Raw genomic sequence first — 114,859 nt, forward strand, 5'->3', positions numbered from 1 at the left:
ACCGACAGAATCACGCGTAGCGTGGACACCAGCGCATTGGCCAGGAACTCGGGCTCGCCCAGCAGCTGCAGCAGCCGGTGCGCCACGGCCAGCGGCCCGGGCAGCACGAAATTGGGCAGGCCGCGCGCGGTGGCCCACCAGATCGCCAGGAAGGCCACGACCAGCAGCTCGCCCAGCAGGCGTCCGGCTGTGTCGCGCCGCCCCTTGGAACCCGCGGCTGGTGGGTCAGATCTTGGCATAGGCGTCGAAGCGGGCCTGGATGGGTTTGAAGAAGAAGCGCTCGGCGCAATACACGAACACGATGATGAAGAAAATAATCACGAAGATCGTTACGGTGTCGTAGTCCTGGCGCGCCAGGTTGATCAGATAGCCCAGGCCGGAGTTGCCGCCGAACAGCTCGGCCGCCAGCGTCACCTTCCATGCCACGCCGAACATCAGCCGCAGCGTGGCGAACAGATAGGGGTAGAGCAGCGGCAAAATTACCAGCCGCAGCTTGCGCGCCGTGTGGCGCGTAAAGCTCTGGCCCATCTCCATCAGTTCGGCATCCAGGTTGTTCAGCCCGCTGTTCAGGTTGACCAGGGCGAACGGCAGCAGCACCGCGCTAATGGCAAAGATCACCGATATGGAATTGATGCCGAACCACATGCCCGCCAGCAGCGCCCAGCCGACGCCGGGAAACGAACCCAGGAAGGCGCCGAAGCGCCGGTGTATGGCGATGCGCGCCACCGGAAAATAATAGGGGATCAGGGCCAGCACGCAGCCCAGGATGAACGACAGGACGATGGCCGCCGCCACGTGGTACAGCGAAGCCCCCAGTTGCAGCAGCAGTTCCGGGGTCGTCAGGAACTTCCAGGCGCCCTGCAGCACGGCCCACGGGCCGGGCATCTGGTAGGCGGGACTGACCCAGGCGGCCAGGCTCCATGCCGCCAGGAACAACAGCGTGAACAGGTGCGTGGCAAGTGCGCGGCGCGACATGGGGCCGGTTCAGTCCAGGCGCCGCGCGGTACGGCGGGGGTGCAGAGCGCGTTGCGCGGCGCGGGCCATCAGCGTCATCACGCGCCCATGTGCAGCTTGTCCCACAAGAACGGTTCGACCGGCACCGCTTTCTTCAGCACGCCCAGCTCGGCCGACAATTCATAGAACTTGTCGATGGACTTGGCATGTTCGCGCGTGAAATTGCCCGGCACGTCCGCCACGTTGGTGAACCACCAGTCGAAGAATTTGGGATCGAGGCCGCTTTTCTTGGACACCGCATTGAAGACCTCGTCGCGGTGGCTTAGCGCGTATTGCACCGAAGCCTTGAACATGCGGATGAATTCCATGTAGGCCTCGGCATCGGCCTGCAGCTTCTCGGGGTAGGACACGTTCACGGCGCTGATGAAGCGCAGCTTGAACATCTCGATGTTGTCGCGCGCCGTTTCGGCAATGGTGCGGTACTCGCCCGACTGGATGGCCTTGTAGGCCTGGCTGTGGATCAGCGTGGCCGCGTCGACGCTGCCGCGCGCCAGCGCCGCCGGCAGGTTCGAGGCCGGAATCTGCAGCTGCTTGAAGTCGCCGCCCTGCAGCGCCGTGTTCAGGCCGTATTTCTTTTGCAGGGCGATGCGCACCTGTGTGTAGCCGGTGGAGCGCAGGCTGTACGAGCCCATGGTCTTGCCCTTCAGGTCTTGCGGGCGCTGCAGCGGGCTGTCTTTTTTCACCCAGACGCCGCCGCCCAGCCCCGGCTTGGCCTGCTGCAGGGCGGTGTTCAGGATGCGCAGTTCCAGCCCGCGCGAGGCCGCCGCCGGCAGCCCGATCACCGCCGTCATGATCACGTCGTACTGCTTGGACGCGGTAGCCTGCAGCAGCTGCGGGATGGCCAGCGACCGCGCCTCGATTTCGATCAGGTCGGACTTCACCTTGCCGTTGGTGATGGCCCAGACCACCGCATCGTAGGCCGGATCGAGCAGGTAGGCGTAGCTGATTTTTTTCTTGGCGCCCTGGGCATGCGCCCCGCGCGCGGCCAGCATCAGGCCCGGCAGGGCCAGGGTTCCCAGTTTTAGTACGTTGCGGCGATTCACGGTAGGCTCCTTGGCGTAGGGAATTCAGCTTGCGGCGATGGATTCGTCGGAAGCATAAGTGTCCAGCAGGCGAGTGCGATGCGCGGCCAGTTCGGCGCCGCCCAAGTCGCGCGGCCGCGCGGCCCGCAGGTACAGGTTTTCCTGCACCGAAGACGGCTTGCGGCCCAGCAGAATGATGCGGTCGGCCAGTTGCAGCGCCTCGTCGACGTCGTGGGTGACGAACACGATGGTCTTGCCCGTGTGGCGCCAGATCTGTTCGATTTCGCTGCGCATCTTGCGGCGCGTGGTGGGATCCAGGGCCGAGAACGGCTCGTCCATGAAGATGATTTCCGGATCCACCGCCAGGGCGCGGGCGATGGCGACCCGCTGGCGCTCGCCGCCGGACAGCATGGAAGGGTACTTGTGCGTGTCTTGCGCCAGGCCCACCAGGGCAAGCAGCTGCATGGCCTTTTCGCGGCGGCTTGCGGCGCTGCCCGCGCCGAAGCGCAGTTCCATGCCGAGCACGACATTCTCCAGGGCGTTGCGCCACGACACCAGGCGCGGCGACTGGAACACATAGGCCAGCTTCGGCCAGCCCTCGGCGGGGCTTTGCCCCATGATGCGCACGCTGCCGCCGGACACCGGCAGCAGCCCGCCCATGACGCGCAGGCTGGTCGACTTGCCGCAGCCCGACGGCCCCAGCAGGCACACGAATTCCCCGCGGGAAACCTGGAAGCTGAGGCGGTCGTATATCTGCTGCCCGCCCAGTTCTACCATGACGTCCTGCAGCTCGAGCACCGTGTCCGGCGCGGTATCTTGCGTATCCGTGCGTGTCTCCATTCTTGTTGCCTGCGCCGCGCAGAGGCTGATGCGCCCCGGGGCCGCCTTCGCCGGCGGCCGCCGTGGCGCCGCAAGCGGGCTATTGTTCAAACGTAAACTAACCGGGGGCCGGGTGTCAATGCCGGCGCCAGTGCCGCGATATTACTTTACGGCGCGCAGGTATGCCTATGCCGAGCCGCCGGTTTTTGCCTGCGCCGCCTCTGTTCCGGTGCCCAAGCTCGCTCCGGCCTCCGCCTATCCCTTCACCTTTAGCTCCACCTTCACCTTCACCGTCACCGGCCCTCTGCCCGAGCCGCGGCGGGCGGCGTGCCTATGACAAGCCGAGATACTTCCTATCTCGATATAGAAATTCTCCTTTGCGCATGCCATCGATAACATTTCCGTGTTGCCGCGACATGGGGTGTGCGGCCGCCGGCCCGGCCGGCATCTGATTGGAGAATGGTTTTGAAACTGGCGCGTTTCAATGGTGGCCGTATCGGCTGCGTAATCGACGGCACCCTGCGGGACGTAACCGATGCCGCGGGCATCGACCCTGGGTTCTGGCCGCCCATAGGCGTAGTGAAGCTGGTCGAATCCTTCGACGGCAAGCGCGAGCGCCTGCTGGCCGCCGCCCAGGCCGCGGCGCCCATCGCCATAGACTCGGTCAGGCTGGAAAACCCCATGCCCTGGCCCAACAAGCTGATTGCCATTCCGGTCAATTATCATGCTCACGCGCTGGAAATGTCGTCGCCCGCCATCTCGAAAAACGGCGGCTTCTTCATCAAGAGCGCCTCGTCGCTGTCGGGCGCGGGCGAGCCGGTGCTGTTGCCCGACCTGCCCGGGCGCGCCATCCACCACGAGGCAGAGCTGGCGGTAATCATCGGGCGCCGCTGCCGCCACGTGGCGCGCGACCAGGCCCTGGACTACGTGTTCGGCTACGGCTGCCTGCTGGACATGACGGTGCGCGGCAAGCAAGAGCGGGCAATCCGCAAGTCCTACGACACTTTCACGCCGCTGGGCCCCTGGATCACCACCGCCGACGAAGTGCCGGATCCCGCCGCGCTGCGCGTGCAGCTGTGGGTGAACGATGAGCTGCGCCAGGACGCCCTGACCCGCGACATGATCGTCGACGTGCCTGAAATCATTGCGATGTGTTCATCGGTGATGACCCTGGAGCCGGGCGACGTGATCGCCACCGGCACCGCCGAAGGCGTCGGCCCCGTAGTGCCTGGCGACACTATCACCATAGACATTACCCCGGGCGTGGGACGCATGTCGGTGGCCGTGCAGCAGGGCGAGGGCGGCTGGAACATCGCCATTCCGCACCGGGTCTGATGCGTATGCGCGCGCTATACACCGGGAGGTGAGAAAGAATCATGTCTACCGATTTGCTGGCTGCCACCGACAGCCTGACTGAACTGAACGACAGGCTGGCGCTGCTTTCGTTTCGCGCCGGCTGGAACAAGGCCGAGCCGTCTCTGTGGGCCGAGCCGCGCACCGATTTCGTTCCCTGCCATTGGCGCTGGGAAGAAGCCCGGGCCGGGCTGGATGCGGCCGGGCGGCTGATCGACACCGAGCTTGCCGAGCGGCGCAACCTTTTCCTGGTGAACCCGCACCCGGGCAACCACTACGCCACGCTGCGCACCCTGGTGTGCGCCTACCAGATGATCCTGCCCGGCGAGCGCGCGCGCTCGCACCGCCATACGCCGCACGCGCTGCGCTTCGTGCTGGACACGGCCGACGACGTCTACACGGTGGTGGACGGCATGCGCATCGACATGCGCCCGGGCGACGTACTGCTGACCCCGGGCTGGAGCTGGCACGGCCATGGCAACGCAGGCACGCGTCCGGGCTACTGGATCGATTTCCTCGACGTGCCCACCGTGCACCTGCTCGAGCCCATGTTCTTCGAACCCTGGCCCGGCGATTATCAGCAGCCGGAGCGCCGCACCCGCGACCACGCCTTCGTATTCCCTTGGGAAAAAACGCAGCAGGCGCTGGCGGCGGCCATTCCCGACCCCCAGGAGCGCTATGGGCAGCGTGTGGTGCTGGACAGCAGCGGTGTCATGCCTTCCATGACGCTGGCGCTGCAGCGTCTGCCTGCGGGCTTCGCCAGCCGCCCCTGGCGCACCACCGCCAATCAGATCGTCAGCGTGAAGTCGGGCAGGGGCACGGCCGTCGTCGCCGGGCAGCGCTACGCCTGGCAGGCAGGCGACGTGTTTACGGTGCCTGCATGGCATGCCCTGCAGATCTCGGCCTCGGAAGAATCCGACCTTTTCACCGTATCCGACGAGGACATGCTGCGCCTGTTGCGCTATTTGTACGAAGAAGCCCTGTGATGCCCGCTACCGGGGCAGGCCTGTTGGCGCTGGTCGAAGCACACGGGCATGGCGATCGAGGTGATCGCTGCATGCCCCGGCTGGGCTGCCCGCAAGCAGTCCGCACTCAAGCAGTCCGCAATAAAGCAATTCGCAATAAAGCTATCCGCGGTAAAGAAATCGGCAATAAAGAAATCAGCAATAAAGAAACCAGCAACACAGAACGGAACCATGCAACACGATAATGAATTTTCGGCCGACGTCATCGTCGTCGGCGGCGGCCCGGTCGGCCTTGCGCTGGCCGGAGACCTGGGCTGGCGCGGCATATCGTGCATCTTGCTGGAGCAGGGCGACGGCAGCATCGTCCAGCCCAAGATGGACGGCGTGAATGTACGCACCATGGAATTCTGCCGGCGCTGGGGGATTGTCGACCAGGTATACAACTGCGGCTACCCCCGCGAATATCCGCAGGACATGGTGTATCTGACCTCGTTCTCGGGGTATGAGCTGGGCCGCGAAGAGTTCGCCACGCCGTCCGGCGGCAGCGAGGAGTCGCGCCCCGGCATCAGCCCTGAATCGCGCTTTCGCTGCCCGCAGAATCTGTTCGACCCGATTCTGCGCAAGTTTGCGCAGGCCCAGTCGCAGGCCAGCCTGCACTACCTCAGCCGCTTGACTGCCTTCGAGCAGAGCGATGCCGCGGTCGTGGCCACCGTGCAAACCGCCGACGATCGTACACAAACCTTGCGCGCCCGCTACCTGGTGGGCTGCGACGGCGCGGCCAGCCGCGTACGCAAGGGCCTGGACATTGCGATGTCCGGCCTGGGCACGCTTACCTACACGACCAACGTGCTGTTTCGCTGCCCGGCGCTGCGCGACCACACCCACATACGCCTGGGCTACCGGTACTTGTTCGTGGGCCCTGAAGGCACCTGGGCCACCGTGGTGGCCATCGACGGCCGGGACACCTGGCGCCTGTCCCTGATCGGCGGCAAAGAACGCAAGGAACTGGGCGAGCCCGAAGTGCGCGCCGCCATCGAGCGCGTATTGGGCCAGCCCATGCCCTATACGATACTTTCCATCGTGCCCTGGGTGCGCCGCGAACTCGTGGCCGACACCTATCGGAGCGGCCGGGTCTTCATCGCCGGCGACGCCGCGCATATGACCTCGCCCACCGGCGGCTTCGGCATGAACATGGGCATTGCCGACGCCGTGGATCTGTCATGGAAACTGGAGGCGATGCTGCGCGGCTGGGCCGGCGAGGCGCTGCTGGACACCTACGAAACCGAGCGCCGCCCCGTGGCCTTGCGCGCGGTGCGCGAGGCCAGCGGGAACCTGCTGCGCACGCTGTCGCCCGGCGCCAACGCGCGGCTGCTGGACGCGAGCTTCGAGGGTGCCTTGCTGCGCTATGAAGTGGGCAAGCATTTCTCGGCGACCATGCTGCGCGAATGGTACAAGCTGGGCATAGACCTGGGTTATGTCTATGCCGATTCGCCCGCCGTCGTGCCGGACGAAGCGCCCTGGGTTCCCGATACGGCCGGCCTTCCCCAAGGCGTGCCGCCGGACGGCCGCCTCGGCGACGGAACCCGCGTGACGCCTGCGCTGTTGCGCGAATGGCAGCGCCTTAGCATGCACCTGTCGCTCGGAACACCCATTGAAACTTCCTGGCAGGAACTGCCGGCGCGCGAGGTCATGCTGTATTGCCAGACCACGGCGCCGGGCGCGCGCGCGCCCCACGTATGGCTGGCCGACGACACCAGCACCCTGGACTGGTTCGGCAAGGGCTTCGTGCTGGTGGCCGATGCCGGCGCCGATACCGGTGCCTTCGAAAGCGTGGCGGCCGCCCTGCGCACGCCCTTGGCGGTACAGCGCAGCGACAACGCCGCAGTGCGTGCCGCCTACGTGGCTCCGCTGGTTCTGGTGCGGCCCGACGGGCACGTGGCCTGGCGCGGCCGGTGTGCCACAGCCCGTACCGCGCGCCGCGTGCTCGAGCAGATTACGGCGCAATCGGGATCCGGGCCGATTTGCGCCAACACTCATTCTTTAGAGGAGACCTCCTTATGAAATTGTCCGCCCTTTGTGCCCTGGCAGCCTCTTTGCTGTTGGCTGCTTCGCCAGCGACCCACGCAGAGGCCGCGTATCCGTCCAAGCCCATCCGCCTGGTGGTGGGCTACTCGCCCGGCGGCCCCAGCGACATCCTGGCGCGCCAGCTTGCCCCGGCGCTGGGCAAGGCCCTGGGCACGCCGATCATCGTCGAGAACAAGCCCGGCGCCAACGCCGACATCGCCGGCGCCTACGTGGCGCACGCCGAGTCCGACGGCTATACGCTGCTGCTGGGCGACCTGACCTTGGCCACCAATCCCAGCCTGATGCGCAGCATGCCGTTCAAGCCCAAGACCGACTTGCGGGCGATCGCGCCGCTTGCGGTTGCGCCGCTGGCGCTGGTGGTGAATTTGTCGGTGCCGGCCCACAACATGAAAGAGCTGCTGGACTATGCCCGCGCCCATCCCGGCAAGCTCGCCGAAGGCACCGCCGGCCGCGGCAATCTTACGCACCTGGCAGGGGAAGTCTTGAAGAAGGCCGCCGGCGTCGACATCGAGCAGGTGCCGTACAAAGGCTCCGGCCCGGCGCTGACCGATCTGGTGGGCGGCCATATCTCGATGGTGATCACCGGGGTCAGCAGCTCGAAGGGCTTCATCAAGAGCGGGCAGGTTCGGGCGCTGGCGATTACCGGCAAGCAGCGCTCGGCGTCCCTGCCCGATGTGCCGACATTCTCCGAGGCCACCGGCCTGCCGCTGCCCGAGCTGAACCTAGGCTCGTGGTGGGGGCTGTTCGGCCCGGCCGGCTTGCCCGACAAGGTGGTGGCCCGGCTGAATGCGGCTACGCAGACCATTCTGCACGACCCGGCGCTGCAGCAGCGCCTGCAGGGCCTGAACATCGAGGCCGACCCGGGTTCGGCCCAGGTAATGGCCGAGCGGCTGGAATCCGAGACCGCGACTTGGGGTAAAGTGATCAAAGAGGCGGGCATCACGCCGCAATAGCGGCGTGGCGTGCGGCAGGCCAGCCGCGCCGGAGCCAATGCTGGCACCGGCGTCCGGCCGCGGTGTGTCGGGACAGGCCGCTTCGCCATCGAGCTTGCCGCGCCCCGTGGCCGCACCAGCCTGGCCGGGGTCGTGGCGGCGTTGCGTCCACAGGCCCTGGCACCATGATTTTCGAAGACCTCAACGCGTTCATAGTCGTTGCGCAGCTGCGCAGTTTTTCCGCCGCCGCCGCGCGGCTGCGCGTTGCCCAATCGTCGCTGTCCAAGCGCGTGCAGCGGCTCGAACACCATTTCGGCGTGCCGCTGCTCAAGCGCCACGCGCGCGGGGCGATTCTTACCGAATCGGGCGCCGTGCTGCTCGCCCGGGCGCAACGCCTGGTCGAGGAACTGAAGGATGTCGAACGCGATGTGCGCGGCGTGCTGCAGCAGGCCGCCGGCAACGTGCGCATCGCCCTGCCGCCGGCCACCAGCCCGGTGCTGGCGCCGCTGATCTTCGAGCAGTGCCGGCTGCGCTACCCCTTGATCAAATTGCAGCTGCGCGAAAGCACCTCCGACACCATACACGACTGGCTGTCGGGCGGCGAAATCGACATCGCCCTGCTGTACAACCCCGAGTACAGCGCCGATTTCGAAGTCCAGCCGCTGATCGTCGAGCCCTTGTTCGTGATCGTGCCCGCGCGCGACCCGATCAACGGCATGCCGCTGGTGCACCCCGAAAGCCACGCGCTGCGCGATCTGGCCACCTTGCCGCTGATCCTGCCGCGCCGCCCGCACAGCATACGCGTGCTGGTCGAGCGCCTGTGCGCGGCCGATGGCATTCATCCCAACATACTGTTCGAAAGCGACAGCATCCGTTCCACCAAGGGTATTGTGGAAAAAGGCCTGGGCTGCACCATATTCAGCCGCACCTGGCTGGAAAACGACATACGCGCGGGCCGCTTGTGCGCCATTCCGTTTTCGACGGCGCTGTTGAACTGGAAGCTTTGCATTGCCCATGCCCGCCGCCAGGACGCCTCGCTGGCGATCGCCAGCGTCAAGATGCTGGTCGAAGAGCACGTGGCCGCCTTGTTTGCCAACGGTTTCTGGGGACTGGGCACCTGGCTGGCCGTCGATGCCAGGGGTTGAATGAGCGAGTCGGGGCGATTTTTGCGGATAGCTCGTTGGTGAGCTCATGCGGCGGATCGCGTTTGGTGGCGCCGGGCTATTGAGCCGCTCATGTTTTTGCATATCTCGCGCTGCAAAAGCGAGACGTGACTACTTAAATCGGCGATGCGGGCCAGACTACTGTTGCCGTAACTTGCGCAGCTCGCCAATCTTATTAGTTGGTGCGCGGGCGACAACATTCCAGCATTGCCGTCCCGGCACAAGAATGTGGGTCGAGATCGAACCTCACTAGTTGCATCTCTCGTCATTGTCAGACCCCCAATACTGACTTGTGACCCGTTGGTTGCACCATCTCATTGATCGGCGCCAGTAGCCGAGGCGGATGATGGCTCGCCTTTCGATTGCACGTTGAATCTCTGGCTCGTACCGAGCCGTTTGCGATGAAAGGCTCGATTTCATACTGCGCCGTTCAGGCCTGGTGAGTTGTGCTAATAGCCTTGCCCCACATCAGGGCAATTTGCATGTCAGTGACCTGGGTATTCCACAGATTCTTGGCACATCGATTTCTCGATGCTTGACATCCTATTGCTGTATTTTTAAAATAAGAATGTATTCTGAAAATTAAAGAATGAATTATGAAAGGAGGCGGTATGCCTAATGGCTGGAATTTTGGCGGCCCACATAGTCGCGGAGAATTCGCGAGGCAGGCGCATGTGGGCCTGCCCGAAGGCACATACGAGCGGGAAATGGGAAAGGAAGGTTTCTTCGGGGCGGCAAGTCACCTCTATCATCGGAATCCCCCCACAGGCTGGAGCGAAATTTCTGGCGATCTCAAGCCTCGCGCGTTTGAGCCTTTGGCCGGCGACACAGCTTCTGCCGGCCCGTGGTATGCGCCCCGCTTGCTTGGTAATTCTCACGTGGAGTTGAGTGTGGTGCGTCTCGGTGGAGCAATGAACCACTTGGTACGCAATGCCGACGGTGACACATTGCTATTCGTCCATCATGGGAGTGCGGACTTACATTGTGATTTCGGTCACTTGGCAGTTGTACCCGGCGATTATCTGTTGGTTCCTCGTGGCACGATGTGGAGGCTAGACTGCACCGCCGGCTTCGAAATGTTGATGGTGCAGAGCACGGGCGATGCGTTTGACTTGCCCCAGCGCGGCATAGTTGGACGCCATGCGCCGTTCGATATCGGCATGCTCGATATTCCAGAGATGGACGACGCATTTCGCGCTCAGCAGCAGCCGAAACCATGGACTGTTCACGTCAAGCGCTCGGGCAAGGTCTCGGTGCTGAGTTATCCATACAATCCGCTCGATGCCATTGGGTGGAAGGGTGATCTATTCCCCGTCCGGCTCAACATTCGGGATATCAAGGCGATTACCAGCGACGGCTTGCACTTGCCCCCATCGCTGCGCACGACATTCGTAAGCCGCCGGTTCGTGGTTTGCTCGTTGATCCCGCGCGTATTGGAAACGGATCCGAAAGCCATCAAATTGCCGTTCTTTCACAATAACGACGACTTTGACGAAGTCATCTTCCAACACGAGGGGAAGATGAGTAGCCGCGCTCATTCAGTCAGGCCCGGAATGGTGACTTTCCATCCAAGTGGAATCACGCACGGGCCTCATCCTGAAGTGCTGCCGCACATGTATGTCAACAAATCGGATCGAACTGAGGGATACGCGGTGATGATCGACACGCGAGATCCACTTGAGCTTCTGGAGGGGGCTGTGGACTGTGATGTGCCGGGTTACTACAAGAGCTGGTCGATGGTGCCGAAGTCTACGCCTCGGTTCGAGCAGAGCGAGGCCACATCATGAAGCTCGCAACCATGAACGATGGGACGCGGGATGGGCGATTATTACTCGTCGATCCCATTCTGTCGCGTGCTACGGATGCATCAGATATCGCGCGCTGCATGCAGGCGGCCATCGATGATTGGCACGCGCTCTCGCCGCGCTTGGCAAGGCGCCACGACGCGCTGATCGCGGGCCGTGCCAAGTCGTTCGAACTTGACTATGCGCGTCTGATGGCGCCACTGCCGCGTGCATATGGATGGATGGACAGCAGTGTCTACCTGCATCACATGGAATTGGCGAGGAGGCTTCGTGGAGTAGAGATGCCTGTAGGCTATGAGAGCGAGCCGCGCTTTTACGATGGCGTGTCTCACACTTTTCGCGCCAGCGGTAGTCCCTTGCCTTTGCCCGTTGGAGATGTTGGCCTGGATTTCGAGGCGGAAATTGCCGTGGTGTTGGATGATGTGCCGATGCAAGCGAGCGCTGAACAGGCTGCCGACGCAATCTTGTTGCTCGCCCTGATCAACGATACGACGTTGCGTACTGTATTCGCAGAGCAGATGGGCCGGGGCTATACGAATTTCCACGGAAAGCCGCCATGCTCCATGGCGCCTTTCCTGGTGACCCCGGATGAACTGGGTGACGATTGGGACGGCAAGAAGCTCAAAGCAGAATTGCGCTGTCGCGTCAATGGGAAGCTGATCGGCCAGCTTAATTCCAGTGACGATATGCAGTTCGATTTCCACGAACTCGTTATGCAGGCGGCTCGTTACCGACCCCTGGGCGCCGGCACGGTGCTTGGTGCGGGCACGGTTTCCAACCGGCGCGAAGATGCTGGCGCCGCGTGCCTGGCCGAGGTGAGGATGCTTGAGCAGCTGCGGCACGGAGAAGCACGGACGGCTTATCTCCGTAATAACGATGAGCTGCTTCTGGAGGCTTTCAATTCACATCGGCAGAGCATTTTTGGCCCTCTTCATCATCGAGTGCAGTTCGTACAGAACTGCTGACGTCAATCGTACAACTCAGCGAATCATTCAATTCCTATGACACATCCAGCTCCATTCAGACTAGGCAGTAAAACCAATTTGTTCCGTTATTCGATCTTCTGCGTACAGGATCATTATCCGAGCCTTCCACGCACGCTACCGCAATTCTATGCAGAATTGTCTGACCAAGCGATGCTTGCCGAAGAACTCGGGTACGACACGTTTTTCCTTGCCGAGCATCATTTCGACCCTTACGGCACGGTGCCCAATCCCGCGGTCGCTCTAGCTTATCTAGCAGCAAAGACACGCCAGCTGAGGCTCGGGTCGGCGATTTCAGTTCTTAGCTACCATCCGGCGTTCGAAGTTGCGGAAAATTACTCGATGGTCGATATCTTGTCCGGGGGAAGGGTTACTCTCGGCGTTGGCTCCGGCTACCTCGCGCACGAACTGGCCGGCTATGGTATTGATCTGGCCACGAAGCGGGAACGCTATGACGAGAACATGGCGGTGCTGCAGAAGGCGTTGACCGGTGCACGCTTCAGTTATAGGGGAAGCCATCAGACAATCGACGAGATGCAGTTGAATGTCGCGCCGGTGCAGGCGCTCGGTCTTCCGATCTATGTCGCTGTCAGTGCCCCGCCTGTAGCCTACTACGTAGGACGGCAGGCTCAGAACATGATGTTCGTCCCATATAGCCAGTTGCAGTCGATTGCCGATATTGGCGCGGTATTCAGGGAGTATCGCCGCGGCACCGACGAAGCACCTATAGCCGATAGTGATGGGCGGTTCGTTGGGGATGTCGCGGTCGCTTTCCATGCCCATGTCGCCGCTACTGACGAAGAGGCTCGCGCGCGCGCCAAAGATCCCTTCGAGCTTTATCTCAGAACAAGGCAGCGCGCTAAGCACCAAAGCTTCGAGGCAATTGCAAGCGAGGATGGGCTCTCTTTGGTGGGATCCGCGCAAACCGTTGCGGCCAAGCTTGGCAGGCTATACGCCGAGGGCGTGCGTCACCTTATGCTGGTTCACAATTTCGGAGCGATGCCGGCTGACGCTGCGGCGGACTCGATGCGCCGTTTTGCGCTGGAAGCCATGCCGCTTTTCCTGAAAGAAATTTCCAATAACACAGAAGCTGTAACTATTTAACGATAGGCATTAGGAGGCGACAAGAAAATGAAGACGCGAATCTTGCACGTGCTGTTTACTTTCATCGCGTGTATTGTTTTTTCACATAATAGTATTGCGGCACAAACATATCCAGACCGGGCGATTAGACTCATCGTGCCATTCGCGCCCGGAGGCGGCACCGATTTCGTTGCCCGTACTTTGGCGAAAAACCTTACGCAGCAACTGGGGCAGACCGTCGTGGTGGAAAATCACGGTGGAGCACGAACGTTCATTGGTGCGTTGATGGTTGCCAAGGCGCCACCCGATGGCTATACGCTTCTGCTCAGCAGCGCTTCGACGTTTGCCATCAACCCCAACATACCTCCGAAAGCGCCATACGACCCGTTGAAGGATTTTTCGCCTGTAGCATTGGTTGCTCGATTGCCGCTATTCCTGGTGACTGCACCCTCATTCCCTGCCAAGGATATGGCAGGCTTCCTCCGACATGTAAAGTCATTGCCTGTCAATCGAAGTATTCAGTATGGCTCGCCCGGTATAGGAAGCACCCACCAGTTGGCTATGGAAATGCTTGCTCAACGAGCAGGATTCCGCGCCGCGCATGTGCCCTATAAAGGTGCCGCGCCAGCCATGCAAGGCCTCTTGGATGGTTCGATTTCGACGATGTTTCTCGATCTGGCCACTGGGCAGGAGCAGATCAAGGCAGGCAAGCTTCATGCGCTCGCAATTAGTTCTTCCACTCGGAGTCCGTTGATGCCGAATGTGCCAACACTAGCCGAATCGGGCGTTCCGAATTATGACGCTGCCGCATGGATCGGGATTGTCGCGCCTGCACACACGCCTTCCCCCGTCGTCGACCGCTTGAACCGCGAGATCAATCGGGCTCTGGCTGATCCGATCATACGCAAGCGCTTCGCCGCGGCTGGCGCCGAAACCGTCACGAGTACGCCGGAATCGTTCGGAACCTATATGGCTTCCGAGATGAAGTCTTGGTCGGAAGTGATACGCAAGGCCCACTTGTCAAAGTAATCCGGAAGATGATCATGATGCCGATTGGGAACACCGCTGATTTTGACGAACGATTCTTCCGTTGTGCGCTTGGGCGCTTTGCGACGGGCGTCACGATAGTAACAACGTTGGATGCAAGTGGTGCTCCGGTCGGACTCACCGCGAATTCGTTTTGCTCCGTTTCTCTTGCTCCGCCGTTGATTCTGTGGAGCCTCAATATAGGGGCACGGAGTTTGTCAGTGTTCCGGGCCGCGAAACGCTTCAATGTGAACGTCTTGGCGTCGCATCAATCCAAGCTTTCCGACTTGTTCGGGCGGCCGGCTGCGGATCCATCTCGCGATGCGCGTTTCGAACAGGTTCAGTACGTTTCAGGCCCTACGGGTGTTCCCCTGATTGAAGGGTGCTGTGCGTGGTTCGAATGTGTTTCGAAAAGTCACTACTACGAGGGCGATCATATTATTTTTGTGGCTCGGGTCGAGCGCTGTGGATTGGGCGACGAGCAGCCGTTGGCTTTTCATGGCGGGAAATACTGTTACCCCAAGTCGCTCGAAGCGTTCACGATGGAGGACGGTGTATGAATGGCGTAGTCAAATCAGATGTCCGCTCAGTGGCGGCAGCAGAAGCCCGCAGATGCCGGGCGCTGGATTCGCACGACCGCGCTGTGCTGGATTGCTTGCTTGCGGACGAACTCGTCCATATTCATTCAACCGGTCGTATCGATAGCAAGCAAAGTTATCTCGCGGGGATCGGGAAGCGGATCCGATACGTTCGTTCCGAGCGACAGACTTATCAAGTTCGGTTGCACGGAGACCTTGCACTGGCAAACGGAAGATTACTCCAAGTGATCTTTCGCGGAGACGATACGGCGCCGACGGAGCTCCGGCTGGAAACGAGTCAGGTGTGGGTTTGGCTCGATGGAGAGTGGAAATTGGCGGGTTATCATGCAAGCTCAGCCAAAGCCTGAGACCAGCGGACTCGGTGGCATCTGTGCGCGCCCCATCACATGGGACGGAAAATTAGAATCTTGATGGCAAGAGCTTATGACGAAGAAGAACGTAGATGGGACGGAAGTTCAGGGGGTTCAGAACGTTGAAATTGGCTTGCGCATGGCATATACAATTGCGGCCGCCGATGCATCGTTGTCGCTTGGTGAATTGGCAGATGCCGTCGGTATCTATCCGAGCAAAGTGCACAGATATTTAGTGAGTCTGTGTCGTTCGGGCTTGCTCGAGCAGGATTATCGTTCAGGGCGCTACGACCTCGGCCCCAAGGCGCTAATGCTGGGCCTTGCGGCGCAGAGCAGGCTGGATAAGTTTCGTATGGCTGAAGAAGCTATTGATCAGTTGCAGGCCGAAACTGGTATGACTGTAAGCGCGACTGTGTGGAGCGAGCATGGCCCTATCATTTTTGCCAGGCGCGAACCGCTGCACCCGGTAACCATCAATACTCGGGTAGGTTCGGTGTTGCAAATAACGACATCCGCAGCGGGGCGCCTTTACGCAGCGTACCTTCCTGATCAGATTGTTCAACCTTTCATTGAGCGTGAAAACCAGGCCGCACCGCCGCTAAAATTTATGGGCAAGGAAGTTGCGCGCGTGGACTTCTATCCCGTCGTCGTGGAGACGATCAGACACATGGGTATCTCGCCAGTTAGCGGGGATTACATGAGTGGCATCGACGCGGTAGCGGTGCCCGTGTTCGATCAATCGGATCAGCTTGTTATGACGCTGACAGTGCTTGCGACACAGGGTTCGCTCGATTTCGAGCCTGATGCTCGCATCTGTACGGTCATCCGTAATATCGGAAATCAGCTTTCCAAGCGTCTGGGATGCAACATTGATCACATTGCCGGATTGTCTGTTCGACATCGTAAGAGCCGCTAACTTGTTCGCGAGAAATCAGTGAAAATAGCCGTACTCGATGATTATCAGGGCGTTGCGCTTGCGATGGCTGATTGGTCGCCTATACTGGAAACGTCGGAGGTTGAAGTATTTCGAGACCATATTACCGACCACAATGCCTTAGTAGAAAGGCTGTTGCCGTTCGATGTTATTTGTGTCATGCGCGAGCGCACACCGTTGAATGCCGATGTTTTAGGTCAGCTTCCGAATCTAAAAGTTATTGCATCTACGGGGCCTCGTAACCGTTCGATCGATGCTGACGCGGCTGCGAGGCGCGGTATCAGTATCTTGCCTACTGGCTATTTCGCGGACGCGACGGTCGAAATGACATGGGCTTTGATCCTTGCCAGTGCGCGGCGATTACCCCAACAGATCGAGTCGGTTCGATCTGGCGGCTGGCAGACCGACGTCGGATCAGACTTGAAGACCAGGACACTGGGCGTGCTAGGCCTCGGGAAAATAGGCGCACGCGTAGCTGCCATCGGAAATGCCTTTGGTATGCGTGTAATTGCCTGGAGCCAGAACCTGACACCGGAGGCCGCGGCCGCTCACGGCGTGCAATGGGTGGATAAGGAAGCGCTGCTTTCGCAGTCAGATTATCTGACGGTGCATCTGTTGCTGAGCGATCGCACCCGCGGGATTATTGGTTCGTCCGAACTGGCGTTGATGAAGTCGACGGCGATTCTGATCAATACATCCAGAGGGCCCATCGTTGACGAAAAGGCACTTATCGAAGCGCTGAGGCACGAAGCAATTGGCGGTGCGGCTTTGGACGTTTACGAGGTAGAGCCATTGCCTGCTGATCATCCGTTTCGCTTTCTTCGTAATGTGCTGCCCTCTCCTCATATTGGATACGTCTCGGAGAGACTTTATCGCACGTTCTATGAGGACACGGTTCGTAATTTGCGACAGTGGTTATCGGATCAGTCGAACGGCGCGTCACCGAATCTGAATGCTGTTACGTGAGACAAGTCGGGCTTATAAGAAGATATGGGTGCACTGGCGTGCGAATGTGTAACGGCTGTGACGGGCCTTCACAGGCAGCCTGGTTCCCGCGCCTAGCCCCGCCGCGGCCCGCGCCAGGACTCAAAAACGGCTAAAATTACCTGCTTTTCAGCATTCTGCCGCATCCTGGCTCTTGCCGCGGCGCCTTGGGGCATCAAACGAAGCACAAGCCCGGGGCACAGCCCATCGCCAGGCCGGCAATGCCGGCCTTCGCCTTGTTCGGGCGGGCCCGAATCGCCGCTTCCTCGCGGGCGCAAGCTTGCGGGGAAGTATTGTCGTTGCCGCAGGTTTTGGGTGGCGCCCGGTTTTCCCCGGGGCTGCCCGGCTCGCGTGCGGCGCACTGCGAGCGGCCCGGCCGCGGGCCGAAGCTCTGATTCATTCGGGAATTGTTGTCGTGCCTATTTATGCATACAAGTGCAGCGCCTGCGGACACCAGCAGGACGTCCTGCAGAAACTTTCAGATCCATTGTTGACGGTGTGCCCGGCCTGTGGGCAAAGCACTTATTCCAAGCAGGTGACGGCGGCCGGCTTCCAGCTCAAGGGTTCGGGCTGGTACGTAACCGACTTCCGCAATAATGGCTCCAAGCCTGGCTCCGACGCGGGCGGCTCTGCGGGCAAGGGCTCTTCCACCAAGCACGATTCCGGGCAGGCCTCGGGCGGCGAAGCCGCCGCGGGGTCGGCGGACAAGCCGGCGTCCACCGATAAACCGGCATCCGCCGACAAGCCGGCCGTCGCGGCGCCGGCTGCTCCGGCCGCGCCGGGTTCCTGAAGCGTACATGCGTTTTTTCAAGCGATACTTCATCACCGGCCTGCTGATCTGGATTCCGCTGGTCATCACCGTCTGGGTCATCGCCCTGGTGATCCGCGCCATCGAAAGCTTCGTGCCGGCCTTCTTGTCGTCGCAGTCGCTGTTCGGCGTGCGCATCCCGGGTTTCGCCGTGGCCTTGGTGCTGGTGGTGGTGTTCGTCACCGGACTGCTGGCGGCCAACTTCATCGGCCGGGCCTTCGTCGACCGCTGGGAACAGCTGCTGGGGCGCATCCCCCTGGTGCGTTCCATCTACAACTCGGTCAAGCAGGTCAGCGACACCGTGCTGGCGCCCAATGGCCAGGCGTTTCGCGAGGCCGTGCTGGTGCAGTATCCGCGCCAGGGTTCCTGGACGATTGCGTTCCTGACCGGCTCGCCCAGCGGCGAGGTGGCCGAGCGGCTGCACGGCCAGTTCGTCAGTGTCTACGTGCCCACCACGCCCAACCCGACCTCGGGGTTCTTCCTGATGATGCCGCGCCAGGACGTCCAGGTGCTGGACATGAGCGTGGATGCGGCGCTGAAGTACATAGTTTCCATGGGGGTGGTGGCGCCACCCTCGACCATCAAGGCCCTGGGGCATGTGGCCGCCGACGCCGCGCCGCCGCGTGCGCGCGATGCGTCCGCGCCCCGTGAATAGGCCCTGAGCCCGATATCACGACTTTTCAAACGGAGTAATCCTTCATGCGTACCTGCTACACCGGCGAGGTGTCCCGAGGCCATCTGGATCAGACGGTTTCCCTGTTCGGCTGGGTTCATCGCCGCCGCGACCATGGCGGCGTGATCTTCATCGACCTGCGCGACCGTGCGGGCCTGGCGCAGATCGTGGTCGACCCCGACAATGTGCAGGCGTTCGAAATTGCCGAGAAGCTGCGCAACGAGTTCTGCATCCGCGTCAGCGGCCTGGTGCGCCTGCGCCCCGAAGGCACCGTCAACCCCGAACTGGCCTCGGGCGAGGTAGAGGTGCTGTGCCGCGAGATCGAGATCCTGAATCCGTCGGTGACGCCGCCGTTCCAGCTGGACGACGACAATCTGTCCGAGACCACGCGCCTGACGCATCGGGTGCTCGACTTGCGCCGTCCCTTCATGCAGCGCAACCTGATGCTGCGCTATCGCGTGGCCATGGAAGTGCGCAAGTACCTGGATCAGCTCGGCTTCATCGACATCGAAACGCCCATGCTCACCAAGAGCACGCCGGAAGGCGCGCGCGACTATCTGGTGCCGTCGCGCGTGAACGCCGGCCAGTTCTACGCGCTGCCGCAGTCGCCGCAGTTGTTCAAGCAGATGCTGATGGTGTCGGGCTTCGACCGCTACTACCAGATCACCAAGTGCTTCCGCGACGAAGACCTGCGCGCCGACCGCCAGCCCGAGTTCACGCAGATCGATTGCGAGACCTCGTTCCTGAGCGAAGTCGAGATCCGCGAGATTTTCGAGGGCATGATCCGCCATGTCTTTGGCGTGGCGCAGCAGGTCGAGCTGCCGGCGCAGTTCCCCACCATGACCTGGGACGAGGCCATGCGCCGCTATGGCTCGGACAAGCCCGACCTGCGCGTCAAGCTGGAATTCACCGATATCTCCGACCTGATGCGTGACGTGGAATTCAAGGTGTTCTCGGCGCCCGCCAACGATCCCGCCAGCCGTGTGGTGGCGCTGCGCGTGCCGGGCGGCGCGGCCATGCCGCGCAGCGAGATCGACGCCTACACCAAGTTTGTCAGCATCTACGGCGCCAAGGGCCTGGCCTATATCAAGGTCAACCAGGCGGCCGCGATTCCCGACGGGCTGCAGTCGCCCATCGTCAAGAACATCCACGTCGACGCCCTGCGCCAGCTGATCGAGCGCACCGGCGCCGTCGACGGCGACCTGATCTTCTTCGGCGCCGACAAGACCAAGGTGGTCAACGACGCCATGGGCGCGCTGCGCGTGAAGATCGGCCACAGCGACTTCGGCAAGCAGCACGGCCTGTTCGAAAAGGGCTGGAAGCCCTTGTGGGTGATCGACTTCCCGATGTTCGAATACGACGAGGAAGAAGGGCGCTACACGGCTGCGCACCACCCCTTCACCAGCCCCAAGGACGGCCACGAAGACTACCTGGAATCCGATCCGGGCCGCGCCCTGGCCAAGGCCTACGACATGGTGTTGAACGGCTGGGAAGTGGGCGGCGGCTCGGTGCGTATTCACCGCGCCGACGTGCAGAGCAAGGTCTTCCGGGCGCTGAACATCGACGCCGAAGAGGCGCGCAACAAGTTCGGCTTCCTGCTCGACGCCCTGCAGTACGGCGCGCCGCCGCACGGCGGGGTGGCTTTCGGGCTGGATCGCCTGGTCACCATGATGGCCGGCGCCGATTCGATTCGCGACGTGATCGCCTTCCCCAAGACGCAGCGCGCCCAATGCCTGCTGACCCAGGCGCCGTCCTTCGTGGACGAGAAGCAGTTGCGCGAACTGCACATCCGCCTGCGCAACGTCGAGGCCAAGCCGGCCGCCTGAAGCCGGCCAGCAGCCCGCGGCGCCTGCCGCGGGCCGGCCCGTCCCGCCCCGTGTCAGGTGCTCTTGGCTCCGCTTTACGGCTTGCGACTGGGGCAGTCGCGAGCCAGGTGTCGGGGGGAGGGGAGTCACTCGGCCGTCTCCTTCCCGTTATCGCCCGAAGCCCAGGCAAGCGATTGCCATAGCCGCAGCTGCTCTGATGCCGGGGAACTATTCCGCTGCAATCGATCAAACAGAGTGAAGTCCTGGACGCCGCCAGGCCGTGCGGTAGACGCCTTTCTTGGTTTGTCGATTCAACGGAATAACGATGTAAATCGCAGAAATTCAGAAAAATTAACTAATTTTTCGCGGGAATTATCCGCGCTTGGTGTTTTTCCCCTGTCGCGCCACGCCGCAAAAGAGTTACGATTTCAGGCAGCGGGAATTACAAAGAAGACGCTTCGTGTCCGTATTACGCATCGTCAGCTACAACATACATAAAGGCCGTTCTGCCACGGGCAGCCGCGAGAGCATGGCCGATCTGCGGCTGGGCCTGTACGGCCTGCGCCCCGATCTGCTGTTCCTGCAGGAAGTGCAAGGCCGCAACGAACGCCGCTCCAGCCTCGACGCCCAGCACGAGTCGCTGGGCGCCGCGCTGCGCATGCATGCCGCCTACGGCTGCAACGCCGTGCGCCAGCGCACCGACCACGGCAATGCGCTGCTGTCGCGCTTTCCCATCCTTAGCCAAGAAAACCAAGACATCTCCGACCACCGGCTCGAGCAGCGTGGCCTGCTGCACGTAACGGTGCAGATCAACGGCACGCCGGTGCATTGCCTGGTGGTGCACCTGGGCCTGTTCGCCGGCAGCCGTTCGCGCCAGGTGGGCGCGCTGGTCGAGCGCATCAAGCGCCTGGTGCCCGAAGACGAACCCATTCTTATCGCCGGCGACTTCAACGACTGGAACAACCGCCTGGCGCCGCTGTTCGTGCAGCAGCTGGGGCTGTGCGAAGTGTTTGCCGTGGCGCCGGAACACGTGCCCAGCGGGCCGGCCGGCGCGCGCAATCGGGTGCGCCGTCTTACCCGCAGCCTGCGCAACCTGCAAAGCACGATACAGCTGCCCCGTTCCATGTATGAACTGGGCACGCACGGCTTCTTCGTCGCGCCGCGCACCTATGGCCGCGAAAACCCCATCCAGGAACTTGCCATGAACGGTGCCGCGCGCCTGAGCCTGCCGCCGCGCACCTTCCCCGCGGTATTCCCCTGGCTGCGCCTCGACCGCATCTACCAGCGCGGCTTCGCCGTGCGCTACGCCCGCGTGCTGCAGGGTTCCCCCTGGAAGCAACTGTCCGACCACGCCCCCCTGCTTGCCGAGCTCGAGCTGCCCTGACATGAATCCGGATTCCAACCCCCTAGGCTATACCCTCGAAGAGTTCGACCGGCTGTACAACGCCCGTGCCTCGGTGCCGGATTGCCTGCCGTTCCTGAAGGAATACGCCGACTACAGTGCGCAGGCGCGCGAGCGGGTCGGCGGCAGCCTGGGGGTGGCTTACGGCAGTCATCCCGACGAAATCCTGGACATTTTCCCCGCGTCTGCCGCCGGCGCGCCGGTGTACTTCTTCATACACGGCGGCTACTGGCGCGCCCTGGCCAGCAGCGATTCGCAGTTCATGGCGCCGGCGTTTCATGCGGCCGGCGCCACTGTAGTGGCGGTCAATTACTCCCTGGCGCCGCAGGTTTCGCTGGAGCACATCGTCGACCAATGCCGCCGCGCACTGGCCTGGACGCACGCCAATATTGCGCAATACAACGGTGACCCGGCCCGCATCCACGTCAGCGGCAGTTCCGCGGGCGGGCACCTGACCGGCATGCTGCTGGCCGGCGGCTGGCACGCGGCCTACGGTGTGCCGGCCAAGGTGGTGCAAAGCGCCAGCCCCATCAGCGGCCTGTTCGACCTGCGGCCCCTGGTGGGCACGCATATCAATTCCTGGATCAACCTGGACGCGGATTCCGCGCTGCGCCTCAGCCCCTCGGCCGCGCTGCCCGAGGCCGGCTGCCCGATACTGGTGGCCTGGGGCGAGCATGAAACCTCTGAATTCAAGCGCCAAAGCCGCGACTACCTGCAGGAATGGCGCGGGCTGGGCTTTACCGGCACCGGGCTGGAAGTGCCGGGCGTCAATCACTTCAATATCCTGATGCAGCTGCGCGACCCGCAGTCCGCGCTGGCCCAGGCTACTTTCCGGCTCATGGGTTTGTAATCTCGTTTCTGGATCCTGCATCAACTGCACACGCCTTGTGCATGGCGCTTGCCGTACTATGTGCAGGCAAAGCATGTAGATACGCGGCTCTAGAGTTTTTGGGTTCAGGCCTTTATACCCTTCGAGGTATTGCTTCTTAGACAAGTGCCGCGGAAAATCCGTAAACATTCAAGCCAAAATTGCCCCGGGCAGAAGGGACGCTGCAGAAGGGGCACTGGAATCTGGAATCGGGGAAAGAAAGGGGTATGCGCTCGAGGCCGCATCTGCATTGGTACGAAGGCAATCGCATCCAGCTGCTGCGCAATGGCGGCCAGTTCTTTCCCGCGCTCTGCGCTGCCATCGATGCCGCGCAAAGCACGGTGCACCTGGAAACCTATATCTTCAACATCGACCGCACCGGCCTGCGGGTTCTGGATCACCTGCAGCAGGCCTGCGCGCGCGGCGTCAAGGTGCGCGTGGCGATCGACGGCTTCGGCAGCCTGCTGCACGAGCAGCAGATCGGTGAACGGCTGCTTGCGGCGGGTGCGCAATTCCGCGTCTACCGGCCCGAGCCGCAGGGGCTGTTGCGCCTGGCGCCCAACCCGCGGCGCCTGCGCCGGCTGCACCGCAAGACGGCCGTGGTCGACGGCCGCGTCGCGTTCGTGGGCGGCATCAATATTCTCGACGACTACGAAGACGTGCCCGACGACGGTGCGGGCCCGCGGCCGCGCCTGGATTACGCCGTGCAGGTCGAAGGGCCGCTGGTGGCGGAAGTCGTGGCCATGCAGAACAGCCTGTGGCTGCGCCTGGGCTGGCGCGGCCGCCGCGACTGGGCCTATGTGGTGGCGCGTCTGGCCGACTGGCGCGGGCTGCGCCTGCAGCGCCGCATCGAGTCGGCAACGCGCTACGCCAGCGGCGTGCGGGCCGCCCTGGTGCTGCGCGACAACGTGCGCCATCGCCAGACCATCGAGCGCGTCTACCTGCACGACATCGGCCACGCACGGCGCGAGGTGGTCATTGCCAATGCCTATTTCTTCCCGGGCCGCCGCCTGCGCCACGCGCTGGAACGCGCCGCGGCGCGCGGGGTGCGGGTGCGCCTGCTGCTGCAGGGGCGTTCCGAATACCCCATGCAGTACCGCGCCAGCCGCTACCTGTACGGCAAGATCCTGGATGACGGCATTGAAATCTACGAATACCAGCCCAGCTACCTGCATGCCAAGGTCGCCGTCATCGACGACAGCGCCACGGTGGGCTCGTCGAATCTCGATCCTTTCAGCCTGTTGCTGGCGCGCGAAGCCAATGTGTTCGTCGACGACGCGGGCTTTGCCCGCACCCTGCAGGAACAGCTGGCCCAGGTCATGCGCGACGACGCCCTGCAGGTTACCGGCGCCAGCCTGCTGCGGCGCGGCTGGCCAGGGCGCTGCGTCGACGCGGTGTCGTACCTGGTGATGCGCATCGCCGTGACCCTGACGGGCCGTTCGTCGATGTATTGACCGCGCATCAGCCCGGTTTGCCGCGCCCCCAGGCCGCGCCCTGCGTGTTCACGTACAGGGAATACAGGCTGCGGCTGGACGCCATGAACAGCCGATTGCCGTGTCGGCCGCCGAAGCACAGATTGGCGCAGCGTTCCGGCAGATCGATGTGGCCGATGGCCGTGCCGTCGGGGGCGAACACGCGTACGCCGTCCAGGCCCGCGCGGCCCATGCCCCAGCCGCACCACAGGTTGCCGGCTACGTCCACGCGGAAACCGTCGGCCGTGCCCGGCCCGCAATCGATCAGCATGCGGCCCGAATGCAGCCGGTTATGTTCGTCCACCTGATAAACGCGGATGCGGCGCGGCTTCGCGCGCGACTCCACCACATACAACAGCGACTCGTCGGGCGAAAATACCAGGCCGTTCGGCCCTTCCGAGTCATCGGCCACCATGGTGATCTCGAGCGTATCGGGGTCGACCCGGTAAACGCAGGCGGGAAGTTCCTGCGGCGCGGGACTGCCTTCGTACCAGTTGATGATGCCGTACGGCGGGTCGGTAAACCAGATCGTGCCGTCGGACTTCACCACCACATCGTTCGGCGAATTCAGCCGCTTGCCCTGGTAAGAGTCGGCAATCACCGTGATCGAGCCATCGTATTCCGTGCGGGTCACGCGGCGCGTCAGGTGCTCGCAGGACACCAGCCGGCCCCGCTCGTCGCGCGTGTGGCCGTTGGCGTAATTCGACGGCTGGCGAAACACGCTGACCGCGCCGCTTGCTTCTTCCCACTTCAGGATGCGGTCGTTGGGGACATCGCTCCATAGCAGGTAGCGTCCGTCGCCGAACCACACCGGCCCTTCCGCCCAGCGACTGCCCGTGTACAGGCGTTCCACCGCCGCGCTGGTCATCCGCAGCGATTCGAAGCGCGGATCCAGCACCCGGATAGCGGGGTCGGGGTAGCGGCTGCTAGGCTGCCAGCCGGCGTCAGAGAGGTCGTGCGTCATGAAGAATCCTTGGTGAGCCCCGTGCCGGCCGGATTTTAGAGCCAAGCTTCAGCAGGTTTTATATTTTCGTATATTAGTCCTGCACTTCCACGTCTTCGTAGAAGCGGTAGCCCACGCCGCGCAGCGTAGAGATGGGCAGGCGCAGGCCGCAGGCGTTTTCCACCTTGCGGCGCAGGCGGCGCATTTGCGTGTCCAGGCGGCGCTGGTCGTAGTTTTCGAAATCGTGGCCCAGGGCCTCGACGATTTCCTGGCGGCTGACGGCCTGCCGCTTCGACATCAGGGTGGCAAGCACGATGTAGTCCTGGCGCGACAGCAGGATAGGGGCCGAATCGGGCGGGGTCAGGCACGGCGGCGAGCCGGACAGCCGCCAGCGCGACAGTGCCCCGGGCTGCGCGGCGGCCTGCTCGCCATGCGTGCGCTTGCGGTCGGTGATGTCGCGGGCCACCGCGACCCGTATTTTCTTGTCTTTGTACCAGCGCGCCGACCACATCAAATAAACGATGCGGCCGTCTTTGCGCATGTAGCGGTTTTCGAAATCGTATTGCAGCTGCCCCTGCATGAGCCGGCCGACGGCGCCCAGGGTCTTTTTTCTGTCGGGCGGGTACACCAAGTCCAGCATCTGCCGCCCGATGAGTTCTTCGGGCTTGTAGCCGAATATCTGCTCGCACGCCCCGGTGATGGAAAGAAACGTGCCTTTCTCGTCAACGACGCATACGGCATCCAGCAGGAAGTTCAGCAGGTCGGGGTAGGGCGGTGGTGACATGGATTTCTCTAAGGACAATATTAGTTGCAGCCGGCACTGGCAAGTGGCCGCCCGGGGGCTTCGGGCGGGTGTGTGCTTAGATTTGCTCAGTTTCGATTCAAACTAATTCTGCTACGCTTTTTCCGGCGCAGGAGGCGCGCGCGGGAATATTGGCTATTTGCTGCACGTGATGTTTGTTACCTGCCAGTAAAGCCCTGTCCGTTGCCAAAATACATCGCTTTCGCCCCATAAGTAATTGATTGAAGGAAGTTTTCAAGGCTTGAGGGTCGAATGCCGGTTATAGGTGTTTTCCCGTAATAAAATCAGGGTCAATCGGCGCATCGCGTAGCGCGAGCGCCTCGTTTGCCGAGCCCAGGGTTTGAATTCGGATGAAAGCACCGGATTGGAACACACGGCAGCCGGACGGGGCGCAGGATGCCTACGCCCTTAATGACGCGCCGTCTTGCTCGCTTATTCGCCATGTGTCAGCTGTTGGGCATGAACTGTGCCACCCCTACCGACATAACCTTTTCTTTTACTGGGTTTGCGGCGCGGGGCGGGCGTACCGACCATCATGCCGACGGTTTCGGCGTTGCCTTTTTCCAGAACAAGGCCTGCCGCGTCTTCATCGACAACACCCCGTGCTGCCAGTCGCCGGTGGCCGAGCTCATCAAGAATTACCCGATCAAGTCGCGCAATGTGATTGCGCATATACGCAAGGCCACCCAGGGCAGCACGGCGCTGGAGAACTGCCATCCGTTCATGCGCGAGCTATGGGGCCGGCATTGGATATTTGCCCACAACGGCGACCTGAAAAACTACCGCCCGGCGCTGGGCGGCCAGTATCGGCCGGTGGGGTGCACCGACAGCGAAACCGCCTTCTGCCACGTTTTGCAAAGCCTGCGCGGCGATTTCGGCAATGACGAACCGTCCGATGAGGCGCTGTTCGCGGCCCTGGAGTCCCTGACGCGGGAAATCACCGTGCACGGTGTGTTCAATTTCTTGATTTCCAATGGCAGCGCTTTGTTCGCGCACTGCTCGACCAGCCTGTACTACATTGTGCGCCAGTGGCCGTTCGCCAAGGCGCACCTGATCGACGCCGACATGACGGTGGATTTTTCCCGTACCAATTGCCAGGCCGATTGCGTGGCGGTCATTGCTACCAAGCCACTGACCGACAACGAAGTCTGGACGCGCCTGGAGCCCGGCCAGCTGCTGGCTTTCGACAAGGGGCGCCTTGCCAGGCAGGCGACGATTCCCATCCCCGAAGCCGTGCAGCGGAAAAACGCCGAGAACCTGGCCTGCGCCTGACTACTGGAACCCGAACAGCTCTGCCGGATTGTCCGCCAGGATGAGCCGCCTTGCGGCAGGGTCGGGCACGTGTTCGCCCAGCAGGTTGAACAAGCGCACCGAGCTGTGCTGCCCGAAGGACAGATGGGGGTAGTCGCTGCCCCAGATGATTCTATGGGGCGCGGCTTCGACCAGCGCCTGAACCATGGGTGCGATGTCTTTGAATTCGGGGTCTTGGGATATGCGGTACAGGCCGGTAAGCTTGACCCGGCAGTACCCCGCGCCGTGCCGCAGCAGATCCAGCAATTGCTGGAAGCCCGGCGCCTGCACGCCGTCGCGCGCCAGATTCATGCCCAGGTGCGCCACGGTGAACGGCAGCCGCAGCCCATGGAAAACAGGCATCATTTCGCTGGTGAGCCAGCCCGGCAGCAGGAAGTCCAGCTGCCAGCCGATTTCGGCGCAGCGCGCGGCCAGGCGCTCGACGCGCGGCAGCAGGGTCTTTGAAAAACCCGGCTCCGCCGGCTTGATGGGGCGTACATTGACGCGCACGCCGCGCACCCCCAGCGCATGCAGGCGGGCGAGTTCCGCTTCGGGGGCGTTTTCGTCGATGTCGACGATGCCCCGGCACTTGTCGCCGACCACGCGCATGGCGTCGAGCATGCAGGTGTTGTCGCGGCCGTAGGCGCTGGGCTGCACGAACACATAGCGTTCTATTCCCAGGTGGCGGGCCAGGGCCAGGTAATCTTCCAGCGGCGCATGGGGCGGGTCGTAGCGCAGTTCGCTGCCGTAGGGGTACTGGCCGGCCGGCCCGAACACGTGGAAATGGGAGTCGCACGCCAGGGCGGGGGCGGTGAACTGGACGGCTTCCGAAAGATCGTGACTGGACACTATAGGTTTCCTTCTACTGTTTGGTTCCGAGCGAGCTGAGTTTTTGCGCGTCTTTGCTTGCGGCTTCCATCAGATAGGTGACGTCGCTGCCGGCGATGATGAAGCGGGCGCCCAGCGCGAGCAGTTCGGTCTGCAGCTCGATGTCGGAGCGGATGCCGCCTATGCCCAGGATTTTGCCGTGGTTCTTGCAGGCCTGGGCAGTGGCCTGGTAGGCGGCGCGCAGATCGGGATGGTGCAGCTGGCCGGGAATGCCCATTTCGGTGCATAGATCGTTCGACCCGATCAGCAGCATGTCGACGCCCGGCGTGGCCGCGATCTGGTCGGCGTTGGCGATGCCCTGCGGCGTCTCGAGCATGACGATCAGCAGGGTTTCTTCATTGACGCGGTCATTGACCTCGGCCAGCGGCATTTTGCGATAGCCCAGCGACGGCCCGCTGCCCATGACCGACCGATGGCCGATGGGCGGGTACTTCGCCGCCCGGACAAGTTCGGCCGCCTGTTCGGCGGTTTCCACGTGAGGCACGATGGCGCCGTAGGCGCCGCCGTCCAGCACCCGCGACAAGTCTTCGCTGCCATGGCCGGGAATGCGCACCAGCGGCGTTATGCCGTAGCCCACCGCGGCGGTGCAAATGGCCGATACGCTTTCCATGGACACGGGGCTGTGTTCCATGTCGACATAGATGGCGTCGAAGCCGCAGGCGGCGGCGATGGGGGCGATGTCCACGGTTCGCGCCTGGCGCAGCCCCATGCAGATCGCCAGGCCGCCCGACAGCATCTTGCGCTTGGCCTGGTTTTCGTATCGGCTCATTGAATTACTCCATTTTGACATTGGCACGGTGTATGACGTCTTTCCACATATTGCTTTCGTCCCGGACTTCTTTCGCGTAGTCGGCCGGCGTGCTGGATTTGGGCTCTACCCCGGCGGTGCCGAACACCTTGCCGACCGCGGGGCTCTTCAGGGCCACGGCAATTTCTTTTTGCATGCGCGTGATGATGGCCGTTGGGGTCTGGGCCGGCGCCATGACGCCGAAGCGGTACATCATCTGGTAGTCGGGATAGCCGGCCTCTGCGAAAGTGGGCACCTGGGGGAACATCGGGTGGCGCTTGTTGCCGCTGACGGCCAGCCCCATGATGCGGCCGTTGACAATATACTGCGCCGTCGAACCGACGCTGCCTATGCCGATGTCGATGCGCTTGGCGACGATGTCGGTGATGGCCGCGGCGACCCCCTTGTACGGAATGTGCCTGGCCTTGACGTGGGCCTGCAGCAGCAGCATTTCCATGGCCAGGTGGGCCGATGACCCGGTACCGCCCGAACCGAACGTGAGCTTGTCGGGGTGGGCGCGGGCGTCGTCCAGCGTAGCCTTGAGCGTTTTGGTGGGCAGGTCGGAGCGCGCCACCAGCACGGCCGGGGCTTCCGCTATCAGGGAAACCTGGGTCAGGTCTTGGAACGGCTTGTAGGGCAGCTTCGAGTACAGCGCAGCCGACACGGCGAACGAGTTGTCCGTCAAGAGAAAGGTATAGCCATCGGGTTTCGCGTGTGCGACGATTTCCGTGCCTATGGTGCTGCCCGCGCCGCCGTGGTTTTCCACGACCACGGGCTGGCCGATCTGTTGCGACAGCACATTGCCGACGGCGCGCGCGGCGACGTCCGTGAACGAGCCCGGCGCGAACGGCACGACGATGCGTATCGGCTTGTCGGGCCAGGCCGACTGGGCCGGCGCCGCGGCGGCCAGCGCCGAGGTCGCCAGCAAGGTGGTGGCGAGTAGTTTCCATGTCATGATAATGTCTCCAATATATTGAAAATTATTGTTTTATTGCTGCGTGGGGCTGCGCCATGGGCGCCGGCGTCCGGCCTGCGTGCGGGGGCGAAAATGGCTGGGCCGCTGCGGTTGCTGGTACCGGGCGTGCCCGGCGGTGCCGCAAAAATTATATAACTTATCTTACTAAGTGGGAAATTTTATGGTTTTGAGAGTCGCGAGATACCGGCGGCGGCACGGAATCGGGAGCTGAGCCGTGAGCAGTCTCGAAAGAATGCTGAGCCTGCTGGATGTGTTCACGCCCGCCGCCCCGGTATGGTCGGTGGACGACCTGATCCGCTATTCCGGCTCGCCGCCTTCCACCTGCTACCGCTATCTGAAGGTCTTGTGCGGCGCGGGTTTCCTGGCGCGCGTGGCCAACGGCTCTTATGTGCTGGGCCCCCGCATCCTGGAACTGGATCGCACCATACGGCTGTGCGATCCGGTCTATGTGGCCGGAACGTCCATTGCCCAGCACCTTACCGACTCCTTGGGGTACAGCACGCTGCTGTGCATTCTGTTCAGCGATTCCGTCATGTGCGTGCAGCAGGCGCGCAGCCGCGACGCGCCGCCGCAGCTCTTCAACCGGGGCCAGCGCCGCCCGCTGATTGCCGGGGCGTCGGCCAAGGCCATCCTGGCACACCTGCCCTTGCACCAATTGCGCTCTATCTATGCCAAGAATCGCAAGGATATCGCCTCCGGCGGCCTGGGGTCGGACTGGGAGCATTTCAAGAGGGCGCTGAAGCAGATCCGTTCCGATGGCTACTGCATGACCGTGGGCGAATACAACCCCGGCGTCATGTCGATTGCCACCGGGCTGTTCAATCGCGACGGCGAGGTGCTGGGCAGCCTGGCCATGGTGGCATGGGCCGAGAATTCGGACATCACGGCGTTCCGCACCCTGACGCCCGAGGTCGTGCGCGCCGGCCAGGAGATCTCGGCGCGCATTGCCGCCACCGAGAACATGATGGATCTGCCCGCCAGGGCCATAGGCTAGAAGATAAGGCCATGGCGGCCGCTTGCGGGCCGCCCGGGCCCCCGGGCCTTGAAGCGCGCGCAGCCCTTCAGGCCGCGGCCGCGGCGGCGTGCCGCAGCACGTAGTGCGCGGTGGCCTGGATGGACGACAGCACAGGCTTGCCGAACGCCTTGCGCAGTGGTTCCAGAATATTGATGGTGGGCAGCTGCGAGCAGGCGATGAACAAGGCGTCGCAGTCGGTGTCGCGCATGGAAAGCGCGCGTTCCTCGACCTGCTGTTCGGTGATGCGGCCGAGGGCCGTGACATCGGGCGCGTGGAAGCTTTCGAGGCGCGCGACGTCGATGCCGCCCGAAAGCAGAAAGCTGCGGATGCGGTCGTTCACGTCGTCCTGGTACGGCGTAAGCAGCGCGATGCGGCGCGCGCCGGCTTCGCACAAGGCGTCCAGCATGGCCCTTGCGGTGGTCACGACCGGCCGGCCGGTCAGGGCGGCAAGGTCGGCGGCGATCGAGGCGTCCCCTTCGGGCCCCAGGATGAAGCCGGCCGCGGTGCAGCCGTAGGCCACGACATCCACGGGGTTGCGGGTGAAATCGGCGGCCAGGTCGATGGCGGACTGCTTGTAGGCCGGCAGGGATTCGGGGGTCAGCAGGCCCGCGCCGCGGGGCACGCGCAGAGTCTGGCAGCGGCTTGCCGCGGGCATCCATCGCAGCATTTCCGGTTCCATGGTCGTATTGTTGGCCGGCACCATCAGGCCGAGCTTTACGGGCCTGGTCATGGCCGGCCTGCTTCGGGCTGCACAACGGGCAGGGGCGGCTTTACGCCTTCGGGCAATGGAATGCGCGCCGTATTCAGCGCCATAGCCAGCATGGCGTAATAGCCGCAAAGCGCGATCAGGTCGAGCGCGCCCGGCCGCCCGAAGCGCTGCGCGACGGCGTCGAAAGTGGCGTCGTCCGGCGTGCCGTTGCGGTGCATGCTGCGGCAATAGTGGTACACCGCGGCCTGGTCGTCATTCATGTCCGCGGGCAATTCGCCGCGCGAGATGGCCTCTATGACTGTTTCCGGCAGGCTGGTGGACTGGCGCGCGATGCGCGAGTGCGAGAGCCATTCGTACTGGCAGTTCCAGTGCCTGGCTGTGACCAGCACCGCCAATTCCACCAGGTCGGGGGCAAGCCCGGTGCCGAAGCGCAGGTACTCGCCCAGGCTTTGCACGCGGCTGGCAAGTTCGGGCTGGTGGATCAGGGCAAGAAAGGGGCCGCGCAGGCTGCCGCGCGGCCCCGCGGCGATTTCCGCGGCGACCTGGCGCTGCCGTTCGGACATTTCCTGTTCGGGGATCTGCGGGTAGCGGGGAGCATTCATGGAGTGACCTCTGGAAGGCGGGCGCGGGCAGGCGGCCGCACGGTAATGGAATGAGCGGGGCGGTTTTCGTGCGCGGTGATCGGCCGCCAGTGCAGCGACCGCACTTCGCCGAATTCGTGCGGCAGCCGCAGCCAGGTGTCGCCGCCGTCTTCGCTACGATAAAGCTGGCCCAGATTGGTGGCAAGAAAGAGCAGCCTGGGGTTGGACGGGTGCGTGGCCACGCACCAGGGCGTGCTGTTCAAGCCAGCGGTGGGCAGCGTGGTCTTGCGCCATGTGCTGCCGTAGTCGGTGCTGCGCCACAAGATGCCGGTGGAGCCGGGCGGCCCGTTGCCGTTGGTCAGGAACAAAGTGGCGTCGCCGTCGGCGCGCGGCACGATGGCGCGCGTGTATTGCCATGGGGCGTCCAGTTCCTGGAAATGCCAGTTCAGGCCGCCGTCGTCGCTGCGGTGCAGGCCCTGGTTGGTCGTGGCGAACAGCACGACGGCGCCGGTGGCATTTTTGATGCACGCCACGCCGTGCACGTCGGCCGACAGCAGGCCGGTGTCGCGCCGCTCCCAGGTTCGGCCGCCGTCGCCGCTGCGGAATATTCCGCCGATTTCGACCGTGGCCCAGATGGCGCCGGGGTCGGCCGCCGAGATCAGTATCTGCGTGACCCGGGTGGGGCCCATATTGGCCTGCGCAAACTTCGCCAGGCCAGGGACGTTCAGCTCGTGCCAGGTGGCGCCGGCATCGTCCGAACGGAAAAACGCCGCCGGCCTGGTGCCGGCATAGATGATGTCGGGGTTGTGCGGGTCTTGCGCCAGCGCCCACACGTCTTGCATGGGCGAGGCCACGGGCGTCCAGCGCACCGTAAGTTCGCTCCATTTGAACAGCCCCATGTCGGTGCCGGCGTAGAGCTCGTCGGGGGCGGCGGGGTGGCTGCAGAACGTCCAGACGCGGGCCTCGAGATACATGCCGGAATGGCTGTTCGGGTGCACCCAGGTTGCGCCCATGTCGTCGCTGAACCACGCGGAATGGCCGGCCGTGCCCGCATAGACCTCGATGCGCGTCCCCATTTTGTCCCTCATTTGGCTTTCCTGTGGATTGCTATTCACATTAATTTATTCTACTATTTGAGAAAAGTTTACTATCTATAAGAGTAGGAGACAAGCATGCGATACCTGCGCGCAGTGTCGGCCGCGGCCATTCTGGCCTGGGCCTCGTTTCCGGCGGCGGCGGCGCCGTCCTACCCGTCCCGGCCCATTACCATCGTCATCGGCTTTCCGCCGGGCGGCGCCATCGACACCATTGCCCGCGTCATGGCGCCGTACATGTCGCAGTCCATGGGGCAGCCCATCGTCATCGAAAACAAGCCGGGGGCGGGCGGTGCCATCGGCGCGGCCGACGTTGCCCGGGCCCGGCCCGACGGCTACACGGTTTTCATGGGCACCATGGGCAACTTCAGCATCGCGCCCAGCCTCATTTCCAACCTGCCCTACAACCCGCAGAAGCAGTTCGCGCCGGTCACGCTGGTGGCGGCCTCGGGCTTCGTGCTGTATGTCAATCCGAAGCTGCCCGTGGCCAATGTCAAAGAACTCATCGCCTACGGCAAGGCGCATCCGGGGCACCTTAATTTTTCTTCCAGCGGCAACGGCGGCCTGCCCCACATGGCCGGCGAAATGTTCAATTCCGCAACGGGCCTGAAGATGACCCACGTGCCCTACAAGGGCAGCAGCCCCAGCATCAGCGGCCTGGTCGCCGGCCAGGTGCAACTTACCTTCGAGGCGCCCGCCATCGGTATTCCATTCGTCAAGTCCGGCAAGCTGCGCGCCCTGGCCACCACGGGCACCAAGCCGCTGCCTGCCTTGCCGGATGTGCCCACCGTCGAGCAGACCGTGCCCGGCTTCGTCATATCCAATTGGTTCGGCATGGCGGTGCCCAAGGGCACCCCGCCGGCCGTCGTGAACCGCATCCAGCAAGAAGTGAACAAAGCCGTGCACCAGCCCGCCGCCGTAGCCAAGTTCGAAGCCCTGGGTGTCGAGCCGGTCGGCAACTCGCCCGCCGAGTTCGGCAAATACATGCAAGACGAAACGCAGCGCTGGGCCGCCGTCATCAAGAAGGCCGGCATCACCATGCAATAAGCATCGGCGTGCGATAGCCAGTGGCATGCGATAGCCATCGGCGTGCGATAGCCATTGGTATGCAATAGCCATCGGTATGCAATAGCCATCGGTATGCAATAGCCATCGGTATGCAATAGGCGGTAGCCTGCAACAGGCATCGTGGTGCGATGCAATAGGCGGCAAGCAGCCGCGGTGCTGCGGCCGCGCGCTGCAGCCGGGCTAAGCCGCGGCCGGGCATGTAAGTTGCGGCCGATGTAAGCTGCGGCCGATGTAAGCTGCGGCCGGGCGCGTAATTTGGCCGCCCAGGCCCGGCGTATACTCTATGGAAAGCATCCGTTTCCCGGCCAGGCGCCCAGCAACCCAGCGTTTGCGCGGCCCTGGCGCTTTCCGGAGTTATCGATGGCCACACACCGATCGGTTGGCGAAGCCGGGGCCGCCCCCGCTGTCTCCACACCTACTTCCAGTACCGCTACGGCCCCGGGCGTGCTGCGCCTGCGCAAGGTGGCGGTTTGCGGCGCCGGGGTCATGGGGGCGCAGATCGCCGCGCACTGCGTCAATGCCGGCGTGCCGGTGGTGCTGTTCGACCTGCCGGCCAAGCAGGGCGACAAGAACGGCATCGCCAGCAAGGCCATAGCGCAGCTGCGCAAGCTGAACCCCGCGCCTTTGGGCACGCCCGACCTGGCCGACCTGATCACGCCCGCCAACTACGAAGAGCACCTGGGCCTGCTGGCCGGCTGCGACCTGGTCATCGAGGCCATCGCCGAACGGCTCGACTGGAAGCGCGACCTGTACCAGAAGCTGGCGCCGGCGGTAGGGCCGCACACCATACTGGCCAGCAACACCTCGGGCCTGTCGATCACCGCCTTGTCCGAAGTGCTGCCGGAATCGCTTCGGCATCGCTTCTGCGGGGTGCACTTCTTCAACCCGCCGCGCTACATGCACCTGGTGGAACTGATCCCCACCGCCGCCACCGAGCCGGGCCTGCTCGACGCGCTGGAAACCTTCCTGGTCTCGCGCCTGGGCAAGGGCGTGGTGCGCGCCAAAGACACGCCCAACTTCATCGGCAACCGCATCGGCGTGTTCGGCATTCTTTCCGTGTTCGCGCAGGCGCAGAAATTCGGCCTGCCCTACGACCTGGTCGACGAACTGACCGGCACGCGCCTGGGGCGCGCCAAGTCGGGCACCTTCCGCACCGCCGACGTGGTCGGGCTCGACACGCTGGAGCACGTCATCCGCACCATGCGCGACGGGCTGCCCGACGACCCGTTCCGCGCGCATTTCGAAACCCCGCCGGTGCTGGCCGCGCTGGTGGCCAAGGGCGCGCTGGGGCAGAAGACCGGCGCCGGTTTCTACCGCAAGCAGGGCAAGGCCATCTTGCGCCTGGATCCGGCCACGGGCGAATACGTGCCGGCCGATTCCAGGGTCGACGAAGGCGTGGCTGCCATATTGGCCGAACGCGATCCGGCCGCGCGCCTGCGCGCGCTGCGCGCTTCCGAGCACCCCCAGGCGCGCTTCGTCTGGGCGGTGCTGCGCGACAGCTTCCACTACAGCGCCGTGCACCTGGCCGAAATCGCCGACACCGCGCGCCAGGTCGACCAGGCCATGGCCTGGGGCTTCGGCCACGCCCGCGGGCCGTTCGAGATCTGGCAAGCGGCGGGCTGGCGCGATGTCGCCGGCTGGGTCGCCGAAGACATCGCCGCGGGGCAAGCCTTGTCCAGCGCCCCGCTGCCCGCCTGGGTCACCGCCGGCCCGGTATGGGAGGCAAGCGGCGTGCAGACCGCGGAAGGTTCCTGGAACCCGCGCGCCGAACGCTTCGAGCCGCGCAGCGCGCTGCCGGTGTACCGCCGCCAGGTCGCCGCGCCGCGCCTGGTGGGCGAGCCCGATTCCCTGCATGCCAAGGTGGTGTTCGAGAACCCGGCGGTCAAGTGCTGGACGCTGCCCGAGCCGCATCCGCAAGACGTGCTGCTGCTGTCGTTCAACACCAAGATGCACACCATAGGCCCCGACGTACTGCACGGGGTCATGCAGGCGGTGGACTTGGCCGAAGCCTCGTACGCGGCCCTGGTCATAGGCCAGCTGGAAGACCCGTTTTCGGCCGGCGCCGATCTGAAGGCCATGCTGCCGGTATTTGCCGCGGGCGGCCCGGCCGCACTGGAACCTGTGGAACGCCAGATGCAGGAAGTGTCGCTGCGCCTGCGCTACGCCCGCGTGCCGGTAGTAGCTGCGCTGGCCGGCATGGCACTGGGCGGCGGCTGCGAGCTGGCGGTGCACTGCGCGGCCCGCGTGGCGCACTTCGAAACCTATATAGGCCTGGTCGAGGCCGGCATAGGCCTGGTGCCCGGCGCCGGCGGCCTTACCTACTGCGCGCGCCGCGCGGCCGAACTGCGCGCCGACGCCGCGCCCGACGCGCCGCTGTTGGCCTGCCTGAAGCGCTACGCGCTGGCCGTGGCTTCGGCGCAAGTGTCGCGTTCCGCGCCCGACGCCCAGCACATCGGCTATCTGCTGCCTTCCGACACAGTCGTCATGAACCGCTACGAACTGCTGTACGTGGCGGTGCGCCAGGCCCACGCCATGGCCGAATCCGGCTGGCACGCGCCGCTGCCGCGGCCCTTTCCGGTGGCCGGCCGCGACGGCATCGCCACCCTGAAGGCGCAGCTGCTGAACATGAAGGTGGGCGGCTACATCTCGGACTACGACTTCCAGGTGGCCGAGCAGGTCGCGCACGTGCTGTGCGGCGGCGACGTCGACCCCGGCTCGCTGGTCGACGAGGCCTGGATCATGCACCTGGAACGCCGCGCCTTCCTGTCGCTGCTGGCCCAGCCCAAGACCCAGGAACGCATCACCGGCCTGCTGAAAACCGGCAAGCCCGTCAGGAACTGAACGCGGCCCAATACCAAGGAATCATCATGAGCACCTTGCAACAAGCCTATATCGTCGCCGCCACCCGTACGCCGATCGGCAAGGCGCCGCGCGGCATGCTGTCGCACCAGCGGCCCGACGACCTGCTGGCGCGCACCATACGCGGCGTGCTGGCCCAAGTGCCCAGCCTGGATCCCGCCGCCGTCGAAGACGCCGTCGTCGGCTGCGCCATACCCGAAGGCCCACAGGGCCTGAACGTGGCTCGCATCGGCGCCTTGCTGTCCGGCCTGCCGACTTCCGTGCCGGGCGTCACGGTGAACCGCTTCTGCGCCTCGGGCCTGACCGCCATCGCCATCGCCGCCGACCGCATCGCCGTGGGGGCCGCCGACGTCATACTGGCCGGCGGCGTCGAATCCATGAGCCAGGTGCCCACCATGGGCATCAACACCAGCTTCAGCCCCGAGATCTTCGCCCGCGACGAAAACCTGGGCATCGCCTACGGCATGGGCCTGACCGCCGAACAAGTGGCCGAACAATGGCACGTGTCGCGCGAAGACCAGGACGCCTTTGCACTGCGTTCGCACCAGCGCGCGCTGGCCGCTCAGCAGGCCGGCGAATTCGCCGACGAAATGCTGCCCCTGGACATCGTCGACCGCCGTCCCGACCTGGCCAGCGGCGAAGTCGTCGAAGTGCGCCGCCGCGTCGAACTGGACGAAGGCCCGCGGCCCGACACCAGCATGGAGGCCCTGGCGCGGCTCAAGCCCGCCTTCGCGGCACGCGGCAGCGTCACTGCCGGCAACAGTTCGCAAACCTCCGACGGCGCCGGCGCCCTGCTGCTGATGTCCGAGCGCGGCCTGAAGACCCACGGCGCCACGCCACTGGCGCGCTTCGTCACCTTCGCCGTGCGCGGCGTGCCGCCCGAAATCATGGGCATCGGCCCCAAAGAAGCCATACCCCGGGCGCTGAAGCATTCCGGCCTGAAGCTGGATCAGATCGGCTGGATCGAACTGAACGAGGCCTTTGCCGCCCAGTCCCTGGCCGTCATCCGCGACCTGGGCCTGAACCAGGACATCGTCAACCCCATGGGCGGCGCCATCGCCCTGGGCCACCCCCTGGGCGCCACCGGCGCCATCCGCGCCGCCACCGTCATCCACGGCATCCGCCGCCGCAAGCTGGACTACGGCATGCTGACCATGTGCGTAGGCACAGGCATGGGCGCCGCGGGTATTTTCGAGCGGCTGTAGGGGGGCAGGGCTATCATCGCCTACGTATTTTTCCGAGACACGGGAAGCACTCGTTGATGCATCACTTGCCTGGCGCTTGTGATAGTCTCAATTTCAATGCCAATGGTCGTTATGCGGTTTTTTTTTACGGAACTATCCGCTTGAACACTCCGAAGCGCTTGCCGGTCAAACTAGGTAAAGAGCCTCTGGTCGAGGCCGTTTGCTAGTTACGTGTGGCTGGCAAGGTGGCGTTGAATGTTTTCTTCCCGGGCATGTTGCTTACCCGGTATCCCGAATCTGTGTCTGGTCTGCAGCAGTTGCCATCGGCAATGATCCCAGAGCAACTACGTACGGCACAAAACCCGAGCTGGCCTTTGTGCCAATTATTCAGTTGAAGTTCAAGGGGCTCTTGGTAATGATCGGGCAGCGCTCCGTCAGCGTGTCGAATCCTGCCCCTTATCTTGGGTGGGTGGAATTCAAATCGGTCATAGTAGAGGTCTTCAACGTCCTGCTTCAATCCCAGCAAGTCTCGAAAATTGATCGCTACTCGATCAAATACGTAAATGTGCTTAAAACGGACGGGGTACCAAACTCCTCCGATGCCTTGGATTGGTCCATACGAATCGGTCAACTTGGCCTTAACAAGCAATCAACGAATGTACGCACCGAGACGGTTTCCAACGGGCTGCTGACAATTATCACCCTTGGCGGCGGCGTTACCGTACAAGTGTTAGGGCAAACTCCTATACAAGGGGCATTGATCGACATAGATACAATTTGCCAGACCGAAGCCGATCCAGAAGATTTTATGGCCCGCATGTCTAGCGAGCTCGACCGCATCCGTCATGCCAACAAGGTGGCATTTTTTGAATGCCTGACTAATGAGGCAATTCGTGAGCTTGATCCTACCTATGAATAGTTGCGTTCTAAGCTTTGAGCCTGACCCTTTTTCAAGGGATCCCATCGGGTTCGACGTGACGGAACTGGCAGCCACGTTGTCGGCCCATGTCGAGGCTATTGCCCAGACGCTGCAGACCATTTCCGTAAAAGACGACGCTGCCACTCCCGACACGCAGCAGTCCTTGGTGGTCAAGGAGGGTCTTTTGCAGGACGGGGTGTCCACGCTAATTAGCGATGCCGCGACAGCCGCTATTGGCGGTGCTGGCCTTAACCGTCTACAAGGGTTCTTTCAATTGCAGGCAGGCTGGGACGGGCCGTCCAGCAAGCCGCTTGATCTATCTTCGATCGAGACTTTTTCCAACTTCTTTTCTCGAACTAGAATCCGTCCCCCAAGGCTTGGGGTGTTCATGTCTGCCCAGGGAAATCTGGTGGCCAATTGGCCAGATAACAATAATAAGCTAATCGAATTGGAATTTCGCTCGACAGAAATTGACTATTTTTTCGAGCATAGTGGCGAGGAGGGGATGGTGGTGTACGGTGAAATCGGCATAAATAGCCTGCTCGACAAGCTGCCTACAGAGCATGCTGTAGCCTGATGGCAAAAGGCGACCTTCTCGGCGATACGGAAGAGGTGGTTCGTGCCGCAATGCATCCCTATTGGGATGCCGATTTGCATCGCGCCAGTCCTTCCGCGTTCACGCAAGAAGAAGTATCAGTCAGCCGGCTAGCAGTTTTGAGTCGAGATCAAATCGTTTCAATATTTGAGCAAGATTTTGGGTCGCGAGTAGATAGTGAAGGCGTTGCCAAGAAGGTACGTGGAATAGGAACTGCGAACGTCGGTGATATCGTCCGGCAGGCAGAAGAGCCTCTATTGGTGAATTTCCCCGATCTTGTTCTAACTGTAATTGAAGACCGCATCGAAGACGAGCCAGGCTATGCCAATAACCCGGCACATGCACTGATTTGCGGGCACAGTCGTACATGATGGTGACGCTTTCTTCTGTGTAGGTGAAGTAAATGGCGTACGCGCCGTAGAAAGTTACCCGAAAGTGTGGGGCAATCAAGGGGCGAGCAGGCTGGCCGATGCGTTTTATCGCCGATTGTTACAATGAGCCAAAGACCATCTCCCCTTCTGGCGGGACGATGGTGCATATCTCAAAATCATCGCAATGCCGTCCGAGCCAAATTCTTGCCGGCGCAGCAAGCTCTGGAGCCTTGCCGCTATCGTCGTCGTATTCCTGCTGGTGTTTCGCCTGGAATACTGGACGCCCATGCACTCGGACGACTACTTTTATTTCCTGAAAGGGGTGTCGCTGCATGCCACGCTGTCCCATTACCTGCACTGGAGCGGGCGGCTGGTGGCCGATTTCGTCTCCAGCGCCCTGCTGGGCCTGAACAGCCACTTCCTGACCACTGCGATCAATGCCGCATCGGTCGTCGCCCTGGCGTGGGCCATTGCCTGCATGCCCGGTTGCGCACTGGGACGGCGCGCGGCCGATACAGGATTCCACCCCACAGTGTTCCTGTTGGTGTTTTTCCTGTACTGGGTGGCCAATCCGGCCATAGGCCAGACCAGCTTGTGGATCGTGGGCTCGGCCAACTACCTGTGGACTAATCTGCTGTTATGCCTGTTCCTGCTGGGTTTCCTGCGGGAACTACGGAGCATCGCCGACGATGCAGAGCAGGGGAAGGAGAAAGGGCAGAGGCAGGAACTGGAACGGGGCCGTGCCTGGCCGCGCCTGGCGGGGCTCTGCGTGCTGGGCCTGGCTGCGGGCTGCAGCAACGAGAACACCAGCCTTACTGCGCTGGTGCTGACTGCCTTCCTGGCTTGGCGGCCATGGCGCGAGAGGCGGGATGCCCGTCTGTGGTGGCTGGTGCTGGCCTTCGCCGCGGGGGCCGCCGTGCTGCTGTTGGCGCCCGGCAATTTCGAGCGCTACCAATCCATGGGCTATCACGAATGGCGGCACATGGGCTTGGCAATACGGTCTTGGGATCACCTGTACCGGCGCTTTCCCAATGCCATGGTGCAGTACTGGGAAGCCTTCCTGGTCTTGATTCTGTTGATAGGCATCGGCCCACGCTGCGGCCGCGATGTCCGCCGCTATGTGGCGCTGTTCGTGGCCGCGTCGTTCGTGGCCAACCTGGTGCTGCTGCCGGCTCCGCATATTCCCAAGCGCGCCATGAACGGCGGGCTGGTGTTCCTGCTGATTGCCGTCAGCTTTGCGGCCTACGGATTCCTTGCCAAAATGGACGGGCCGGGCGCTTGGCGTACCGCGAATCCACGCCGTGCCCCATGGCTGCCCGCAGTGCTGACACTAGTCTGCGGCCTGCACTTCGCCCTTATCTACGGCTTCATGTACTACTCTTACCAGGCCACCTACATCCAGGCACAAGTCAGGGACGCCATCATCCGCCGTGGCATAGGCGATGGGCAGTCGCACATAGAAATCCCCGACTTTTATTTCCCCGCGCTGCTGCGCGAACGCCATCGGTTCGATCGTTTTTTCAATGGCAGGGCCATGGCGCACTATTACGGCACCCAGGCCACCATAACCCAATACAAAGTGCGAAACCCCTACAGCTTTTCGGTGCCGCCGGTCAGGCGCTGAGCTAGGGTAAATCACTATCCGCCGTTTCGACCCTTCAATGACTTGGCAAAAGCCTGCACCCAGTACGCCGTAGAGGCATCATGCTTAGGCGCCACGGCCTGCGCCGATGCGGGGCTTGCGGCCGCATCCCCGGCCAGTTCGCGCAATATACCTTTGGCCAGCACCTTGCCGTACTCCACCCCCCACTGGTCGAAAGGGTTGATGCCCCACACCACGCCTTGCACGAATACCTTGTGCTCGTACAAAGCCAGCAGGGCACCCAGGCTGTAGGGGGTTAGGCGCGGCAATACGATCAGGCTGGAAGGGCGGCCGCCCGGGTGTACGCGGTGGCGCGCCAGCTTGCTGGCCTGTTCGGGGGGCATGCCTTCGGCCAGGCATTCCGCCAGGGCGGTGTCGTAGTCTTTACCCTGCAGCAGCGCTTCGCGCTGCGCCAGGCAGTTGGCCAGCAGACTGCGATGGTGTTCGGGCCAGCCGTGGTCGGCCTCTTGGCACACGATGAAGTCTACCGGTGCGCCGTCGCTGCCCTGGTGCAGCCACTGGAAGAAGGTGTGCTGGGCATCGGTGCCCGGCATGCCCCATACCGCGGGGCCGGTGGCCACTGCCAGTGTTTCGCCATCGTTGCCCACGGATTTGCCCAGGGATTCCATTTCCAGCTGCTGTATATAAGGTACCAACTGTGCCAGGCGGAAATCATACGGGGCGATATTCAGCGAACCGTAGCCCAGCACGCTGCGGTTGATGATGCCGGCCAGCGCCATTTGCACCGGGGCGTTCTCGGCCAGCGGCGCCTGGGCGAAATGCATATCCATGGCCGACGCGCCGGCATGCATGCCGGCCACCACGTCGGTGCCCACGGCCAGGGCCACCGTCAACCCTACCGAAGACCAGATCGAAAAGCGGCCGCCTACCCAATCCCAAAGCTTGAAGACATGGGCCGGCGGCACCCCCCAGGCCTGGGCCACTTCAGGCCGCGCCGTAATCGCCACAACGTGCTGGTAAGGGTCGGCGATGCCGGCGGCCCGCAGCCATTCCACCGCCCGCTGGCCATTCTGTAAGGTTTCGGATGTGGTGAACGACTTGGAAGCCAGCACAATCAGCGTGTCGTGCGGGTCCAGCCCCGCCAGTCCACCCTGCATGGCGTGGCCGTCGATATTGGCCACGAAGCGCACATTGCGCCACGTGCCCTGGTAGCCGAAGGCGCTGACAGCCAGCCGCACCCCCCAGTCACTGCCGCCTATGCCAATGTGCACGATATTGCGCCAGCGCCGTTCGGAATCCGCGACCCGAACGAAGTTGTTCGTGCGTTGTCGTTCCAGCATCACTTCCGCAGTCGGGGCTGGCTCGCGCAGTGCGGTATGCCAGGCGGCGCGCTGTTCCGTGGGGTTGGCTTCCCCCCCGTGTAGCAGCCGTTCACGCTGAGTGTCGAAATCCCGTTCATGCAGCAGCCGCCTCGCGCAATCGAGCACGGCGGGACTCAAGCGTTGGCCGCTAAGATCCAGCGTAAGGCCCGGCGGCCGTAGCAGTGCCGCTTGTGCGCTATGGGTGGGTGTGCGCCGCGCCTTCTGTGCGAAGTCGGTCCAAGCGATCTCGCAGCCCGGTTGGCCATTGTCGATAGTTGTCGTGTCGTCGGAAGAATGTTTGGGCATCTGGAATATCGGTGATCGGGCAGAGCCCCCGTGTACTAGGGCCGTGGCGTGCAAAGTATACGGGTGGCTCGCTCGACAGGCGCTAACCAGCTTGTAGGCGGTGTGTCTACCGTGCCCCGAAACCCGTCAGCAGGGTCTTCACCGTCAGGAATAGTATGAATACGTCCAGGAACAGCGAACCGTGCTTGATGTAGTAGAAATCGTGCTCGATTTTTTCGCGGGTCTCATCCACATCAGCCGCGTAGCCTTGTCGGACTTGAGCCCAGCCCGTAATGCCCGGTTTGACAACATGTCGGTAGCTATAAAAAGGAAGTTCTTGATCGAAGTGCTCGACGAAATCGGGCTGCTCGGGGCGAGGCCCAATCAGGCTCATGTCGCCTTTCAGAATATTCAGAAACTGCGGCAGTTCATCTATACGGTATTTCCGCAACACACGGCCGACTCGCGTCACTCGGGGGTCACCTTCTTCAGCAAACTGGCTTGATACGGACTCATCTTGCGAGCATCGCATGCTGCGTATCTTATAGATCTTGAAGGGTTTATTACCTCGCCCCATGCGTTCTTGAGTATAGAACGCTGGCCCGGGATCCTCTATACGCACAGCCAAAGCCGCCAGCGCGATCAAGGGCACGCTTACGGGCAGGCTGAGTAGAATCAAGACCCAGTCGAATACAATCTTGGTGCGCTCGTACAGGATGGAGGGTAGAAGGGAGCCGATATCGTTTTCCGACATACGGTTAATGCGTACCCGACCCGTGACGGATTCGTAAACTGAGCGGGCGTTGTATACGGCGATGCGGTTCAGGGCGCAGCGCGTCAGGAAGCGCTCCCATTCCGGGGTCAGGCACTCGAAGTCGGCGACCACCGCGTCGTAGCGCTTGCCTTCCAAGTCGGGGCCGGTCAGTGCCCGGGCATCGATTTCCGGCAGTTCGAGCAGATCACGTGCTTGCCCCTCAGCGATGACCGCTAGTTTAGGGCGCCTGAATCTTTCTGTGACGATATATTCGATTTGAAACCAAATGATGGCCAGAATACAGCTGGCGCCTAGCAGGTAGCGAGATATCTCGATGCGCAGAACCAGCACCGGTACCATGCAAAGAGCGTACACAACCAGGGAATGGGGGATCACCATGCCCATGCTGCGCCCTCCCGGATAAGCCAACATCAGGCGCGTCACACCTAAGTGTGCAAGAACAAATGCGACACTTGCCACGACGATGCCCGCGAGTGCTCCGTGAGTGGGCCGCAGAAATACCGCATTTCCCCAATAAAAGAAGGCTGGCAGTCCCACTGTAAGTAGCCACCCCACCATCACCGAGAACCAGCGCGACAACAGCAATTGCTCGTGTATCTTGTCGTAACGTCGAGAGTGTATGGCGGTCATTCAAGATTCGAGGGTAGCAAAATGGGAGTGAGTGCGGCGCGATCATAGTATTCAAAGATACGAAAGTTTAGCGATGATGGCGCATGACAATTGTAACAAGATGACTGCTTTGTGGCGGAAATTCCAAAGACCGTACACCATCCGTCTTCGATGTATGGTGAAAATAGCATTGACTTCGACTATGACGATCAGGTTGCGCCAGTGCCCGAAAGCTCTGCGCAGCATCAACCCTGATTGATGGAGGGCGCCGCGGAACGGCATGCTCGAATGTTGCGGTGTTAGCTCGTTGTAGTAAGTGGAGGATGGCTGATGGCGTAATAGCGTACGGGTATAGGCGGTGCCTTAGCTCGACTATAATTGCGTCCAACTATCGGAAGAAAAAATCTGTCATTCATGATGCGAAAAGTCGCTACCTCGTTGCACACATTGAGGTAAGTTGAAGCTGTGCGCGTAGGAGCCCCGGAATTGAGCCTCCTTCCAGATTCTTATTGCGGGCTGGCTCGCGAACAGGGAATAGTAAGGGTGACTTTCTGAAGGTGAACCATACAATAATCGTCAAGCATTTGTCTTAGCTTTGTATGTTTACACTCAAACTTATCGCGCGGAATTGGCTTCAAGCACCTTTGTGGGAACCGATTACTCGGCTAGCTTAGGGTTCCTGGGCAAAAATAAATTGAAATTTTAAGTTGGGCCATTTAAAAATGAGTAGTAAATCGAGAAAAGCGACTCATGCCGTAAATATAGTTTATAAAATTTCGTTCTAAACAGCTGATCGTGGATTTTCACTATGCGACCCAAGTTCAGCGTTCTAATGGCTGTGTACTTTAAAGATGATCCAGCATACCTGCGGCAGGCGCTGGCGAGCATTGAAAAAAACACTGTCTTACCCGACGAGATAGTGTTGGTTGAGGACGGGCCCATAGGACTCCACTTAAGGGAAGTTATCGACGAATTCCGAAGTCATCTGAACATCAAGTCCATTTCGTTGGTAAAAAACCAAGGTCTTGGGCTAGCTTTGAATGTTGGGTTAACAAAATGTATACACGAATGGGTTGCTCGATTTGATGCGGACGATGTGTGCATTCCTGAGCGCTTCGAAGCGCAGCTCCGATATATAGGAGAGCATCCGCATGTCGGGGTATTTGGTGCGCAGGTGCTTGAGTTTGATAGTGATACGCGAGAGCACCATAAATCAAAGCGCCCCCTAGCGTGCGAGCACAATGATATTGTTAAATTCGCGAAATCGCGTAATCCATTCAATCACATGACGGTTATGTTTAAGAAAAGTGCCGTTCAGGCTGCTGGAGGGTATCAATCAGATTATTTATATGAAGATTATTGTCTGTGGGTAAGGATGATTCTCAGCGGAATCCGTACTGGTAACATAAACATTCCTTTAGTCTATGCTCGTGCGGGAGAAAATATGTATAGACGACGAGGAGGCTGGGCATACGTAAAGGGCGAGTTTCGGGCACAATTAAAGTTCCTGCAATGGAACTTTATAACTCCGCTGTTGTTCGTGCGGAATATCATCGTACGCATTCCCGTGCGGCTGGCTCCTCAAGGTGTAAGATCTAGGATCTATAAAAGGCTTCTCCGGATGAAAGCCTGAATGGGAGTAAAAATTGAGTGCATTGGAATTAAACGGGTGCTTTTTTCATGAATAAAAATATAAGTGCTGGGTGGCGAGATTTTCATGCTAGTGCCAAAGTTTATTATTTATGGCTAGCATTGGGTTGGGTTGAGATACGACAAAGATATAGTCGCTCCAAGATTGGGCCTTTCTGGCTGACAATTAGTATGGGCATACTTATCGCCGCACTCGGAGTGGTTTATGGCACCTTGTTTAAAGCCGATCTGAAGAGTTATTTGCCATTGCTGGCTGTGGGCTTTGTTTTCTGGGCGTTTATTTCGACAACAATATCAGAAGGGTGTAACGCCTTTATTGCGGGTTCCGCATATATCCGCCAGATGCCGTTGTCTCGAGGTATTTTTGTATTCCAGACGATCTGGAGGAATATAGTCATATTAGGGCATAATTTCATTATTGTGATTGCCGTGTTGGCTATATTTAAGATAAATTTTTTGCCAGGGCTAGCATGGTTTGTGCTTGGATTCCTTTTGCTTGTCGTGAACCTATTCTGGATGTCAGCTTTGCTTGCAGTAGTCTGTGCGCGTTTCCGAGATTTGCCACAGATCATCACCAGCGCATTGCAAGTGGTGTTTTATATAACGCCAATTCTGTTCAAACGAGACATGTTGAGCAAGTATCCACTATTGATCGATTTGAATCCGTTTGCTCACATGATCGAAATTGTGAGAGGGCCATTGCTCGGTGAGCCGGTACCAGCAGTAAGTTGGTTAGCGTGTACAGCTATGGCTGTGGTTGGTATATTGATTTGTCTCGCGTTTCATGGCCGCTATCGCTCGCGTATCCCATATTGGGTTTAGCTGTATCCAAATCAAGAGAACCCCTCTTAAATCAGGCTCTTCATGGCTCACGTCAAAGCTTCAAATTTATTGGTCGAAATGCCGATCTACGAACTGAGTAGTCGGTCCATGAAATTACGCGTGCTCGGCGCATTGAAAAATAATCGTTTTGGTACTGACGGAGACGTCACGGTTGTACGAGCATTGCAAAATATCAATTTCGAATTCCGCGATGGAGATCGGATTGGTCTGATAGGTGCGAATGGTGCAGGTAAATCTACCTTGTTGCGAGTTCTGGCTGGAATTTATGAGCCCACTGGTGGAGAGCTCCAAATAGATGGCAAGGCTGTAGCGTTGCTTGAAATGGGGCTAGGGATGGACGATACTTTAACCGGCTATCAAAATATCAAGTTGAGAGGCATGCTCCTCGGCATGAAGCCAGGTGAAGTCGAAAGCCATACACAAGAAATAGCAGAATTTACTGAGTTGGGAGATTATTTGCATCTGCCTATTCGTACTTACTCTTCGGGTATGCGTATCAGGCTTGCTTTCGCCATTTCTACGACGGTGCACGCGGATTTGTTGTTGCTAGATGAGGTTATTGGTGTCGGCGATGCGGCCTTTATCGAAAAAGCAAATACTAGGCTCAGAAATTTTCAGAACAGAGCGAAGATCGTATTTATTGCTTCGCATTCGGGGGCAGTGATTTCCGATATGTGTAACAAAGCAATATGGCTAGACGGGGGGAGTCAAATGTTTGTAGGAGGGGTGCGTGAAGCGTTAAATGCGTATTCGGAGTCCCTGCATGGTTGAGGCCAATGTCAAGGGAAAAAAACCACGTTTGGCATTCGTGGTAGATGTGCGGGGTTGGGCATTTGATCTAGTGGCTAAGAACTTGCAAGAAAAGCTCTCGCATCACTTTGACGTACAGATATTTTATTGGGAAGACTATCCTTCTCATGTACAGCTTGTAAAAGCAGCCGTCCGAAGCCGAGTGATTCATTTACATTTTTTCTTTCGAGAGCATTTAAACATTATCCTCGAAACAGGACTGCCGGAGTCTCGGGAAATGGCTGATTTGGCCAAGATCGTAGTGTCTACGCATGTTCCTGATTACTTATATTCCAGCCTGGGAGAATTAGCCCAAAGGCATTCGTTATTTACGTATGCAGATGGCTATTTCACTACTAATCGTGATTTATTCGAAATCTACTCAGAGGCGAAAATAATACCGAAGCCTGATGGTGTCATCTTTGATTGGCCTTCTATTCCGAATATAAAAAATAGAGCAAGCGAAGACAATGGCGAAGTTGTCCGGATCGTCTGGTGTGGGAATTCCAAATGGGGGGAGTATGCTGGTCATACGGACTATAAAGGGTTAAAGGAAATCATACTGCCAGCAGTTCATGAAATACAATCAAAGCACCCATTTGTGCAATTTATATGCATGGACTCCGCGCAAAAAAGGATTTCACATGAAAATGTCTTGCAAGGCTTGGTCGAGGCAGATGTTTTATTAATCGCATCCATTGCTGAGGGCACTCCATTAACCTTTATAGAAGGAATTGCCTCCTCTTGTGCAGTTGTTTCCTCGCCAATCGGGATTGTGAGAGAGGTGCTACCTAAGGAGCAGCATAGATATATTGTGCCTCGCTCCTCGTCGGAATTTTTCTGTGCGCTGGATCATCTCGTGCAGGATCGAACAGCATTGATCGAAGCGAAGCGACAGAACCGTGATACTTATGTGCTTCATTTTGGAGAGGGAAGCCCTCTTCTTGATAAGTGGTTGAAGTTCCTAGCTAACGCTCGATATCGACATGGTGTCGATGGGGGTAAACGAAAAGCTGAAGCGATAAGAAGCGGGGCGAGCCCGATTAGAAGAATGGCAATACGAGCGGCCCGCCGATCTGCTGCGCTTGTCAAGAAGTGGGGGCTGGAAAAAAAAATAAATGATCTTTCCCCTGCCTTTGGCATCGCTTATGGCAAATTGTTGCATGGAAGAGCTCAGAAAGTAGGAATTGGAATTCCAGAGCAGCAGGTAATCTATCAAAGCATATTCTCGGATATTGAAGAAGATAAACCTGTAGTCGTGTATGCTCCCATGTGGAAGGGTGTGGCGGCATCTACTGAGGCGCTATTTCAGCGTAATTTGGTTCGTTTTCCATTCCTTGATTCCGAGTACCCTGAAGTTTCTCGCCATGAGTTCCTTGATCAGTTTTGCGAGATCATGAGCGAGAAGAAGCCTCTGTGCATTATATATAGTGGGGGATCCGCCTTGCATATGGAAGTGGCCAGGATACTAAAAGAAAAATTTTTTACGGAAACCACCCAGTATTTCCTTTGGCATGGCTCACCCGCACAATGGGTGGAGCCGTCACAATTTGCTCATTTCCTCGCATGGGAAAGCCTATACAGAAATCGAATTATAGATGGAATCATAACTGTCAAGCCTGGTTTGGAAAAAACTCTCGAGAAGATGGGTATTTCATCGTGCGGGACATGCAATCCAATACCTGATCTGAGTAAATACAAAAGAGCGAATTATCACGGGGAGAGAGATGCCTGGAATATTGGAGTCTTTTCAGCTCTTAGCTCCTGGTACAAGAATCCCCACGTGCAGGTATTGGCGCTAGCTGGAATGTCGGATGTATGCTTGCACACCAATTTGGGTGAATTTGAATTTGATGAGCTTGGCCTTAATCTAAAAGATATAAAAAAATATTCTCACATGCCTCGGGCGAAATTTTTGTCTGTGCTGTCGACATTAGATATTAACTTATATGTGACGAATACTGAATGTTCTCCAATGATCGCACTGGAAAGCTGGGCGATCGGCCTCCCCTGCATAGTTGGGCCCGCCGGAGATGTGTACTCGTCAGTATCCAAAAAATTAGGGGAATATCTGGTGGAGCCTCAGGTAGATAGCCCGAACGCTATTTATGAGCGAGTTCAGTTGGTATGTAGAAATATTAATGAAATTCAATTCCTTCTGGAGGAAAATAGGCCAAAATATGATGAAATTGCAATGCGAAGCTTCGCCAAGCTGATGTTATATGTCAGTGCAAGGGGAGCCGCGATAACCCGCTAGCACGAGTGTGGCTAGGTGGGCTCTGCTTTTTGCAGCTAGGAAGTCGGCCTGTGGGGAAAAGCGACGCATTGTAAGCAGTTTCTTGCTGGAATAGTCAGCGGCTTGCGGGCTGAAAGAGTCGCTTCGCTCCGGCTTTCTGGCGTTACTTCAGAGTTCGAAAAGGCTCTTTTGATTACAACTAATTCGATGAATACCGACGTATCTATTATACTGAATATACATAACGAAATTAAATATATCGCTCGAACCATTGCGTCTTTAGAAGACTCTTGTGATTTTGCTCAACGACAAGGATTAACGATCGAGATCGTAGTCGTCATGGATAGCTCGCCAGATCTGCTTAAGGCCTGGATAGCTAATTATGATTTTCGCCGCTTCAATAAATGTAAGATTATTAGCGTAGACAATCGATCCTTAGGTAAATCTAGAAATAATGGCATCGATATATCCAGTGGAGAATATATAACAACGGCTGACGCTGATGATCTGGTTTCCTTTAATTTTATCTGGGAATGCTATGTGTTGGCCCGGAAAAATGGAGCTCGATCTGTAGTCCTTGCCGAATATGTCTACTCATTCGGATCGAGAAGCTACTTCCAGAAATATATGGGGAGCGCAGATATTCCGTGCATTCTATCCGCGGGAGGCCATCCATATGTATCAAGAATATTTTGCCATAGATCACTATTTGATCAGATTCGGTACGTGGATGCCAGAGGAGGGATAAGAGCATTTGAAGACTATCACCTCAATTGCGAAGCAATCGCAAATGGCTATACCTTCTATTGCGCCTCTAATACCGTCCTATTTTATCGACAGCGGGCTGCAAGTATTATGACCTCTGCGGCAGGAAAAATAATACCTCCTACTTCTTATTTCGAACCAAAGGTGTTTACACGTATATGCGCCGAGGAATATCAAAAATATAAAGAAAGCAGTTATCTATATGTTGAACAGCAAAGTCAAAGGCGCCAACGGATTACAGGCTCTCATGTCTTAGAGGAAATATTCTACGCGGCCAATCAGATTGATCCGATGATAGACGTCGCACCTCTGAAGTACGTTGATATGGGAGCTAACACCCAAATCCCGTTGTCTACTGGGCTAAGCTATTATGAAGCTTGCCAAATTGTGGGAAGCAATAAGTTTACTGACGTTGTGTTGCTGCCATTTGCGTCGACTGGAGGAGGTGAAAAGTATATTTTCCAAATACTGAGCGCAATCAAAACAATAAGCAAAGATTCAAAAACCCTAATCATATATGGTGAAAAGGATAAATCGTGGGAAAGCTTTCCAATCTCGTTAGAAGATTCGATTGTGATCGATCTCCATGAAATATGCTCTCGACGGAATGTGGGTGATCTGAATCAGGTCACGCTCCGGCTGATACAAGCGACGGCGGAATCTGCACGGATACATGTAAAGTCTTCTTCATTCGCATACAATTTTTTAGATTGGGGTATATCTGAGTTATCTCAAAATAAATTAGTACTTTATTATTTTTCTGACACTTGCTATCGCTCAGATAAAGGTAGGCGTTTTACGCATGGTGTGAATTTTAATTTCATATCGGATCATATAGAAAATTTTGATCTCATTGTATCGGATAACTCCAATATCCTAGAAAAGACGGGGAGCTGTCTGGGTATAAATGAGGAAAAAATGAAAACAATCTATGCATGCTGCGAAGTGAATGTGATGAAAACGAAGGCGCGTGTAGATAGGAAATTAACAAAGAAGTTGTTATGGGCATCGCGGCTGGATGCACAAAAACGGCCGGATAGATTAAGACGCATTGCCGATGAGGTTCGTTTTTTGGATGCGGATATTAAGTTTTATGTATATGGAACTAGCGTATTTGGTGAGTGTGGGGATGAAATCTTTGACGGATCTCAGAATATCAAGTATTGTGGCCCGTTTTCTCGCTTTCACGATTTAACGAGTGAAGAGTTTGACGCTTTTGTCTATACTTCTGATTTCGATGGGCTGCCAAATGTGTTGTTAGAGGCGGTTTCTGAATCCCTGTTAGTGATTGCACCTGGAATCGATGGGGTTCCCGAGTTAATTGATAATAGTACAGGCGTACTTATAGACTGCAGCGGAAATGAATCTTCCATTATAGAAGGATATGTTCACGCTATTCAAAGGATCTATACTGAAGAAATGTCTCCTGTAAGTTTGGTAGAAAACGCCATGCGGAGGCTTCGTAGCCAGCATTCTCGTTCCGCACTTATATCTAGTGTACGGTCGGCCTTTTTGCTTTCTTGACGGTGTGCGTCTTATGAATACAGTGAGTTTTGTTGAGGCTAGAGATTCAATTCGTAGAGAGATCTTGCAGGACGCAGCTCTCGGAAGCCATATAAGTAACTTTATAGAATCTGGTGCCTGGTATGTCCCTTGTGCTGGGAACCTTGGGGATGGGCTCATTGGCCTTGGAACTCTCGACTTATTTCATCATTTGGGCGTCGCGCCACCAGTGTATACAACTAAAGGCCAGCCTAGCTTTCCTAGGACAAAGCACTTAATACTTGGTGGAAGTGGAGGATGGTTTGAAGGCTTGTGGAATCATTGGGAGAAAATATTAACGGAATTTTTGAATGATGGCGGTAATTTATTGATATTGCCGTCAACGATTAATGGGTTTGTAGATTTCTTCTCCAGATATGCTGGGCAAATTATTATATTTGCACGAGAAAAATTAACGTATGATAATCTAAAGAAGGTGCCTGGCCTTGAAGACAGGGTGTTCCTCTCTCACGACTTGGCTTTTGCACTGAATTTTTCTAGGCTGGATATCTGTGCTCAGCCCAGTAGATCCGGTGCATTACACATCTTTCGACAAGATGCGGAATCAAAGGAGGGATTAATATTCGCAGAAAATTATGACCTTCCTTTGATATGGAGCCATAAAGAATGGGCAGATAGAGGGTTTTGCTTGCGAATGCTGCGCCCAGTTATGGAGTTGATGCAGCTTCTCGAATCTATACAGACTGACAGATTGCACATGTCGATACTAGGAGCAATGTTGGGCTGTAGAGTTGATATGTACCCAGGCTCTTATTTCAAGAACGTTGCAGTATACGAACATTCGCTGAGCAGATTTAATACCGTTCAATTCGTTGAAACTCTTCCAATCGATGGGGTGAGGCGGGAAGATCTAACTCTTATTAGTCAATTGCGTACCGGGCATGACGCTGCTGTAGAGAAATTAGAGCTTGAAAGAAGATGCTGTGCGGCTTTACGTGAGCAATTGCATGAAATGCGCTTAAGCTTATTGAAATATGAGGAGGAGGCTGATTCCCATTTAAACTCTGTCATGAATTTGACGGCTGAGCTGAAACGCTTCCGGAATGAAAATGAAAGGCTGAGCATGGCTCTCTCAAGCTTCCAGGGGTCTCGAGGGTATAGGCTATGGCTAGCCTATAATCGCGTCTATGAGAGTCGGGCTGTGGGCTCGCAGCTGAGGCGACTGCGGGGAATGGTTGGGGCTCTGCTGAGGTCGTTTAAGCGCCGCTTCTGATGTGATAAATGTGTTGGTTGGTGCTAAGCTAAATGTAATACCTATCATTTGCAATTTGCCTACTACGGGCTGGTATTGCATCTACTGATGCTGCGTTGCCAAACCACGATAACCGCGCTATGAGTTCTATTGTTTCGCACATTTGAGGACATCTAGTCCTAAGAAAGTAGACAGAGAGTTAAGTTGCTGTCAGCTCAAAAGTTATTGTAATTCTTAATTTATGTATTTTTCGTTCTGCCGCGAAAGTTGCTTATTATTATTGCGAAATATATCATTGGGCGGAGTTGTTGATATGGATAGTTGCATGAAACGCATTACTAGACTAAGAAATTAAGAAGCTCTGCTCGGGCTATTTATGACTACAGAGCTTTTCATAACCGAAAGCTGTGATGGTGGGCTGGTCTCATTCGGGATGCGGCTACAGGGTCGAGGCGTGAGGGAAGAACTTTCCAAGGCTGGCGCAATATTTAAAGTTTTTGTGCCTGGCAAGGGAGTTTTCTTATCGCCCAGTACGTGTGATGGATTTCTTTTTGCCGTGATTTTTGAGGCAATGATGATTGGTGAGCCGTTGCACGTACATGGAAGCGTTTCGGCAAAGGCCTTAAAGAATGCTGCTCTATACTGTGAAGCTTGGGCGAATATGCTGCCAGCTGATTACCACGCTATTGAGATCACTGCAGATACGATTGTCGATGATCGGGCTGCTTTGACGGCTTTGGATGATCGTGCGGTATCGGCATTTTCGGGTGGCTTAGATGGAATTTTCACGGCGCTGCGGCATAAACAACGAGATCTAAAGGCTGGCTCTCATGATCTCGATGCGGTTGTAATGGTGCACGGGTTAGACGTTCCTCATACGGAGATTGAGGGATTTGAACGGCTACAGAAGCGCGTTAAGCCGCTTCTTGACTTGCTTGGCCTTCCCGTTATCACGGTGTGGACCGATTTTCGCCCTCTTAATCGGCAGACGTGGGGCATGAGCTTTTCTGCTCAATTGTCGGCGTGTTTGCATTTGATGTCAGGCATGTATCGGTATGCGTTGGTGGGAAGCTCCGAGCCGTATAGCGATATAGTGCTTCCGTGGGGATCAAATCCAGCAACGGATTATTTGCTGTCTGGAGCGTCAATGGAGATTGTTCATGATGGTGCGGGGTATACGCGTACAGAGAAGGTAGCGCGCATTGCCAGGAATCATGTAGCCACGGCCTGCGCCAAGTTTTGTTGGGAAGGAGAGCCTGATCGCAACTGCGGGCGGTGTGAAAAATGCATTCGCACTCGATTTAATTTTCTAGCCGCTGTGGGCGATCCTTACCCCGCATGCTTTGATCAGCCTTTAGATATAGCTTCGGTAAGCCATCTTAAATTGGCTAGTAAAGCAATTTACACCGAGTTTAAAACTGTGCTAAAGCACACCCAAAAAGAAGGCTGGCAGGGCTCGTGGATTGATGGTTTGAAGTGCTTAGTGGACAAGCACGCTACTCTGTACGGTGATGGTGCCGCTGCGCTGAGTAGCACAGGCTTGCCCGATAGTGAAAAGACCGTTATAGAGCGCTTGGAAGAAGAAAATCGTCGGCTGGGCTTAACACTTTCTGTTTACGAGAGGTCTAGAGGATACCGATTGTGGCTGTGTTATAACCGTCTATATAGGATTCGCGTGTTGGGCCTTGTGTTGAAATGCCTACGAGAGCGTGTGGGGCTTTTTTTGAGATATATGAAAGCCCTCTGATACTATATCCGCGCTGAGGGTGGGCCTCAGCGGCTCGACTTGATTATTCTGACATGACCTCCCGGCACGGCTCCTTGTGCATGACTGTGCCTTTGGTATAGCGATGTAATACCTCGTTGGGTTTTTAGTCTAGCTAAATTTATAAAGCTTACTGGCCTTATTAAATCGCGAAAATTGATGATAATCGTGAACCTTCCAAGGCTCAGATTAAATATCTGTAAGATATTTTTTTGTGCTTTTTTGTCCGCTCTTGGGGCTTCCGTTACGATTGTAACTTTTGCGCCTGGAGTAATTACTTCAGATACTGTGGATATAATAAATCAGATAGCCGCGGGGAAGTGGAACGATTGGCACTCACCGTTTTTTACCTACATATTGAGTTTAACGCGGCCGATTTCTTTTGGCCCATACGGAATGCTGATAGCTAATTGTGCATTGCTCTGGGCTGCATGTGGGATATTAGTATGTGCCTCTATGAAAAGATATGGATGGCGTGCTTTACTCTTTTTTCTTATTCCTATCGTTCCTTCCGCTCTATTTATCCCGGCATTCGCGTGGGACGTGACTTTTCACTCAATGACTTGGTTTTTAGCCCTTTCTCTTGGCTTTATTTATGTAAAAAGAGTGAGTTTCAAGCCTAATACAATACAGATCTTGATGTTGGCTCTAATCTTTATTGGGACTATGGTTAGAAAAAATGGATGGTTTGCTGCGCTTCCGCTGTTCTTTCTTGCGTTGTCGCCCATGGGGGGGGGGAAAGGACGGATGGGCTTGGCTGCATTTTTTTTTATTTTGGTGCCGATAATGTGGGGTGTGGCGGCTTTATTATTTAAAGCCACCCCTAGTCATCCGGAAAATTCGATTAAGACGTACGATATTGGGTCCATATCCGCGTTTACTGATCAAAATCTGTTTCCAGGGGTGTGGACGAAGAGCCAGAGCCGAGATATTGTCGAAAATTGCTATGAAAATGATGTAAAGAAGAGAATCCTGGATAACGGCTGGGATGTATACGCTTGGGGGAGGTGTGGCTTCGTTTTGCGAAATTTGAGCGAGCAGAAATTGTTCAAATCAAATGTGCTTACAGCCGCTTGGTTATCTGCGGTTTTTGGCCATCCGGTTGCTTATCTCCGGGCGCGGCTAGAGTTCTTTGGCACTTTTATGGTGGCTCATAAAAGCATTCCAGTGTTGATGTATAGTGAATCCAATGCGAAATTTGGCTGGGATTTTAGGAATAAAAAGATGATTAAGGCCGCTTATGATTTTGCGAGCCTATTTGTTGGTGGAGCTTTATTTCGACCTATAACGTGGCTTATACTAAATTTTGTGGCCTTTGTTTTGGCTTTCAAAGTACGGGATTCGATGGCTCGTTGCTTTGTTTGTTGTGTTTCTTTGTCAGGAGTGGTATGGTTGTTGACTTATTTTAATTTTGGTGTTGCGTACGATTTTCGCTATGCTTTTTGGGCGATATATGCTGCGCTGCTGTCTATTGTGGTTGTGGCTAATGAGCTGGCCGCGCAATTAAGGGCTGCGCGTTTCGGATTTCGTTAGTTATGTGATTTTAGAGATCGGCGTGTAAGATGTGATATTCAAGCTTATATAAATTGGCGCGTTAATTGTTTTTGATTTGGGGTAACTTCGCGCGCGTGCTGTTTGAGTTAATCGAAATATGGGGTCAACCGGGGCGGGATAAGATTGCGATGGCCTTGTAATTAGTGACGGCCGTTCCCAAATCTTTTTCTGGCATTGTTGTGTTCCTTTAGCTGGCACTTGAGCTATGAAGTTGGGTACTGTATACCTATTTGTCTGTGGCTGGTAGTGATTTCGACATCAGTGAAAAAATAATAGAGAGCGGTAATATTCGAGTAAGCCTTTTGCTTATATAAACCAATTTTTGCCCTTTTGCAGCCGTCATGATTTCGCCAAAACTCGCCGTAATCCTTCCCGCTTATAACGAGGCACAAACCATTGCTGCGACAATTGAAGCATTCCACACGGAACTGCCGCAGGCCCGTATTATTGTAGTTAATAACAATTCAAAGGATGCAACACATCAGATCGCGGCTGACACGCTAGCGAAGCTGGCTATTGACGGAGAGGTTATCGATGAGCCAAGGCAAGGCAAAGGAAACGCCGTGCGCCGAGCTTTTCTCGACATAGACGCCGATGCCTATGTGCTGGCTGACGCAGATCTGACCTATCCTGCCGAGCGCGTGCATGATCTGCTGCGGCCTGTCCTCGACGGTAGGGCCGACATGGTGGTCGGTGACCGACATTCGGGAGGGCATTACGCTACTGAAAATAAGCGCCCACTGCACAATTTCGGCAATGGGTTGGTTCAGAGCTTGGTCAATATTCTATTTGGCGCATCATTGGTCGATATTATGAGCGGCTACCGGGTGTTCAGCCGGTCTTTTGTCAAGACCTATCCAATTCTAGTAGAGGGCTTCCAGATTGAGACGGATGTCACGCTGCACGCCCTGTATCGCCGCTTGCGGATTATTGAAATTCCCGTTGAATATAAAGATAGGCCAGAGGGTAGCGTATCAAAGTTAAATACATTTTCCGATGGTGCCCGTGTAATTTTCACCATTGCTCAAATCTTACGTTACTACAGGCCGCTGGCCTTCTTTGTGGCGTTTAGTATTCTGTTTGCCGTTGCTGGCTTGGTTGCGGCCGTTCCTGTTTTCGAGGACTGGCTTACTCAGAGCTATATTACGCATATTCCTTTGGCTATTTTAGCTGCGGCGCTCGAAACTGTCGCGGTTTTACTGTTCGCTATAGGGATTATCTTGGATTCGATCGCTCATCACGAGAAGCAGAGAGCAGAGCTGCACTATCTTGCTGTGCATAGCCGTCAACGCTAGAGATATTCGGCTTAGGAAGAGGGAAAGCGATAAATCAGGAATCGGGATGATAGGTAGTTCACCACCATTCCAGCCAGACTGCCTGCGGCTACTCCCAGAACCAAGTATTGGCGTACTAGTAGGGAATAGACGATCAGGCTGCTATAAACGGCGTAGTTGATTAGGCCGCCGGCCATCATCAAAATTAAATATCGGGTGAACTCTGACTTTTTTGATAGCGTGGAAGATTGGTTGCGAAACGCTAAGGCTCGATTGACTATCCAAGTGGTGAGCACCGCAGCGAGAAATGACAGGATACGGGCATAAAATGGCCCCATGTATGGGGCTAGGATGTACAGCACCGCCGTGTCGACCAAAAAGCCAATGATTCCGGCAACGGCAAATAGAAATAGCTGTATAAGATGCGGTCGCATTGCTATGTGTTTGGTCGTGTTTGATCTGTGTGGCGCATTCGTCAAGCTAAAGGGCTTGGCTTTGAGCTGATGCAGGACTGTTCTTTAAGCAACCCTTGTCGTGATGAAGGTCGCGTATAACAGGGGTGCGTAATTATAGGTGCTGGGTGTCGCCTCTGAGGGTTGTAAGTTGTGAAGGCATGATTCCGACCGAGCTACCCGAATTGCCCGAAGGTTTGCCCCGGGGTTTTCGCGGATAGCTGGGAATTCATGCTTAGCGGATTCCGGTTCGGCGGCGGCCGCCGAACCGGCGGTGGCTGGGTCAATACCCCGTCTTCCCCGACGAGCCCGCCCCTGATTCCTTGAGCTTGTTCACCTGCGACACGTAGCCGTTTTTCAGCATGGCGCCGTCGTTGGCGGCGTTCACCAGCTGGAAGCCTTGTTCGATGCGCCGGTGGCACATGTCGATGTCGGAGCAGAAGATGCCCGTGGCCAGGCCGCGGTCGGCGGCTTTCTGGCGTATGGTTTCCATGGCCTCGGCGGCTTCGCCCTGCGGGTCGCAGCCGGGGCCGCCGCCGTAGCTCAGGCTTAGGTCGTTGGGGCCGATGAAGACGCCGTCTATGCCTTTTACGTCCAGGATCTTGTCCAGGTTGCTTACCGCCAGCCGGGATTCGATCATGATCAGCACCAAAATCTCTTCATTGGCGTGGGCGAAGTAGTCTGCCCCGCCGTACAGCACGCCCCGGGGCGGCCCGAACGAGCGGGTGCCTACGGGCGGGTAGCGGCACGCGGAAACGACCGCCTCGGCGATTGCGGGGGTGTCCACCTGCGGGCAGATGACGCCGTAGGCGCCGGCATCCAGCAGGCGCATGATTTCGACCGGGTTCGAGCCCACGGGGCGCCCGATGGGGATGGCCGTGGTGCTGGAAATGGCCTGGAACATGGCCAGGGCCTGCGCGAAGTCGATCATGCCGTGCTGCATGTCTACCGTTACGGCGTCGACGCCGCAGCTTGCCACGACTTCGGCGCTGAAGGACGACGGTATGGATAGCCAGGCATTCAGGGCGGTGCCGCCCGCTTGCAGTGTCCTTTTTAAGGTGTTTGGTCTCATTTCATCTCGTTCAAGGTTGAATCGCCGGGGGTATGGCGTGGCGATCAGTTCACGCGTATGCCGATGCGTTTGGTCAATTCGCCCATTTCTTTGCTGGCGGCCTTCCAGGTCTGGGCAAATTGTTCGGGGGTGGAGCCGATGATTTGGTAGCCCTGGTCTTCTTGTATTTTGCGGAATTTGGGGTTGGCGAGCACGGCGCGAATTTCTGTGGACAGTTTATGCACGATTTTCGGGTCGGTGCCTTTGCGCATGACGAAGCCCACCCACACCACGTTGGTGAAGTGCGGCACGCCGGCTTCTTCCATGGTGGGCACGTTGGGCAGCAGGGGCGAGCGCTTGCTGTCGGCCACCGCCAGGGCGCGCAGTTTGCCGGCTTTTACCAGTTGCACGATGGCGGGCAGGTTGTCGAACATCAGGGGTATGCGCCCGCCCAGCATGTCGTTGATGGCGGCGGCGCCGCCCTTGTAGGGCACATGCACCATTTTCGTACCGGTGGCGGCCAGGAATTGTTCCGCGGCCAGGTGCATGGTGTTGCCGATGCCGGCCGAGGCGAAGCTTAGCTTGCCGGGGTGGGCCTTGGCGTATTTGATCAGCTCGGCCACGTTGTGGAAGGGGGTTTGCTCGCCCACCACCAGTACGTTGGCCATCTGGTGGGTAATGGTAACCGGCACGAAATCGGTGCGCGGGTCGTAGCCCTTGACGGGGTAGATGTAGGGGTTGACGGCCAGGGTGCTTAGCGACCCGTACAGCAGGGTATAGCCGTCGGCCGGCATGTGGGCCACGGACGCCGAGCCGATGTTGCCGTTGGCGCCGGGCTTGTTCTCGACGACCACGGGCTGCCCCAGCCGCTTGCCCAGTTCCTGTCCCACCGCCCGCGCAAAGCCGTCGGCGGTGCCGCCGGGCGGGAAGGGGATAATCATGGTTAGGGGCCGCGACGGGTAGGTGTCGCTTGCTGCCGCCTGGCTGACGCAGGGCAGGGCCGCGGCCAGGGTCAGGGCGCCCAAGAGCAGGGCGGCGTATCGTGTCTTCATGCTGTGTGTCTCCTTTGGTGTGGCACGGCCGTTTGCCGGCTGGTTTGTGTGGCGTTGGCTGGGCGGGCGTGGCGGGTCATGGTTTATACCGATGGCGATCGGCCTTTCAAGCTTCGTACACTTCAATTAAAGGTGTATGTTACCGCTAACATTTATGTGTACTATACAGAAAAACCCTTAGAACCTGGGCATTCGTGTCCGGCATGGGCGGCTTTTGTTTGTTGTAGGCGTCGAATGGTGTGTCTACGCAATCGATGTCTTGTGATCTTGTCCATAAAATTCGGGAAGTGGCAATGAACGATAAAACCAGGCGGTTGCGCAGCGAGCGTTGGTTCGCCAGCGATGACATCCGCGGCTTCGCGCACCGGCAGCGCATGCAGCAGCAGGGCTTGGCCCGGGAAGAATTCATGGGCCGGCCGGTGATCGGCATCTTGAACACCTGGAGCGATCTGTCGCCCTGCCACGCCCATTTGCGGGACAGGGCGCAGGCGGTCAAGCGCGGGGTCTTGCAGGCGGGCGGCTACCCGCTGGAACTGCCGGCCATGAGCCTGGGCGAGGTCATGGTCAAGCCCACCACCATGCTGTATCGCAATTTCTTGGCCATGGAAGCCGAAGAGCTGATCCGCAGCCTGCCGCTGGATGGTGTGGTGCTGATGGGCGGCTGCGACAAGACCACGCCCGGCCTGGTCATGGGCGCCACCTCTATGGACGTGCCCGCCTTGTTCTGCCCGGCGGGGCCGATGCTGAACGACCGCTACAAGGGGCAGGCGGCGGGCGCCGGCACGCATACCAAGAAATACTGGGAACAGTACACGGTGGGCGCAATAGGCCAGGCGGAATGGATAAGCCTGGAAGCGCGCATGACGCGTTCGCCCGGCACCTGCAATACCATGGGCACTGCCAGCACCATGACGTCTCTGGTCGAGGCGATGGGGCTGGCGCTGCCCGGATCCAGCAGCATCCCGGCGGTGGATTCCGGCCACACCCGCATGGCCTGGGCCTGCGGCCAGCGCATCGTGGAAATGGTGCGGGAAGACTTGCGCGTGTCGCGCATTTTGACCCGCGATGCGTTCCTGAATGGCGTGGCGACCTGGATGGCCTTGGGCGGCTCGACCAATGCCGCGGTGCATTTGCCGGCCATGGCCGTGCGGGCCGGCATTGCGCTGGGGCTGGACGACTTCGACGCCATGGCGCGCCGCGTGCCGGTGATAGCCAACCTGTTGCCCTCGGGCAAGTACCTGATGGAAGATTTCTATTACGCCGGCGGCCTGCCGGCCTTGCTGCAAGAGATCCGCCCGCATCTGAAGCTGGATGCGCTGACCTGTACCGGCGCCAGCCTGGGGGCCAATCTGGAAGGGCATGAATGCACGGACGGCGACGTCATCCGGCCCCTGGGCAAGCCTGTGGTCAGTGCGCCGGCCGACTGCGCCGAGGCGGCCATGGCTCTGGCGGTGCTGCGCGGCAATCTTTGCCCCGACGGCGCGGTCATCAAGCCTTCGGCGGCCTCGCCCAGGCTGCTGCGCCATACCGGCCCGGCGCTGGTGTTCGATTCGAACGTGGAAATGCTGGCGGCGGTGAACGACCCCGATCTGGACGTCGATGAAAACACCGTGCTGGTGCTGCGCAATGGCGGCCCCGTGGGCGGCCCGGGCATGCCGGAATGGGGCAATTTGCCGATCCCCAAGAAGTTGCTGAAGCAGGGTGTGCGCGACATGCTGCGGCTGTCCGATGCGCGCATGAGCGGCACGCACTACGGCACCTGCGTGCTGCATATTTCGCCCGAATCCGCTGTGGGCGGCCCTTTGGCGCTGGTGCGCACTGGTGACCTGATCCGCCTGGACATCGCCGCGCGCAGCCTGGATCTGCTGGTGCCGGAACAAGAGCTGGAAGAGCGGCGCAAGCACTGGTCGCCGCCCGAGTCGCCTTATCAAAGAGGCTATGTGCGGATCTACCAGCGCGAAGTCACCCAGGCGCACGAGGGCTGCGATTTCGTGACGCTGACGGGGCCCGATTCCACGCCCGAGCCGCCTATTTTTTGATCCCGGCCGTGATGCCGGCGCGCCGCCTGGCGGCGTGCCGGGCCTGGGCGTCATGAGGCCTTGACGGCCCGGGTCAGGCGCTGTCGCTCAAGAATGCGGCTACGTGGCCTATCCACAGGCTGCTTTCCTGGGTGGGCGACACATGCTTGTATTTCCCGGGAATGCACAGCGTGTTGAGCCTGGGGTTTTCCTGGTAATTGGTGAATTCGCAGGGGAACAGCGGGTCGCTCTGGCACTGCATCCAGAGCAGCGGCATGGGGTTGCGGGCGTCGGCCAGTTCCTGCCGCACGTCGAAATTGACCGAGGCCCCGCGCAAGCTGGCCATGGCCCATGGCGAAAACTGGCGCGCCCAGGTTTCGGCAGCCAGCCGCAAGCGGGCCGCCGGGTCTTCGACGCCGTCGTCGGCCAGCTTGAGGGCGTAGCCATAGTTTTTCAGGGTATTCAGGCGCTGTTGTATCCAGAGTTCGGGCGTGCCGGGTTTGCCGCTGCGCAGGTCGGCGGCGATGCCGCGCAGCTTCTGGATGTCGGCGGCGCTGCCGCTGCCCCGCGGCCCCGAGGCCAGCACCACGATCTTGTCCACCGGAACCGGCGCCCGCATGGCCCATTCGAAGGCCTGGTAGCCGCCGTACGAATAGCCGATCACCGCATCCAGGCGAGCAATGCCCAGCGCCTGCAGCCAAAGCCCTTGCAGCGCTACGGTGTCGCCGATGCTGATGTCGGGGAAGGTGTCGGGCTGGGGCCAGTACTGTGGGCCGGTAGAGCCGAAACACGAGCCCAGCGCGTTGGGCACCAGCACGCAATGGTCTTCGGTGTCGAACAGGCGGTCGGGGCCGATCCAGTCGTGGAACCAGCCGCGGTCGTAGAATTCGGGCCGGTCGTCGGCTGCGATCGCGGCCTGGGGGCTGCCGCTTATGCCGTGCAGCAGCAGGGTGACGGTGCGTGCTTTTTCGGGCGGCGGCCCGTAGTGACACCAGGCCAACGTCGCCGCAGGTAGGGTTGTGCCGCACTGCAGCGGCAGTTCTTCAAAGGTGAGAGCTTTCAATCGATCGGAAAGTGCGCTCAGAGCGGCCGGTCACCCATGGTAGTGGTCTGTGTTTATTGGTTGGTGCGCGCATGCTGCGCCAACAGGCTACGGGTGGTGGCCTTGTGCATGACGCAGCGATTATCCCACATCGTGAAGTGCCGCGCGATCGATGCCTGTACGTCGCGAAATGGGGTATTGGCTTTGCGCTGCCCGGGTTGAAGGTGCTATAGGCATGTCTCTGTAAGGGCGGCCAGGCACCGGGCAGGGATGTGCTGGGCTTGTGGGAAAATCGATAGATCGATGGCCCGGGTACCTGCGGGCTTTGGGTTCGAATATCCGATATCTGAAAGAGGAGAAATGAAATGACCGAGGCCGGTTTGTTGGGGGCGCCGTCGGCGACGCGCGCGGTGGTGGTGGGCGGTGGCACCATGGGGGCCGACGTGGCGGTGGTGCTGCTGCGTGCGCGCTGCGCCACCACGGTGGTCGAGCCGCGCCGCGAGTCGCACGACACCATCCGTGAAAAAATCGCCGCCAATCTGCGTGCGCTGGGCCGGGAAGAAAACCTGGGCCTGCTGCAGGTGGCGGAAGGGCTGGAACACGTGGATTGGCCGGCCATCGGGCTGGTAATCGAATGCGTGCCGGAAGTGCTGGACATCAAGCGCGAGCTGTTCGCCAGGCTTGCCGCCCTGGCCTTGCCGCAAGCCATTCTTGCCAGCAACAGCTCCAGCTTCCCCATCAGCCGGATCGCCGCCGGCCTGCCGGGCGCGGGCCGCATGCTGGGCCTGCATTTCTTCATGCCGGCGCATATCGTGCCGCTGGTGGAAGTCGTGCTGGGGCCCGATTCCGATCCTGCCGCGGGCCAGGCGCTGATGGATTTCATGCGCCGCTGCGGCTCGGTGCCGATACTGGTGCGCAAGGATGTGCCGGGCTTTATCGCCAACCGCCTGCAGCATGCGCTGGGGCGCGAGGCCTTCGCGCTGATACAGGAAGGCGTGGCCAGCCCCGAAGACATCGATGCCGCGGTGCGCTTCGGCTTCGGCTTCCGCTACCTGGCGGCCGGCCCCGTCATGCAGAAGGAACACGCCGGCTGGGACGTCCACGCCGCCGCCGCGGCCACCATATACCCGTCGCTGTCGAACGCCAGCCAGCCCGCGCCGGTGCTGGCCGACAAGCCGCGCCTGGGCCAGCTGGGCATGAAGTCCGGCCAGGGTTTCTATGCCTGGCCCCCCGAACGCATCCAGGCCGAGCGGGAACGCTACAGCCGCGTCCTGCGCGCCGGCCTGCAGATCCTGGCGGACGACCTGCCGCCCATCGAGCCCTGAGCTTTGGGTGGCGAGGGCAAAGATCGAACCCTGAGTTTGGGTGGCGAGGGCAAATTCGGTGCAAATGTTTACCGAATTTTCACGGCATACCCGATGCCACGCCTTTAAAGGCGCGGCGGCTGTAAACGTCTGAGCCAAAAACGCCTTCAGGACGTCACAACCGTGGCGCCGCCCATACCGCCCGAGCCTGTTCATAAATCAGATCATGGTTCCGATAATTTTCTAAAAAACTGGAAATAGCTTATTGAATTCCTGTAAATAAAAAATATAATGGAACTAAGATCCATAAATTTTCAGGAGACATTATGCGATTCACATCCCTGCTGGGCACCGCCTGTGCGGTGCTTGCGCTTGCCACCCAGGGGGTGGCGGCCGCCAACTTTCCCGATCACGAAGTGCGGCTGATGGTGCCGTTTCCGGCGGGCGGCCCCACCGATACCATTGCCCGCATCGTCGCTCACGGCCTGGGCGAAAAATGGCACCAGCCCGTCATCGTCGAGAACAAGCCGGGCGCCGGCACCATGATCGGCACCGCCCAGGTCGCCAAGTCGGCGCCCGACGGCTACACGTTCGGCATGGCGATCAGTTCGTACACCATCAATCCGGCCATCCATTCCAAGATGGCCTACGACACGCTCACAGACCTGACCGGCATCACCGAACTGGTGCGCTCCAATATGGTGCTGGTGGCCCAGCCGAAAGAACCCTTCAAGACGCTGCCGGAACTGATCGCCTATGCGCGCAGCCATCCCGGCAAGCTGACTTTCGCCACGCCGGGCCTGGGCACGGCCACGCATCTGGCGGGGGAACTCTTCAAGAAAGAGGCGGGCATAGACATCGTCCACGTACCCTATAACGGCAGCGGCCCGGCCCTGAACGACCTGCTGGGCGGGCGCGTCGACCTGATGTTCGACCTGGTGTATTCGGCGCATCCCTACATCGCCAGCGGCAAGCTGAATGCGATCGCCGTAACCTCCGCCGAGCAAGACGCGACCCTGCCGAACACGCCAACCATGCAAGCCACGCTGCCCGGCTTCAAGCTCTACAGCATCATGGGGCTGGTGGCGCCGGCGGGCGTGCCCGCCGCGGTCATCAGCCAGATCCAGCAAGACGTGGCGGCGGTGCTGCGGCAGCCCGCGGTAAGCAAGCGCTTGACGGCGCTGGGCGTGACGCCGGTGGGCTCCACGCCGCAGGAATGGAATGCGCTGATCCGCTCCGAGATCGAGCGCTGGACCAAGGTGGCCCAGGAAGCCCATATCCACCTGGATTGATTCGGTCGGCGGGGCCGGCGCTGCGTGGCCGGCCCGGCGTTCGCCCGCAGTTTCCGCGCTTCCCCGCGGCTTTTCCCTGGATATTCCCAACCCGCACGCAGACCGAGAAGAGAACGACATCATGCCCCTGACCCTTCAGCCCTTGCACCCCCTGTTCGCCGCCGAGGCCGGCGGCGTGGATCTGGCCCGTCCGCTCGAGCCCGCGGCGATCCAGGCCATCGATCGCGCCATGGATCAATACGCGGTACTGGTATTCCGCGGCCAGCCGCTGACGCAAGACCAGCAGATTGCGCTGACCTTGCAGTTCGGCCCGCTGGATCTGGGCTTCAAGAAGGCCGCCAACCCGCACTCGCGGCTCAAGTACAAAGAGTTCGCCGATATTTCCAATGTGGCCGAGAACGGCGAAATCGCCTCGCGCACGCACCGGCGCATCGTCAACAACATGGCCAACCAGCTGTGGCACAGCGACAGCTCGTTCCAGAATCCGCCGGCGCGCTATTCCATGCTGCATTCGGTGATCAACCCGTCGTGGGGCGGCGAGACCGAGTTCGCCGACCTGCGTGCAGCCTACGATGGCCTGGACGAGCGCACGCGCGCTGCCATCCAGGACTTGAAGGCCGAGCATTTCGCGCTGCACTCGCGCTTCATGTTGGGCGACACCGACTATACCCAGGAACAGATCGACGCCATCCCGCGGGTGCAATGGCCGCTGGTGCGCACGCACCCCGGCTCGGGGCGCAAGCTGCTGTTCGTAGGCGTGCATGCCTGCGGCATCGAGGGCTTGACGGTGGCCGAAGGCCGCGTGCTGTTGTCCGACTTGCTGGAACACGCCACGCAGCCGGCCTATGTCTACCGCCACCGCTGGCAGGCCGGGGATCTGGTGATCTGGGACAATCGCTGCACCGTCCACCGCGGCCGGCGCTACGATCTTTCCGAAAGACGCGAACTGCGCCGCTCGACCACCCTGGACGTGGATCGTGGCGCGGCCCAGGCGCCGGACGGGGCGGCCGCGATGGTATATTGATCCGCGCGCCGATTCCCGCACCCGGCGATACCTGTTGCTTGATGACCGATAAACCCAATAGCCCTGCGCCGCGCGGCGAGACGCCTGACGAAGTCAGCGCGCTGGCCCGCGGGCTGACTTTGCTGCGCACGGTGGCCGAGCACAAAGAGCCGCTGGGCCATGGCGAGCTGTCGCGGCTTACCGGCATACCCAAGGCCACGGCGTCGCGCCTTCTTGCCACGCTGGTCAACCACGGCCACTTGCGCCAGGTCAGCGGCAGCGATTCGTACGAGCTGGCACCGGGCGTGCTGGATCTGGGCAATGCCTATTTGCGCAATTTCGATCTGCGCGTGCGCATCCGGCCGCTGCTGGCCGAGCTGGCCGAGTTCGCCGGCGCCGCGGTGCACCTGGCTGTGCCCGATCGTTTCGACATGGTGCTTATCGACACCGTGAAGCCCGATTCGGGCATGGTGTTCTCACGCCTGGACATCGGCGCACGCCTGAACATCTGCACCTCGGCGATCGGGCGGGCCTACCTGGCGTCGCTGCCCGATGCGCAGCGCGAGGCCCTGATCCAAAGCGCCCGCATCGCCGCGGCCGACGACTGGGCGCGCATCGGTTCGGGGGTCGACGCCGCGCTGAAAGCGGCGCGTGCCCAGGGTTTCTGCGCTTCCATGGGGGAATGGCACCCCTTGGTGAATTCCATCGCCGTGGGCTTCACCGGCCCGCGCGGCAAGCGCTACGCCTTCAACTGCGGCGGCCCGTCTTTCGTGCTGGATCGCGAAATGCTGCTGAGGCGCGTGGCGCCGCGCATGCTGCAATGCCGCCAGGCGATCGAACGCGAAATAGGCAACGGTTTGGCTTAAGGGCGGCGTTGGGGTTTTCTGCAGATGGGCGGCCCCGGCGACACATCTTCGCCCGCTTCCGGAACTCCGCTACTGCCTGTTCTTCAGTTTCGAATTCCGGGACTATGGGCGAATGGGCTGCACGCATGGCAAAAATTCCTGATTGGCGAGCCTAGTGTAGTGGGAAGCCTGGGGAGCGCGGAAGAGCGCTCACTCGAAAGTTTCCGCGTCTTCCCAATGCTGGCCTTGCGCGTCGCGGGGCGACAGGATGGGCGGGCCTTGCGTGGGCCAGGCGATAGCCAGGGTGGGATCGTTCCAGGCGATGCAGCGTTCGTGCCGGGGCGCGTAGTAGTCGGTGGTCTTGTACAGGAATTCCGTGCCTTCGGCCAGGGCCAGGAAGCCGTGGGCGCAGCCTTCGGGTATCCACAGCTGGTGCCGGTTTTCGGCGCTGAGGGTGGTGCCGACCCATTTGCCATAGGCCGGCGAGCTTCTGCGCAGGTCGACGACTGCGCTGAAGACCGCGCCGGCGATTACGCGGGTCAGCTTGCCTTGCGGCTGGCCGACCTGGTAGTGCAGGCCGCGCAGCACGTTCCTGGCCGAGCGCGAATGGTTGTCCTGCACGAAGCCCACGTCGCGGCCGACGATGGCCGCGAATTGCGCGTGGTTGAAGCTTTCGAAGAAGAAGCCGCGGGCGTCGCCGTAGACCTCGGGCTCCAGCAGGAAGACCCCGGGCAGGGCCAGTTGGCGGGACTTCATGGGGACGCCGTGCCGGCCGTAGCGGCGGGATGCAGCGCTGCACACGATGCGTGCGTGCCGGGCACACAAGCGCCTGTGCCTGCGCGCATCGCGCCTGATGTTCCGTTCGGTGGCGCGGCGCCTGGCGGCGTACTGCCCTGTGGCGTGCACATAACGAACCTAGCGGCCATGGTCTGCGCCGCCGGCGGTAAGCTGATCCACCGCGCGGTTGGCGTGCGCCGTCCAGTCGGGCAGTTCCAGCCCCAGCGCTGCGCTGAGCTTGCCGGTGTCCAGGCACGAATTTTTCGGCCGGGGCGCGGGCAGGGGGTATTCGGCGGTGCTGATCGGGTGCAGGCCGTCTGGCCCGGTGCGCAGCCGGGCGCCGTTGTCCTGGGCGCGCTGCAGCACGTGGCGGGCCAGACCGTACCAGCTGGTGCTGCCCGAAGCCGTCAGGTGATACAGGCCGCCGGCTATAAGCTCGCGGCGCCAGGCGGCAATGGCCAGGGCGCTGACGTCGGCCAGCAGCTCGGCCGAGGTCGGCGCGCCCCGCTGGTCGTCGACGATGCGCAGGCTGTCGCGTTCGCGGGCCAGCCGCAGCACGGTCTTGATGAAGTTGTTGCCCTGCGCGGAAAAGACCCAGCTGGTGCGCAGCACCAGCGCTGCGCAGCGGCTTTCCAGTATGGCTGCCTCGCCCGCCAGCTTCGATCGGCCATAGACATTCTGCGGCCGGGTCTCGTCGGTTTCCAGGTAGGGGGCGGCCTTCAGGCCGTCGAAGACGTAGTCGGTGGAATAATGCACCAGCAGCGCGCCGCTGCGCCAGGCATAGTCTGCCAGCACTTGCACGGCTTCGGCATTGATGCGGTAGGCCGTGTCGGCATCGGCTTCGGCCTGATCCACCGCGGTATAGGCCGCGGCATTCACGATAATGCCCGGGTGGCGTGTCTGCAGGATGTTTTCCAGGCGCGTCAGGTCGCCGAGGTCGGCGCCCTTGCGGCCCAGGGCGGTAAGCCGGCCCAGCGGCAGCAGGGTGCGCTGCAGTTCGCGCCCCACCTGGCCGTCTTTACCCAAGAGCAGGATGTTCATGATGTGTACTGCCTTCTGATCCAGTCTTGATAGGCACCGCTGGTAACGCGGGCAGTCCAGTCGCTGTGCGCCAGGTACCAGCGCACGGTCTTGGCGATGCCGCTGGCGAAGGTTTCCTGGGGTGCCCAGCCCAGTTCCCTGCGCAGCTTCGAGGCGTCGGTGGCGTAGCGCCGGTCGTGGCCGGCCCGGTCGCGCACGAAGCCGATGCGGCTTGCGTGCGGCCGGCCGTCTTCGCGCGGCGCCAGGGCGTCCAGTTCGGCGCACAGTGCCTGCGCCACTTGCAGATTGGTCTGCTCGTTCCAGCCACCTATATTGTAGGCTTCGCCGGGCGCGCCGGCTTCCAGTATTCGGCGCAAGGCGCTGCAATGATCCGCCACGTACAGCCAGTCGCGCACGTGCAGGCCGTCGCCGTACAGCGGCAGGGGCTTGTCCTCCAGGGCGTGGACGATGCACAGCGGCATCAGCTTCTCGGGAAACTGGTAGGGGCCGTAGTTGTTCGAGCAGTGCGTGCTTAGCACCGGCAGCCCGTAGGTCTGGTGGCAGGCGCGCACCAGGTGGTCGGCCGCCGCCTTGCTGGCCGAATAGGGGCTGCTGGGCTGGTAGCGATGGGCTTCGGTAAAGCCCGGCGCGCCGTCGGGCAAAGAGCCGTACACCTCGTCGGTGGATACCTGCAGATAGCGGAATGCCGCCCGTTCGCGGCCCTGCAGACCGTTCCAGTAGGCGCGCGCGCATTCCAGCAGCTTGAAGGTGCCGACGATATTGGTTTGCACGAAGGCGTCGGGCTCGCAGATGGAGCGATCCACGTGGCTTTCGGCGGCCAGGTTGATCAGCGCGCGCGGCCGGTGTTCGGCCAGCAGCCGCGCCACCAGCGGCCCGTCGCAGATGTCGCCGCGCACGAATATATGCTCGGGCCGGCCGCGCAGGGCCGCTAGGTTTTCCAGGTTGCCGGCGTATGTCAGCTTGTCCAGATTGACCACCGGCTCGTCGTGCCGTTCCAACCAGCCCTGGACGAAATTGGAACCGATGAAGCCGGCGCCGCCGGTGACGAGAATGGTCATGGGAAACGCCTTATGCTTCGCTGGGCTGGTACCCTGCCTCTTTCTGGTGCCGCACGGCCAGAATGATGGCTTGGTCGCCATCGAGCCGGTACATGGCCACGTAGCCGCTGCTGCCGAAGTCTATGAGCCACTCTCGGAACTCGGCGTCCATATCTTCGACGGGGCGCCCGATCTGTGCCTGATGCGCAAGAATCTTGACGCCGCTGCGGATGGCCTTTACCGCCCGGCGGGCAGCTTCAATATTTTTTGCCGCCGGGCCGTCCCAAGGCAAAAAGCGCCCCCTTGGGGGGCAGCAAGCCGAAGGCGCAGCGTGGGGGCCAGTATCTACGTTTAGGAATCGATATAGCCGCTGTACATCCGCCAGAGCCTGCGGCGTCCAGATCAGGTGTGGCATGCCGGCGGCTCGGTATCGTCACCGGCTTCCAGTTGCTGCAGCCAGGTGTCGGCTTCTTCCTGTGTAAGGTGCCGCCCGGTACGCTGGTATTCCTCCCATGCGTGCAGGGCATCTTGGTTAACGCGGGCTGACTTCGGTGCAAGTTTTCAATTCCTCCCATGCGTGCAGGGCATCTTGCCTGAACGCTTCGCGTTTTTCTTCGCGTGCCACGTATTGCTTGATGGCCTCGCGCATGATCCAGTGCGAGCTGCGCTGGCGCGCGTCGGCAAGTTGCTGCACACGCCCCTTGAGTTCGTCGTCGAGCTTGATGGATGTTGCGGCGGCCATAAGAGCCTTATTAGCTGAAGGTAATACCTATTGATAATGTACGTCTTCGGCAGGCTACTGTCTACCGTTCTCTTCCCTTCGGCTGGTCGTGTGCAGTCCGTCCCTGCCCCAGCTCGACTCCGACACGACACGGCACGGCACGATTTGATTTGGTTTGGTTTGGTTTGGTTTGGTTTGATTTGATTTGATCCCGGCCGGCCCCGATTCCAGCCCCAGCTTTACCATCAAAATATTTCCATTTAATTCAATTAGTTTCATAATCCCCTTACCACATGCGTGGCATTTTTATCCTATAGGGGGAAAGTATGCAGATCCATCCGCTGTCGAAATGCCTTTTGGGAAAAAGTGGGGACACGAATCTGGAAATGAGTGCGGTTGTGGGTGTGCCCGCAGCGGCGCCGCCGTTATGGCGTGCCTTGCGCTGTAGTTTGTGGAATTTGGTGGCGGTAGCCGGCGTGTCGTGCGTGGGCATGGGCGGCGCGGTGCTGGCCGAACCGCTGGAGGAAACCGAGCATAAGCGCGCGCACGACCCGCTGTCGGTGGTGCTGTGGTCGCCGCCGCCCGCTTTGGCGGCCGGCAGCGATGTCATCTACGACGAGGCGCAGTGGGGCTCTCCCGATGCGCCTTTTGTTTTTCTGGGCGATACCCTGCGCATCGGCGGCAGCTTCGAGTCGAGCCGGCCATTGCTGATCGGCGAGCAGGCGCGCATCGACGTGCTGGAGGGGGCGGAACTGCGTCTAAGCGGTTCCATCGCCAATGACGGCGGCTCGCGCCTGGGGCTGGCCAAGCTGGGGGCCGGCGTGCTCGAGTTGTCGGGCGCGAACAGTTATCGCGGCAATACCCTGCTGCTGCAGGGCACGCTGCGGGTGGCGGGTAACCAGGCGCTGGGCGCGCTGACCCGCAGCCTGAATGTGAACACCGGCACGGTGCTGGAATATGCGCCTGGGGTCAGGGTGGAAAACGCCGTCCAGCTGCAGGCCGAGAACATCGCGGCGCACGTGCCCGCGGGCGAATGGACGCCGCTGCCGCCCGATGAGTACGCCGACCGTGTACGTTGGGTGGTGGCCGAGGGCGAAGCGGAACATGCCGGCCTGCTGGCTGGCACCGCGCCCTTCGTGAAGCAGGGGGCCGGGCGCTTGCGCCTCGGCGGCGACGCGCTGGCGTATTGGGGCAGCGCCCTGGTGCAGGAAGGGGCCATGGCGGTGGATACGACGTTTTCGGGGGCGGTGACGGTGGCGCCGGCGGCGCGCCTGGAGGGCAGCGGGTCGGTGGCTGCCGCGACCGTGCAGCCCGGCGGCGTACTGGCCCCGGGGGACGCCGGTGGCGGCATCGGCCAGCTGCGCGTGCAGGGCGACCTGGTACTGCAGGGCGGCGCCCGCTACGAGGTCGATGCCGGCCCCGCGGGGGCGGCCGACCGCCTGCTGGTGGGCGGCAAGGCCTTGCTGGACGGCCACGTGGCCGTGCTGGCCCAGGCCGGCGACTGGCAGCCGCAAACGCGCTATACGGTGCTGAGCGCCGACGGCGGGCTGCAAGGCAGCCGCTTTGCCTCGGTCGGCAGCAATTTCGCCTTCCTGCAGCCCGAACTGGACTACGACGAAAAGCAAGTGTATTTGACCTTGCGGCGCAATGACGTGCCGTTCGACGACGTGGCGGATGATCCTGACGAGGAAGAGCTTGCCGACGCCATCGAGGAAGACGGCCCGCAGGGCGGTGGCGGTGGTAGCGCCGGGGGCGAGCAAGATGGCGATCAACAAGGTGATCAAAACCGCGATCAAAACGGCTGCCGGCAAGCAAGCTGCGCGGCGGCCGGCACCGGCGGCGTATCCGGCCTGTACGAGCGCATCGTGGTGCTGGATCGCAGCCAGGCGCGCGAGGCCTTGCGCCAGCTTTCCGGCAGTTGGGGCGGGTCGCTCTGGTCGGCCATGGTGGAAGACAGCCGCTATGTACGCCAGGCGGTGCTGGATGCCGCGAACCCATATTCCGTGCTGGAATTTGCTTTGAGCTCTGGTTCGCAATCTTCTTTGCCATATGTCCCCTCTCGGCCGCCCAGAGGGGGAAATTCGGCTGAATCGACAGGCGCTGCAGCGGGTGGCGAGTTGGCTGAATCCACAGGCGCAGCTGTGGGTGGCGAGGTGAGCCGCTCGGCTATCGATCCGGCGTCCGCGGCCGGGCCCTTGCGCTTCTGGGCGCGGGCCTTTCAAGCGTCGGCCGACCGCGCCGGCTCGGGCGGCACGGCCGGCGACGGGCGCGACACCCAGGGCCTGGTGCTGGGCCTTACCCGCGAACTGGCGCAAGACACCGCGGCCGGCTTATACCTGGGCTTCCAGCGCAGCCGCCTGCACCGCGCCGACGGCTTGGCCGACGCATCCATAGACAGCACCCACGCGGGCCTGAGCCTGGCCGGCCGCGGCGCCGGCGGCCTGTATGTGCTGGGCGCCGGTTACGCCTGGCAGCGGCTGCGCAGCGCACGCCGCATCGCCGTGGGCGCCTGGCGCGACGACCTGCGCGACGGCTACCGGGCGGGGCTGTTCCAGGTGTTCGGCGAATGGTCGCTGCCCCTATCCCTGGCCAGAGGTATGGCGGCCAAAGGCGCGGCCACGCATGCCCCATCTGCGGAGCAGGCCGCGCCGCGCGCAGGCTCTATGCAGGCAGGCTCTATGCACGCAGGCTCTATTCAACAGGGCACGGAGGCACCCGAGGCTGGTTTCATTCAGCCGAGCGCGGTCGTACACGACACAGGCTCTATTCAAGCGGGCGCGACGGCACTCGATGCGGGCACTATGCAAGCGGGCGTGGCCGTGCTCGAGCCTTTTGTCCGCCTGGCCTGGGTGCGGGCCGATACCGGCGGCCATGCCGAGAGCGGCGGGGATGCCGCGCTGGACGTGCGCCCTTCCCATACCGCGACCTGGTTCGGCACCCTGGGCTTGCGTATTACGGGCACCGTTGCCGGGCCGCTGGGGCCGGTACGGCTGCGTGCCGCGGCGGGCTGGCGCCGCGCCGGGGGCGACCTGCAGGCGCTTACCGAACAAAGCTTCCGCCACAGCGCCCGCCACGCCTCGTTCCATGCCCAAGGCCAGCCCATCCGGCGCGACGCCTGGACACTGGATCTAGGCCTGCGCGCCAGCCTGGCCCGCGACGCCGAGCTGTCCCTGGCCTATGCGGGCCAGTTCGGCTCGGGCGCCAGCGACCACGGCGCCACGCTTAGCCTGCACTGGCGGTTCTAGGGCCTGTTGACGCTATAAAACAAGTTCGGTGTGGGGCTGCGGGCCGCCAGGCCCGCTTTATAGACATTTCCCATAGGCTTGCCACACCTACCCAGACTTCGTTCTCTGAAGATTGAATAAGTTGCCTGCCGTGTTTTCCGCTCACGTAGAGATATCTTGCGGGCCAAGCTCTGTCAGGCGCCTGTGCGTAGCTTGTGCCTCAGCCAATAGCTGAGGCCAGTCGTTGGGAGGGTTGCCGTCTTGCAGCATGTTCTTGAATACGGCATAGGCATCGGTATTTTTCCCATACGAACGCTTTGTGCTTTCGTCATTAACCCATGCGTACACAATGACTTTGCTGGATGCGTGGTACCGGAAGAAAAGTCGGTACTGTTGGAAGAACTTTGCCCGGAACCAATGCTTATGATCGTCGCCCAAGGTGCCGCCCTGGCGGTACTCCGGCCGAGCGGGGTCTTGAGGAATGACGTCGAATGCCAGCTTAGTGATCGCCGCCAGTCGCTTGCTGGCGTTCTTCTTCACGTACCCGACCGGATCCTTTTGCTTGAAAGCCTCGACTTGCTGTGCCAGCGCTTCAATCTGTGCGAGGAACAGTGGGTGAGCAAAAACCGTCCAGCCATGAATGACCAGGGGCGTGGGCCTGCCCGTGCTCATTCATCATCTTCAGATAGGGCGGCATCAAGATCGACCTTGATGCCGCTGACCAGAAACTGGAGTCGTTGGACAAGGCCGGTATCCATTGCCTGCACGTGCCCGGGATGGCTGGCAATGTCGCGGGCCAGAAAGCCCAGGAACTGACCCAGTACCGGGTCGTCGTTCTCGGATGGCTGGGCACGGGTCAGCACTACCTCGCCGTTGGAGCGGATGGTGTAGTGAACCTTGTCGCGCTTGTTCAGTTGGAGCGCACGTCTGACATTTTCAGGAACCGTGGTCTGGTAGCGATCGGTTAGAGTCGATTCCGCTTCTAGAATTGCTTGCATGCTGGGCTCCCCAGTGAGAGAGTAGTTCCCTAGATGGTAATGCATCTGCATTGTCTATGCAATACATTTTCCGGACATCGCCGCCATAGAGTGCCTGCTGGTACCTGCCGCCGCCATGGCGAAAACGGGATGGGCTGCTGATACAGGGTTGCCGCTTGCCTGACACAACAAAAACGGCTCGGTTTCAGTCAGGCCCTGGACTGGCAACATTGCCTTCCTGGCCGCGCCCCCCGCAGCGGGAACTTTTCCCTCGCCGCCCGATCTCATAATTAGCACTCTGGGTTCGAGAGTGCTAATATAAGCAACAAGGTACTCATTCTGGGGGTATACCGCCTGATGACTCAACAATCGCACGCTCTGGCTTTGTCCAACACCAGTTTGGCCATGGCCATCTCCAATCCCGGCGCGCTGGGCACGATCGAGGCCTATGTCGGCGCCGTCAACCGTGTTCCCCTGCTGACGCACGAGCAAGAGACAGAGCTGGGCAAACGCCTGCGCGATCATGGCGACCTGGATGCCGCCCGGCAGCTCATCGTTTCGCATCTGCGGCTGGTGGTGTCGATCTCGCGCCAGTATCTGGGCTATGGCCTGGCGCACGCCGACCTCATTCAAGAGGGCAATGTCGGCCTGATGAAGGCCGTCAAGCGCTTCGACCCCGATCGCGGGGTGCGCCTGGTGTCGTTCGCCGTGCACTGGATCAAGGCCGAAATCCACGAATACATCGTGCGCAACTGGCGCCTGGTCAAGGTGGCCACCACCAAGGCCCAGCGCAAGCTGTTCTTCAACCTGCGCCGCATGCGGCCCGACGGCCAGACGCTCGACACCGAGCAGGTCGACGACATCGCGCGCGAACTCAACGTGCGTCCGGAAGACGTCAGCGAAATGGAAGTGCGCCTGTCCGGACGTGAAATGGCGCTGGAAGGCCAGGGCGACGAAGACGCCTACGCGCCCATCGCTTACTTGTCCGACGAAGGCCAGCAAGAGCCTTCGCAGGTGCTGGAACGCCGTTCGCGCGACGCCTTGCAGGGCGCCGGGCTGGCCGGCGCGCTCGAAGGCCTGGATGCGCGCTCGCGGCGCATCGTCGAAGCCCGCTGGCTGCAAGACGACGGCGGCGCCACGCTGCATGAACTGGCCCAGGAATTCGGCGTTTCCGCCGAACGCGTACGCCAGATCGAGGCCGCGGCCTTCAAGAAAATGCGCGTGGCCCTGGCCGCCTAAGGGCGGCGGCTTCGGCTAAGGCTGTTTCGGTTCAAGGCATCTGCCGCCCAAAGGCGGTTTCGATGCTAAGGCCGCCTCATCCAAGGGCGGCCTCGCGCCGGGTGCGGTCGGGCCGAAAAACCGCTCAAATATACATTTTGTTGCAAATTCCAAAGGGCGCACAGAGAACTAATTCGGGCAGCCGCTGACTAATCCTACATAGACGATGAACACGGCATCCCCTGCCAGCTTCTAGTCTTGTCGTCCGTTTCGGCTTCTCCTCTTTCCCCTCCCTTTTGAAACGGATGTTTACGGGACTCTCCACGAGTCCCGTTTTTTATGGGCGTTCGCCGCGTGCAAGTGGCGCGGGGCAGGTCGCGTAATCGCCTAGAGCTTGATGCGTCGTTTGCCGAGCAAGTCGGCGGCCACCGGCCTGCCGTACTTTTGGCGTTACCGCGGCCCGGAATTTCCGCAGCGTGTCGTAGGCCCGCGCCCTCGCCCTCGCGGGCGCGCATTCCACTCCCGCACAAACACTGCACGAACAGATGCCGAAAAAACCGCTATCCTAAGATAATATGCACGCGCAAGCCGCCGCGGCGCGCGAAAAATGGGATCGGGTAAATGCAGGTAGGTTTCTGGGTATTCGGCTTGTCTGGCCTGCTGGCGCTGGTGTGCTTCATGCCGCCGCTGGCGGGCCGCCTGCACCTGCCGTATTCAGTGCTGCTGGCCATACTCGGCTTCGTGCTGGGCGTGGTCATCCACGTGCATGGCTGGGCGCCGGTGGTGGCCTCCGACTTCCTCGATTCGCTGCAGAATTTCGAGGTCTCGTCCGAGACCTTCCTGTTCGTATTCCTGCCTGTGCTGTTGTTCGAGACGGCGCTGTCGATCAACGTGCGCCGCCTGCTCGACGACCTGGGGCCCATCCTGATGATGGCCATCGTCGCGGTGGTGGTGTGCACCGTGGCGGTGGGCTTTTCCATGGCGGCCGCATCCAATTACGGACTGATCATCTGCCTGATGCTGGGGGCCATCGTGGCCACCACCGACCCGGTGGCGGTCATTGGCGTGTTCCGCGACGTGGGCGCGCCCAAGCGCCTGACCACGCTGGTCGAAGGCGAGGCGCTGTTCAACGACGCGGCGTCCATTTCCTTGTATTCGGTGCTGCTGGCCACGCTGTTCGGCAGCTCGCCGCTGTCGGCCAGCGCCGTGGTCGGCGGTTTCCTGGTCAGCTTCCTGGGCGGCGGCGTAATGGGCCTGCTGATGGGCCGCCTTACCTGCTGGCTGATCATGCGGCTGCGCGGCTGGCCGGCGGCCGAAATCACCTTAACCATCGCCTCGGCCTACCTCACGTTCTTCATCTCTGAACATTATTTCCATGTGTCCGGGGTGGTGGCCACCGTCATCGCCGGCCTGGTGGTGGGCTCCACGGGCCGCACCCGCATGTCGCCCACCACCTTCGAGCAGCTTGAAAGCGCCTGGTCGCAGTTCGGCTTCTGGGCCAATTCACTGATCTTCGTATTCGCCGCCATGCTGATCCCGCGCATGATGGACGAATTCACCTGGGTGCAGGTGCTGCTGGTGCTGCTGCTGTTCGTGGTTACGTTCGCCTCGCGCGCGGTGATGGTGTTCGGCGTGCTGCCCTTGCTGGGGCTGACGCGCTTCGGCACCAAGGTCAGCCCTTCGTACCGGGTGGTGATGCTGTGGGGCGGGCTGCGCGGCGCCGTTTCCCTGGCCCTGGCGCTGGCGGTTACCGAGCAGCACAACGTGCCGCACGAGGCGCGCCAGTTCATTGCCGTGGCCACCACGGGCTTCGTGCTGATGACGCTGTTCATCAACGGTATCAGCCTGCGGCCGCTGATCAACAAGCTGCGCCTGAACCAGCTCTCGCCCATCGAGCGCACCATCCGCAACCAGGCACAGGTGGTGGCGCTGGAAGACCTGCAGGCCCAGGCCGATGACATCGCCACGCGCGAGCACATCGGCGCCGAGGCGCGGGCGCGCATACACGCGGTGTTCGATGCCAGCCTGACGGCGGTGTCCGATGCCCAGGTGCGCCAGCTGTCCACTGACGAAAAAGTGGCGGTGGGCCTGGCCATCATTGCGTCGCGCGAAGAAGAAATGTTCTTCGACGTGCTCAAGGCGCGCATCGTCGACTGGCGCATGGCCGAATCGCTGCTGGCGCGCGCCGAGCGCATGAGCGATGCGGTGCGCGCCGGCGGCCTGAAGGGCTTCGAAGACGCGATCGCCGCCGACCTGCGCTATTCCGTGGGCTTCCGCCTGGCGCTGCGCATGCATTATCTGTTCGGCTTCCAGGGCTGGCTGGCGCGTGAACTGGCCTACCGCTTCATGAACCTGATGAACAAGCGCTCGGTGGCGCAGCGCCTGATCAAATTTGCCAATAGCGAGATCCAGCCGCTGCTGGGCGAAGAGGCCACGGCCGCCATCGTGCAGGCGCACCGGCGCCGTCTGGCCCTGCTCGAAAGCGCCATCCAGGCGCTGACCCTGCAGTACCCTTCGTTCGCCCTGTGGCTGCAGGAATCCTACCTGGGGCGCATGGCGCGCGCGCTGGAACAAATACGCTATCGCGACATGCTGACCGAGTTCCTGATCACCGGCGAAGTCTATGCCGACCTGGTCAAGCAGATCGACAGCCGCTGGAGCCATCTGGACAAAAAGCCGGCGCTGGACATCGCCATGAGCGCCAGCGAATTGATCCGCCGCGTGCCGCTGTTCGAGGGTATTTCGGCCGACGCCCTGAAAGCCATCAGCAAGCTGCTCAAGCCGCGCCTGGCGGTGCCCGATCAGCCCATCAGCATCCACATGGGGCGCATGCGCGCCATGTATTTCGTGGCTTCGGGCGCGGTGTCGGTGGTCTTGCCGGATCAGACCACCATGGAGCTCGGCACCGGCGAGTTCTTCGGCGAAATTGCGCTGATCTCGGGCAATGAATTCGCCATGCGGGCGCAGTCGCTGGGTTATAGCCGGCTGCTGATGCTGCCGGGCCGCGACTTCGACGCCCTGCTGGCGCGCGACCCGATACTGCGGGAAAAAATCGAGGCGGTCGCCAAGCAGCGCCTGCGCGCGCTGGCGGTGTGGCAGGAATTCCAGTCAGGGGTGCGCCAGTACGAGCCGCTGCCCGACATCCATGCGCTTGCGCCGCCGCAGGAAGAAGCGCCCGAGGCCGGGCCGGTCGAGCCTGCACCCGCGCCGGCCGAACCCTCACCCGAGCCTGAATCCGAGCCCGAATCGAGGCGCGGGCCTGAACCGCGGGCGCCGGGCGGTGAGTCGCCCAGCGGCTCGGCAGCCTGATACGGTTCACGTACAAAAGCCGCCGGGGCTGCCTCAGAGGCTTAAGGACTACGCCCAGTAGCCCAAGAATTCACTCGGCGGCCCAAGGACTCGATGTATTGCGGCGATGGCGGTATTGCGACGATGGTTGGTTCTTGAGGCGCCGGGGCTGCCCTGCGGAGTTCCGATGCTCGGCAGACTCGCCTGCGCTTCGGACTCCTCCGGGGTCCCCGGCTCGCAGCCGGGCATCCTGATCGGTTGTTATCCCGTTTCTAAACCAAGTTTGGTTTAGAAACGGATTAAAACCCGTCGCATGCCGCAGCGTGAGCTGAGGACCCCGGAGGAGTCCGAAGCGCAGCCCGAGTTTGGGCGAGCATCGGAACTCCGCAGGGCAGCCTCAGCGGATTAAAAACTGCACCCGGTAGCCAAAGAATTCACTCAGCGGCCAAAGGCCTCGATACCGTATAAGCGGCTTCCCGCTTATAGCTTATAAAAGCTGCTGGATATCCCCGGCGATCATTTTCGCGGTGGCATTGCCGTTCAGCAGTACCCGCGCCTGGCCCTGCTTGTCGATTATGTAGAACGACGAGGAATGATCCATGGCGTACTGTTCGGGCGTGGGGCCCGGTGCCTTGGCGTAGTAGGCCCTGAACGACTGCGCCGTCTTGTGCAGCTGTTCCGGTGTGCCGGTCAGCCCCTCGAAGCTCGGGTCGAACGCCTTCACATAGGCGTTCAGGATCTTGCTGGTGTCGCGCTGGGGGTCGACGGTAATCATGACGACCTGTACCTGCTTGGCTTCGTCTTTCAGCAGGCCCATGGCCTGGGCCAGCTCGGCCATCGACGTCGGGCATACATCGGGGCAGTGGGTGTAGCCGAAGAACACCACCAGCACCTTGCCCTTGTAGTCGGCCAGTGTGCGCAGCTTGCCGCTGCCGTCGACCATGGCCAGGCCGCTGCCGATGTCGGTGCCCGAAATATCAGAGCCCTGGAACTTGGGGGCGGCCTTCTGGCAGCCCGCCAGCAGCGCCAGAGCCGCGCCGCCGGCCATTGCGGCCAGCACCCGGCGCCTGCCGGGCCGGCTGATGCCTGTACACGTGTCTGTGGCGTGCGGCTGGGCGGGCGCGCCGGTTTTATCGGCGGACAGTCTGTGGCCGATCTGAGCGGGAAGAGGGGTATGGCGGGGCATGGCGGAATCCGGCGGCGACAAACAACAATACAGCGGCAAGGCCGGCGGTGCTGCGTGGCGGCGCGTGCTGCCGGCTGGGCGGGGGAAAGACTACAGCAGCGCGACCCAGTGATCCAGCAGCAGCGCGGCGAACAGCAGCGACAGGTACAGGATCGAATAGCGGAACAGCTTGCGCGCCAGTTCGTCGCTGTAGGCGCGATAAAGCTGCCAGGCATAGCGCACGAACAGGCCGCTGAGAACCACGGCGGCCGCCAGGTAGGCGAAGCCGCTCATGCGGATGACGAAGGGCAGCATGCTGGCCGAGAACAGCACGATGCTGTAGAGCAGCACGTGCAGCTGGGTGAACTTTTTGCCGTGGGTGACGGGCAGCATGGGCAGCCCCGACTTGATGTAGTCGTGGTTGCGGTACAGGGCCAGCGCCCAGAAGTGCGGCGGCGTCCATATGAAGATGATCAGCACCAGCACCCAGGCCTCGGCCGGCACGGCGTTGGCCACCGCGGCCCAGCCCAGGGCCGGCGGCATGGCGCCCGACAGCCCGCCTATGACGATGTTCTGCGGTGTAAGTGGCTTGAGCAGCGCGGTATAGATGAGAGCGTAGCCGACGAAGGTGGCGAAGGTCAGCCACATGGTCAGCGGATTGACCAGGTTGTACAGCACCACCATGCCCAGGCCGCCCAGCACGCCCGAAAATGCCAGCACCTGCGTGTTGGAAATGGTGCCGCGGGCCGTGGCGCGCCTTGCGGTGCGCAGCATGCGGGCGTCGACTTCGCGTTCAATTAGGCAGTTGATGGAAAAGGCGGCGGCCGCCAGCAGCCAGATGCCCAGGGTTGCCGCCACTACCTTGAGCATGGGCGGCAGGCCCGGCGAGGCCAGGAACATGCCGATGACGGCACAGAAAACGGCAAGCTGCGAGACGCGTGGCTTGGTCAGTACCAGGTATTGGCGCCAGAGGCTGGGTTGGGCGGCGGTAGCGGTGATCATTCCGGTATTTTAGACCTTCCGGCGCGCGACAGCCGCACCAATAATGTGACACTGGCCAGAACCAGGCCCGCGGCGCCGCCGTTGTGCAGCACCGCGATCAGCAGCGGCCATTGCAGGAAGATGGTGGCCAGCCCGGTGAACAGCTGGCAGGCCAGCAGCGCCAGCAGCAGCTTGGCCGGGCCGCGCAGCCCCGGCTCGCGGCGCATTTTCCAGCCCAGCGTGCCCAGGTAGACGAAGACGATGAAGGCGAAATTGCGGTGCGTCCAGTGTATGGCGGTCAGCGCGTACTGGGAAATAATGGCGCCCGAGGGCAACTGGCCCAGGGCGCGCACCAGCGAGTAGCCGTCGCGGAAGTCCATGCGCGGCAGCCATTGCCCGTGGCAGGTGGGGAAGTCCATGCAGGCCAGGGCCGCGTAATTGGTGCTGACCCAGCCCCCCAGCGCGATCTGCGTGGCCAGCAGCAGGAAGCCGAAAACCATCCAGGGCAGCCAGGCGCGGGCCGCGGCGGCAATCGGCAGGTGGCCGCGCTCGCGCGCCGCCAGCCAGGTCATCAGTGCCAGCAGGCTCATGCCCAGCAGCAGGTGGCTGGTGACCACGATGGGCATCAGGCGGTGCGTCACCGTCCAGGCGCCGAAGGCCCCCTGCACGCACACCAGCAGCAGCGTCGCCGTGGCCAGGCGCGGCGTCTGCCCCAGCCGGGCGCGGTAGCGCCATGCCATGTACACGATCGCGATGATCATCATGCCCAGGATCGAACCCGCGTAGCGGTGGATCATCTCGACCCAGGCCTTGAAGAAGCTTACCGCCCCGTAGGGCATGGCCTGCAGCGCGTTCTCGATGTGCCGGCTGGCCTGCAGCGGCGTGATCTGGCCATAGCAGCCGGGCCAGTCGGGGCAGCCCAGGCCCGAATCGGTCAGGCGCACGAAAGCGCCGAACATGATCAGATCCAGCGTAAGGAACCAGGTGGTGAAGACCAGCTTGCGGTATCTGGCGTGGATGCGGTCGTACATATCAGCCGATGCGCGAGTTGGCCAGCAGCTTCTTGATGTCGGATCGCACCTTCAGCGGATCGGCATTGGCGGGGAACTGCATCATCAGGTTGCTCAGCGGGTCGATGATCCACATCGGGTCGGCCAGTGTGGCGGCCGGGATGGTGGCCTTGGGCGCCAGGTAGGCGGCCAGCTTGGCGGGGTCGACGCGCACCATGATGGTGCCCTTGTAGGCGGTCAGGATCTGTTCCGAGACCGGCTTGTCGTCGGTAATGAACCAGACGCGCGTCAGCCGGTTGACTTCTTTGCCCTGGCTGGCGTGGGCATTGCGCAGCACGAACAGCTTCTTGACGCAGGATTCGGGGCAGGCGCCGCTGTCGGCACTGAGCAGCACCCATTTGCCGTGCAGGCTGCGCAGATCGAACGGCTTGCCGTCCAGGGTGCGCAGATCCAGCGCGGCGGGCTCGGGCACCGGGCGTTGCGGCTGTACCAGCGCGCCGTAGTTGTTTTCCGCCACGGGGCGCAGCCCCAGCGACGGCACATAGTAGGCCAGCAGGGCGAAGACCACCGGGGCGAGGCTGACGAGCAGCACGAGCACCAGGGGCGTGATGGAGCGGGGTTTGGCAGGCTTGTTTGGCATGAGGCTGATAGAGCTGGAGCTGGACGGACTGGACACGGATTCCTCGAGGGTGGGTGGGCCTTCAGGGGCGCTTGCCGGGCTGGGCGCCCGCGCGGCGGCGCAGGGCGCGCCCCAGCGTCACCAGCCACGCGATGGCGGCGATGGCGGCGAAACTGAACCACTGCATGGCGTAGCTGATGTTCTGGTTGGCGTCTTGCGAGGGGCGGGGCCACTCGCGGCCGAAGCCGCTGCCGTCGTCGCTGGTCTGCTCGATGACGACCGGCAGCAATTTTAAGCCACTGGCCCGGCCATAGGCGGCCAGGTCGATATTCTGTACTTCCGGCGGGTGCGCTTGCCCGGGCACGGGCAGCCGCGCCGGCATCTTGCCGGCATGGCGGTGTTCCAGCGACCACAGCTCGAACAGGCGCGGCACCTGGTTGGTCATGGTGCCTTGTAGCGTTACAGTATCGGTAGGGGCCGGTATGGCTTGCAGCCGGGCCCCGGGGCCCAGCGGGCTGGGTATCCAGCCGCGCAGCACCAGCACGGCGCTATGCGTGGCCGCTTCCAGCAGCAGCGGCGTGGCCACCCACAGCCCTGGCCGGCCCTTGAAGCTGCGGTTTTCCACCAATACCGTGGCGCCGTTCACCCAGGTGCCCGAGGCCTGGGCCTGACGCCATTTGATGAATTCCGCGGGCGGTGTGCCGGCCCGCAGCTGCAGCGGCGCCCTGCGGCTGGCTGCGTTGATGGCCTGGCTGATGGCGCGGCGCTCGTCGGCGCGCTGCAATTGCCAGCGCCCGGCCATCGCACACACGGCCAGCAAAACCGCCAGCACGACCAGAGTGGCCAGTGTGCGTTTGGGGGCAATGCTTGATCGTGCTGTCATGTCTGCAATAATTCCAGTTTTACTGGAGGCTGTTATGCGCTATGTAGTAATCCTGGCATTTCTGGGGATCCTGGGAAGCCTGGCCTCCGCCCTGTACTACCTGATGCGCGACAAGGGCGGCACCAACCGCACGGTAAATGCCCTGACAGTGCGCATCGGCCTGTCGATAGCCTTGTTCCTGTTCGTGCTGTTCGCCCATCATATGGGCTGGATACAAAGCACTGGCCTGCCCGCGCGCTAGCTTCAGGGTTGCCCCGTCGGCTTGGCCCAGGGCGTGCCCGCCGATCTGCGGCCAGGCGCCGGCATGAAATAAGCGTTTGGCGGGGGCCTTTGGTCATGCCCCTGATGCCGGCGCGCGACGCAATCGGCGCGCTTTTCGGAAAAAAGGCTGGCGGAGCCAGCCTTGAGGTATTGCCGTGTATTGCTTCCGGTACTGCGGTGTATTGCTTCCGCCCCGTGGGGCCGGGCCGCGCGAGGCGGCCCGCAGCGTTCAGAACCAGTATACGAACAGGTACAGGCCGAGCCAGACCACGTCCACGAAGTGCCAGTACCAGGCCGCCCCTTCGAAGCCGAAGTGGTGATTGGGCGTGAAATGGCCCCGGATCAGCCGCAGCATGATGATGGTGAGCATGGTGGCGCCGAGAATCACGTGGAAGCCATGGAAGCCCGTCAGCATGAAGAACAGCGAACCGAAAATGCCCGAATCGAAGCGCAGGTTCAATTCGGTGTAGGCATGGTGGTATTCGTGCGCCTGACAGGCAACGAACGAGAAGCCCAGGATCACCGTGACCAGCATCCAGAAGATGGCCTTGCTGCGATGGTCGGCGCGCAGGGCGTGGTGGGCGATGGTCAGGGTCAGGCCCGAGCTCAGCAGCAGCGCGGTATTGATCGTGGGCAGCCAGAAGGGGCCTACGGTCTCGAACGGGGTGATGATGCCCGCGGGGCCGAAGTTGGGCCAGGTGCCGGTGAAGTGCGGCCACAGCAAGGTCGTGGTGTCGAGGTTGCTGAGCCAGGGCGTGGTCACTTCGCGCGCATACCACAGCGAGCCGAAGAAGGCGGCGAAGAACATGACTTCAGAGAAGATGAACCAGGCCATGCTCCAGCGGTACGAGTGGTCGACTCGCTGGCTGTTCAGGCCGCCTTCGGATTCGTGGATGGCATCGCCGAACCAGCGGAACAGCACGAAGAAAAGGCTGAGCAAGCCGATGACGAACACGTAGACACCGGGGCTGTAGCTGTTGATCCAGAGCGCGGCGCCAAGCAGAACCAGAAATAGGCTGACGGCGCCGCGGATCGGGTGCATTGAATCCGGCGGCACGTAGTAGTAGGGTGCCGTTGCGCCTTGGGTGGCCGAGTGGCTTGCACTCATGGTGTTCTCCTGATGCAAATATACGAAACTGAAGTAGTTGTAATTCGGGCCATGGGGTTCAGCCCACGGCGCTGGAAACGGCCAGGTGGGCGACCCACACCAGCAACAGCACGAAGATGATCGCCGCTATGATGCCGCCGATGATAACGTGGCTGGCGTTGAGCTTGGCGATGTCTTCGGCGTAGCCTTTGCCCTTGCGTACACCAAAAAACGCCCAGCTTATGGCTTTTATGGTCTGCAGGAGGTTCAGCTTGCGCTGGGAAGGGTCGGGGGTCTCGTCGGCCATTCTGAAGCGTTAGCTGACCATCATGAGGCCGCCGCGGTAGAAGCACCAGGCGAATATCGCTATGGCAATGATGGCGAGTATCAACCCGGTTCTACGGCTGCGGCGGCGTTGTTCAGGTGTCATTACTGCAAATCGGTGAGGCTGGTGGTTACTCGGTTACTGCCACGCCGTCGGCGTTCCACTTGACGTGCGGGGGATTGACGAAGGTGTGGAAAGGCGCCGGCGAAGGAACAGTCCATTCCAGGGCGGTGGCACCTTCCCAGGGCCTGGCGGGTGCAGCTTCGCCACGGCCCGACCAAGCCTTGAGCACGACATACAGAAGGATCAGTTGCGACAGGCCGAACCAGAAGGCGCCGATAGTGGCGATCTGGTGGAAGTCGGTGAACTGGGCCGGGTAGTCGGCATAGCGGCGCGGCATGCCGGCCAGCCCCAGGAAGTGCATGGGAAAGAACGCCAGGTTGAACGACAGCATGGAAGACCAGAAGTGCAGCTTGCCGAGCTTTTCGTCGTACATGCGGCCGGTCCATTTCGGGATCCAGTAATAAACGCCGGCGAACATGGCGAACAGCGAGCCGGCCACCATGACGTAGTGGAAGTGAGCCACTACGTAATAGGTGTCCTGCAGGTCGATGTCGATGGGAGCCAGGGCCAGGATCAGGCCGGTGAAACCGCCGATGACGAACACGAAGATGAAGCCTATTGCGAACAGCATGGGGGTTTCGAAGGTCATGGAACCGCGCCACATGGTGGCCGTCCAGTTGAACACCTTCACGCCGGTCGGGATCGAGATCAGCATGGTGGCGTACATGAAGTACAACTGGGCGGTGACGGGCATGCCGGTGGTGAACATGTGGTGCGCCCACACCAGGAACGACAGAATCGCGATGGAAGCGGTGGCATACACCATCGAGGCATAGCCGAACAGCGGCTTGCGGGCAAAGGCCGGGATCACTTCGGAGATGATGCCGAAGGCCGGCAGAATCATGATGTAGACCTCGGGGTGGCCGAAGAACCAAAACACGTGCTGGAACAGCACCGGGTCGCCGCCGCCGGCTGCATTGAAGAAGGTGGTGCCGAAGTGGCGGTCGGTCAGAATCATGGTAACCGCGGCGGCCAGCACAGGCATCACGGCCAGCAGCAGGTAGGCAGTGATCAGCCAGGTCCAGCAGAACAGCGGCATCTTCATCAGCGTCATGCCGGGGGCGCGCAAGTTCAGGATGGTGACGATGATGTTGATGGCGCCCATGATGGACGAGGCGCCCATGATGTGCACGGCGAAGATCGTGAAGTCCATGCCCGGGCCCATTTGCAGCGACAGCGGCGCGTACATGGTCCAACCCGCGGCGTTGGCGCCGCCGGGCACGAAGAAGGAGATCGTCATCAGCGTGGCGGCCACCGGCAGCAGCCAGAAGCTGAAGTTGTTCATGCGCGCGAACGCCATGTCGGAGGCGCCGATCTGCAGCGGAATCATCCAGTTGCCGAAGCCCACGAACGCCGGCATGATGGCGCCGAAGATCATGATCAGGCCATGCATGGAGGTGAACTGGTTGAACAACTGGGGCTGGAAGAACTGCAGGCCCGGGTCGAAAAGCTCGGTGCGCAGCAGCAGCGCCAGCGTGCCGCCTTCCAGCAGCATGCAGAACGAGAAGATGAGATACATCGTCCCGATATCTTTGTGATTCGTGGCGAATAGCCAGCGGCGCCAGCCGTGCGGCATGGCATGAGCATGATCGTGGTCTTCGTGACCGTGACTTGCTGGTATGTGGTCGGCAGTGATGCTGCTCATGGTGAACTCCTTCCTACTCGACCAGGACGCCGAATTGCGGCCGCCCTGGGAAAAAACGTACGATTGATTGTACCCGTGGCTGGCGTGTGCCGGCCTAGCGCAAGGCCTTCACATCAGACGGTTGTACCACCGGATCCGGGCCCTTGCCAGCATTACCCCACGCATTGCGTGTGTATGTAATGGCTGCAGCGATCTCGACGTCGTTCAGTTGATTGCGCCAGGCCTGCATCGCGGTGCCGGGGTGTCCGTTGAGCACCGTGAGGATTTGGCCCTTCATGGGAGCCAGCACGAATTTCTTGTCGCCGTCCAGGGCGGGGAAGGTGCCCGGGATGCCCTTGCCGTTGGCCTGGTGGCAGGCCACGCAATTGGCGCCAAAAACTTCTTTGCCGCGGGCGACCAGTTCGTCTTTGGTCCACTTCTTGTTGGGATCGTCGGCGGCGCTGGCCAGGGCTTTCTTCTGGTCGGCAGCCCATTTTTCGTAGTCTTGCTCGGAAACCACCTTGACGGCGATCGGCATGAAGGCGTGGTTCTTGCCACAGAGTTCATAGCACTGGCCGCGGTAGGTGCCGATTTTGTCGGCGCGGAACCATGTATCGCGCAGGAAGCCGGGGATGGCATCCTGCTTCACGCCGAACTCGGGCACGCCCCACGAGTGGATGACGTCGGCCGCCGTGAGGATGACGCGTATCTTTTTGTTGACCGGCACCACCATGGGCTTGTCGACCTCCATCAGGTAGAGATCGTCTTTCGGAGCCTTGCCTTGGATCTGCTCGACGGGAGTCTTGAGGTTCGACAGGAACTGTACGCCGGCGGCCGGGCCGTCGAGGTAGTCGTAGCCCCATTTCCATTGGTAGCCCGTGACCTTGACGGTGAGGTCGGGGCTGGAGGTGTCCTTCATGGCCACGACCGTGCGGGTGGCGGGCAGCGCCATGCCGATGACGATGAGGAAGGGCACTACCGTCCAGGCGACTTCGATGGTGGTGCTTTCGTGGAACTTGGATGCGACCACGCCGCGCGACTTGCGGTGGTAGATGATGGAATACAACATCGTGCCGAACACGCCGATGAAGATGATCGTACAGATGATCAACATCATCCAGTGCAGCCACATGATGTCGTGGGAGATTTCCGTGACCCCGTTGTGGAGATTGAGCTGATTGACCCTGGGGCCGCCGGGCATGTCCTTGACTTCTGCACTGGCAACGCCCGCAAGCAGCAATGCGCCGGCACCCAGTAACCCTCTCAACTTCTTCATGCTGACCTCGAAATACGGCGTGTTTCGCCAGGAGATCGGCGTGCGTCAATCCGCCTGTCTCCGGGGGTAACACAAGGATGGTGAATGGCAGGCTTGTAATAAAGTGAACCTGGAATTACCTGCTCGAATTACTAAAAGACCGCAGAATTATAGCGAACATGCGACAATCGTGCCTTGATTCGACTTGGGCCAGAAGTGTTTCTGCCCTATGTGGCCGTGTCGTGGCCGCGTCATCTCGTAAACAATTGCATGAACCATTTGCCCGCCGGTGTGCCGGCCCAGGCGCTGCAAGAGCGCCAGCGCAAGCTGGGTCGCCAGGCCCAGCAGCTTCCCCCCAGCGGCTCGCGCCCCCTGACCGTTTCAGGGCGTGTATCGGGCTGGATCACCCCCAAGGCTACTCGGGCGCTGGCCGGCCTGCCCGGCGTCAGGGTCGAGGACGAAGCCGTGCATCTTACGGCCGCCAGCGGCCAGCGCATTATCTTGAAGGCCGTGCTGGAACGCGTGGCCCAGGTGCTGTTCGAGGCGGGCTGCGCGCGCGGCTGGCGCAATGAGTTGCTGGACGTGGTCGGCGAAGGCCGCCGCCTGTCGGTCATAGAGCGCGCCGCCATGCGGCCCCTGGGTCTGCTGACCCGCGCCGTGCACTTGAACGCCTGGACGGCTGGCGGCGATATGTGGATCGCCCGCCGCGCCATGACCAAGGCCACCAATCCCGGTATGTGGGATACCTTGGTCGGCGGCCTGGTGGGGGCAGGCGAAAGCCTGGACGAGTCCCTGCTGCGTGAAAGCAATGAAGAAGCGGGCCTGCTGCCGGCCCAGCTCGAAGCCCGCACGCCGCTGCACATGATCACCCGCATGCACCGGCGCCTGCCCGAGGGCTACCAGGTCGAAGACCTGCTGGTCAGCGAATGCGTGCTGCCCGCCACGGCCGCGCCGCGCAATCAGGACGGCGAGGTCAGCGAGATCCGCACTGCTCCGGCCGAAGAAGTATGGGCCATGGTGCAGGCGGGGGAATTCACGCTCGAGGCCGAGCTGGTCATCGTCGACTGCCTGTGCCGCCGGCTGGCGGCGGCTTCATAAGGCCCCGGGCCGGGGCTTGTCTGCCGGCTCTGAACCAGGGCGTGGCGCCCTGTTTGGGCGTCGCATATATCTTTCATGTATCCATCTTTCATGTATCCGGTGTGTGGATCCGGCGCCTGCGCGGCGTTGCGCCTGCCCGATTTACATTCATGGCGTAACTGAACGTTCATGGCATAACCGGACGCTCATGGCATAGCCTGAACGTTCATGGCATAACCGGACGCGCCGCTGGTTGCGCTAACGGCCCTAACGGCCTTGCGCCGAACCCCAGTCTGTCAAGGCCTGGCGGGCCTCGGGCGCAAGCTGCGCCGCGGCGATTTCGCGCCGGCCTTCGAAGATCATCAGGGCATAGGGCTCGGCCAGCGCGCTGGCCTGCGGGCACAGCGCCAGCTCGTCGCCGGTCGAGGGCGAGCGGGCGCGCCAATAATTGATGGCCGACTCCAGTTCCGCAAGCGTGTAGGTGGTTTCCATGGGCAGGCCTGGCCTGTGATGTGCGGTTTGAGTACATCACGCCGGGCCTGCGCCCAGCGCGTCGGTATCGTTGATGTCGATATATTAATATTGACCCGAGGTGAGCAGGATATAGCCCCGGGATGAGCAGGCCAAGCCTGGCCACGCCAGGCCTGAGCCTCGGGTAGCGGGATCGGCCGCCGGTCATTGCTTGCCGGATCGTACGCGCCGTTGCGCCGTTGGCTGCCGGCTGCTGACTGCGGCATTACTGTCTACTGCGCTGCGGGCTGCCGTGCTACTGCTTGCTGCGTTACCGGCTGCGTTACTGGCTGCCGCGCGCGCTATACCGGCTACTGCGCCGGCGTCTGATTAGACGCTGGGTGAAGTTCAGTTTAAGCTTACGGCAACGCCCGCCGCACGGGGCGTTCCGGCCGCCGGCCAGCCTTTGATACGGATGCGTACCTCAAAAAGATAACAGCGTTGTTGCACCTTGCCGTACTGCTTGCGCTGTCCGCGGCTTTGGCTTTGCATCCTGTTCTCTTTTTGAGTGCGAACCTGTATAAGCCGCAACAGGTGGGGTTATGCCTCCGCCGGGCGCACAGGGCAGGCCGGGCCGGTTTCTGCCTTGCCTAGCAAACAGTATGCGCCGCCCAAGGAGCTGTCATGGCCACTCGACAAAATAGCAATCCATTCGTACTGCCCGGTCTGGGCCAGTCCGCCGATCTCGGGCAGAACCCCCTCATGGCCAGCATGGAAATGATGCGCCAGGCCTGGCAAGGCTTGGCCGGCACCGGGGCACTGGGGCAGTCGGCCCTGGCGGCGTCCATGAATCCCGAAGACCTGGATCGCCGCATCGCCGAACTGCAAGTCGTCGAAAACTGGCTGAAGATGAACCTGTCCATGCTGTCCAGCACCATACAGGGGCTGGAAGTGCAGCGCGCCACCATCGCCACCGTCAAGGCGTTCATGGGCGGCGGCGCGCCCGCCGCCGGCATGGGTGCGGCTGGCATGGGCACGGCCAGTAGAGGCGGCGCCGGCACGAGCAGTGCGGGCGTGGCCGGCACAGGCTCTTCGGGCGCGGATTCTGCCGCGCAGGCCGGATCCCATGCCGCCGGCGCCTTCGGCGCCGCCGCGCAAGCGTCGGCCAAGCCGGCCGACAGCGGGGCGGGTTCGGCTGCGGGCTCGGCCGATGGCGCTTCCACCCAAGGTGGTGGCGCAGCGCCCGGCGCGGGCGCGACCCCCGATGCCATGGATTTGTCCGCCGTGCAGGCCGCCACGCAAGGCTGGTGGGAAATGCTGCAAAAGCAGTTCGACACGCTGGCCGCGGCCACCGCCGCAACCATGCGGCCCACCGAAGCCAAAGAACAGCCCGCCGCGGGCGCAGCCTCGCAGGCCAAGCCGGCCGGCAAGCGCCCCGCGGCCAAAAGCGCGCCGCGCAAGCGCGCGGGCGGCGCGGGCAAACCCGGCAAAACGGGCTCCGCGGCATGATTCCAGGCCCGCGGCAGCGGGCATTTTCATCTTAACTCTACCCATTTATGCTGAATATCGTCATACTCGCTGCCGGCCTCGGCAAACGCATGCAGTCCGACTTGCCCAAGGTGCTGCACCAGGTGGCGGGCAAGCCCATGCTGGCCCACGTGCTGGACAATGCCCGGCTGCTGCAGCCCGACCGCATCGTGGTGGTCGTCGGCCACGGCGCCGAGCGCGTGCAGCAGACCTTTGCCGGCCAGGCAGATCTTAGCTTCGCCATGCAGCGCCCGCAGCATGGCACCGGGCACGCCGTGCAACAGGCGGTGCCGCAGCTGCTGGAAGGCGACGGCGGCGCCGATGCCACCCTGGTTCTGTATGGCGATGTGCCGCTGGTGCAGGCCGAGACCCTGCAGCGCCTGCTGCAGGCGCGCGGCGACGGTGTCGCGGTATTGACGGAAACCCTGCAAGACCCCACCGGCTACGGCCGCATCGTGCGCGACGCCCAAGGCCGGGTGGTGCGCATCGTCGAGCACAAAGACGCCGGCCCGCAAGAACTTGCCCTGCACGAAGTCAACACCGGCATGCTGGCCGCGCCCACCGCGCGTCTCAAAGACTGGCTGGGCCGCATTCGCAACGACAATGCCCAGGGCGAGTATTACCTGACCGATGTCGTCGCGCTGGCCGTGCACGACGGCGTGCCCGTCCATGCCGCGCAGCCCGCCGCCACCTGGGAAACCCTGGGCGTCAACAGCCGCGTGCAGCAGGCCGCGCTCGAGCGCATCTGGCAGGGCGAGCTGGCACGCCGCCAGCTGGAACAGGGCGTGACCCTGGCCGACCCGGCGCGCTTCGATCTGCGCGGCTCGCTGGCCTGCGGGCGCGACGTCTACATCGACGTGGGCTGTGTGTTCGAAGGCGTGGTGGAGCTGGCCGACGGCGTGCGCATCGGCCCGCATTGCGTGCTGAAAGACGTACGCATCGGCGCCGGCACGCAGGTCGAGGCCTACAGCCACATCCAGCAGGCCGTGGTCGGCGCGGACGCGCGCATCGGCCCCTACGCGCGCCTGCGTCCCGGCGCCGACGTCGGCGACGAAGCGCACGTGGGCAACTTCGTCGAAATCAAGAAGGCCCGCCTGGGCCATGGCTCCAAGGCCAACCACCTGTCCTACATCGGCGATGCGCGCATCGGCGCGCGCGTGAACATCGGCGCGGGCACCATTACCTGCAACTACGACGGCGTCAACAAGTTCGAAACCGTCATCGGCGACGACGCCTTCATCGGCTCCGACACCCAGCTGGTGGCGCCGGTGCAAGTGGGCGAGGGCGCGACCCTGGGCGCCGGCACCACGCTGACGCGCGATGCGCCGGCGGGCAAGCTGACGGTTTCCCGGGCCAGGCAGCAGACCATCGAGGGCTGGACGCGTCCAGGCAAAAAGTCCTGACCGTGGCGGACTCCAAAACTTCCGCAAGAAAATCCGCGCCGGCCGCGGACGGCCTGCCGGCGCCGCGGCGCTATTGGGCCGTCATTACGCTGATGTCGGCCATGGCGGTGTCCACGCTGGATGCGACGGTGGCCAATGTGGCGCTGCCCACCATCGCGCGCGAACTGTCCATAGATCCGGCCGCAGTAGTGTGGGTGGTCATCGCCTACAGCCTGATGGTCGTAGTGTCTCTGCTGCCCCTGTCGGCGGTGGCCGAGCGCATCGGCTTCCGGCGCATGTTCGGCCTGGGCATTGCCGTGTTCATGCTTTCTTCGATAGCTTGCGCGCTGTCGACCACGCTGACCGGCCTGGTGCTGGGGCGGGTGGTGCAGGGCTTCGGCGCATCCATGCTGATGTGCCTGTTCGGCGGCCTGGTGCGCAACATCTATCCCTTGCGCAAGCTGGGTTTCGGCATCAGCCTCAATGCCATGGTGGTGGGCATTACTTCGGTGCTCGGGCCGACCATAGGCGCCTTCATCCTGACCGTGGCCTCGTGGCCCTGGATCTTCGCCATCAACGTGCCCATCTGCCTGGCGGCCTACCTGGGCATACGCTTTTTGCCCGACGTGCCGCGCAACCATGTGCGCTTCGACTGGATCGCCTGCATGCTGAGCGTGGTGGCCTTTGGGCTGGCGATCGTGGGCCTGGACGCCATCGTCAAGTTTCCCTGGCGCGCCGCCTTGTGCCTGCCGCTGGCCGCGGCGGCGGGCTGGGTCTTGGTGCGCCGTTCGCGCGAGCAGCCGGCCCCCCTGGTTCCCATAGACCTGCTGCGCATCAAGCCGGTGGCCTTTGCCGTGGCCGCGTCGGGCTTTTCATTTGCCGCGCAGATGGCGTCTTTCGTCTCGCTGCCTTTCTATTTCCAGTCGGTCATGGGGCAGAACGATACCCAAGTCGGCCTGCTGCTGGGCGTGTGGTCGCTGGCCGTCGCCATCATGGCGCCGCTGGCCGGCGTCATGTCCGACAAATTTCCCGTGGCCATACTGTGTGCCATCGGCGCCGGCTGCATGGCCCTGGGCCTGGGCATAACCATTGCGCTGCCGGTGGGCACGGCCTTCGCCTGGATGGCCGCGGCCATGTTCCTGAGCGGCGTCGGCTTCGGCTTCTTCCAGACCCCCAACAACCGCGCCATGCTGGCCGGCGCGCCGCGCAACCGCAGCGGCGCGGCCGGCGGCATGCAGGCCACCACCCGCGTGTTCGGTCAGAGTTCCGGCACCGCGCTGGTAGCCATCGCCTTCGCCTCCAGCGTGGCGCACGGCCCGGTGCTGGGGGTAGTGGCGGCCATCTGCTGCGCGCTCGCGGCGCTGTCGACCAATATCGTGCGGCATATGAATCCGGTCGCGGATCTGGAGTTCTGAAACCGTGTGCGACATGGCCCGGTTGCATGGCCGGCGTGCTGAAATCATGCACCATATACGCCGCTTGCCAGCCTGGATGTCTGGGCTGCCATGCGCATCCTGTAACTGGCCCTGATCTGAAGTTCCGGGCCACAATGCGTATCTTGCAACCGAACCAGATCTGGAATACTGAACCCCTATGCGTATCCTGCAGCTGAATCTCGAGCGGGGCTGGCGCGGCGGAGAGCGGCAGGTGCTGCTGACCCTGAGGGAGCTGCGCCGCGCCGGCCACGAGGCCGCGCTGCTGGCGCGCCGCGGCGGCGAACTGGCGTGGCGTGCGCTGGCCGAGGGCCATACGGTATATGAATGTTCCGGCGCCGCCGGCCTGTGCGCCGCGCTGTTGCGCCATGGGCGCCGCTTCGACATCCTGCATGCGCAGACCGCCAACACGCTGAGCTGGCTGGCCTTGCTCAAGGCCTGGCTGCGCCGGCCCGTCGTCTTCACGCGTCGTACCGCATTCGAGAAGGGCGGAAGAAGTGCGGCGAAAACCGTGTGGAAATGGCGCCAGGCCGATGCGCTGGTGGCGATCAGCCAGGCTGCCGCCGCCCAGCCGCGGCGCCTGGGGCTGGCCACCACCATCATTCCGAGCGCGGTCGAAGCCACGCCCGCCAACCCCGTGCACTGCCATGAATTCGCCGCGCGCCTGAACCTGCGCGGCCGGCGCGTGCTGGCCACCGCGGCCGCGCTGACCCGCGAAAAAGATCCCTGCACCCTGGTGCGCGCCGTGCACGAATTGGGCAAGCAGCGCGACGACTTCGTATTCGTGCACCTGGGGGCGGAAGGCGATGCCACCGAGCCCGCGCGCCAGCTGGTCGCCGAGCTCGGCCTGCAGGAACGCTATCTGTTCGCCGGCTTCGAAGCCGCGGTGGAAGACCTGTACGCCTTGATGGACGTATTCGTGCTGAGTTCGCGCGCCGAAGCCCTGGGCACCAGCGTGCTGGACGCCTTCCTGCGGCGCGTGCCGGTGGTAGCCACCAACGCCGGCGGCTTGAAGGAAAGCCTGGCCGACGGGCGCGGCCTGTGCTGCGAGGTCGGCGACCACCAGGCCCTGGCGCGCGCCATGGCGCGCCTGCTGGACGACGCGGCGCTGCGCGCATCCATCATCGACCGGGCCTACGACTACGTCGTGCGCGAACACGACCCGGCCCGCATGGCCGAGCGGTATATCGAGGCTTATAAGAGCGTGCTGAAGGCTCGAACCTGATGCCGCCTGCGGCTTGGCCCTGGGCTGTGGCCCTACGCAATATCAATCCGGGTTTCGAACTTCGCGCGATGCACCGAAAAGAAGGTGCGCACATTGCGCACATTAGCGTGGCTGGTGAACGCCCGGTGAGCCATCGCGTGGTACGCCGGCATATCGGCCACCTGAGCCAGCAGCACAAAGTCGGGGCCGGGCGACACCCGGTAGCACTGCAAAATCGCGTCCTCGGCCAGCATCGCCGCCTCGAAGCTGTCCAGCTGTTCCGCGCTCTGCACGTCCAGCGTAATTTCGATGATTGCCGTCAGCGTACTGCCCAGCCTGGCCGGATCCAGAATCGCCACCTGCTTGGCAATGACCCCCGACTCCGTCAACCGCCGCACCCGCCGCAGGCATGTCGGCGTCGAAGCGTGCACCCGGTGGGCCAGTTCCTGATTGGTCAGCGAACTGTCCACCTGCATCTGCTCCAGTATGCGGCGATCCAGATCGTCCAGGTCGACAGGGGCGGGCGGTTTGTTTTGCATGAATTTCGTGGCCTTTGTGATTGCCGGTGACAGCTAAGGCCCCAGGCTTGTGTCAATTTCGGGCTAGGGCACTTTCAGTTCAGGTCTTTACCCCTTTCGAGGCATCGCTTCAGATAAGTGCTGCGGAAAACCCTTAAACATTTGAGCCAAAATTGCTCCAGGCCCCCGGCTGCTCCGGGCCCGAGGGGCCGAAACGGCTGAAACAGCTGAAGGGGCTGAAAGGGCCGGAGGCTCCTCTTCGCTTATATCTTTGCAGGCCTCATTTTCATAATTCTAATTGAGAAAATAAATCAAATATATGAAATTATATTTCAACATATATTTGTAAAGAAATATTATTTCATAGTAAATAAAAATAAGAAATCAAATTTCTTCAAGCTGTGCCCACAATAGACCCCATTCCAGTTCCGCCTCTGCCTCCATCTGGCGCCGGACTCCCGGCGCATCAATAGGCCCTCGGAACCCAACCAGGAGTCCCCCATCATGTGCGGCATAGTTGGCGCCGTCGCCCAGCGCGACATCACCCCCATCCTTCTGCAAGGCCTCAAGCGCCTTGAATACCGAGGCTACGATTCCTGCGGCGTCGCCGTTTACGCCGACGGCGAACTCAAGCGCGCGCGCAGCACCCAGCGCGTCGCCGAACTCGAGCGCGAAATCCAGGCCGAGCAGCTCAGCGGCTACACCGGCATCGCCCACACCCGCTGGGCCACCCACGGCGCGCCCGCCACCCACAACGCCCACCCGCACTTCTCCAGCCAGGGCAAGGGCCCGGCGCGCATCGCCCTGGTGCACAACGGCATCATCGAAAACCACGACGAACTCCGCACCGAACTGCAGGCCGCCGGCTACGTCTTCGAAAGCCAGACCGACACCGAAGTCATCGCCCACCTCATCAACCACCTGTATGCCGGCGACCTGTTCGAAGCCGTGCAGCAGGCCACGCGCCGCCTGACCGGCGCCTACGCCATCGCCGTATTCTGCCGCGACGAACCGCACCGCGTCGTCGGCGCGCGCCACGGCTCGCCCCTGGTCGTCGGCCTGGGCAACAACGAAAACTTCCTCGCCTCCGACGCCCTGGCCCTGGCCGGCACCACCGACCAGATCGTCTACCTGGAAGACGGCGACGTCGTCGACCTGCAACTGGCCCGCATCTGGGTCGTCGACGGCCAGGGCCGCCCGGCCGAACGCCCGGCCCACACCGTGCACGTGCATACCGGCGCCGCCGAACTCGGCCCCTATCGCCACTACATGCAAAAAGAAATCTTCGAACAGCCGCGCGCCGTCGGCGACACCCTGCTGGACATCGAAAGCATCACCCCCGAACTATTCGGCGATGCCGCCTACAAAATCTTCAAAGACATCGACAACGTCCTGGTGCTGGCCTGCGGCACCAGCTACTACGCCGGCCTGACCGCGCGCTACTGGATCGAATCCATCGCCCGCATCCCCGTCAACGTCGAAATCGCCAGCGAATACCGCTACCGCGACAGCGTGCCCAACCCGCGCACCCTCGTCGTCACCATCTCGCAGTCCGGCGAAACCGCCGACACCCTGGCCGCCCTCAAGCACGCACGCAGCCTCGGCATGGAACACACCCTGACCATCTGCAACGTCGCCACCAGCGCCATGGTGCGCGAATGCAAACTGGCCTACATCACCCGCGCCGGCGTCGAAATCGGCGTGGCCTCTACCAAAGCCTTCACCACCCAGCTCACCGCCTTATTCTTGCTGACCCTGGCGCTGGCCCAGGTCAAGGGCCGCAGCACCGACGAACAAGAAGCCGAGCACCTCAAGGCACTGCGCCACCTGCCCGTGGCCATCGGCGCCGTGCTGGCGCTGGAACCGCAAATCATGGACTGGGCCGACCGCTTCGCCAGCAAAGAAAACGCCCTGTTCCTGGGCCGCGGCATGCACTACCCCATCGCCCTGGAAGGCGCGCTCAAGCTCAAGGAAATCAGCTACATCCATGCCGAAGCCTATCCCGCCGGCGAACTCAAGCACGGCCCCCTGGCCCTGGTCACCGAGCACATGCCCGTCGTCACCATCGCCCCGCGCGACGAACTGCTGGAAAAGCTCAAGTCCAACATGCAGGAAGTCCACGCCCGCGGTGGCGAACTCTACGTCTTCGCCGACGCCGACACCCGCATCGGCAGCAGCGAAGGCATACACGTCATCCGCATGCCCGAACACTACGGGAAACTGTCGCCGATTCTGCATACGATACCGCTGCAGCTACTGGCGTATCACACGGCGTGTGCAAGAGGGACGGATGTGGATAAGCCGAGGAATTTGGCGAAAAGTGTGACGGTGGAGTAGGGGGCGAATAGCTTGTCGATGGGTACCGCGTGAGGTTGATCTTGCGTTTAAGTGCATTGGTGCCTTTGAACTTGCTGGCGTCCGGAATTTGACGGCCGCAAGCCCTAGGGGCAAGCCATGCAGCGTCACCTTCAAGCTGGAGTACATCAAGATGCCGTAAATGGTGTTGCGTGCGACCCGACCGATCAGGCTTGTCTCGCCAACAACATCTTCATAGAAAATTGCTGCCGTATTGTGCAGGATCAACACCGGCTCCCGCATTATTCTGGCCTGCTCCTGAGTGCGATGCATGTGGCCAGCAATGATCGAACCTTCATCGACGCGTAGGTTAGAGAAAAAACGATAGGCCGCTTTCGTTTGCGCTCAGTCCCGGCTTGCGAATGGGATACTCGGCCCTTCGGCTGCTGAGAGTTGCATGAGCACTTGTCGGAATCGCCGTGCCAGACGACGATCGCAAAACTCTCGCGATGTATTAGCCCCTACTCGATCCTTTAAGCGACAGCATCTGGTAAATCCAGCAGCATGAGTGGCACATGTTGCTGTGCCCCGTAGACGTCCGAGTCGGATAGATCTCCAGATCCGATGTGCCTCGGCATCGTCACTTTTAGTGACAGGACTTCTGGGTAGGGTGTTATCAATACATCGGACGATCGAACGTGATAGGCGGCAGCAATTTGATGCGGTTGAAGCAGTCCTCCAACAACAATTTTTTCGTAGTCAACTTTCTCTTTAAATATAATGTCTATTGTGAGTACGAACGCTCCAGCATTTTTTGAGCGTAATACCGACGCGACGTCTTGTAATCGAATCATCGCATCACCTCCTTGTTGCCAAGATCGAAAATTTCGATCGGAAATATTTCCAACGGATCATTCAGCTCCATCGCGTGCCAGACACTAAAGCGATAAGCCGGGCCTACGGGAATATCTGACGGAGAGAATGGCATGGCCAAGTTGCCTGCGGTACAAAGCCGACCTTCGAATTCCGTATGCATGGCAATATATCGAGCCTTGGCAAGTATGGCTTCGGCCAGTTGTTCCGTATGTGCTACAACGTCGAGCATCAAGCCTATCTCATGCGGCATCTTGTCGGTAAGCGGTTCGGCTTCACCTAGCACCGCGTCCAGTCCATAACGTCGCACGGTTAGTGTGTACGATGAGGCGTCAGCACCTAATGCTTCGACTTCGGCGAACGTGCGCTCGTGAATCTGTTGTGTAAATGATTTGATGTTAGCAATGAGAATCGGATCGCGTACGCCCGCAAACATCACGGCGCGCCAGCCTGCCAGCGCTGCACCTTCCAACTTGACTGTGTAGATGGGAGCTTTCTCGAACGTGGTTCCTGCTACCTTGACTGTGCGATCGTCTATGGCTTCATAAGTGCACAACTTGGTATTGATGATGCCGGAAGGTTCGACGAATTCATACGGTGACGGATTTTCGTACATCGTATGAGCCGCGACCTTAGTGACGGTGCAGCACTTTTCGGGGTGACCTGGTTCGACTGTGAAGTAATCAGCGCCCAGGGTACCGATGATACAGTCTTGGCCCGTTTTCGGACTGGCGATGGTCGCGCCGCACTCGATCGTCTTGCCTAAATGCCATGCCAATGCCGGGTCGTAGCCGAGCATGGTGGGAATCGCCGCATAAATGGCGCTATCGCTGCATCGCCCTGCGAGGATGACGTTGGCTCCCAATCTGAGTGCTTGTTGCAGTGGCTCAGCACCCATCATAGCGACGATGCGTTCGCTGTTCGTGATGGTTTGCTCGTCAATGGGTAACGCGGGCCACAAACCGTGGATGCGATTTTCCGCAAACCGCTGAGTAATAAGCTCGCGTGGGGGTTCCGAGCCAATGACAGCGAGTTTCGCATGTAGACGTTCTTCGCGGATGATGCACTCAACAATGTCGCGAGTCAGTTGCAGATGAGGCGTTCCTCCGCTACCTCCGGCCGAGCCAATAATGAGTGGGATGTCGTGCTGCCGTGCTGCTTTTAATAGTAGCTTTAGATCCCGCTCGATCGCTTCCGGAGAGACATAAGGCTTCCCTGCGCCCAAGTAGAATGGGCCCGGATCCATTGAGCCGGCATCTGCTCCGATGAAATCAATCCCGGTGCTTAGCGCTCGGTTTAACGCAATTTCGGTAAAGCCGTACCCAATGCATGCCGTCGCAGCTAATATTCGCAACGGTTTGGTGGGTGGCGCGGTGTAATTTTCTTGATTCACGATAACGTCATCTTCACGAGGCGGGAAATGCTTAGCAATGCTTGTTGGCATCCTATCACTGTGAATCGTGATGATCACTATCTAGACTATAAAATTCTTATGATTGAATCATGGCAGTGTTATCGTCTGAATCAAAATTGGCTATGTCAGTTCGTGTGTTCCTTTTCACGCGTTAGTATTGCTGCATCGAGAAAGGCTTCTATGAGTCTCAGGCGAGGGGACGATCTGAGCCATATCAATCCGAATTTTCGCGGGCTGCATGGTGTATTTAGCGGTAGGCTAACGACGCTCAATCCATTTTCCCATTGGTGCCATGCGCTGGGCACAACCGCAACGCCCAGATCTTTATGTACGAGTCGGGTGATGGCTTCAGTCGAAGCAAGTTCGAACCTTTCTCGGGGAACAATGTTATTTTGGCGCAGGTAAGTGTCGATTTGTTGCCCTGCCCAACTTTCGCGGTGGTAACGAATGAACGGCTCTTGCTTGAGGAGCTGGTGTGGATCGGCATCTTTATGTCTCTGTGACGCGATCATGACGAAAGGTTCTTCGTAGAGCAAATGCCATCCCATTGCCTTGGACGATGTGAACGATGGCTCCAGGGCAATGGCCGCATCTAGAATTCCTCTTTCGACTTGCGTGTGAAAGTCCGGAGACTGTCCTGACATGATGCGTACCTGGATCTCTGGATACTGGGTGCCGAGCGTTTCAAGAATGTCAGGCACTTTCCCCGCGAGTACAGTATTGCCTGTACCAAGACTGAACTCCCCTCGGAGCTCACCGGTGTTGGCAAGTGCGGCCAGCGTATCGACTTCTGCGATAATTTTTTGCGATGCATCAAGAATGCGGTGCGCTGCTTGGGTAATGTGTACGACTTTGCCCGCGCGTCTGACTAAGCGGACGCCCAGATCGCCTTCCAATGCACGTATTTGCTGGGCGATTGTCCCATGAGTCAGATTCAGCCGTCGGGCAGCTTCGGCCATTGAGCCATATTGGTGCACTGCCAATAGGGTCGTGAGTAGTTTGGTGTTCATAAGATAGAATAACTATCTTCTGATCATGCTTGCAAGCCCCCAACAGGTGGGGAAGTGCCGATACTATGGATTCTCGTGTAAATGAGAGGATCCTATGCGTAGCAAGCTATTCGTACCTGCTTCCAGGCCTGAGTTGTTCGTCAAGGCACTTAAGAGCGCCGCGGATGCAATCTGCTTTGATCTCGAAGATGCAGTGCTGGAGGACAAAAAAGAGTATGCACGAGAGTGCTTGGCAAACTTTTTGAGCACGGACGAGTTTCAGTCGCTACGCGAGGCGGGTAAAAAAAGCATCATTGTGCGTGTTAACGCACTTGATACGGTGCATACGAAAAATGATCTCGTTGTGTCCTGTGTGCCAGGCGTCGATATCCTCAATATCCCAAAGCCAGATACCGTTGAGGATGTACTCGGTTTTATTTCGATGCTGGACGCTCAGACTGGGCAGTCTGCCCGTGAGCATCAGCGCTCGCTCGATATTCGTGTATTGGCAAATATCGAGACATCTCGCGCATTGCTCAATGCGGCAGCGATTTCAGCGGCTCATCCTAAGATTTGGGGACTGCAGTTAGGTCTGGGGGATTTGTTTGAGCCTATGGGTATTGCTAGGGAAAACCCTCAAAACGTACATGCAGTCATGATGCAGATGCGCATTGCGGCAGGTACTGCAGGAAAGGTCGCCTACGACACGGCCTACACCAATGTGGCAAATGCCGAGGGCTATCGCCGAGAAGCGCAACAGGCTCGCCACGCCGGGTTTCTCGGGAAAACATGTATTCATCCGAGCCAAGTCGCTATTGCTAATGAGGTATTCAGTCCGTCCGAGGATGAAATTCGCTGGGCAGAGAAAATTGTTGAGTCTGCTGATCAAAATGACGTCAATGGCGCCTATATGCTGGAAGGCAAGATGATTGATGGCCCGTTTATTCAGCGTGCTCGCGCCATTCTCTCGCAGGCTAGTAATCAATAAAGATCAAACGAAGTCAGTTGTTACCGCATTCCCGAATTGAGATTTTTTGGAAAATTTCGCAAACATGTCGATAGATGAAAACTTTCCCTTGTCAGGCATAAGGGTGCTGGATCTTAGCGCATATATCGCGGGGCCTTATGGATGTAATCTCCTGGCCGATATGGGAGCGGAAATTATCAAGATTGAGCCTCCGGGGGGCGATAACCTGCGCAAATATCCGTCCTCTATGCCTGGAGAGAGCCGTGCTTTCTTGGGGGTAAACCGAGGAAAGCGTGGAGTTTGTCTCGATTTGAAAAGTGCGTTTGGCTATGAGGCCTTCATACGGCTAGTCAAGCAAGCGGACGTAATCGTTCACAATTTCCGGCCTTCAGTGCCTGTCCGGTTGCGTATCGATTATGAGACGCTGCGCACCCATAATCCGAAATTAGTCTATTGCTCGCTGACGGGGTATGGCCAAACGGGGCCGCTGGCTAACAGGGCCGGATACGATCAAGTACTACAAGCACGGACAGGTATCTGTTCGTCTCAGGGCACCGTTGACGACCCCAAAATTGTTTATGGATCGGTAGTCGACTATTACGGCGCTGCCATGCTCGCCAATGGGGTGACGGCCGCCTTGCTTCAGCGCGAGAGAACTGGAGCAGGCCAGCATGTGGGGGTATCGCTATTAGGTAGTGCGTTAGCGATGCAGGCGGCTAGATTAGTCGTGGCAGACAGTGAGCCACGCAATATCAATCGAGACATGAGATCCGGCGGCATTACGGGTATTCATCCCGCTCGGTCTGGGCATCTATATATCTCCGCCAACACACCGCATTTTTGGCGATCGCTATGCACGTTGATCGGTTTGCCAGATTTGGCCGATGATGAGCGTTACGATACTGTCAAAAAGCGTGCCGCGAATGTGGAGAAACTAGTGCCCGTGTTGCGGGAAGCCTTGTTAAATAAGACTGCTGAAGAGTGGGAGGCCCTCTTTGGTGATCAAGTGCCATGTTCCGTGGTTCGTACTGTTGAAGACGTGTTTGACGATGCTCAAGTGCAGGCGCAAAGCTTCGTTGACGAACACGAACACCCAACTGTCGGGCGATACAGAACCATTGCAAATCCGGTTTCGTTCAGCATGCCCAGTCAGAAACGACGGCTCTGCTGCTCTCCCGGTTTGGGTGAGCACACAGAGGACGTTCTGCGAGAGCTTGGATATTCAGATTCCGAGATTGAGCATGCTCTGGAAATGGCCCAAGCTAAAGCATAAGCGGGCTGCGTTTCTATATATCGTTTTACCGCAATAATGCTTATTTCATATTTTTGTTGGTATTTCCCTGTTAGGAGTTCAGCATGTCCAAGCGCCGTACACTGAAGATACTTTCCTCCTTGACTTTGATGGGCGTCGTGGGGGCCGCCGGCTTGTCTGCCCCTGGTTCCGCTGTCGCCGCAGATTGGCCGCAGCGGCCTGTGAGACTGATTGTTCCCTTTGCTCCAGGCGGGAGCAATGACGTCATAGCGCGTAAGTTGGCTGATATCATTAGCAAGAACACCGGTCAGACTTTTATCGTAGAGAATAAAGGCGGCGCGGGCGGCGTCGTGGGCTCGGGCTATGTGGCTTCGTCCAACCCTGATGGTTATACCTTTCTATTCATTTCTAGTTCTCTTGCGACATCGGCAGCCGTTCAAAAGACGCCGTACGACCCCAAGACAGCATTCGATGCGGTGTCCATGGTGGCTAGTGCGCCTTTTGTCGTGTTAACCCGAAAGGATTTTCCCGCGAAAAATATGAAGGAGCTGCTTGCCTACGCGAAAGATCATCCAGGGGCGATCAACTTCGGAAGCGCAGGACTGGGTGACAGTTCTCAGATGGCCACAGAACTGCTAGCGAATAAGGCAGGGGTAAAGATGCAAACAGTGGGTTATAAGGGCATCTCGCCTGCTCAGTTGGATCTCGTTGCGGGGCGTTTGGACATGATCATCACCACGATGGCCTCCATTAAGGGAACGCCCGCTGATCAATTGCCAAAACTTGCTTTTACAGGAGAGCAGCGGGATCACGATTTCCCTGATATTCCTACCGTAAAGGAAGCCACAGGGCTGGATTACGTTGTGAATGTCTGGTGGGCTGTCTTTGCGCCAAAAGGGGTAGACCCTGCTATTCGAGATAAATTGAACGCCGAAATTAAGAAGGCTATTTCTACTGACGATTTTGCCAAATTCTTGCATATTGTCGATGCAAGTCCAAAGTCCTCGACACCCGAAGAGATGCATAAGTTGCTAGTGTCTGATTTGGATCAATGGTCTAAAACAGCAAAAGCCGCGGGAATTCAGCCCCAATAAACTTTGACATTGAAGTACGCTTCGGGAGCAATGATGACGACAGTTTTAAGTCCAGAAAATGAAAAGGACGCCGTCAAGCAAGCTACTGCGCAGTATTTGATCGCCAGCACCAGCTATTTCCACGGCACGCCGTCGCGCACGGAGCCGGCGCTAGTCGCTTCCGAAGTTGAACGATTGAACTCGGCAGTGCGAGCCAGTGTCGGGGATGGTATCAGTCCGTTCTGGCAACCGGCCGACTATCAGTCTTTGCAGATACAGGAACAAGATTCGATTAATACACTGGACTCCACTGCATGTGTTTCCATAAAGGGCGCACCAGCAGCGGCTACTGCTGTTGAGCCGCCTGAAAGAAACTTCCCCACCCTTGCGCAAGCCGCTCGGAAACTTGAGCTTGGTGAGTTGAATGCGGAAGCGTTGACGGCTCAGTGTATTGCTCGTGCTGTAGATCGCCAGCCCACGTTGAATGCTTTTATCGAAGTTTGGCGTGATAGTGCGATGGAACAGGCAAGGATGCTCGACTTGGAGCGTGCGCGGGGCAAAGTTCGGGGCCCCTTGCATGGTATTCCTCTCGCACACAAAGATTGTTTCGAGATCGTGGGGCATGCTGCGACGATAGGATCCCGTGCTCGCCCGGCCATCAAGGCAACTGCTGATGCGAGCGCCATTCATCTATTGAACGAAGCAGGCGCAGTTACGATCGGTACGTTGAATATGAACGAGATGGTAGCGGGCCCAACTGGGCAAAATCCAATATTTGGCGATTGCTGCAATGCGCTTGATCCTGCTCGTATCGCGGGCGGTTCCTCCAGCGGCTCAGGATCCGCAGTAGCCGCCGGTTCCGTTTTTGCGTCATTAGGTAGCGACACGGGGGGATCAATACGACTACCGGCGTCAGTGCATGGGCTATTTGGGCTGAAACCGACCTATGGGCGTATTTCGCGTTATGGTTGTTTTCCTAGAGCGTTTTCGTTGGACTGCCCGGGGCCTCTGGCACGCACCGCGGAGGATTGTGCAATCGTTTTGCAAGCCGTTGCCGGGTACGATAAAAACGATCCCTCGTCATTGAATGCGGTGGTACCGGCATATCCAAAGTTGTTGGATGTCGCTGCAGAGAACAGCCGAGTGGGTGTGTTACGCCTGCCTGATGCTGAGGCGTGCGATCCTCAGATCGAATCAGTCTTCAACGATTTTGTGGAGCGTGTGGGGCGCGGTTTTGGAGGCATTCGGGAATCCAGTTTCCCACAAATTTCTGCCTGCTATGCCATGGGCGATGTCATCTCTAAAGTTGAGGCAGCCACATTGCATAGCCAATGGATGAGGGCGAATGCCGAGGCCTACTCTCAAGCTGTGTATTCACGTACCGAGCCTGGATTGCATGTTCCGGCGGTTAGATACCTGGAAGCGCTAATGGTAAGGGCGCGTATTTTGAAGGAGTTTTTGACGGGGCCGATGTCAGATGCGGACATTCTTCTGTGTCCGACAATTCCTATTCCTGTGCCTTTGCGTGCTGATGCCGATATGGAGAAGAAAGGAAGTGTCTTTAGTGTCGTAACAGCAATTACGCGCTTGACTCGACCTTTCAGTTATTTAGGTGTGCCGGTTTTGACGATGCCAATTGGTAAAGATAGAAATGGTATGCCCATTGGAGCACAATTGATCGGTCGTCCTCTTTCAGAGGCTAGACTATTAGCTTTTGCCCACCAGATGTCCGTGGCCTGATTTAAATTTAGATAATTTGTTTAGATTAGCTAGTGTGAGCGTGATGGATACCAAACCTTGGGAAAAGTACTTGGGCGCGGACGACCGTGCCGTGTTAGAGCGAGGACGCTTCGCTCGTCGCATGGGTTTTGGCATCAGACCTGCAGTCGTTGTTATTGATGCGCAGCGTTATATGGTTGGCGAGGAGGGTAATGATCAAAACTGGCCCTCAAGTTGCGGCGCTATTGGCCGCTCAGCTCTCAAGCAGATCCAGCGTGTTGTTGAGCAAGCACAGAAGAGTGAAGTTCCTTGCTTTTTTACAACTTTTGAATTGGATTCGAATGGGGGCGATATCGGCGTATACGGCCGTAAGCGCGATTTGCTCGACAGTGATCACTGGTGTTTGGCAGGCACCGTGGGCGCGGAGTTGGTTCCTGAGTTACGGCCTGGAAAAAATGATATTGCATTCGTCAAGAAGAAACCGAGCGGATTCCATGGGACACCTTTGTTGGGCTATTTGATCGATCGGAAAATTGACACAGTCGTTGTGGTTGGAGGGGCCACCAGTAATTGCATTCGAGCCACCGTGTTTGACTCGTCGTCCTACAATTTTCGTACGATTGTTCCTCACGAGGCCGTTTTCGACCGCATTGCCGTGTCGCATGCCATTAGTCTCTTTGATATGGACAGGCAGTTTGCAGACGTTGTGTCGGTCGCGGATTTGTTGAGTTACTTGAGAGAATGTGACGGTAAATAAGAGATAAGTTTTCATTATTTTGACAACGGATGATAGATAGATCCAGTCTCCCTGGAAGCATTACTGGCGGAGTGGGTGGCGCAGGAGGAAATGCCCCATCCAACAGTGGACATGGGGGCGATGGTGGTGCCGGCATCGCCGTCACGACGGGTGTAGGGGCTTTGGTAAGCAAGGACTTGGGCCGCATTAGTCGCTCCTGAAAAATCCTCTAAACCAGCATGAACAAAGGCTTTGAGGGAAATTTCCGATAGCCGAAACTCTCAATTTTCTGCCCAATAGAGGTTGTTTTCTGGGAGTTTTACCTTCATGTTCGCCTGCCCCGCTACTGACGATTTCTTCTGCGCCCGTATCGACCAGATGATTGGCTTGCGTCATCCGTTGGCGGTGCTGGTATCGCGCTGAAGCAGACCTTTGCCAAGGAAGGCCGGGTGCTCAGTCGCCGGGCCCGGCGCTATGCCCACGCCTGTCAGTTCAAGCGCATGGGTCGGGCCTGGATTAGCCCCCTGAACCACCGGGCACAGTCCCCCCCTTAAAATAGAAGGTAGGCATACGACTGTGTTTATGGCCAACAGCAAGCAGGAAGTGATGGAATTACTGACCCAGCCGGAGCGTCGGCGTCGCGGGTCGGTGGAAGAGAAACTGGCCATGGTTCGGGAGAGCCACGAGCCTGGCAAGACGGTGTCGATGGTGGCGCGCCGGCATGGCGTCAATCCGAACCAGCTGTTCCACTGGCGCAAACTGTACCAGGACGGCGGCCTGTCGGCCGTGGGTGCTGGTGAGCAGGTGGTGGCAGCCTCGGAGCTGGCCGACGCCCTCAAGCAGATCCGGGAGCTGCAGCGGATGCTGGGCAAGAAGACCATGGAGAACGAGATACTGCGCGAATCGGTGGAGTATGGCCGATCAAAAAAAGGATTGCGCGCTCGCCCTCGTTGCCAGGGGAAGACCAGTGAAACGGGTCTGTGAAGTCCTCGGCGTAGCGCGCTCGAATATGGCCGTACGGTTGGCCCGGTCGCCGGATTGGCGTGATGGCCGCAAGGCGCGCACGCCCCAGGACAACGGACTGGTCGAGGAAATCCAGCGGCATATCGGTCTGCTTCCCAGCTACGGCTATTGCCGGGTCTGGGCGCTGGTGCGTCGGGATCGTGCCCAGCATGATGCACCGCCCGTGAACGCCAAACGGGTCTATCGGGTAATGCGAGACCACGGCTTGCTGCTGTCGCGCTGCAGGCAGCTTCAAATACCCGCACGCCGCCACGATGACCTGGTCGCTGTTCTGCAAAGCAATCAACGCTGGTGTTCTGACGGGTTCGAGTTCCGCTGCGACGATGGCAGCCCTTTGCGAGTGACCTTTGCCCTGGATTGCTGCGACCGTGAGGCCATGAGCTGGGCGGCGACGACCGCAGGCCACAGTGGCAATGTCGTGCGTGATGTAATGCTGGCCGCACTGGAGCACCGGTTCGGTGGCGCTGATCTGGCACCGGCAGAAATCGAGTGGCTGACGGATAATGGGTCAGCCTACATTGCTGGCAAAACGCGGGCGTTTGCTCAGCAGATCGGCCTGAAGCCTGTGACCACGCCGGTGCGCAGTCCTCAGAGTAACAGCATGGCCGAGAGCTTCGTGAAGACGATCAAACGCGATTATGTAGCCTTTATGCCCAAGCCGGACGTACCCACGGCGATGCAGAATCTGGCGATTGCCTTCGAACATTACAACGAGCAGCACCCGCACAGTGCATTGAAATACCGATCCCCCAGGGAGTTCAGGCAGCATCAGGAATTATTAACCCAAGGGTGAGCTGATGTCCGGTATTACGGGGGCTAATCCACAATAATCCGGTATCGATGACCCCGGGATGTACCGAGTTCACACGAACGTTGTCGGTGGCTAAAGTCAGCGCCGCAGATCTCGACATTCCTCGCAACGCCCATTTCGTTGCGGAATACGCGAAAGAACGAGAGCCTCGCAGGCCGGCGATGGACGATACATTGATAATGGAGCCGTTTTTGGCTCTGCGCATGACCTCCGCAGCCATTTTCATTCCGAGAAAGCAACCCAATTGATTGACGTTGAAATGCTTCAGGAATAAGGATTCATCCGTCTCGAAAATGGAAGCTGATTTTTCCTTTTAAGTACTATCCGGATGAAAACCGAGCGATTTGTAAACGGGTACCCTTCGCTTACATTCGGTATGAGAGCTTACGGTTACACAATCACGGTTGGAAACTGACTCTGTTCTTCCGTTAGATGTCCACTGTTTTCGCGTTGTACTTGTACAGCCAGTCGTACCGATCCCTGATTGGGCTACTGCTCCATTCGCGCTGCAGGTATGCCTCGGCATCGGTATCAGTCGCCAGTTCGGCGCTATGGAAACGATGGGTGTTAGCCGCCGCCCCCAGTACCATGCGCGTGGTGCGTTCAAGCCTGGCCTCTTCGTATTTGCTAAGACAATGCGGTATATCCTGTCCATACTTTTCAAAACAACGGGCAAGCACTACACCGTCTTCGATTGACTGAACTGCACCTTGCGCCAGGAATGGCAAGGTGGCATGAGCTGCATCACCCAGCAGTGTTACCCGGCCTTTGGTCCATTGCGACATTGGTTCGCGTTGCATCAACGCCCATTTATGCAATTGCGGCGAGCAGGCGATCAGGGTTTGGACATCCTCGTGCCAGCCGGTAAAATCTTTGTGGCATTCTTGCGCCTCGCCTTTTTGGCTCCATGACTCAATCAGCCAGTCATCACGCTCAATCGTACCGACGAAGTTCATGATTTTTCCCCGGTGCAGCGGGTAGTTGACGGCATGACCGCCGGGGCCGATCCAAGTGCTGCCGACCATCGAACGTAAATGCGCTGGTAGGTTTTCCATCGGGATCACACCGCGCCAGGCCACCATTCCCGAAAAAGTCGGTTTGGCAGCCCCCCATAGCTCATGGCGGATCACTGACCGCACGCCATCGGCGCCAATCAGCGCAGCGCCTGAAATGCGCCGGCCATCTTCCAGCGTCAGCGTTGCGCAGGTAGCCTCCTGTGTGCAACCCTCGATCTTGCTGGATAAGTGAACGGCATCCGGCTTGAGGGCCTTCACGCCGTCGAACAGCGCTTGCAACAGATCCGGCCGGTATACGGTCAGATAGGGGTATCCGTATTGTCGTATTGCGTCTTGCCCAAGATCGAACATTAGCCAGGATTTACCTGTGTTCCACAGACGGAACTCCTTGCGTTCCGGATTGCAGGAACTTGCTTTGACGCTTTCATACGCACCCAGGGCATCCAATGCACAACTGCCGTTCGGGCTGATCTGAATGCCCGCGCCTACTTCCTTTAGTTCGGTTGCCTGTTCATATACTTCAACATCAATACCTTTTTGCAACAGCGCAAGGGCCGCCGACAGGCCACCAATACCGGCGCCCGCAATAATGACTTTCTGACTCATGTTTTCATACACCTATCTTGGCTGTGACACCCGCGGAGTCAGTTAAATTTCACACCTGACTTTTTGGCGATATCGGCCCAAACCTTTATGTCGTTATGGAAGAAGGCTTTGAACTGCGCGGCGTTATAGGGTTTGATTACGGCCCCTTTTGAGGACACAAATGCCTGATATTCAGGGTTGGACAAGACTCCAACGATTTCCCGATTGAGCTTGTTAATGATCTCTGGTGGCGTGCCACCTTTTGCAAACAGGCCAAACCAGGTGGTGACGGTGAAATCGGGCAGCCCTGCTTCCTTGGCCGTTGGCACATTGGGCAGCAGTGGTGAGCGCTCGCTTCCCGAGGTTATCAGCCCGATCATTTTGCCAGCATTGATTTGTGGCGCCATATTGGCCAGATCAAATGCCAAAACCTGACACTCGTTCTGCAATACCGACATAATGGCGGGCGTCGCGCCTTTGTAGGTAATCTGCTGCATTTGAATCCCGGTTTGCTGGCTAAATAGCAATCCGGCCAGTTTGGTTGAGGTGCCGCCGTCGGACAGATTCAGTTTGTCTTGGTGTGTTTTGCCGTATTCGATGAACTCGTGCAAATTTTTCGCCGGCACCTTGGTACTCATGCCGACAACAAACGGCATTTCCATCATCATTGCAATCGGTTCGATGTCCTTAACCGGATCGTAGCCGACATCCCTGACGCTTGGATTGATGCCGATGGCTGGTGTGTCTGCCATAAGGACATAGCCATCCGCGGGTGCGGCTTTGAGAGTATTGACGGCGATTACCCCAAACGCACCGGTTTTGTTCTCAACGATCACCGATTGATGCCAATGCTTGGACAACGAGTCTGCGATCTTCCTGGACATGGTATCGACCATGCTGCCAGGCTGGTAGGGCACAATGATTTTGAGCGGCCTGCTAGGAAAGTCCTGCGCCGCCATCACTGGCCCCCCCAAAGTGGCCAGCAATGCAAATCCGGAAAGTGTCGTTAGGGTTAGTTTTTTAATGATGCTCATGTCGTCTCCTGCTATTCGCTTTCAATTGTTGATTTGAGTAAATTCAGTTTGGCCAATACTGGCTCGTCGGTTGCGCAGACCATGATGGCATTGGCACTGATTTGATGCTGGTAGGCGCGCCAAGATGGCACGGCAATCACATCGCCACGACGCCATTTGAGGATCTCGCCGTCAATGTGAGTTTCGCCTTCGCCTTCCAGCACCGTCAGGATCTGGTTGGCGGTAGTGCGTTTGACGCGCGAGTGGAAACCTTGTTCGAGTTGTTGCACATATAGGGCAATGGTTGTCATCGCTGGATTGCCGAGCGCAATGCATTTACTCGTCATACCATCGGGGGCGGCCTTGGCGGCACGTAGTCTTTCGCGACTGTCTTCCCAGCGATAAGCCAGTGCTGCTGCTTCTTGGTCAATAAACACCTTTTCCAGCTTGTCGGGGTGGCGCTCAAAAAACATGGGCTCCAACAAATGGATGAGTGGCACATCCAGCACATCAATCCAATAGCAGTCTTCGGTGCCGATGTTTTCATGTGAATGCCAGCTCTGGCTTGGCGTTAGCAACACATCTCCCGGCCGCATTTCAACGCGCACACCATCGACCGTGGTGAAGCTGCCGTGTCCGTCCAGAATGATTCTTAGCGCACTGGGGGTGTGCCGGTGCGCGTCGGCCGTCTCACCGGGGCGGATCATCTGATAGGCCGCGACCATGGTGCGCACAGTACAGTACGCATTGTCTGGTGCCGGATTACGCATGGTGAGGTTGCGCCGCTCTGCAAATTCGGTGCTGACCAACGCGCCGGCCGCTTCAAGAATGGGTTTGACCTGGTCGTAGTGCCAGCAATAGGGCAGCAGGATGGAATTCGGTTGCGGCCAAAGCGCTGGCCTCCGGCGATGCCACCCGCCTTCCATATGCAGCTGTTCAAATGCCTGATACAGCTCGTCCAGAGAGTGAAGTGTTTGCACGCTTATTTCACCTGCTTGATAATTGGTGGAACATATTTCTTATCAAAAATAAAGGTGCCGCCACCTTTGCTTTGCACGACAGAGACGCGCATTTCTCCCAGGCCGGTCAGACTGATCCGGATCACATCGCCTGCCGCAACTGGCCCCACGCCGGCCGGTGTACCCGTGGCAATAATGTCCCCCGGATACAGTGTCATGACTGCCGAAGCCATTTCAATCATTCCCGGGATATCCAGAACCAGGTCACGTGTATTGGCGTGTTGTCTGAGCTCATCGCCGACCCATAGCTTCATCTCGATATCTGAGGCGTCGGCAATTTCATCTTTGGTTGTAATCCACGGTCCGACAGGACAAAAG

The 114,859-nt window shown here is 60.1% G+C and carries 104 protein-coding genes (2 of these 104 running past the window's edge); 59 read left to right on the plus strand and 45 right to left on the minus strand.

Features of this window, described 5'->3' with window-relative positions:
• The 4 genes from CEY11_RS05770 to CEY11_RS05785 all read right to left on the minus strand — a co-directional run.
• Nucleotides 1–239, minus strand: the start of a protein-coding gene (locus tag CEY11_RS05770) for an ABC transporter permease (protein WP_088602393.1). 550 nt of this gene lie to the left of the window's left edge; the window shows 239 of its 789 coding nt (coding positions 1–239); it begins with the start codon at nucleotides 237–239; the stop codon falls past the left edge of the window.
• Entirely contained in the window at nucleotides 226–975 is a 750-nt protein-coding gene (locus CEY11_RS05775) for an ABC transporter permease (protein ID WP_088602394.1), read from the minus strand. Before CEY11_RS05775 ends, CEY11_RS05770 begins: the two co-directional genes overlap by 14 nt.
• Before the next feature lie 77 nt (nucleotides 976–1,052).
• The gene (locus CEY11_RS05780; RefSeq protein WP_088602395.1) at nucleotides 1,053–2,057 is read right to left on the minus strand and encodes an ABC transporter substrate-binding protein; all 1,005 of its coding nucleotides are present in this window, start codon (nucleotides 2,055–2,057) and stop codon (nucleotides 1,053–1,055) included.
• A gap of 24 nt (nucleotides 2,058–2,081) precedes the next feature.
• Complete coding sequence (locus CEY11_RS05785) at nucleotides 2,082–2,876, minus strand: ABC transporter ATP-binding protein (protein ID WP_088602396.1); 795 nt, start codon at nucleotides 2,874–2,876, stop codon at nucleotides 2,082–2,084.
• Nucleotides 2,877–3,314: 438 nt separating this feature from the next.
• Here CEY11_RS05785 and CEY11_RS05790 point away from each other — a divergent pair, with 438 nt between their 5' ends.
• The 20 genes from CEY11_RS05790 (at nucleotide 3,315) to clsB (ending at nucleotide 24,127) form a co-directional block, all read left to right on the plus strand.
• Complete coding sequence (locus tag CEY11_RS05790) at nucleotides 3,315–4,190, plus strand: fumarylacetoacetate hydrolase family protein (protein WP_233154731.1); 876 nt, start codon at nucleotides 3,315–3,317, stop codon at nucleotides 4,188–4,190.
• A gap of 41 nt (nucleotides 4,191–4,231) precedes the next feature.
• Nucleotides 4,232–5,194 carry a cupin domain-containing protein gene (locus CEY11_RS05795; RefSeq protein WP_088602397.1) on the plus strand — a complete coding sequence of 321 codons (963 nt, stop codon included), beginning with the start codon at nucleotides 4,232–4,234 and terminating at the stop codon, nucleotides 5,192–5,194.
• Nucleotides 5,191–5,418 (plus strand): hypothetical protein, encoded by a 228-nt coding sequence (locus tag CEY11_RS25015; protein ID WP_143322688.1) that lies wholly within the window; start codon nucleotides 5,191–5,193, stop codon nucleotides 5,416–5,418. Before CEY11_RS05795 ends, CEY11_RS25015 begins: the two co-directional genes overlap by 4 nt.
• Complete coding sequence (locus CEY11_RS05800; protein ID WP_088602398.1) at nucleotides 5,405–7,234, plus strand: FAD-dependent monooxygenase; 1,830 nt, start codon at nucleotides 5,405–5,407, stop codon at nucleotides 7,232–7,234. Before CEY11_RS25015 ends, CEY11_RS05800 begins: the two co-directional genes overlap by 14 nt.
• The gene (locus CEY11_RS05805) at nucleotides 7,231–8,211 is read left to right on the plus strand and encodes a Bug family tripartite tricarboxylate transporter substrate binding protein (protein ID WP_158215192.1); all 981 of its coding nucleotides are present in this window, start codon (nucleotides 7,231–7,233) and stop codon (nucleotides 8,209–8,211) included. The genes CEY11_RS05800 and CEY11_RS05805 overlap by 4 nt, the downstream gene beginning before the upstream one ends.
• Before the next feature lie 164 nt (nucleotides 8,212–8,375).
• Nucleotides 8,376–9,335 (plus strand): LysR family transcriptional regulator, encoded by a 960-nt coding sequence (locus CEY11_RS05810; RefSeq protein WP_088602400.1) that lies wholly within the window; start codon nucleotides 8,376–8,378, stop codon nucleotides 9,333–9,335.
• 629 nt (nucleotides 9,336–9,964) lie between these two features.
• Complete coding sequence (locus CEY11_RS05815) at nucleotides 9,965–11,140, plus strand: homogentisate 1,2-dioxygenase (RefSeq protein ID WP_088602401.1); 1,176 nt, start codon at nucleotides 9,965–9,967, stop codon at nucleotides 11,138–11,140.
• Nucleotides 11,137–12,123 carry a fumarylacetoacetate hydrolase family protein gene (locus tag CEY11_RS05820; RefSeq protein WP_088602402.1) on the plus strand — a complete coding sequence of 329 codons (987 nt, stop codon included), beginning with the start codon at nucleotides 11,137–11,139 and terminating at the stop codon, nucleotides 12,121–12,123. Before CEY11_RS05815 ends, CEY11_RS05820 begins: the two co-directional genes overlap by 4 nt.
• A gap of 78 nt (nucleotides 12,124–12,201) precedes the next feature.
• Nucleotides 12,202–13,245 carry an LLM class flavin-dependent oxidoreductase gene (locus tag CEY11_RS05825; RefSeq protein ID WP_233154732.1) on the plus strand — a complete coding sequence of 348 codons (1,044 nt, stop codon included), beginning with the start codon at nucleotides 12,202–12,204 and terminating at the stop codon, nucleotides 13,243–13,245.
• A gap of 27 nt (nucleotides 13,246–13,272) precedes the next feature.
• Nucleotides 13,273–14,253, plus strand: coding sequence for a tripartite tricarboxylate transporter substrate binding protein (locus CEY11_RS05830; protein WP_088602404.1), 981 nt, complete (start codon nucleotides 13,273–13,275; stop codon nucleotides 14,251–14,253).
• Between the two features lie 14 nt (nucleotides 14,254–14,267).
• The gene (locus CEY11_RS05835) at nucleotides 14,268–14,810 is read left to right on the plus strand and encodes a flavin reductase family protein (protein WP_233154733.1); all 543 of its coding nucleotides are present in this window, start codon (nucleotides 14,268–14,270) and stop codon (nucleotides 14,808–14,810) included.
• Complete coding sequence (locus CEY11_RS26045; protein ID WP_088602405.1) at nucleotides 14,807–15,196, plus strand: nuclear transport factor 2 family protein; 390 nt, start codon at nucleotides 14,807–14,809, stop codon at nucleotides 15,194–15,196. Before CEY11_RS05835 ends, CEY11_RS26045 begins: the two co-directional genes overlap by 4 nt.
• Nucleotides 15,197–15,272: 76 nt before the next feature.
• A complete protein-coding gene (locus CEY11_RS05845; RefSeq protein ID WP_088602406.1) occupies nucleotides 15,273–16,115 on the plus strand; it encodes an IclR family transcriptional regulator in 843 nt (280 codons plus the stop codon).
• Nucleotides 16,116–16,133: 18 nt separating this feature from the next.
• A complete protein-coding gene (locus CEY11_RS05850) occupies nucleotides 16,134–17,099 on the plus strand; it encodes a D-2-hydroxyacid dehydrogenase family protein (protein WP_233154734.1) in 966 nt (321 codons plus the stop codon).
• Between the two features lie 433 nt (nucleotides 17,100–17,532).
• On the plus strand, nucleotides 17,533–17,907 hold the full coding sequence (locus CEY11_RS05860) for an FmdB family zinc ribbon protein (protein ID WP_088602409.1): 375 nt from the start codon (nucleotides 17,533–17,535) through the stop codon (nucleotides 17,905–17,907).
• A 7-nt stretch (nucleotides 17,908–17,914) separates the two neighbouring features.
• Entirely contained in the window at nucleotides 17,915–18,580 is a 666-nt protein-coding gene (locus tag CEY11_RS05865) for a DUF502 domain-containing protein (RefSeq protein ID WP_088602410.1), read from the plus strand.
• 44 nt (nucleotides 18,581–18,624) lie between these two features.
• On the plus strand, nucleotides 18,625–20,424 hold the full coding sequence (gene aspS, locus CEY11_RS05870) for an aspartate--tRNA ligase (protein WP_088602411.1): 1,800 nt from the start codon (nucleotides 18,625–18,627) through the stop codon (nucleotides 20,422–20,424).
• 439 nt (nucleotides 20,425–20,863) lie between these two features.
• Complete coding sequence (locus tag CEY11_RS05875; RefSeq protein WP_088602412.1) at nucleotides 20,864–21,787, plus strand: endonuclease/exonuclease/phosphatase family protein; 924 nt, start codon at nucleotides 20,864–20,866, stop codon at nucleotides 21,785–21,787.
• 1 nt (nucleotide 21,788) lies between these two features.
• Nucleotides 21,789–22,655 carry an alpha/beta hydrolase gene (locus CEY11_RS05880; RefSeq protein WP_088602413.1) on the plus strand — a complete coding sequence of 289 codons (867 nt, stop codon included), beginning with the start codon at nucleotides 21,789–21,791 and terminating at the stop codon, nucleotides 22,653–22,655.
• Between the two features lie 245 nt (nucleotides 22,656–22,900).
• Nucleotides 22,901–24,127, plus strand: a complete 1,227-nt coding sequence (gene clsB, locus CEY11_RS05885) for a cardiolipin synthase ClsB (protein WP_088602414.1) — start codon at nucleotides 22,901–22,903, stop codon at nucleotides 24,125–24,127.
• Between the two features lie 7 nt (nucleotides 24,128–24,134).
• Here the strand turns inward: clsB and CEY11_RS05890 are convergent, their stop codons facing one another.
• Both CEY11_RS05890 and CEY11_RS05895 read right to left on the minus strand, forming a co-directional pair.
• Nucleotides 24,135–25,109, minus strand: coding sequence for an SMP-30/gluconolactonase/LRE family protein (locus tag CEY11_RS05890; RefSeq protein ID WP_088602415.1), 975 nt, complete (start codon nucleotides 25,107–25,109; stop codon nucleotides 24,135–24,137).
• A 73-nt stretch (nucleotides 25,110–25,182) separates the two neighbouring features.
• A complete protein-coding gene (locus CEY11_RS05895; RefSeq protein ID WP_088602416.1) occupies nucleotides 25,183–25,872 on the minus strand; it encodes a PAS domain S-box protein in 690 nt (229 codons plus the stop codon).
• Nucleotides 25,873–26,331: 459 nt separating this feature from the next.
• On the opposite strand from CEY11_RS05895, the gene CEY11_RS05900 reads away from it, so the two are divergent.
• Nucleotides 26,332–27,162, plus strand: coding sequence for a class II glutamine amidotransferase (locus CEY11_RS05900; RefSeq protein WP_088602417.1), 831 nt, complete (start codon nucleotides 26,332–26,334; stop codon nucleotides 27,160–27,162).
• Here the strand turns inward: CEY11_RS05900 and CEY11_RS05905 are convergent, their stop codons facing one another.
• From CEY11_RS05905 to CEY11_RS05915, 3 genes are read right to left on the minus strand one after another with little or no spacing between them, the layout of a single operon-like run.
• Complete coding sequence (locus CEY11_RS05905; protein WP_158215193.1) at nucleotides 27,163–28,029, minus strand: amidohydrolase family protein; 867 nt, start codon at nucleotides 28,027–28,029, stop codon at nucleotides 27,163–27,165.
• A gap of 13 nt (nucleotides 28,030–28,042) precedes the next feature.
• The gene (locus tag CEY11_RS05910; RefSeq protein WP_088602419.1) at nucleotides 28,043–28,837 is read right to left on the minus strand and encodes an HpcH/HpaI aldolase family protein; all 795 of its coding nucleotides are present in this window, start codon (nucleotides 28,835–28,837) and stop codon (nucleotides 28,043–28,045) included.
• Nucleotides 28,838–28,841: 4 nt separating this feature from the next.
• Nucleotides 28,842–29,810: a tripartite tricarboxylate transporter substrate binding protein gene (locus CEY11_RS05915; protein ID WP_088602420.1), complete on the minus strand. Its 969-nt coding sequence runs from the start codon at nucleotides 29,808–29,810 to the stop codon at nucleotides 28,842–28,844.
• A gap of 235 nt (nucleotides 29,811–30,045) precedes the next feature.
• On the opposite strand from CEY11_RS05915, the gene CEY11_RS05920 reads away from it, so the two are divergent.
• Nucleotides 30,046–30,825, plus strand: coding sequence for an IclR family transcriptional regulator (locus CEY11_RS05920; RefSeq protein ID WP_143322691.1), 780 nt, complete (start codon nucleotides 30,046–30,048; stop codon nucleotides 30,823–30,825).
• Nucleotides 30,826–30,892: 67 nt separating this feature from the next.
• On the opposite strand, the gene CEY11_RS05925 is transcribed toward CEY11_RS05920, so the two are convergent.
• From CEY11_RS05925 to CEY11_RS05935, 3 genes are read right to left on the minus strand one after another with little or no spacing between them, the layout of a single operon-like run.
• Nucleotides 30,893–31,576: a maleate cis-trans isomerase family protein gene (locus CEY11_RS05925; protein ID WP_088602422.1), complete on the minus strand. Its 684-nt coding sequence runs from the start codon at nucleotides 31,574–31,576 to the stop codon at nucleotides 30,893–30,895.
• Complete coding sequence (locus tag CEY11_RS05930; protein ID WP_088602423.1) at nucleotides 31,573–32,157, minus strand: carboxymuconolactone decarboxylase family protein; 585 nt, start codon at nucleotides 32,155–32,157, stop codon at nucleotides 31,573–31,575. The genes CEY11_RS05925 and CEY11_RS05930 overlap by 4 nt, the downstream gene beginning before the upstream one ends.
• A complete protein-coding gene (locus tag CEY11_RS05935) occupies nucleotides 32,154–33,224 on the minus strand; it encodes a WD40/YVTN/BNR-like repeat-containing protein (protein WP_088602424.1) in 1,071 nt (356 codons plus the stop codon). The genes CEY11_RS05930 and CEY11_RS05935 overlap by 4 nt, the downstream gene beginning before the upstream one ends.
• 84 nt (nucleotides 33,225–33,308) lie before the next feature.
• On the opposite strand from CEY11_RS05935, the gene CEY11_RS05940 reads away from it, so the two are divergent.
• The 7 genes from CEY11_RS05940 (at nucleotide 33,309) to CEY11_RS05965 (ending at nucleotide 41,850) form a co-directional block, all read left to right on the plus strand.
• Nucleotides 33,309–34,277 (plus strand): Bug family tripartite tricarboxylate transporter substrate binding protein, encoded by a 969-nt coding sequence (locus tag CEY11_RS05940; RefSeq protein ID WP_088602425.1) that lies wholly within the window; start codon nucleotides 33,309–33,311, stop codon nucleotides 34,275–34,277.
• A gap of 381 nt (nucleotides 34,278–34,658) precedes the next feature.
• Complete coding sequence (locus CEY11_RS05945; RefSeq protein ID WP_088602426.1) at nucleotides 34,659–37,139, plus strand: 3-hydroxyacyl-CoA dehydrogenase/enoyl-CoA hydratase family protein; 2,481 nt, start codon at nucleotides 34,659–34,661, stop codon at nucleotides 37,137–37,139.
• Nucleotides 37,140–37,165: 26 nt separating this feature from the next.
• Nucleotides 37,166–38,362: an acetyl-CoA C-acyltransferase gene (locus CEY11_RS05950; RefSeq protein WP_088602427.1), complete on the plus strand. Its 1,197-nt coding sequence runs from the start codon at nucleotides 37,166–37,168 to the stop codon at nucleotides 38,360–38,362.
• A gap of 199 nt (nucleotides 38,363–38,561) precedes the next feature.
• Nucleotides 38,562–39,260, plus strand: a complete 699-nt coding sequence (locus tag CEY11_RS05955; protein ID WP_088602428.1) for a TIGR04255 family protein — start codon at nucleotides 38,562–38,564, stop codon at nucleotides 39,258–39,260.
• 55 nt (nucleotides 39,261–39,315) lie between these two features.
• Nucleotides 39,316–39,837, plus strand: a complete 522-nt coding sequence (locus CEY11_RS05960; protein WP_143322693.1) for a hypothetical protein — start codon at nucleotides 39,316–39,318, stop codon at nucleotides 39,835–39,837.
• Nucleotides 39,837–40,226, plus strand: coding sequence for a hypothetical protein (locus CEY11_RS25020; RefSeq protein WP_143322695.1), 390 nt, complete (start codon nucleotides 39,837–39,839; stop codon nucleotides 40,224–40,226). The genes CEY11_RS05960 and CEY11_RS25020 overlap by 1 nt, the downstream gene beginning before the upstream one ends.
• 184 nt (nucleotides 40,227–40,410) lie before the next feature.
• Complete coding sequence (locus CEY11_RS05965) at nucleotides 40,411–41,850, plus strand: DUF6056 family protein (RefSeq protein ID WP_088602430.1); 1,440 nt, start codon at nucleotides 40,411–40,413, stop codon at nucleotides 41,848–41,850.
• Between the two features lie 14 nt (nucleotides 41,851–41,864).
• Here the strand turns inward: CEY11_RS05965 and pgi are convergent, their stop codons facing one another.
• On the minus strand, nucleotides 41,865–43,496 hold the full coding sequence (pgi, locus tag CEY11_RS05970; RefSeq protein WP_088602431.1) for a glucose-6-phosphate isomerase: 1,632 nt from the start codon (nucleotides 43,494–43,496) through the stop codon (nucleotides 41,865–41,867).
• A gap of 106 nt (nucleotides 43,497–43,602) precedes the next feature.
• Complete coding sequence (locus CEY11_RS05975) at nucleotides 43,603–44,880, minus strand: exopolysaccharide biosynthesis polyprenyl glycosylphosphotransferase (protein WP_088602432.1); 1,278 nt, start codon at nucleotides 44,878–44,880, stop codon at nucleotides 43,603–43,605.
• Nucleotides 44,881–45,667: 787 nt separating this feature from the next.
• On the opposite strand from CEY11_RS05975, the gene CEY11_RS05980 reads away from it, so the two are divergent.
• From CEY11_RS05980 to CEY11_RS06005, 9 genes are all read left to right on the plus strand, one after another.
• Nucleotides 45,668–46,492, plus strand: a complete 825-nt coding sequence (locus CEY11_RS05980) for a glycosyltransferase (RefSeq protein WP_088602433.1) — start codon at nucleotides 45,668–45,670, stop codon at nucleotides 46,490–46,492.
• Nucleotides 46,493–46,539: 47 nt separating this feature from the next.
• A complete protein-coding gene (locus CEY11_RS05985; RefSeq protein ID WP_088602434.1) occupies nucleotides 46,540–47,331 on the plus strand; it encodes an ABC transporter permease in 792 nt (263 codons plus the stop codon).
• A gap of 42 nt (nucleotides 47,332–47,373) precedes the next feature.
• Entirely contained in the window at nucleotides 47,374–48,123 is a 750-nt protein-coding gene (locus CEY11_RS05990; protein WP_088602435.1) for an ABC transporter ATP-binding protein, read from the plus strand.
• Nucleotides 48,116–50,398, plus strand: coding sequence for a glycosyltransferase (locus tag CEY11_RS25025; RefSeq protein WP_158215194.1), 2,283 nt, complete (start codon nucleotides 48,116–48,118; stop codon nucleotides 50,396–50,398). The genes CEY11_RS05990 and CEY11_RS25025 overlap by 8 nt, the downstream gene beginning before the upstream one ends.
• 186 nt (nucleotides 50,399–50,584) lie before the next feature.
• Nucleotides 50,585–52,666 (plus strand): glycosyltransferase, encoded by a 2,082-nt coding sequence (locus CEY11_RS05995; protein WP_088602436.1) that lies wholly within the window; start codon nucleotides 50,585–50,587, stop codon nucleotides 52,664–52,666.
• A 13-nt stretch (nucleotides 52,667–52,679) separates the two neighbouring features.
• A complete protein-coding gene (locus CEY11_RS06000; RefSeq protein WP_088602437.1) occupies nucleotides 52,680–53,918 on the plus strand; it encodes a polysaccharide pyruvyl transferase family protein in 1,239 nt (412 codons plus the stop codon).
• Between the two features lie 433 nt (nucleotides 53,919–54,351).
• Nucleotides 54,352–55,644, plus strand: coding sequence for a hypothetical protein (locus tag CEY11_RS25030; protein ID WP_143322699.1), 1,293 nt, complete (start codon nucleotides 54,352–54,354; stop codon nucleotides 55,642–55,644).
• 474 nt (nucleotides 55,645–56,118) lie between these two features.
• Nucleotides 56,119–57,195 carry a hypothetical protein gene (locus tag CEY11_RS25035; RefSeq protein ID WP_143322701.1) on the plus strand — a complete coding sequence of 359 codons (1,077 nt, stop codon included), beginning with the start codon at nucleotides 56,119–56,121 and terminating at the stop codon, nucleotides 57,193–57,195.
• Nucleotides 57,196–57,557: 362 nt separating this feature from the next.
• Nucleotides 57,558–58,511 carry a glycosyltransferase family 2 protein gene (locus tag CEY11_RS06005; protein WP_088602438.1) on the plus strand — a complete coding sequence of 318 codons (954 nt, stop codon included), beginning with the start codon at nucleotides 57,558–57,560 and terminating at the stop codon, nucleotides 58,509–58,511.
• Between the two features lie 11 nt (nucleotides 58,512–58,522).
• Here the strand turns inward: CEY11_RS06005 and CEY11_RS06010 are convergent, their stop codons facing one another.
• The 3 genes from CEY11_RS06010 to CEY11_RS06020 form a co-directional block, all read right to left on the minus strand.
• Nucleotides 58,523–58,924, minus strand: coding sequence for a GtrA family protein (locus CEY11_RS06010; RefSeq protein WP_088602439.1), 402 nt, complete (start codon nucleotides 58,922–58,924; stop codon nucleotides 58,523–58,525).
• A gap of 301 nt (nucleotides 58,925–59,225) precedes the next feature.
• Nucleotides 59,226–60,014 carry an HpcH/HpaI aldolase family protein gene (locus CEY11_RS06015; RefSeq protein ID WP_088602440.1) on the minus strand — a complete coding sequence of 263 codons (789 nt, stop codon included), beginning with the start codon at nucleotides 60,012–60,014 and terminating at the stop codon, nucleotides 59,226–59,228.
• A gap of 44 nt (nucleotides 60,015–60,058) precedes the next feature.
• Nucleotides 60,059–61,045 (minus strand): Bug family tripartite tricarboxylate transporter substrate binding protein, encoded by a 987-nt coding sequence (locus tag CEY11_RS06020; protein WP_088602441.1) that lies wholly within the window; start codon nucleotides 61,043–61,045, stop codon nucleotides 60,059–60,061.
• Nucleotides 61,046–61,338: 293 nt separating this feature from the next.
• Here CEY11_RS06020 and araD point away from each other — a divergent pair, with 293 nt between their 5' ends.
• Nucleotides 61,339–63,084, plus strand: a complete 1,746-nt coding sequence (gene araD, locus CEY11_RS06025; protein ID WP_088602442.1) for an L-arabinonate dehydratase — start codon at nucleotides 61,339–61,341, stop codon at nucleotides 63,082–63,084.
• 73 nt (nucleotides 63,085–63,157) lie between these two features.
• Here araD and CEY11_RS06030 read toward each other — a convergent pair whose 3' ends face one another.
• Entirely contained in the window at nucleotides 63,158–64,126 is a 969-nt protein-coding gene (locus tag CEY11_RS06030; RefSeq protein WP_158215195.1) for an alpha/beta fold hydrolase, read from the minus strand.
• A 344-nt stretch (nucleotides 64,127–64,470) separates the two neighbouring features.
• Here CEY11_RS06030 and CEY11_RS06035 point away from each other — a divergent pair, with 344 nt between their 5' ends.
• From CEY11_RS06035 to CEY11_RS06050, 4 genes are all read left to right on the plus strand, one after another.
• The gene (locus CEY11_RS06035; RefSeq protein ID WP_088602444.1) at nucleotides 64,471–65,430 is read left to right on the plus strand and encodes a 3-hydroxyacyl-CoA dehydrogenase family protein; all 960 of its coding nucleotides are present in this window, start codon (nucleotides 64,471–64,473) and stop codon (nucleotides 65,428–65,430) included.
• A 305-nt stretch (nucleotides 65,431–65,735) separates the two neighbouring features.
• Nucleotides 65,736–66,701 carry a tripartite tricarboxylate transporter substrate binding protein gene (locus CEY11_RS06040; protein WP_088602445.1) on the plus strand — a complete coding sequence of 322 codons (966 nt, stop codon included), beginning with the start codon at nucleotides 65,736–65,738 and terminating at the stop codon, nucleotides 66,699–66,701.
• 121 nt (nucleotides 66,702–66,822) lie between these two features.
• Complete coding sequence (locus CEY11_RS06045) at nucleotides 66,823–67,725, plus strand: TauD/TfdA dioxygenase family protein (protein WP_088602446.1); 903 nt, start codon at nucleotides 66,823–66,825, stop codon at nucleotides 67,723–67,725.
• 41 nt (nucleotides 67,726–67,766) lie between these two features.
• Nucleotides 67,767–68,570: an IclR family transcriptional regulator gene (locus CEY11_RS06050; protein ID WP_088602447.1), complete on the plus strand. Its 804-nt coding sequence runs from the start codon at nucleotides 67,767–67,769 to the stop codon at nucleotides 68,568–68,570.
• A gap of 189 nt (nucleotides 68,571–68,759) precedes the next feature.
• Here CEY11_RS06050 and rfbC read toward each other — a convergent pair whose 3' ends face one another.
• From rfbC to CEY11_RS06075, 5 genes are all read right to left on the minus strand, one after another.
• Complete coding sequence (gene rfbC, locus CEY11_RS06055; protein WP_088602448.1) at nucleotides 68,760–69,305, minus strand: dTDP-4-dehydrorhamnose 3,5-epimerase; 546 nt, start codon at nucleotides 69,303–69,305, stop codon at nucleotides 68,760–68,762.
• 159 nt (nucleotides 69,306–69,464) lie between these two features.
• On the minus strand, nucleotides 69,465–70,367 hold the full coding sequence (rfbD, locus tag CEY11_RS06060) for a dTDP-4-dehydrorhamnose reductase (RefSeq protein WP_088602449.1): 903 nt from the start codon (nucleotides 70,365–70,367) through the stop codon (nucleotides 69,465–69,467).
• On the minus strand, nucleotides 70,364–71,425 hold the full coding sequence (gene rfbB / locus CEY11_RS06065; RefSeq protein WP_088602450.1) for a dTDP-glucose 4,6-dehydratase: 1,062 nt from the start codon (nucleotides 71,423–71,425) through the stop codon (nucleotides 70,364–70,366). The genes rfbD and rfbB overlap by 4 nt, the downstream gene beginning before the upstream one ends.
• A gap of 10 nt (nucleotides 71,426–71,435) precedes the next feature.
• Nucleotides 71,436–71,696: a type II toxin-antitoxin system RelE/ParE family toxin gene (locus tag CEY11_RS06070; protein WP_233154736.1), complete on the minus strand. Its 261-nt coding sequence runs from the start codon at nucleotides 71,694–71,696 to the stop codon at nucleotides 71,436–71,438.
• 240 nt (nucleotides 71,697–71,936) lie between these two features.
• Complete coding sequence (locus CEY11_RS06075; RefSeq protein WP_088602452.1) at nucleotides 71,937–72,146, minus strand: CopG family ribbon-helix-helix protein; 210 nt, start codon at nucleotides 72,144–72,146, stop codon at nucleotides 71,937–71,939.
• 365 nt (nucleotides 72,147–72,511) lie between these two features.
• Between CEY11_RS06075 and CEY11_RS06080 the strand changes: the two genes are divergently transcribed.
• Nucleotides 72,512–75,370, plus strand: coding sequence for an autotransporter domain-containing protein (locus CEY11_RS06080; protein ID WP_158215196.1), 2,859 nt, complete (start codon nucleotides 72,512–72,514; stop codon nucleotides 75,368–75,370).
• Between the two features lie 141 nt (nucleotides 75,371–75,511).
• Here CEY11_RS06080 and CEY11_RS06085 read toward each other — a convergent pair whose 3' ends face one another.
• Both CEY11_RS06085 and CEY11_RS06090 read right to left on the minus strand, forming a co-directional pair.
• Entirely contained in the window at nucleotides 75,512–76,021 is a 510-nt protein-coding gene (locus CEY11_RS06085; RefSeq protein WP_088602454.1) for a type II toxin-antitoxin system YhaV family toxin, read from the minus strand.
• Entirely contained in the window at nucleotides 76,018–76,347 is a 330-nt protein-coding gene (locus tag CEY11_RS06090; RefSeq protein ID WP_088602749.1) for a type II toxin-antitoxin system PrlF family antitoxin, read from the minus strand. Before CEY11_RS06090 ends, CEY11_RS06085 begins: the two co-directional genes overlap by 4 nt.
• A 336-nt stretch (nucleotides 76,348–76,683) precedes the next feature.
• Here CEY11_RS06090 and rpoH point away from each other — a divergent pair, with 336 nt between their 5' ends.
• Both rpoH and CEY11_RS06100 read left to right on the plus strand, forming a co-directional pair.
• On the plus strand, nucleotides 76,684–77,565 hold the full coding sequence (gene rpoH / locus CEY11_RS06095) for an RNA polymerase sigma factor RpoH (protein ID WP_088602455.1): 882 nt from the start codon (nucleotides 76,684–76,686) through the stop codon (nucleotides 77,563–77,565).
• A gap of 600 nt (nucleotides 77,566–78,165) precedes the next feature.
• Nucleotides 78,166–80,853 (plus strand): cation:proton antiporter, encoded by a 2,688-nt coding sequence (locus tag CEY11_RS06100; RefSeq protein ID WP_088602456.1) that lies wholly within the window; start codon nucleotides 78,166–78,168, stop codon nucleotides 80,851–80,853.
• Nucleotides 80,854–81,319: 466 nt separating this feature from the next.
• Here the strand turns inward: CEY11_RS06100 and CEY11_RS06105 are convergent, their stop codons facing one another.
• The 5 genes from CEY11_RS06105 to CEY11_RS06125 all read right to left on the minus strand — a co-directional run bounded on the left by CEY11_RS06105 (nucleotide 81,320) and on the right by CEY11_RS06125 (nucleotide 85,490).
• Entirely contained in the window at nucleotides 81,320–81,880 is a 561-nt protein-coding gene (locus CEY11_RS06105; protein ID WP_088602750.1) for an SCO family protein, read from the minus strand.
• A 228-nt stretch (nucleotides 81,881–82,108) separates the two neighbouring features.
• Nucleotides 82,109–82,999 carry a heme o synthase gene (gene cyoE, locus CEY11_RS06110; RefSeq protein WP_088602457.1) on the minus strand — a complete coding sequence of 297 codons (891 nt, stop codon included), beginning with the start codon at nucleotides 82,997–82,999 and terminating at the stop codon, nucleotides 82,109–82,111.
• Entirely contained in the window at nucleotides 82,996–84,009 is a 1,014-nt protein-coding gene (locus CEY11_RS06115; RefSeq protein ID WP_088602458.1) for a COX15/CtaA family protein, read from the minus strand. Before CEY11_RS06115 ends, cyoE begins: the two co-directional genes overlap by 4 nt.
• A 1-nt stretch (nucleotide 84,010) precedes the next feature.
• The gene (locus CEY11_RS06120) at nucleotides 84,011–84,628 is read right to left on the minus strand and encodes an SCO family protein (protein ID WP_088602459.1); all 618 of its coding nucleotides are present in this window, start codon (nucleotides 84,626–84,628) and stop codon (nucleotides 84,011–84,013) included.
• Between the two features lie 61 nt (nucleotides 84,629–84,689).
• On the minus strand, nucleotides 84,690–85,490 hold the full coding sequence (locus CEY11_RS06125) for an SURF1 family protein (protein ID WP_088602460.1): 801 nt from the start codon (nucleotides 85,488–85,490) through the stop codon (nucleotides 84,690–84,692).
• Between the two features lie 34 nt (nucleotides 85,491–85,524).
• On the opposite strand from CEY11_RS06125, the gene CEY11_RS06130 reads away from it, so the two are divergent.
• Entirely contained in the window at nucleotides 85,525–85,731 is a 207-nt protein-coding gene (locus CEY11_RS06130; protein WP_088602461.1) for a twin transmembrane helix small protein, read from the plus strand.
• Nucleotides 85,732–85,980: 249 nt separating this feature from the next.
• Here CEY11_RS06130 and CEY11_RS06135 read toward each other — a convergent pair whose 3' ends face one another.
• From CEY11_RS06135 to coxB, 5 genes are all read right to left on the minus strand, one after another.
• Nucleotides 85,981–86,859 carry a cytochrome c oxidase subunit 3 gene (locus CEY11_RS06135; RefSeq protein WP_088602462.1) on the minus strand — a complete coding sequence of 293 codons (879 nt, stop codon included), beginning with the start codon at nucleotides 86,857–86,859 and terminating at the stop codon, nucleotides 85,981–85,983.
• 58 nt (nucleotides 86,860–86,917) lie between these two features.
• Nucleotides 86,918–87,145 carry a DUF2970 domain-containing protein gene (locus CEY11_RS06140; protein ID WP_088602463.1) on the minus strand — a complete coding sequence of 76 codons (228 nt, stop codon included), beginning with the start codon at nucleotides 87,143–87,145 and terminating at the stop codon, nucleotides 86,918–86,920.
• A 9-nt stretch (nucleotides 87,146–87,154) separates the two neighbouring features.
• A complete protein-coding gene (locus tag CEY11_RS25665) occupies nucleotides 87,155–87,268 on the minus strand; it encodes a cytochrome oxidase small assembly protein (RefSeq protein ID WP_233154737.1) in 114 nt (37 codons plus the stop codon).
• Nucleotides 87,269–87,293: 25 nt separating this feature from the next.
• Nucleotides 87,294–88,931: a cytochrome c oxidase subunit I gene (gene ctaD / locus CEY11_RS06145; protein ID WP_088602464.1), complete on the minus strand. Its 1,638-nt coding sequence runs from the start codon at nucleotides 88,929–88,931 to the stop codon at nucleotides 87,294–87,296.
• 94 nt (nucleotides 88,932–89,025) lie between these two features.
• The gene (gene coxB / locus CEY11_RS06150; RefSeq protein WP_088602465.1) at nucleotides 89,026–90,186 is read right to left on the minus strand and encodes a cytochrome c oxidase subunit II; all 1,161 of its coding nucleotides are present in this window, start codon (nucleotides 90,184–90,186) and stop codon (nucleotides 89,026–89,028) included.
• Between the two features lie 249 nt (nucleotides 90,187–90,435).
• Between coxB and CEY11_RS06155 the strand changes: the two genes are divergently transcribed.
• Nucleotides 90,436–91,263: an NUDIX hydrolase gene (locus CEY11_RS06155; protein WP_088602751.1), complete on the plus strand. Its 828-nt coding sequence runs from the start codon at nucleotides 90,436–90,438 to the stop codon at nucleotides 91,261–91,263.
• 246 nt (nucleotides 91,264–91,509) lie between these two features.
• Here the strand turns inward: CEY11_RS06155 and CEY11_RS06160 are convergent, their stop codons facing one another.
• Entirely contained in the window at nucleotides 91,510–91,734 is a 225-nt protein-coding gene (locus CEY11_RS06160; RefSeq protein ID WP_088602466.1) for a DUF3717 domain-containing protein, read from the minus strand.
• A 642-nt stretch (nucleotides 91,735–92,376) separates the two neighbouring features.
• On the opposite strand from CEY11_RS06160, the gene CEY11_RS06165 reads away from it, so the two are divergent.
• The 4 genes from CEY11_RS06165 to CEY11_RS06180 all read left to right on the plus strand — a co-directional run bounded on the left by CEY11_RS06165 (nucleotide 92,377) and on the right by CEY11_RS06180 (nucleotide 97,259).
• A complete protein-coding gene (locus CEY11_RS06165) occupies nucleotides 92,377–93,201 on the plus strand; it encodes a PhaM family polyhydroxyalkanoate granule multifunctional regulatory protein (RefSeq protein ID WP_088602467.1) in 825 nt (274 codons plus the stop codon).
• Nucleotides 93,202–93,248: 47 nt separating this feature from the next.
• Nucleotides 93,249–94,622, plus strand: a complete 1,374-nt coding sequence (gene glmU, locus CEY11_RS06170) for a bifunctional UDP-N-acetylglucosamine diphosphorylase/glucosamine-1-phosphate N-acetyltransferase GlmU (RefSeq protein WP_088602468.1) — start codon at nucleotides 93,249–93,251, stop codon at nucleotides 94,620–94,622.
• Nucleotides 94,619–96,016: an MFS transporter gene (locus CEY11_RS06175; protein WP_233154766.1), complete on the plus strand. Its 1,398-nt coding sequence runs from the start codon at nucleotides 94,619–94,621 to the stop codon at nucleotides 96,014–96,016. Before glmU ends, CEY11_RS06175 begins: the two co-directional genes overlap by 4 nt.
• A 178-nt stretch (nucleotides 96,017–96,194) precedes the next feature.
• Nucleotides 96,195–97,259: a glycosyltransferase family 4 protein gene (locus CEY11_RS06180; RefSeq protein ID WP_088602469.1), complete on the plus strand. Its 1,065-nt coding sequence runs from the start codon at nucleotides 96,195–96,197 to the stop codon at nucleotides 97,257–97,259.
• 32 nt (nucleotides 97,260–97,291) lie between these two features.
• On the opposite strand, the gene CEY11_RS06185 is transcribed toward CEY11_RS06180, so the two are convergent.
• Nucleotides 97,292–97,777, minus strand: a complete 486-nt coding sequence (locus CEY11_RS06185; RefSeq protein ID WP_088602470.1) for an Lrp/AsnC family transcriptional regulator — start codon at nucleotides 97,775–97,777, stop codon at nucleotides 97,292–97,294.
• Between the two features lie 483 nt (nucleotides 97,778–98,260).
• Between CEY11_RS06185 and glmS the strand changes: the two genes are divergently transcribed.
• Nucleotides 98,261–100,093 (plus strand): glutamine--fructose-6-phosphate transaminase (isomerizing), encoded by a 1,833-nt coding sequence (glmS, locus tag CEY11_RS06190; protein ID WP_088602471.1) that lies wholly within the window; start codon nucleotides 98,261–98,263, stop codon nucleotides 100,091–100,093.
• Nucleotides 100,094–100,584: 491 nt separating this feature from the next.
• Here glmS and CEY11_RS06195 read toward each other — a convergent pair whose 3' ends face one another.
• The 3 genes from CEY11_RS06195 to CEY11_RS06205 all read right to left on the minus strand — a co-directional run bounded on the left by CEY11_RS06195 (nucleotide 100,585) and on the right by CEY11_RS06205 (nucleotide 103,348).
• Entirely contained in the window at nucleotides 100,585–100,905 is a 321-nt protein-coding gene (locus CEY11_RS06195; RefSeq protein WP_088602472.1) for a DUF4387 domain-containing protein, read from the minus strand.
• On the minus strand, nucleotides 100,902–102,395 hold the full coding sequence (locus tag CEY11_RS06200) for an acyclic terpene utilization AtuA family protein (RefSeq protein WP_088602473.1): 1,494 nt from the start codon (nucleotides 102,393–102,395) through the stop codon (nucleotides 100,902–100,904). The genes CEY11_RS06195 and CEY11_RS06200 overlap by 4 nt, the downstream gene beginning before the upstream one ends.
• A gap of 68 nt (nucleotides 102,396–102,463) precedes the next feature.
• The gene (locus tag CEY11_RS06205; RefSeq protein ID WP_088602474.1) at nucleotides 102,464–103,348 is read right to left on the minus strand and encodes a LysR family transcriptional regulator; all 885 of its coding nucleotides are present in this window, start codon (nucleotides 103,346–103,348) and stop codon (nucleotides 102,464–102,466) included.
• Between the two features lie 94 nt (nucleotides 103,349–103,442).
• Between CEY11_RS06205 and CEY11_RS06210 the strand changes: the two genes are divergently transcribed.
• From CEY11_RS06210 to CEY11_RS06235, 6 genes are all read left to right on the plus strand, one after another.
• Nucleotides 103,443–104,315 carry an HpcH/HpaI aldolase/citrate lyase family protein gene (locus CEY11_RS06210; protein ID WP_088602475.1) on the plus strand — a complete coding sequence of 291 codons (873 nt, stop codon included), beginning with the start codon at nucleotides 103,443–103,445 and terminating at the stop codon, nucleotides 104,313–104,315.
• 64 nt (nucleotides 104,316–104,379) lie between these two features.
• Complete coding sequence (locus CEY11_RS06215; protein WP_088602476.1) at nucleotides 104,380–105,567, plus strand: CaiB/BaiF CoA transferase family protein; 1,188 nt, start codon at nucleotides 104,380–104,382, stop codon at nucleotides 105,565–105,567.
• An 83-nt stretch (nucleotides 105,568–105,650) separates the two neighbouring features.
• Entirely contained in the window at nucleotides 105,651–106,640 is a 990-nt protein-coding gene (locus tag CEY11_RS06220; RefSeq protein ID WP_088602477.1) for a Bug family tripartite tricarboxylate transporter substrate binding protein, read from the plus strand.
• A gap of 33 nt (nucleotides 106,641–106,673) precedes the next feature.
• Nucleotides 106,674–108,359, plus strand: a complete 1,686-nt coding sequence (locus CEY11_RS06225) for an amidase (RefSeq protein WP_158215197.1) — start codon at nucleotides 106,674–106,676, stop codon at nucleotides 108,357–108,359.
• A gap of 43 nt (nucleotides 108,360–108,402) precedes the next feature.
• Nucleotides 108,403–109,095 (plus strand): isochorismatase family protein, encoded by a 693-nt coding sequence (locus tag CEY11_RS06230; protein WP_088602753.1) that lies wholly within the window; start codon nucleotides 108,403–108,405, stop codon nucleotides 109,093–109,095.
• A 585-nt stretch (nucleotides 109,096–109,680) separates the two neighbouring features.
• Nucleotides 109,681–110,890, plus strand: a protein-coding gene (locus CEY11_RS06235; RefSeq protein ID WP_088602479.1) for an IS3 family transposase whose coding sequence is annotated in 2 segments (ribosomal slippage) — nucleotides 109,681–110,006 and nucleotides 110,005–110,890 — 1,212 coding nt in all. Because the reading frame shifts where the segments join, the coding sequence is not laid out codon by codon here.
• On the opposite strand, the gene CEY11_RS26050 is transcribed toward CEY11_RS06235, so the two are convergent.
• The 5 genes from CEY11_RS26050 to CEY11_RS06260 form a co-directional block, all read right to left on the minus strand.
• On the minus strand, nucleotides 110,856–111,152 hold the full coding sequence (locus tag CEY11_RS26050) for an SDR family NAD(P)-dependent oxidoreductase (RefSeq protein ID WP_408608103.1): 297 nt from the start codon (nucleotides 111,150–111,152) through the stop codon (nucleotides 110,856–110,858). The two genes, CEY11_RS06235 and CEY11_RS26050, sit on opposite strands and share 35 nt — an antisense overlap.
• A 184-nt stretch (nucleotides 111,153–111,336) precedes the next feature.
• Nucleotides 111,337–112,530, minus strand: a complete 1,194-nt coding sequence (locus CEY11_RS06245; protein WP_088602481.1) for an FAD-dependent monooxygenase — start codon at nucleotides 112,528–112,530, stop codon at nucleotides 111,337–111,339.
• Between the two features lie 38 nt (nucleotides 112,531–112,568).
• Entirely contained in the window at nucleotides 112,569–113,543 is a 975-nt protein-coding gene (locus CEY11_RS06250; protein ID WP_088602482.1) for a Bug family tripartite tricarboxylate transporter substrate binding protein, read from the minus strand.
• Between the two features lie 11 nt (nucleotides 113,544–113,554).
• Entirely contained in the window at nucleotides 113,555–114,502 is a 948-nt protein-coding gene (locus tag CEY11_RS06255; RefSeq protein WP_233154739.1) for a cupin domain-containing protein, read from the minus strand.
• A gap of 2 nt (nucleotides 114,503–114,504) precedes the next feature.
• Nucleotides 114,505–114,859 carry the final stretch of a fumarylacetoacetate hydrolase family protein gene (locus CEY11_RS06260; protein ID WP_088602483.1) on the minus strand. The gene runs 539 nt beyond the window's last position, so 355 of the gene's 894 nt are visible here — the last part of the coding sequence; the start codon falls outside the window, past its right edge; it ends in the stop codon at nucleotides 114,505–114,507.

The organism is Candidimonas nitroreducens (assembly GCF_002209565.1).
GTDB classification, from domain to species: Bacteria; Pseudomonadota; Gammaproteobacteria; order Burkholderiales; family Burkholderiaceae_B; genus Candidimonas; species Candidimonas nitroreducens.

Bases quoted from the DNA above. Each gene is read 5' to 3' on its own strand.
- cyoE (WP_088602457.1), bottom strand. From the start codon at position 82,999: ATGATCACCGCTACCGCCGCCCAACCCAGCCTCTGGCGCCAATACCTG.
- CEY11_RS06185 (WP_088602470.1), bottom strand. From the start codon at position 97,777: ATGCAAAACAAACCGCCCGCCCCTGTCGACCTGGACGATCTGGATCGC.
- araD (WP_088602442.1), top strand. From the start codon at position 61,339: ATGAACGATAAAACCAGGCGGTTGCGCAGCGAGCGTTGGTTCGCCAGC.
- CEY11_RS05935 (WP_088602424.1), bottom strand. From the start codon at position 33,224: ATGAGGGACAAAATGGGGACGCGCATCGAGGTCTATGCGGGCACGGCC.
- CEY11_RS05845 (WP_088602406.1), top strand. From the start codon at position 15,273: ATGACGAAGAAGAACGTAGATGGGACGGAAGTTCAGGGGGTTCAGAAC.
- rfbB (WP_088602450.1), bottom strand. From the start codon at position 71,425: ATGACCATTCTCGTCACCGGCGGCGCCGGCTTCATCGGTTCCAATTTC.
- CEY11_RS06140 (WP_088602463.1), bottom strand. From the start codon at position 87,145: ATGGCCGACGAGACCCCCGACCCTTCCCAGCGCAAGCTGAACCTCCTG.
- CEY11_RS06225 (WP_158215197.1), top strand. From the start codon at position 106,674: ATGACGACAGTTTTAAGTCCAGAAAATGAAAAGGACGCCGTCAAGCAA.
- CEY11_RS25035 (WP_143322701.1), top strand. From the start codon at position 56,119: ATGAAAAGATATGGATGGCGTGCTTTACTCTTTTTTCTTATTCCTATC.
- CEY11_RS06020 (WP_088602441.1), bottom strand. From the start codon at position 61,045: ATGAAGACACGATACGCCGCCCTGCTCTTGGGCGCCCTGACCCTGGCC.
- CEY11_RS05940 (WP_088602425.1), top strand. From the start codon at position 33,309: ATGCGATACCTGCGCGCAGTGTCGGCCGCGGCCATTCTGGCCTGGGCC.
- CEY11_RS25020 (WP_143322695.1), top strand. From the start codon at position 39,837: ATGGCAAAAGGCGACCTTCTCGGCGATACGGAAGAGGTGGTTCGTGCC.
- CEY11_RS05980 (WP_088602433.1), top strand. From the start codon at position 45,668: ATGCGACCCAAGTTCAGCGTTCTAATGGCTGTGTACTTTAAAGATGAT.
- CEY11_RS06085 (WP_088602454.1), bottom strand. From the start codon at position 76,021: ATGAGCACGGGCAGGCCCACGCCCCTGGTCATTCATGGCTGGACGGTT.
- CEY11_RS05835 (WP_233154733.1), top strand. From the start codon at position 14,268: ATGATGCCGATTGGGAACACCGCTGATTTTGACGAACGATTCTTCCGT.
- CEY11_RS06105 (WP_088602750.1), bottom strand. From the start codon at position 81,880: ATGGCCGGCGGCGCGGCTCTGGCGCTGCTGGCGGGCTGCCAGAAGGCC.
- CEY11_RS06125 (WP_088602460.1), bottom strand. From the start codon at position 85,490: ATGACAGCACGATCAAGCATTGCCCCCAAACGCACACTGGCCACTCTG.
- CEY11_RS06245 (WP_088602481.1), bottom strand. From the start codon at position 112,530: ATGAGTCAGAAAGTCATTATTGCGGGCGCCGGTATTGGTGGCCTGTCG.
- CEY11_RS06230 (WP_088602753.1), top strand. From the start codon at position 108,403: ATGGATACCAAACCTTGGGAAAAGTACTTGGGCGCGGACGACCGTGCC.
- CEY11_RS06155 (WP_088602751.1), top strand. From the start codon at position 90,436: ATGAACCATTTGCCCGCCGGTGTGCCGGCCCAGGCGCTGCAAGAGCGC.
- CEY11_RS05790 (WP_233154731.1), top strand. From the start codon at position 3,315: ATGGTTTTGAAACTGGCGCGTTTCAATGGTGGCCGTATCGGCTGCGTA.
- CEY11_RS06165 (WP_088602467.1), top strand. From the start codon at position 92,377: ATGGCCACTCGACAAAATAGCAATCCATTCGTACTGCCCGGTCTGGGC.
- CEY11_RS06215 (WP_088602476.1), top strand. From the start codon at position 104,380: ATGTCGATAGATGAAAACTTTCCCTTGTCAGGCATAAGGGTGCTGGAT.
- CEY11_RS05880 (WP_088602413.1), top strand. From the start codon at position 21,789: ATGAATCCGGATTCCAACCCCCTAGGCTATACCCTCGAAGAGTTCGAC.
- CEY11_RS05890 (WP_088602415.1), bottom strand. From the start codon at position 25,109: ATGACGCACGACCTCTCTGACGCCGGCTGGCAGCCTAGCAGCCGCTAC.
- CEY11_RS05950 (WP_088602427.1), top strand. From the start codon at position 37,166: ATGAGCACCTTGCAACAAGCCTATATCGTCGCCGCCACCCGTACGCCG.
- CEY11_RS06035 (WP_088602444.1), top strand. From the start codon at position 64,471: ATGACCGAGGCCGGTTTGTTGGGGGCGCCGTCGGCGACGCGCGCGGTG.
- CEY11_RS05985 (WP_088602434.1), top strand. From the start codon at position 46,540: ATGAATAAAAATATAAGTGCTGGGTGGCGAGATTTTCATGCTAGTGCC.
- rfbD (WP_088602449.1), bottom strand. From the start codon at position 70,367: ATGAACATCCTGCTCTTGGGTAAAGACGGCCAGGTGGGGCGCGAACTG.
- CEY11_RS05925 (WP_088602422.1), bottom strand. From the start codon at position 31,576: ATGACCAGGCCCGTAAAGCTCGGCCTGATGGTGCCGGCCAACAATACG.
- CEY11_RS05910 (WP_088602419.1), bottom strand. From the start codon at position 28,837: ATGAGCCGATACGAAAACCAGGCCAAGCGCAAGATGCTGTCGGGCGGC.
- CEY11_RS06010 (WP_088602439.1), bottom strand. From the start codon at position 58,924: ATGCGACCGCATCTTATACAGCTATTTCTATTTGCCGTTGCCGGAATC.
- CEY11_RS06005 (WP_088602438.1), top strand. From the start codon at position 57,558: ATGATTTCGCCAAAACTCGCCGTAATCCTTCCCGCTTATAACGAGGCA.
- CEY11_RS06205 (WP_088602474.1), bottom strand. From the start codon at position 103,348: ATGAACACCAAACTACTCACGACCCTATTGGCAGTGCACCAATATGGC.
- CEY11_RS06210 (WP_088602475.1), top strand. From the start codon at position 103,443: ATGCGTAGCAAGCTATTCGTACCTGCTTCCAGGCCTGAGTTGTTCGTC.
- CEY11_RS05820 (WP_088602402.1), top strand. From the start codon at position 11,137: ATGAAGCTCGCAACCATGAACGATGGGACGCGGGATGGGCGATTATTA.
- CEY11_RS06040 (WP_088602445.1), top strand. From the start codon at position 65,736: ATGCGATTCACATCCCTGCTGGGCACCGCCTGTGCGGTGCTTGCGCTT.
- CEY11_RS05785 (WP_088602396.1), bottom strand. From the start codon at position 2,876: ATGGAGACACGCACGGATACGCAAGATACCGCGCCGGACACGGTGCTC.
- CEY11_RS25025 (WP_158215194.1), top strand. From the start codon at position 48,116: ATGGTTGAGGCCAATGTCAAGGGAAAAAAACCACGTTTGGCATTCGTG.
- CEY11_RS06045 (WP_088602446.1), top strand. From the start codon at position 66,823: ATGCCCCTGACCCTTCAGCCCTTGCACCCCCTGTTCGCCGCCGAGGCC.
- CEY11_RS06180 (WP_088602469.1), top strand. From the start codon at position 96,195: ATGCGTATCCTGCAGCTGAATCTCGAGCGGGGCTGGCGCGGCGGAGAG.
- CEY11_RS05915 (WP_088602420.1), bottom strand. From the start codon at position 29,810: ATGACATGGAAACTACTCGCCACCACCTTGCTGGCGACCTCGGCGCTG.
- CEY11_RS06250 (WP_088602482.1), bottom strand. From the start codon at position 113,543: ATGAGCATCATTAAAAAACTAACCCTAACGACACTTTCCGGATTTGCA.
- CEY11_RS05990 (WP_088602435.1), top strand. From the start codon at position 47,374: ATGGCTCACGTCAAAGCTTCAAATTTATTGGTCGAAATGCCGATCTAC.
- CEY11_RS05945 (WP_088602426.1), top strand. From the start codon at position 34,659: ATGGCCACACACCGATCGGTTGGCGAAGCCGGGGCCGCCCCCGCTGTC.
- CEY11_RS06090 (WP_088602749.1), bottom strand. From the start codon at position 76,347: ATGCAAGCAATTCTAGAAGCGGAATCGACTCTAACCGATCGCTACCAG.
- CEY11_RS06130 (WP_088602461.1), top strand. From the start codon at position 85,525: ATGCGCTATGTAGTAATCCTGGCATTTCTGGGGATCCTGGGAAGCCTG.
- CEY11_RS06135 (WP_088602462.1), bottom strand. From the start codon at position 86,859: ATGAGTGCAAGCCACTCGGCCACCCAAGGCGCAACGGCACCCTACTAC.
- CEY11_RS05975 (WP_088602432.1), bottom strand. From the start codon at position 44,880: ATGACCGCCATACACTCTCGACGTTACGACAAGATACACGAGCAATTG.
- pgi (WP_088602431.1), bottom strand. From the start codon at position 43,496: ATGCCCAAACATTCTTCCGACGACACGACAACTATCGACAATGGCCAA.
- CEY11_RS06015 (WP_088602440.1), bottom strand. From the start codon at position 60,014: ATGAGACCAAACACCTTAAAAAGGACACTGCAAGCGGGCGGCACCGCC.
- CEY11_RS06075 (WP_088602452.1), bottom strand. From the start codon at position 72,146: ATGGCCGCCGCAACATCCATCAAGCTCGACGACGAACTCAAGGGGCGT.
- glmU (WP_088602468.1), top strand. From the start codon at position 93,249: ATGCTGAATATCGTCATACTCGCTGCCGGCCTCGGCAAACGCATGCAG.
- CEY11_RS05805 (WP_158215192.1), top strand. From the start codon at position 7,231: ATGAAATTGTCCGCCCTTTGTGCCCTGGCAGCCTCTTTGCTGTTGGCT.
- aspS (WP_088602411.1), top strand. From the start codon at position 18,625: ATGCGTACCTGCTACACCGGCGAGGTGTCCCGAGGCCATCTGGATCAG.
- CEY11_RS05830 (WP_088602404.1), top strand. From the start codon at position 13,273: ATGAAGACGCGAATCTTGCACGTGCTGTTTACTTTCATCGCGTGTATT.
- CEY11_RS06195 (WP_088602472.1), bottom strand. From the start codon at position 100,905: ATGATTCGATTACAAGACGTCGCGTCGGTATTACGCTCAAAAAATGCT.
- CEY11_RS05965 (WP_088602430.1), top strand. From the start codon at position 40,411: ATGCCGTCCGAGCCAAATTCTTGCCGGCGCAGCAAGCTCTGGAGCCTT.
- CEY11_RS25665 (WP_233154737.1), bottom strand. From the start codon at position 87,268: ATGACACCTGAACAACGCCGCCGCAGCCGTAGAACCGGGTTGATACTC.
- CEY11_RS06220 (WP_088602477.1), top strand. From the start codon at position 105,651: ATGTCCAAGCGCCGTACACTGAAGATACTTTCCTCCTTGACTTTGATG.
- CEY11_RS06080 (WP_158215196.1), top strand. From the start codon at position 72,512: ATGAGTGCGGTTGTGGGTGTGCCCGCAGCGGCGCCGCCGTTATGGCGT.
- CEY11_RS06100 (WP_088602456.1), top strand. From the start codon at position 78,166: ATGCAGGTAGGTTTCTGGGTATTCGGCTTGTCTGGCCTGCTGGCGCTG.
- CEY11_RS06120 (WP_088602459.1), bottom strand. From the start codon at position 84,628: ATGCCAAACAAGCCTGCCAAACCCCGCTCCATCACGCCCCTGGTGCTC.
- ctaD (WP_088602464.1), bottom strand. From the start codon at position 88,931: ATGAGCAGCATCACTGCCGACCACATACCAGCAAGTCACGGTCACGAA.
- CEY11_RS05775 (WP_088602394.1), bottom strand. From the start codon at position 975: ATGTCGCGCCGCGCACTTGCCACGCACCTGTTCACGCTGTTGTTCCTG.
- CEY11_RS26045 (WP_088602405.1), top strand. From the start codon at position 14,807: ATGAATGGCGTAGTCAAATCAGATGTCCGCTCAGTGGCGGCAGCAGAA.
- CEY11_RS05900 (WP_088602417.1), top strand. From the start codon at position 26,332: ATGTGTCAGCTGTTGGGCATGAACTGTGCCACCCCTACCGACATAACC.
- CEY11_RS05810 (WP_088602400.1), top strand. From the start codon at position 8,376: ATGATTTTCGAAGACCTCAACGCGTTCATAGTCGTTGCGCAGCTGCGC.
- CEY11_RS05930 (WP_088602423.1), bottom strand. From the start codon at position 32,157: ATGAATGCTCCCCGCTACCCGCAGATCCCCGAACAGGAAATGTCCGAA.
- glmS (WP_088602471.1), top strand. From the start codon at position 98,261: ATGTGCGGCATAGTTGGCGCCGTCGCCCAGCGCGACATCACCCCCATC.
- CEY11_RS05865 (WP_088602410.1), top strand. From the start codon at position 17,915: ATGCGTTTTTTCAAGCGATACTTCATCACCGGCCTGCTGATCTGGATT.
- CEY11_RS05895 (WP_088602416.1), bottom strand. From the start codon at position 25,872: ATGTCACCACCGCCCTACCCCGACCTGCTGAACTTCCTGCTGGATGCC.
- CEY11_RS06160 (WP_088602466.1), bottom strand. From the start codon at position 91,734: ATGGAAACCACCTACACGCTTGCGGAACTGGAGTCGGCCATCAATTAT.
- clsB (WP_088602414.1), top strand. From the start codon at position 22,901: ATGCGCTCGAGGCCGCATCTGCATTGGTACGAAGGCAATCGCATCCAG.
- rfbC (WP_088602448.1), bottom strand. From the start codon at position 69,305: ATGAAGTCCCGCCAACTGGCCCTGCCCGGGGTCTTCCTGCTGGAGCCC.
- rpoH (WP_088602455.1), top strand. From the start codon at position 76,684: ATGACTCAACAATCGCACGCTCTGGCTTTGTCCAACACCAGTTTGGCC.
- CEY11_RS06115 (WP_088602458.1), bottom strand. From the start codon at position 84,009: ATGTACGACCGCATCCACGCCAGATACCGCAAGCTGGTCTTCACCACC.
- coxB (WP_088602465.1), bottom strand. From the start codon at position 90,186: ATGAAGAAGTTGAGAGGGTTACTGGGTGCCGGCGCATTGCTGCTTGCG.
- CEY11_RS05795 (WP_088602397.1), top strand. From the start codon at position 4,232: ATGTCTACCGATTTGCTGGCTGCCACCGACAGCCTGACTGAACTGAAC.
- CEY11_RS06000 (WP_088602437.1), top strand. From the start codon at position 52,680: ATGAATACAGTGAGTTTTGTTGAGGCTAGAGATTCAATTCGTAGAGAG.
- CEY11_RS05815 (WP_088602401.1), top strand. From the start codon at position 9,965: ATGCCTAATGGCTGGAATTTTGGCGGCCCACATAGTCGCGGAGAATTC.
- CEY11_RS06050 (WP_088602447.1), top strand. From the start codon at position 67,767: ATGACCGATAAACCCAATAGCCCTGCGCCGCGCGGCGAGACGCCTGAC.
- CEY11_RS05995 (WP_088602436.1), top strand. From the start codon at position 50,585: ATGAATACCGACGTATCTATTATACTGAATATACATAACGAAATTAAA.
- CEY11_RS05800 (WP_088602398.1), top strand. From the start codon at position 5,405: ATGCAACACGATAATGAATTTTCGGCCGACGTCATCGTCGTCGGCGGC.